Origin of the sequence: Paenibacillus sp. FSL P2-0322 (genome assembly GCF_037975315.1) — a bacterium.
GTDB classification, from domain to species: domain Bacteria; phylum Bacillota; class Bacilli; order Paenibacillales; family Paenibacillaceae; genus Paenibacillus; species Paenibacillus polymyxa_B.
Window position 1 is genome coordinate 5,442,672 of the sequence record NZ_CP150243.1, and the last position, 115,343, is coordinate 5,558,014.

The 115,343-nt window shown below is 45.4% G+C and carries 83 protein-coding genes (2 of these 83 cut by a window edge); 7 read left to right on the plus strand and 76 right to left on the minus strand.

Features of this window, described 5'->3' with window-relative positions; genetic code table 11:
- From MKY24_RS24125 to ftsE, 5 genes are all read right to left on the minus strand, one after another.
- On the minus strand, nucleotides 1-1,277 hold the 5' portion of the coding sequence (locus MKY24_RS24125) for a PDZ domain-containing protein (RefSeq protein WP_023990617.1). It extends 40 nt beyond the left edge of the window; only the first 1,277 of its 1,317 coding nucleotides appear in the window; the start codon lies at nucleotides 1,275-1,277; the stop codon falls past the left edge of the window.
- Nucleotides 1,278-1,441: 164 nt separating this feature from the next.
- Nucleotides 1,442-2,908, minus strand: a complete 1,467-nt coding sequence (locus MKY24_RS24130) for a S41 family peptidase (RefSeq protein ID WP_023990618.1) — start codon at nucleotides 2,906-2,908, stop codon at nucleotides 1,442-1,444.
- 206 nt (nucleotides 2,909-3,114) lie between these two features.
- Entirely contained in the window at nucleotides 3,115-4,398 is a 1,284-nt protein-coding gene (locus MKY24_RS24135; RefSeq protein WP_023990619.1) for a M23 family metallopeptidase, read from the minus strand.
- Between the two features lie 86 nt (nucleotides 4,399-4,484).
- Nucleotides 4,485-5,402 carry a permease-like cell division protein FtsX gene (gene ftsX / locus MKY24_RS24140; RefSeq protein ID WP_339201018.1) on the minus strand — a complete coding sequence of 306 codons (918 nt, stop codon included), beginning with the start codon at nucleotides 5,400-5,402 and terminating at the stop codon, nucleotides 4,485-4,487.
- A complete protein-coding gene (ftsE, locus tag MKY24_RS24145) occupies nucleotides 5,392-6,078 on the minus strand; it encodes a cell division ATP-binding protein FtsE (RefSeq protein WP_023990620.1) in 687 nt (228 codons plus the stop codon). Before ftsE ends, ftsX begins: the two co-directional genes overlap by 11 nt.
- A gap of 224 nt (nucleotides 6,079-6,302) precedes the next feature.
- On the opposite strand from ftsE, the gene MKY24_RS24150 reads away from it, so the two are divergent.
- Nucleotides 6,303-7,721, plus strand: coding sequence for a VanW family protein (locus tag MKY24_RS24150; RefSeq protein ID WP_069080800.1), 1,419 nt, complete (start codon nucleotides 6,303-6,305; stop codon nucleotides 7,719-7,721).
- Nucleotides 7,722-7,792: 71 nt separating this feature from the next.
- Here the strand turns inward: MKY24_RS24150 and MKY24_RS24155 are convergent, their stop codons facing one another.
- A complete protein-coding gene (locus MKY24_RS24155) occupies nucleotides 7,793-8,956 on the minus strand; it encodes an S-layer homology domain-containing protein (RefSeq protein ID WP_028542121.1) in 1,164 nt (387 codons plus the stop codon).
- A gap of 266 nt (nucleotides 8,957-9,222) precedes the next feature.
- Between MKY24_RS24155 and MKY24_RS24160 the strand changes: the two genes are divergently transcribed.
- A complete protein-coding gene (locus tag MKY24_RS24160; protein ID WP_069080799.1) occupies nucleotides 9,223-10,011 on the plus strand; it encodes an alpha/beta hydrolase family protein in 789 nt (262 codons plus the stop codon).
- A gap of 75 nt (nucleotides 10,012-10,086) precedes the next feature.
- Here MKY24_RS24160 and MKY24_RS24165 read toward each other — a convergent pair whose 3' ends face one another.
- The 13 genes from MKY24_RS24165 to argC all read right to left on the minus strand — a co-directional run bounded on the left by MKY24_RS24165 (nucleotide 10,087) and on the right by argC (nucleotide 26,508).
- Nucleotides 10,087-11,721 (minus strand): glycosyltransferase family 39 protein, encoded by a 1,635-nt coding sequence (locus tag MKY24_RS24165; RefSeq protein WP_069080798.1) that lies wholly within the window; start codon nucleotides 11,719-11,721, stop codon nucleotides 10,087-10,089.
- A gap of 103 nt (nucleotides 11,722-11,824) precedes the next feature.
- Nucleotides 11,825-13,426, minus strand: coding sequence for a glycosyltransferase family 39 protein (locus tag MKY24_RS24170; RefSeq protein WP_339201019.1), 1,602 nt, complete (start codon nucleotides 13,424-13,426; stop codon nucleotides 11,825-11,827).
- Nucleotides 13,423-13,842, minus strand: coding sequence for a GtrA family protein (locus tag MKY24_RS24175; RefSeq protein ID WP_023990626.1), 420 nt, complete (start codon nucleotides 13,840-13,842; stop codon nucleotides 13,423-13,425). The genes MKY24_RS24170 and MKY24_RS24175 overlap by 4 nt, the downstream gene beginning before the upstream one ends.
- Complete coding sequence (locus MKY24_RS24180; RefSeq protein ID WP_023990627.1) at nucleotides 13,805-14,812, minus strand: glycosyltransferase family 2 protein; 1,008 nt, start codon at nucleotides 14,810-14,812, stop codon at nucleotides 13,805-13,807. The genes MKY24_RS24175 and MKY24_RS24180 overlap by 38 nt, the downstream gene beginning before the upstream one ends.
- Before the next feature lie 23 nt (nucleotides 14,813-14,835).
- The gene (locus MKY24_RS24185) at nucleotides 14,836-17,295 is read right to left on the minus strand and encodes a glycosyltransferase family 2 protein (protein ID WP_279835377.1); all 2,460 of its coding nucleotides are present in this window, start codon (nucleotides 17,293-17,295) and stop codon (nucleotides 14,836-14,838) included.
- The gene (locus MKY24_RS24190; RefSeq protein ID WP_028542126.1) at nucleotides 17,288-17,539 is read right to left on the minus strand and encodes a hypothetical protein; all 252 of its coding nucleotides are present in this window, start codon (nucleotides 17,537-17,539) and stop codon (nucleotides 17,288-17,290) included. The genes MKY24_RS24185 and MKY24_RS24190 overlap by 8 nt, the downstream gene beginning before the upstream one ends.
- Nucleotides 17,540-18,054: 515 nt before the next feature.
- Nucleotides 18,055-19,467, minus strand: coding sequence for an argininosuccinate lyase (argH, locus tag MKY24_RS24195; protein ID WP_028542127.1), 1,413 nt, complete (start codon nucleotides 19,465-19,467; stop codon nucleotides 18,055-18,057).
- A gap of 86 nt (nucleotides 19,468-19,553) precedes the next feature.
- The gene (locus tag MKY24_RS24200; protein WP_279835380.1) at nucleotides 19,554-20,789 is read right to left on the minus strand and encodes an argininosuccinate synthase; all 1,236 of its coding nucleotides are present in this window, start codon (nucleotides 20,787-20,789) and stop codon (nucleotides 19,554-19,556) included.
- 60 nt (nucleotides 20,790-20,849) lie between these two features.
- Nucleotides 20,850-21,806, minus strand: a complete 957-nt coding sequence (gene argF / locus MKY24_RS24205) for an ornithine carbamoyltransferase (protein WP_071558148.1) — start codon at nucleotides 21,804-21,806, stop codon at nucleotides 20,850-20,852.
- Nucleotides 21,807-21,854: 48 nt separating this feature from the next.
- Entirely contained in the window at nucleotides 21,855-23,117 is a 1,263-nt protein-coding gene (locus tag MKY24_RS24210; RefSeq protein ID WP_023990633.1) for an acetylornithine transaminase, read from the minus strand.
- Between the two features lie 53 nt (nucleotides 23,118-23,170).
- Nucleotides 23,171-24,010: an acetylglutamate kinase gene (gene argB / locus MKY24_RS24215; RefSeq protein ID WP_025723996.1), complete on the minus strand. Its 840-nt coding sequence runs from the start codon at nucleotides 24,008-24,010 to the stop codon at nucleotides 23,171-23,173.
- Between the two features lie 118 nt (nucleotides 24,011-24,128).
- Nucleotides 24,129-25,355 carry a bifunctional glutamate N-acetyltransferase/amino-acid acetyltransferase ArgJ gene (gene argJ, locus MKY24_RS24220; RefSeq protein ID WP_279835383.1) on the minus strand — a complete coding sequence of 409 codons (1,227 nt, stop codon included), beginning with the start codon at nucleotides 25,353-25,355 and terminating at the stop codon, nucleotides 24,129-24,131.
- Between the two features lie 103 nt (nucleotides 25,356-25,458).
- On the minus strand, nucleotides 25,459-26,508 hold the full coding sequence (gene argC / locus MKY24_RS24225; RefSeq protein ID WP_071643273.1) for an N-acetyl-gamma-glutamyl-phosphate reductase: 1,050 nt from the start codon (nucleotides 26,506-26,508) through the stop codon (nucleotides 25,459-25,461).
- Nucleotides 26,509-26,898: 390 nt separating this feature from the next.
- On the opposite strand from argC, the gene MKY24_RS24230 reads away from it, so the two are divergent.
- Nucleotides 26,899-27,819 (plus strand): SMP-30/gluconolactonase/LRE family protein, encoded by a 921-nt coding sequence (locus tag MKY24_RS24230; RefSeq protein ID WP_339201025.1) that lies wholly within the window; start codon nucleotides 26,899-26,901, stop codon nucleotides 27,817-27,819.
- A gap of 98 nt (nucleotides 27,820-27,917) precedes the next feature.
- Here MKY24_RS24230 and MKY24_RS24235 read toward each other — a convergent pair whose 3' ends face one another.
- The 4 genes from MKY24_RS24235 to raiA all read right to left on the minus strand — a co-directional run bounded on the left by MKY24_RS24235 (nucleotide 27,918) and on the right by raiA (nucleotide 33,897).
- Nucleotides 27,918-28,817, minus strand: a complete 900-nt coding sequence (locus MKY24_RS24235) for a YitT family protein (RefSeq protein ID WP_023990638.1) — start codon at nucleotides 28,815-28,817, stop codon at nucleotides 27,918-27,920.
- Between the two features lie 96 nt (nucleotides 28,818-28,913).
- Nucleotides 28,914-30,027 (minus strand): peptide chain release factor 2 gene (gene prfB / locus MKY24_RS24240; RefSeq protein ID WP_103744773.1). Its coding sequence is split into 2 segments (ribosomal slippage): nucleotides 28,914-29,954 and nucleotides 29,956-30,027, totalling 1,113 coding nucleotides; the frame shifts between segments, so codons are not numbered across the junction.
- A 445-nt stretch (nucleotides 30,028-30,472) separates the two neighbouring features.
- Complete coding sequence (secA, locus tag MKY24_RS24245; protein ID WP_023990640.1) at nucleotides 30,473-32,923, minus strand: preprotein translocase subunit SecA; 2,451 nt, start codon at nucleotides 32,921-32,923, stop codon at nucleotides 30,473-30,475.
- A gap of 413 nt (nucleotides 32,924-33,336) precedes the next feature.
- Nucleotides 33,337-33,897: a ribosome-associated translation inhibitor RaiA gene (raiA, locus tag MKY24_RS24250; protein WP_023990642.1), complete on the minus strand. Its 561-nt coding sequence runs from the start codon at nucleotides 33,895-33,897 to the stop codon at nucleotides 33,337-33,339.
- A 434-nt stretch (nucleotides 33,898-34,331) separates the two neighbouring features.
- Here raiA and MKY24_RS24255 point away from each other — a divergent pair, with 434 nt between their 5' ends.
- Nucleotides 34,332-45,407: an isopeptide-forming domain-containing fimbrial protein gene (locus MKY24_RS24255; protein ID WP_339201027.1), complete on the plus strand. Its 11,076-nt coding sequence runs from the start codon at nucleotides 34,332-34,334 to the stop codon at nucleotides 45,405-45,407.
- 159 nt (nucleotides 45,408-45,566) lie between these two features.
- Here MKY24_RS24255 and MKY24_RS24260 read toward each other — a convergent pair whose 3' ends face one another.
- The 29 genes from MKY24_RS24260 to MKY24_RS24400 form a co-directional block, all read right to left on the minus strand.
- Nucleotides 45,567-45,764, minus strand: coding sequence for a cold shock domain-containing protein (locus MKY24_RS24260; protein ID WP_013312263.1), 198 nt, complete (start codon nucleotides 45,762-45,764; stop codon nucleotides 45,567-45,569).
- Between the two features lie 260 nt (nucleotides 45,765-46,024).
- Complete coding sequence (locus MKY24_RS24265; protein ID WP_339201028.1) at nucleotides 46,025-47,113, minus strand: hypothetical protein; 1,089 nt, start codon at nucleotides 47,111-47,113, stop codon at nucleotides 46,025-46,027.
- A gap of 318 nt (nucleotides 47,114-47,431) precedes the next feature.
- Nucleotides 47,432-49,414, minus strand: a complete 1,983-nt coding sequence (locus tag MKY24_RS24270) for a methyltransferase domain-containing protein (protein WP_339201030.1) — start codon at nucleotides 49,412-49,414, stop codon at nucleotides 47,432-47,434.
- A gap of 52 nt (nucleotides 49,415-49,466) precedes the next feature.
- On the minus strand, nucleotides 49,467-50,621 hold the full coding sequence (locus tag MKY24_RS24275) for an aminotransferase class I/II-fold pyridoxal phosphate-dependent enzyme (protein ID WP_339201031.1): 1,155 nt from the start codon (nucleotides 50,619-50,621) through the stop codon (nucleotides 49,467-49,469).
- 19 nt (nucleotides 50,622-50,640) lie between these two features.
- Nucleotides 50,641-51,267: an acetyltransferase gene (locus MKY24_RS24280; protein ID WP_053326234.1), complete on the minus strand. Its 627-nt coding sequence runs from the start codon at nucleotides 51,265-51,267 to the stop codon at nucleotides 50,641-50,643.
- Nucleotides 51,268-51,279: 12 nt separating this feature from the next.
- Nucleotides 51,280-52,419, minus strand: a complete 1,140-nt coding sequence (gene neuC, locus MKY24_RS24285) for a UDP-N-acetylglucosamine 2-epimerase (RefSeq protein WP_053326235.1) — start codon at nucleotides 52,417-52,419, stop codon at nucleotides 51,280-51,282.
- Nucleotides 52,416-53,444, minus strand: a complete 1,029-nt coding sequence (gene neuB, locus MKY24_RS24290) for an N-acetylneuraminate synthase (protein WP_339201033.1) — start codon at nucleotides 53,442-53,444, stop codon at nucleotides 52,416-52,418. Before neuB ends, neuC begins: the two co-directional genes overlap by 4 nt.
- A 16-nt stretch (nucleotides 53,445-53,460) precedes the next feature.
- Complete coding sequence (locus MKY24_RS24295; RefSeq protein WP_339201035.1) at nucleotides 53,461-54,180, minus strand: acylneuraminate cytidylyltransferase family protein; 720 nt, start codon at nucleotides 54,178-54,180, stop codon at nucleotides 53,461-53,463.
- Nucleotides 54,177-55,196, minus strand: a complete 1,020-nt coding sequence (locus MKY24_RS24300) for a UDP-N-acetylglucosamine 4,6-dehydratase family protein (protein ID WP_339201036.1) — start codon at nucleotides 55,194-55,196, stop codon at nucleotides 54,177-54,179. Before MKY24_RS24300 ends, MKY24_RS24295 begins: the two co-directional genes overlap by 4 nt.
- 29 nt (nucleotides 55,197-55,225) lie before the next feature.
- On the minus strand, nucleotides 55,226-56,962 hold the full coding sequence (locus MKY24_RS24305; protein ID WP_339201038.1) for a 6-hydroxymethylpterin diphosphokinase MptE-like protein: 1,737 nt from the start codon (nucleotides 56,960-56,962) through the stop codon (nucleotides 55,226-55,228).
- 200 nt (nucleotides 56,963-57,162) lie between these two features.
- Nucleotides 57,163-57,507 carry a hypothetical protein gene (locus MKY24_RS24310; RefSeq protein WP_339201039.1) on the minus strand — a complete coding sequence of 115 codons (345 nt, stop codon included), beginning with the start codon at nucleotides 57,505-57,507 and terminating at the stop codon, nucleotides 57,163-57,165.
- Nucleotides 57,507-57,890, minus strand: a complete 384-nt coding sequence (fliS, locus tag MKY24_RS24315; RefSeq protein WP_339201040.1) for a flagellar export chaperone FliS — start codon at nucleotides 57,888-57,890, stop codon at nucleotides 57,507-57,509. Before fliS ends, MKY24_RS24310 begins: the two co-directional genes overlap by 1 nt.
- A gap of 14 nt (nucleotides 57,891-57,904) precedes the next feature.
- Complete coding sequence (gene fliD, locus MKY24_RS24320) at nucleotides 57,905-59,377, minus strand: flagellar filament capping protein FliD (RefSeq protein WP_339201041.1); 1,473 nt, start codon at nucleotides 59,375-59,377, stop codon at nucleotides 57,905-57,907.
- Between the two features lie 14 nt (nucleotides 59,378-59,391).
- A complete protein-coding gene (locus MKY24_RS24325) occupies nucleotides 59,392-59,775 on the minus strand; it encodes a flagellar protein FlaG (RefSeq protein WP_339201042.1) in 384 nt (127 codons plus the stop codon).
- A gap of 170 nt (nucleotides 59,776-59,945) precedes the next feature.
- On the minus strand, nucleotides 59,946-60,719 hold the full coding sequence (locus MKY24_RS24330; protein ID WP_322158809.1) for a flagellin: 774 nt from the start codon (nucleotides 60,717-60,719) through the stop codon (nucleotides 59,946-59,948).
- A 420-nt stretch (nucleotides 60,720-61,139) separates the two neighbouring features.
- Nucleotides 61,140-61,373, minus strand: a complete 234-nt coding sequence (gene csrA / locus MKY24_RS24335) for a carbon storage regulator CsrA (RefSeq protein WP_209940550.1) — start codon at nucleotides 61,371-61,373, stop codon at nucleotides 61,140-61,142.
- Nucleotides 61,373-61,819: a flagellar assembly protein FliW gene (locus MKY24_RS24340; protein WP_339201047.1), complete on the minus strand. Its 447-nt coding sequence runs from the start codon at nucleotides 61,817-61,819 to the stop codon at nucleotides 61,373-61,375. The genes csrA and MKY24_RS24340 overlap by 1 nt, the downstream gene beginning before the upstream one ends.
- Before the next feature lie 84 nt (nucleotides 61,820-61,903).
- On the minus strand, nucleotides 61,904-62,812 hold the full coding sequence (gene flgL / locus MKY24_RS24345; protein ID WP_075154850.1) for a flagellar hook-associated protein FlgL: 909 nt from the start codon (nucleotides 62,810-62,812) through the stop codon (nucleotides 61,904-61,906).
- A 24-nt stretch (nucleotides 62,813-62,836) separates the two neighbouring features.
- Nucleotides 62,837-64,417: a flagellar hook-associated protein FlgK gene (gene flgK / locus MKY24_RS24350; RefSeq protein ID WP_071558139.1), complete on the minus strand. Its 1,581-nt coding sequence runs from the start codon at nucleotides 64,415-64,417 to the stop codon at nucleotides 62,837-62,839.
- 15 nt (nucleotides 64,418-64,432) lie between these two features.
- Nucleotides 64,433-64,933, minus strand: a complete 501-nt coding sequence (locus tag MKY24_RS24355) for a flagellar protein FlgN (protein WP_068938901.1) — start codon at nucleotides 64,931-64,933, stop codon at nucleotides 64,433-64,435.
- Between the two features lie 10 nt (nucleotides 64,934-64,943).
- Nucleotides 64,944-65,219: a flagellar biosynthesis anti-sigma factor FlgM gene (flgM, locus tag MKY24_RS24360; RefSeq protein WP_013312286.1), complete on the minus strand. Its 276-nt coding sequence runs from the start codon at nucleotides 65,217-65,219 to the stop codon at nucleotides 64,944-64,946.
- A 196-nt stretch (nucleotides 65,220-65,415) separates the two neighbouring features.
- A complete protein-coding gene (locus tag MKY24_RS24365) occupies nucleotides 65,416-65,826 on the minus strand; it encodes a TIGR03826 family flagellar region protein (RefSeq protein ID WP_023990675.1) in 411 nt (136 codons plus the stop codon).
- Between the two features lie 745 nt (nucleotides 65,827-66,571).
- On the minus strand, nucleotides 66,572-67,039 hold the full coding sequence (locus tag MKY24_RS24370; RefSeq protein ID WP_339201048.1) for a LysM domain-containing protein: 468 nt from the start codon (nucleotides 67,037-67,039) through the stop codon (nucleotides 66,572-66,574).
- Nucleotides 67,040-67,421: 382 nt separating this feature from the next.
- Nucleotides 67,422-67,766, minus strand: a complete 345-nt coding sequence (locus tag MKY24_RS24375) for a phosphoribosyltransferase family protein (RefSeq protein ID WP_256703596.1) — start codon at nucleotides 67,764-67,766, stop codon at nucleotides 67,422-67,424.
- A gap of 570 nt (nucleotides 67,767-68,336) precedes the next feature.
- Entirely contained in the window at nucleotides 68,337-70,451 is a 2,115-nt protein-coding gene (locus MKY24_RS24380; RefSeq protein WP_339201050.1) for a helicase-related protein, read from the minus strand.
- Nucleotides 70,452-70,651: 200 nt separating this feature from the next.
- Nucleotides 70,652-71,092 carry a hypothetical protein gene (locus tag MKY24_RS24385; protein ID WP_053326252.1) on the minus strand — a complete coding sequence of 147 codons (441 nt, stop codon included), beginning with the start codon at nucleotides 71,090-71,092 and terminating at the stop codon, nucleotides 70,652-70,654.
- A gap of 169 nt (nucleotides 71,093-71,261) precedes the next feature.
- The gene (locus tag MKY24_RS24390; RefSeq protein ID WP_007432713.1) at nucleotides 71,262-71,984 is read right to left on the minus strand and encodes a response regulator transcription factor; all 723 of its coding nucleotides are present in this window, start codon (nucleotides 71,982-71,984) and stop codon (nucleotides 71,262-71,264) included.
- A gap of 4 nt (nucleotides 71,985-71,988) precedes the next feature.
- A complete protein-coding gene (locus tag MKY24_RS24395) occupies nucleotides 71,989-73,149 on the minus strand; it encodes a sensor histidine kinase (protein ID WP_013312293.1) in 1,161 nt (386 codons plus the stop codon).
- Nucleotides 73,150-73,196: 47 nt separating this feature from the next.
- Nucleotides 73,197-75,914 (minus strand): stalk domain-containing protein, encoded by a 2,718-nt coding sequence (locus MKY24_RS24400; protein WP_339201051.1) that lies wholly within the window; start codon nucleotides 75,912-75,914, stop codon nucleotides 73,197-73,199.
- A 266-nt stretch (nucleotides 75,915-76,180) separates the two neighbouring features.
- On the opposite strand from MKY24_RS24400, the gene MKY24_RS24405 reads away from it, so the two are divergent.
- From MKY24_RS24405 to MKY24_RS24415, 3 genes are read left to right on the plus strand one after another with little or no spacing between them, the layout of a single operon-like run.
- Nucleotides 76,181-77,590, plus strand: coding sequence for an efflux RND transporter periplasmic adaptor subunit (locus MKY24_RS24405; RefSeq protein WP_076156410.1), 1,410 nt, complete (start codon nucleotides 76,181-76,183; stop codon nucleotides 77,588-77,590).
- On the plus strand, nucleotides 77,587-80,703 hold the full coding sequence (locus MKY24_RS24410; protein WP_339201052.1) for an efflux RND transporter permease subunit: 3,117 nt from the start codon (nucleotides 77,587-77,589) through the stop codon (nucleotides 80,701-80,703). Before MKY24_RS24405 ends, MKY24_RS24410 begins: the two co-directional genes overlap by 4 nt.
- Nucleotides 80,704-80,759: 56 nt before the next feature.
- Nucleotides 80,760-81,662 (plus strand): TetR/AcrR family transcriptional regulator, encoded by a 903-nt coding sequence (locus MKY24_RS24415; protein WP_028542162.1) that lies wholly within the window; start codon nucleotides 80,760-80,762, stop codon nucleotides 81,660-81,662.
- Nucleotides 81,663-81,791: 129 nt separating this feature from the next.
- Here MKY24_RS24415 and metK read toward each other — a convergent pair whose 3' ends face one another.
- The 24 genes from metK to MKY24_RS24535 all read right to left on the minus strand — a co-directional run.
- Nucleotides 81,792-82,994, minus strand: a complete 1,203-nt coding sequence (metK, locus tag MKY24_RS24420) for a methionine adenosyltransferase (protein ID WP_013312298.1) — start codon at nucleotides 82,992-82,994, stop codon at nucleotides 81,792-81,794.
- Nucleotides 82,995-83,327: 333 nt separating this feature from the next.
- Nucleotides 83,328-83,618, minus strand: coding sequence for an alpha/beta-type small acid-soluble spore protein (locus MKY24_RS24425; RefSeq protein WP_023990686.1), 291 nt, complete (start codon nucleotides 83,616-83,618; stop codon nucleotides 83,328-83,330).
- A 141-nt stretch (nucleotides 83,619-83,759) separates the two neighbouring features.
- A complete protein-coding gene (locus tag MKY24_RS24430; RefSeq protein ID WP_279835459.1) occupies nucleotides 83,760-84,338 on the minus strand; it encodes a hypothetical protein in 579 nt (192 codons plus the stop codon).
- A gap of 46 nt (nucleotides 84,339-84,384) precedes the next feature.
- Entirely contained in the window at nucleotides 84,385-85,920 is a 1,536-nt protein-coding gene (locus tag MKY24_RS24435) for a stalk domain-containing protein (protein ID WP_279835461.1), read from the minus strand.
- Nucleotides 85,921-86,019: 99 nt separating this feature from the next.
- The gene (locus MKY24_RS24440; RefSeq protein WP_279835463.1) at nucleotides 86,020-88,392 is read right to left on the minus strand and encodes a copper amine oxidase N-terminal domain-containing protein; all 2,373 of its coding nucleotides are present in this window, start codon (nucleotides 88,390-88,392) and stop codon (nucleotides 86,020-86,022) included.
- Between the two features lie 544 nt (nucleotides 88,393-88,936).
- Nucleotides 88,937-90,283, minus strand: a complete 1,347-nt coding sequence (locus tag MKY24_RS24445; RefSeq protein ID WP_339201053.1) for an efflux RND transporter periplasmic adaptor subunit — start codon at nucleotides 90,281-90,283, stop codon at nucleotides 88,937-88,939.
- A 19-nt stretch (nucleotides 90,284-90,302) separates the two neighbouring features.
- A complete protein-coding gene (locus MKY24_RS24450; protein ID WP_023990691.1) occupies nucleotides 90,303-93,440 on the minus strand; it encodes an efflux RND transporter permease subunit in 3,138 nt (1,045 codons plus the stop codon).
- A gap of 352 nt (nucleotides 93,441-93,792) precedes the next feature.
- The gene (locus MKY24_RS24455; protein ID WP_071558134.1) at nucleotides 93,793-97,812 is read right to left on the minus strand and encodes an S-layer homology domain-containing protein; all 4,020 of its coding nucleotides are present in this window, start codon (nucleotides 97,810-97,812) and stop codon (nucleotides 93,793-93,795) included.
- 190 nt (nucleotides 97,813-98,002) lie between these two features.
- A complete protein-coding gene (locus tag MKY24_RS24460) occupies nucleotides 98,003-99,133 on the minus strand; it encodes an MraY family glycosyltransferase (protein ID WP_028542169.1) in 1,131 nt (376 codons plus the stop codon).
- A gap of 137 nt (nucleotides 99,134-99,270) precedes the next feature.
- A complete protein-coding gene (locus MKY24_RS24465; RefSeq protein ID WP_081047531.1) occupies nucleotides 99,271-100,032 on the minus strand; it encodes a WecB/TagA/CpsF family glycosyltransferase in 762 nt (253 codons plus the stop codon).
- A gap of 8 nt (nucleotides 100,033-100,040) precedes the next feature.
- Nucleotides 100,041-101,177 (minus strand): polysaccharide pyruvyl transferase CsaB, encoded by a 1,137-nt coding sequence (gene csaB / locus MKY24_RS24470; RefSeq protein ID WP_209940558.1) that lies wholly within the window; start codon nucleotides 101,175-101,177, stop codon nucleotides 100,041-100,043.
- Entirely contained in the window at nucleotides 101,153-103,168 is a 2,016-nt protein-coding gene (locus tag MKY24_RS24475; RefSeq protein WP_339201055.1) for a DUF5693 family protein, read from the minus strand. The genes csaB and MKY24_RS24475 overlap by 25 nt, the downstream gene beginning before the upstream one ends.
- A 259-nt stretch (nucleotides 103,169-103,427) precedes the next feature.
- On the minus strand, nucleotides 103,428-105,146 hold the full coding sequence (locus MKY24_RS24480) for a phospho-sugar mutase (protein WP_339201056.1): 1,719 nt from the start codon (nucleotides 105,144-105,146) through the stop codon (nucleotides 103,428-103,430).
- 98 nt (nucleotides 105,147-105,244) lie between these two features.
- Nucleotides 105,245-105,691 (minus strand): 3-hydroxyacyl-ACP dehydratase FabZ, encoded by a 447-nt coding sequence (gene fabZ, locus MKY24_RS24485; RefSeq protein ID WP_013312312.1) that lies wholly within the window; start codon nucleotides 105,689-105,691, stop codon nucleotides 105,245-105,247.
- A 904-nt stretch (nucleotides 105,692-106,595) separates the two neighbouring features.
- The gene (locus tag MKY24_RS24490; protein WP_028542171.1) at nucleotides 106,596-106,808 is read right to left on the minus strand and encodes a DNA-directed RNA polymerase subunit beta; all 213 of its coding nucleotides are present in this window, start codon (nucleotides 106,806-106,808) and stop codon (nucleotides 106,596-106,598) included.
- Nucleotides 106,809-106,818: 10 nt separating this feature from the next.
- Complete coding sequence (locus MKY24_RS24495; protein WP_023990701.1) at nucleotides 106,819-107,646, minus strand: flagellar hook-basal body protein; 828 nt, start codon at nucleotides 107,644-107,646, stop codon at nucleotides 106,819-106,821.
- A 13-nt stretch (nucleotides 107,647-107,659) separates the two neighbouring features.
- Complete coding sequence (locus MKY24_RS24500; protein WP_023990702.1) at nucleotides 107,660-108,544, minus strand: flagellar hook-basal body protein; 885 nt, start codon at nucleotides 108,542-108,544, stop codon at nucleotides 107,660-107,662.
- Between the two features lie 121 nt (nucleotides 108,545-108,665).
- Complete coding sequence (locus MKY24_RS24505) at nucleotides 108,666-109,664, minus strand: rod shape-determining protein (protein WP_013312317.1); 999 nt, start codon at nucleotides 109,662-109,664, stop codon at nucleotides 108,666-108,668.
- 171 nt (nucleotides 109,665-109,835) lie between these two features.
- Nucleotides 109,836-110,123 carry a sporulation transcriptional regulator SpoIIID gene (spoIIID, locus tag MKY24_RS24510; RefSeq protein WP_007432737.1) on the minus strand — a complete coding sequence of 96 codons (288 nt, stop codon included), beginning with the start codon at nucleotides 110,121-110,123 and terminating at the stop codon, nucleotides 109,836-109,838.
- Between the two features lie 201 nt (nucleotides 110,124-110,324).
- On the minus strand, nucleotides 110,325-111,065 hold the full coding sequence (locus MKY24_RS24515; RefSeq protein WP_013312318.1) for a M23 family metallopeptidase: 741 nt from the start codon (nucleotides 111,063-111,065) through the stop codon (nucleotides 110,325-110,327).
- Between the two features lie 70 nt (nucleotides 111,066-111,135).
- On the minus strand, nucleotides 111,136-112,575 hold the full coding sequence (gene spoIID / locus MKY24_RS24520; protein ID WP_076295815.1) for a stage II sporulation protein D: 1,440 nt from the start codon (nucleotides 112,573-112,575) through the stop codon (nucleotides 111,136-111,138).
- Between the two features lie 226 nt (nucleotides 112,576-112,801).
- A complete protein-coding gene (murA, locus tag MKY24_RS24525; RefSeq protein WP_028542175.1) occupies nucleotides 112,802-114,157 on the minus strand; it encodes a UDP-N-acetylglucosamine 1-carboxyvinyltransferase in 1,356 nt (451 codons plus the stop codon).
- A 323-nt stretch (nucleotides 114,158-114,480) separates the two neighbouring features.
- The gene (locus MKY24_RS24530; RefSeq protein ID WP_013312321.1) at nucleotides 114,481-114,732 is read right to left on the minus strand and encodes a DUF1146 family protein; all 252 of its coding nucleotides are present in this window, start codon (nucleotides 114,730-114,732) and stop codon (nucleotides 114,481-114,483) included.
- 346 nt (nucleotides 114,733-115,078) lie between these two features.
- Nucleotides 115,079-115,343, minus strand: partial view of a F0F1 ATP synthase subunit epsilon gene (locus tag MKY24_RS24535; protein ID WP_013312322.1) — the 3' portion only. It continues 149 nt past the right edge of the window; 265 of the gene's 414 nt are visible here — the last part of the coding sequence; the start codon falls outside the window, past its right edge; it ends in the stop codon at nucleotides 115,079-115,081.

Below are 115,343 nucleotides of genomic sequence, written 5' to 3' on the forward strand. Positions count from 1 at the left end.
GATGCCTGTCCAGCTTTACGTCGTCGTGCGCCTATGTGCATGGCAACAATCCGATAGATGGAGGCTGGCTGTATGGATACGGCCCAGCTCGCGTCTGCATCCGGTGCAAGCACGACCCCTAGCTGGTGATGATCGCCATCGTACATGCCTCGCTGCACAAACTTGCTCTCGCCTCGCAGATTGCGTACCTCCAGCTTACAAAAAGCAGAGTTGATTCGCAAGGCCTGGTGTAACTCGGCACGGGTATTCACAACAACCCCATTCACGCGGTAAATGGCCTCGCCCGGCAGTATACCCATGGCTGTCGCTGGACTGTCTGGCAGCACAGCGAGAACACGCATCCCTTGCTCCGGATGGACAAACATCGGGCTAAGACGACTTTCCTCTATATTACCATACCAGATCAGCGCCTCATGAGCCAGAAAGGAGAATAATGCTGCGAGCAATATCAGCGGACTCCACCATGCAGCCAGCAAGCTCAGCAGAAGTAAAGCCACACTATACAGGAGCAAACGGTTCGAAGTAAGTACCGCCTTCTGTCGTGGTAGCTGGCCTAGCGTCACGCTGCTGAAGCCCATCAGGACTGGCAAGGCTGCCAGCATATACCCGGTTCCGGCATCGCCGCCGAACAAAGGTGTCCAGGGAAGCGTGAATCCTCCCTGAGTCGGTACCAACAACAACAACGGAATGGGCCAGAGGTCTTCCATACGATAACCGCCAACCAATCTTCCCCGTTTGCCCTCGACAAACAGCGGAGTGGCCGCCTTCCCCCCTTGCCAGCGAACCAACAGCGCCTCAGCCACATGCAGCACGGCGACCAACACCAACAGTGCTGGAATATCCAATCCGCGGATGGCTGCGACTGATGTTCCAAGCGCTCCTCCAGGTTGCCAGCCACTGGCCACGTTTAAGAAAAACTGAACCACACCTAGCAGACCTACCGAATAAGCGAGACACAGGTAACGGACGCGTACCAGCATGAGCAGTAATGTCGCTACCCACAGGCACACGATGGAAGCCGAGTTCAGATGCACACTGACGAACATTCCCAGAGCAGATAGCGCCATTCCAGCAAGCAAACCACTCCATACGACACGCCAGGTCTCTGCAGTCCAGCTATGCATTTTGGTATGAAATAGCTTGCGCTCCAGCAGCATTTGCCGACGATAACCAAGTGCTACAATGAGTATTGAGATATAATAAAACGGCTGCAAAAGCAGGTACAAGCAAGCATTCAAGACGCTCCATCCCCATTGTAATGCCCATTCCAAGTCCATTCACACTCCTTATGCCCCTGGCCCGCTGTATAGCGGATCACGTACATTTCATATCCATTTATTCTATATGAAATTGCCAACGTAGGGAAGACAAACCGACAGACTGCAAATAAATCCCAATATAAAAGGAGGCTGTTTCCAGCCCCCTTGTTGTAGCCTCACTATTATTTCGCTGCGCTTGTCTTCATTTCCTTCCGAATCTCTTCAATCCCTTGCTTGAGTTGATTATCATTTTTCGGATCACGAATTTTCTCAATCAGCTTGGCTTCCATCGCTGCTGCTGTCTTCGCATCAATGATGCCGCTAGCCGTCAGCTTCGCTTGTTTTTGGAAAGCAATAACAGAGCTTTCCGTTACTTTGTCAAAATAGCCATCCTCGCGACCTGGTTTGTAACCCAAGCCTTGCAGAATGATTTGTGCATTTTTCACATCACTGCTATTCATATTGTATTTCAAGGACTTTTCCTTGTTCAACGGTGCTGCTGTGAAGTATTCAGGCTGTTCCACCGCAATATTCGGCTTAATCCCTTTTTTATGAATCCACGTTCCATTTGGCGTTAACCATTTGGCAATCGTGATTTTGAGCAGGCTACCGTCACCCATTTGCTTGTCATAGCTGGTTTGTACAGTACCTTTACCAAAGGAATTTTCCCCGATCAACACAGCACCTGCTGATTGCTGGAGAGCACCTGCCAGAATTTCGGACGCACTTGCGCTGCCTTTATTCATTAGCAAAGTCACTGGATAGTTCTTACGTGATCCTTTGGATTTCTCTTCTTCACGCTTCTGATTCTTGTCTTCCACTTGTACAATCGTTTTGCCAGAAGGTACAAATTGCTGTGCAATATCAATGACCACGGAAAGCACGCCGCCCGGGTTATTACGCACGTCAATGACGAGCCCTTTAAGCCCTTGTTTTTCGAGCTTCGCTAACTCTTCCTTGAAACGTTCTGCTGTATTCAAGGAGAACTGGGTGATCGTGATGACGCCTACACCGTCGCTTTCCATATGAGCCGTTACAGTTTCCATATCAATGTTGTCACGGGTAATCGTGTATTCGAGCGGATCAGGAGAGCCACTGCGCTGAATTTTGACTTTTGCCTGACTGCCTTTAGGTCCACGGATTTTGGAAACGGCCTTGTTTAGATCCAATCCGTCCAGTGTTTCACCATTAACAGACAAAATAATATCCTTAGAGCGTAATCCTGCCTTTTCAGCCGGGGAGCCTTTAATTGGCGTGACTACAACTACTTTCCCGTTTTCGGCAGCTACTTCGGCTCCGATCCCAGTAAAAGAACCTTCAATGGATTGCTCGAATTGTTGGGCAGTTTCTTTACCCATATAAGAGGAATACGGGTCGCCGAGCGACTCCATCATACCATTGATGGCGCCATCCACCAGCTTGGTACGATCCACATCCTGATAATATTGTCCCTGAATCAGGTCCATCGCCGTCTCAATTTTGCGGATATCACTTCTGGAGGTAGAACTGCTACCTGTCACACTCGCCAGCAGTCCTTCGCCCAGAGCGCTGTTCCCTACTGTAGTCGTTCCAGTATAGGCAAAAGTGAGCAGACTGCCGCCAAGCAGCCCGATCACCATCAAGAGTATCGCTGTACTTTTTTTCAACATCTAATCGTCCACCGCCTTCTCATTATCTTGTATCCTATTGCCTTACAACGCATATCCATCCACGAAGTATACGTCTAGCTTGTACGGAATATGTTAATTGTATCCTACTCCGTGTCTCAATGCACATGTTCTTCATCGGATATTAACCATTACAGCAAAGCCCTATCTACAACCGTAATGGCTATAAATAGGGCTTACCTTATCTACTATAAATAGTTCATCGGATTTACAGGTTTGTTATTTTCGCGCACCTCAAAATGACAGTGAGGTCCTGTGGAATTGCCCGTCGAACCAACTTCTGCAATTTTTTGACCACGTTTCACAGTCTGCCCGGTATGAACCACCGTACCGCCATTGCGAATGTGTCCGTATAGGGTCCATAGCCCGTCTCCATGGTCAATCACAACCGTATTTCCATAGCCACTCCACCATTCGGCAACAATGACAACACCATCTTCGGCTGCATGAATATCGGTTCCCTGAGGAGCCGCCATATCAACACCTGTGTGGCCTTTAAGCTTGCCGGTAATCGGATGTACCCGCATGCCAAAAGTAGATGAAAGTCGGTAATGGGATACAGGCGAAGCCAATGTGCCCGTTCCGCCTGTATACGTACTGGCTGCCGCATGGCTGGAATTCGAGGCGGCACCTGAGGATGAAGATGCATATCGTTTGGCTTCAGCCGCACGTGCAGCCGCTCTAGCGCGTGCTGCTTTGGCAGCCTGCTCCGCTCTAAGCTTGTTCTTCTCCTGCACCAGACCCACACGTTTGTTAGCGAGTGCTACCAGCATGTCATTTTGCTCTTCGCTGATTTCATCTGACTCAGCAATATCATGATCGTAATTGGAAATCAGTCTTTGTTTCTCTTTTTCCTTCGAATTCAGTTCTGCTTTGGCGTCCTGCTTGAGCGCATAGAGCTTCTTGGCATTTTTATATTCCGTGTCCAGCTGTTTCTTCTTGCTTACGACCAATGCCTTGTCCTTTTTATGCTCGTCCAACAGGATTTGATCCTGCTCCACGATCGTTTTCAAGGAATCTACCCGGCTGAGAAAGTCACTAAAACTGGACGAAGACATAAGCACGTCCATATATGAGACGGTTCCATCCGTATACATCAAACGCACACGAGTTTCCAGCATTTTTTCCCGTGACTGGATACGATCAATGGCCTCAGCTAAATCTTTTTTAGTCGCACGTAGATTATCTTCCGTTTGATCAATCTGAACCGCAACACGAGTCAGCTGATCACTGACGCTGTTAATCTGAGCAAGCACAATTTTCAGGTTTTGCACGGTTTTATTTTTGTAATGTTGAGCATACTGTTTATCTTGAGCAGCCTTTTCCTGTTGTTGCTTGGCAGATTGGGCCTGCTTTTCCAATTGGTTCAGCTGCGAATTGATTTCACTCATGCTTTTGGCATATCCGTCAGAAGGCTGGATTAGCAATGCGGCTACCAAGGTAGCGGCCAACACAGATCCTGTTTTTTTCAACTTGCACTCCCCATCCTTTATCGCAAAATAACACCGGGCTTCCCCGTTCTAATTGATACCGACCACGACGTCCAGCCAACGCTTCTTTATACTTTTAAGAACTTGCGCATGGACAGGGTACTGCCAACAATTCCGACCAGCATACCCAAAATAATCAGCAATGCACTCAACTGAATCCAAATGCCTTCAAGTGGCATAAGCTTCAACATATTCAGAGCTATATCGCCCTGAACGGCGGTCAGCAAACGCTGATAGCCAGTAAATAAAATACCTACAGTAATAAGGGAACCAATAAGACCAATAAGCGCGCCTTCGATAAAAAACGGCCAGCGTATAAAAAAGTTGGTCGCACCGACCAGCTTCATAATGCCAATCTCTCTGCGTCGTGCCAATATGGTCACGCGAATCGTATTCGAGATAAGGAACATGGACATGAGCGCCAGTCCGGCGACGAATATAAAGCCTACATTACGTATGAGCTTCGTAATCGTAAAGAGCGTCTCTACGGTGCCTTTTCCATAACGAACCTTTAAAATCGGTTTCTCTGGATGCAACGTATTCAGCTTCTCAATCTTTTCAGCCACAAATGGAACCGTTGTTGGTTCAATAACCTCTACCACAATTTTGTCCGGGAGTGGATTGCTGTCCTTGTCAAAACCCTCCAGCAGCTCCTTGCCGCTGTCTCCCAAATCTTTGCGCAGCTCCTCCAAACCCTGAGCTTTAGTCACAAAGGTCGTTTTACTGATTTCCGGCATCGCTGCGATTTCCTTTTGCAGTGTTTCGCGCATGTTCTGCTCTACATTTAGCTCCAGAAATACGTTAACCTCTACCTGACTATCTGCCTGATCAGCCAGGGAATTGACGTTGAGCACCAGCATGATAAATACGCCCAATATAAGTAATGACACAATAATCGAAGTGACGGATGCCACGGACATCCAGCCATTGCGGAATATGTTTTTGAAACCTTCCCGCAGATGACGTAAGAAGGTATTAAAAGTCATATCCGTACTCCCCTCTTACCTGATCCCTTACGATGTTGCCATTCTCAATAGCAATTACGCGTTTACGCATGGAATTCACGATGTCCTTATTGTGGGTCGCCATCACAATGGTCGTACCCCTAAAATTAATTTCGTCCAGCAACTGCATGATCTCCCACGATGTCTCGGGGTCCAGATTTCCCGTAGGTTCATCGGCAATGATCACGGAAGGATTGTTTACGATGGCCCGTGCAATCGCTACACGCTGTTGCTCCCCACCGGAAAGCTGGGCAGGCTCACGATTCATTTTTGTTTTCAAGCCAACCAGTTCAAGCACTTCTGGTACCCGTTTGCGAATCAGCTTCTTGGGAGCTTCAATAACTTCCATAGCAAAAGCCACATTCTCATAAGCCGTCAAACGCGGCAAAAGGCGGAAATCCTGAAAAATGACTCCGATGTTACGACGAACGTAGGGAATTTTACGCTGCTTGAGCTTCCCGATATTAAAACCATTGACTGAAATTTGCCCCTTGGTAGGTACTTCTTCTCTATAAATAAGCTTCATAAAAGTCGATTTCCCCGCTCCAGACGGGCCGACTACGTATACAAATTCATTACGGTCAATTCTGACCGATACTCCTTGAAGTGCGTGGGTTCCGTTAGTATAGGTCTTCCACACATCCTGCATTTCAATCACTCGATCACTTCCCGCTGCTTAATCATATTACGCATAACCTAATATCCATTCGACATATTCCATGCATTTCCTTTAAAAACTTCTCTATTTCATCATACCGTTTATCATTGTAACAAATTTGTTACCTAAATAGTACCGAAAGTTTTCTGCTTTTGGCACATATATATGAATAATATGGCACACGAGTACGCTATCAAGCTTATCAGACAGGAGACATCTGCATTATGAAAAAAATTCATTTATCTGTCATTTGGATATGGGCTGGTGTTCTGGCGCTGGCCATGTTGTGGGGGGGACTTCATCTGTACGCCGACAGACAAACGCTGCCGGAGGGAGTGAGGGTCGGAGGAGTCAACGTAGGAAGCATGGATTACACAGCCGCTCTCCGGCTGGTGGATAAAAAGCTGGATGCATTAAAGCAACGCTCACTGCTTCTGACGGACAGTGACAGCAGTGCACAGGATATAAAACTTACACTCGGGGAAGCAGGAATTCATTATAAAGCGGAGGCATTTCGGAATGCCGTGAAGGCGCTCAGCTCGGAGCATCTATGGACTCGTGTGCAGACACGTTTTAGCTTCGAAAAGGAATGGTCTATCGCATCTTTCCGACAGAAGGAGATATTGAAAGCCCAATTCGGAGCCGATTGGGAGGAGCAACGATATGGCATGCCTATCAATGCTGTGCGTCAGATTGACGGGAATGATCAGGTTCGTTATATTCCTGGGCGCTCTGCGCGACGTCTGGATTGGCCTAAACTGGACGCCGCACTGGATAAGGCCCTGCCCAAGGATTTTACCGCTTCGGAGGAGCCGATACGAGTGGAATTACCGTTCCTTCAGCTGGAGCCGAAAATTTCGGTGGACAGCCTGCGTAATGAAGGGATTGAGCGCAAAATCGTCCAGTTCTCCACCAGTCTCGGCAGCAGCTCGGAAGGACGCGTGTATAACGTCAATTCAGCGGCAAGCACCGTTGATGGTTTAATTCTCAAGCCAGGTGACATATTCGACTACGGTCAATTGATTGCCAAGGCTGAGCGCACTCATGGCTTTCGTGAAGCTCCAGTGATCGTGAACGGTCAGTTGGAGTCCGGCATAGGTGGCGGGATTTGTCAGGTATCCAGCACGGTGTATAATGCAGCACTGCGAGTCGGTTTGGACATTGTTGAGCGCCGCAACCATTCCTTGCCGGTCAGCTACCTGCCCAAAGGTCAGGATGCGACTTTTGCTACAGGGTCCATTAATTTTCGTTTTAGAAACAATACAGGCAAGCATTTAATACTTCGTGCGGCTGTCCAAAACCGAACGCTTACTGTTAAATTTTTTGGTACATTTCCGTCCAATGTTTCGTATGAACTGGAATCCCATACGGTTCGCATACTTCCCATACCGGAGAAGAGACTCCGTAATGACTCCCTTTCCCCCGGCTTCTATCAAGTACTTCGGCAGGGCAAAGAAGGGTATGTGGTAGAAACATTCCGGGTAAAAAAGGTGGACGGAAAAACCGTAGATCGCACCCGAATCAGCCGCGATACGTATCGAGCGCAGCAACGCATTATAGCTAGTTATGGCGGTGGCACATCGTCTGAGCCACAAACACGTGAACCCGAGAAGTCTATTGTCGAGGACGGTATAAGCGAATAAACGAAAAATCCCCCTTCCACTGTCGACTGGACTTGTTCCAGACAGAGTGAAAGGGGGATTTTAGCTATAAATTACTCGCTGCGTTTACCCAAAACAGAAATTTCTACAGGCTCACTTTCGTTACCGTCTGCATCTTCAGCTTTGATTACCAGCCTAACCGTTGCTTTTTGAGCAAGCACACTGATACTAAATGTGCCATCATCTTTGGCTACTGCACTACCGATAGGCAGTTCATTGGAATAGGCGGTTACTGTGGAACCTGCTTTAGCTGTCCCCGTAATTGTACCTTCTCCGTCATACACATCGTTGACTTTCAGTGCTTTCGTAGTTGCAACCGCGTCAGCAGCTGTGTCTGTAGTGCTATCTGTAGTCGTATCCGTAGTTGTGTCAGTATCTGTGTTGGTATCTATGGTTGTAGAGTTGTCCGTAGTCGTGCTATCTGTGCTGGTACTTGTGCTGCTATCTTCTGTTTCACTGCCAGAAGTAGTCGACGTGTTACCATAAGTGGAATCTGTCACATTGCCGTATGTGGAATCCGTCACCGTTCCACCAGGAGTCGTCGTCAGATTATCAACAGGGCTCAGGTTGTAACCGGAAGCAGCGTCCAGAATAGCAATCGCCTCTGCACGAGTCAGCGACTTCAGTGGCTGGAATTTACCATCCGGATAACCGTTGATGATTTTTTGCTCCGCAGCTGCCGCTACACTTTTCTTCGCCCAAGCTCCAATTTTATCGGAGTCAATGAATTTAGTAACATCTGCTGCGTTACCGGCAGTGAGTCCAATAGCTTTGCCTACGATAGCCGCAGCCTCTTGACGTGTTACCTTACCATTTGGTTTGAGCTTGTTATCTGCATAGCCGCTTATGTAACCTGCATTCACGGCACTTGTAAGCTCGTTGTATGCCCAGTGAGAGGCTGGTACATCTGTGAACGTTCTGCTTCCATTACCGTTTACTTTTACACTGTCCGCATACGTTACGTCAGTCACTGCTGGAGTATCCTGCGTGAACGTACCCAAGCTGCGATTCAGAAGAACAATAAATTCTGCACGTGTGATTGCCGCATCTGGTTTCACCGCGCCGTCCAATTGTCCTGTGGCTGACCAGCGTTGCACCTGATCTCCTGCCCAATGTCCACTTGTAGTTTGAGGAGCAGCTGCCGCTGCGCTGAATGCGCTAAGAATAAGACCTGTACTCAATACACCTGTAACTGTGTTTCTTAACTTTTTTCCCATGCTATAAATTCCTCCTCTGATTGGATTCATCATTCTTTTTTAAACACTTTACCAGAAATCAAACCCAAATAACCCCCAAATTAAAAAAATCGTCCCATATAACCATACCCCCTCCTTATGTAGGATAAATAAGAAACGGGACTTAATGCCTAGTTATTCACTTGGATATGTATATTTAGACAGGCTAAGGTATACTGAATGAATATTCGGTCATATGCTGGAACACTGCAATGAGGTCACAAAACCCTAAGAAAAGAGGTCTTCTTATGGCTCTTATTCAATGTCAGTTTTATTCTGAAGTTCTTGGTCTGAGCACATCCATGAATGTTATTCTTCCTCAGGCAACCCGTTCGCAAATTGGACTGGAAGGCAAGCAAGGAACCGGGTCACATCCGACGCTGTATTTGCTGCATGGCCTATCGGACGATGATTCAACCTGGTTACGCCGAACCTCCATTGAACGCTATGTCGCCTCATTGGGCCTAGCTGTCGTCATGCCCCAGGTACATCGGAGTTTCTATACGAATATGGAGCAAGGCGCGGCTTATTGGACCTTTATCAGTGAAGAATTGCCGGCTTTGGCACGTTCATTCTTTCCTCTGTCCGACAAGCGTGAAGATAATTTTGTAGCCGGACTTTCTATGGGTGGATATGGTGCTTTCAAACTGGCACTCCAGCATCCAGAGCGTTTTGCAGCCGCTGCCAGCCTTTCGGGAGTCATGGATTTACACGCATCACGCACCGATCCTATGCAAAATGCGATGAGTCCAGCGGAATGGCTTAACATTTTTGGTCCAGATGAAATACGTGGAACGGATCACGATTTGCTGGAACTGTTACAACGTCATGCTGCTTTGGGGACCTCACTTCCCCGGCTCTACCAATGCTGCGGCACGGAGGATTTCCTATATAAGGGAAATCAGGCTTTTCGTGAAACATGTAATACTATCGGAGTTCCGCTGACCTACGAAGAAGGTCCTGGAGCTCATGAATGGGGATACTGGGACGCGAAAATTCAGGATGTACTGGCGTGGCTACCGCTCAAAGAGCACTAAACAGGTTAAAAAAATCCCCGCAGCTCCCCTCATCGCACCATGGCGAAGGGATAGGCTCGGGGATTTTTATGCACATTAGGGATTTGTTGTGGTCTCCGTCGATGGAGATCCTTTAGTTAGTGACTTGGGTAGCACCTTGTACAAGCGCCACTCACCGTTAAACTCACGTTCAAGCTGGACCCAAGGAGCGCCTTTTTCATATAAATTCGGATATACCATATTGATTTTACTCAGTGGCATGCCTGACATGATCTTAGGTACAAGGATATAATCCACATGGCTATCCTGCGGATAACTTAATGCCTTATTGAACAAATAATCACTGGTAATCAGGAAGCGTTTTGGATATTGGCTGTAGACAATCATGGTGTAGGCTGAAGCCGAATCGGTCATAATGGTAGACTTCGGCAGATGCTTATCCAACCAGACGGCAATCTTACGATCTGACTCCTGTCTCACATAGTTCACATTCCCCGTTCGTGTGAGAAAGCTGTTCTCATCCGGTGCAATATCCGGGCGAGTCAATGCATAGGAAAGTAATCCAGCGGTAAGCAGCAGACTGACGGACACCAGGCCAAAGGCTGCCCTCCGCCATCGTCCCTGAAGCTGGCTCAGCTCATAGGGCAACCAGGCTACGGTAATTGGGAACACGTACATAAAATAACGAAACCATCCGTACGAAGATTGCTTCATCATGAGTAAAAATTGCAACCCTGGCACTGACAGGAACAGCAGCAAAATAATCAATGTTCCCCATCGGAACAAGCGTCCACTCAACAGACGAATGAACAGAATAGCAAACAACGGTACCGAATACCAGAGTGTTTTGGAAGCAATAAATTTCAAGGCCACCAGCGGATTGGAGAAAATCTCTACAAACTTATCATCATTCAGCAGCTCTGCCGATTGGGCCGTGTTCGAATACTCCGAATTCAGGAAATAAAAAGCATTCCCCATAATGAGATAGTTAAAGAAAATCCACAACAGCCCGGAAAAGACCACGGGGAGCAGAAGCAGTAACCAAGTTGCCTCTACCTTGTGCAGTTTTTCTCGCAAGGCCAGTTCACGTCTGCCCATGTTTCGATGTAGAAACATGATCGCCAATACCACTCCACCCGCCATTGCCACGCCCAGAGGAACCGCTTCATAGCGAGTCCAGAACGCCATGGCAAGCGCTAATCCAGAAACAATCAGACTTGCCGTCATGCGATCCTTTAGCCACAATGCAAACTCAATCACCGTCATCATAATGAAGTATATGTATAGCGAATCGCTCAGCCCATTGGCACCAAACAGTAAAATAAACGGATTCAGTGCATACAACAGTGCCAGCATGATGCTCATCCCTGAGCTAAGCCCTGTTCTGACCCCCGCCCGATACAGCAACATAGCGGTCAAAGCGGCAAAGGTAGCACTAAGAATGACAGCAGCCAATCCATAGGTGGCTAATGCCGGAAAGATTGGATACAGCAGTAGAATCACCATTTCCAGAAGACTGGGTAGTGGATTCCAGATAAATCCGATTGCGCCCAGATGCGGGTCACGGCTGTACAGCACATAAAATGCATTAGCTACGCGACTGAGCGCGTCTGTGTGCATATATCCCAGAACATAGCTGAAATAGATGCCCGCAGACAGTTCCAATGCAAGTATAAATACAAACAGACCTATAGCCATCCATCTGCTTGCAGACCATTTGCGAAAGGACATTCCTCTCGTTCCCCCTCAAACTTCTTGCGGTGATACAGTTGTAGCCTAATCACACCCTACAGCTGTATGCTTCCCTCCGCTACGATGCACTAAAATATAATAATTATTTCGATTCTTCATGCTCTATTTTGTACAGTCGCCACTGACCGTCAAAGTCATGTACCAACGAGGCCCACGGCGCTCCCTTTTCGAACAAATCAGGATAGTTCCGGTTCACCTGATCCAGCGGTACCCCATCCACCAAGCGCGTGACCAAGACATAATCCACCTTGGAAGCAGGCAGATCCATTAAAGATTCCCCAAAGTCAAAATCACTCGTAATCATAAATTTCTTTGGAATTTTACTACTCAAAATAATCGGATAGGCCGCATAGGAATCTGTCAAAATGAGGGATGAACCATAATGCTCATCCAGCCACGGCGCTATTTTCCGCTCAATAATTTGACGTTCGTAGCTTTCATTACCACTATGCGTTAAATAGCTGTGTTCATCTGCTGCAATCGCGGGGTTCGTCAGTGCGTAGGATAACAAGCCTGCTGTTACCAACATTCCTGCTGTTACCAGTGAGATTCCGATCCCCCTCATTTTCCCCTTCAATAAACTTAGCTCATACGGCAACCAGGCAACTGTAATCGGGAATACATACATAAAATATCGGAACCATCCAAAAGAAGACTGCTTGAGCATCAGCAAAAGCTGAAGTCCTGGCACCGATAAAAAAATGGCCAGTAGCGTTAACGTGCTCCAACTCAACAGACGTTTGTCCAATAGTCGTATGAGCAAAATCGCAATCAACGGAGCAGCATACCATAAGGTTCGTTGCCCGATAAACTTTAGCATCAGCACAGGGTGGGCAAACATGGCCACAAAGCGTTGATCTTCCAACAAAACCGCTGATTGTGTGGAATTGGAATATTGCGAGCGTAAGAAGTAAAGCGGATCGCTCATGATAATCCAGTTAAAAAAGAGCCACAGCAGACCGGAAAAGACAAGTGGCAACAATAATAGAAGCCATGTCGCCTCCACCTTGTACAGGCGCTCTTTTAAAGACAATTCCGTTCTAACCCTCTCTCTGTTTGTACGCCACCGGTGCAGAAAAAAGATCGTCAGCAATACACCCAAAGCCATCGCAATACCCAGCGGAACTGCTTCATAGCGAACCCAAAATGCCAGTGCAAGCGCAAAACCGGATACGATCAAATTCGCCGCCTTGCGATCCTTCAACCACATACAAAATCGACTCACTGTCAACAGGATGAAAAAGATATATGGCGAGTCACTCAAGCCGTTGAAGCCAAACAGAAACATAAATGGATTCAGTGAAAATAATAGCGCAATCAGCAAACTGGTTGCACCGTGAAGCCCCAACTGTTTGCCCGTCGCATACAATAATGCCGCGCTCGCCCCTGCAAATAGGCTACTCACAATCACTGCCGCCAGCCCGTGGGAAGCGAGTACTGGAAATAAAGGATAAAACAACAGCACAATCAGTTCCATCAAACTGGGCAGCGGATTCCATACAAACCCGATAGCACCCAAGTGTGGGTCACGACTGTATAGCACATAAAATGCGTTAGCCACTCGACTGAGCGCATCGGTATGCATATAACCAAGATACCATGCAAAATACACACCCACGGCCAGTTCAAGAGCAGTAATACAAGCAAACAATGATAGCAATTTTCCGTGTTTTCTTAAAATCATGAAACCTCTTTCTGACGCTGTTGCGGAACGGAGAAGATCCAGTAACGGTTCCAGATATAATTATGAACAGGCACGATGATGGTAGTTAGTACTTCACCGATCAGATACGACCAACCGATCCAGTGAATGGTCACGTACATCAGAGCGGCATTTAAGAGCAAGCCACAGGTACAGACCAATAAATATTTAAGAAACTGGGTGCGGCTTCCCTCGCCGGTAGGCTCGAACGTCCAGTTTCGGTTCAGCACATACGAAACGAGCAATGTAACCACGAATCCGATTGTAGTAGCCGTTACTGCTGGTACCGTAAACAACTCCACCAGCAACACAAGCACACCAACATGGATACCTGTACCCAGCAGCCCCACAATACCGTATTTAATGATTGGATACTTTAGATATGAACGTCTGATCATGTTGATTAAACTCCCTGTCCACCCACAATCGGTCAGCATTCGCCCGTTTATCTGCTATCAGATAGCGAGGCCTAGCTTTGACTTCGTGATATATGGCGGCAATATATTCTCCTACCACACCAATTGACAGCATGAGTACACTGCCAATAATCAAGAGCAGCAAAATGACAGTGGTAAAACCGGTCACAGCATCACCCGTTAATTTGCGCATTAAGGTCTGAATCCCCAATACGACTGAAATCAGCATAAAAATGAGGCCCATCAGACTTACTACCCGCAACGGTACTGTCGAAAACGAAACGATCGCTTCTGCTGCCAGTCGAGTCAGCCCTAACGGACTCCAGCGGCTTGGCCCCTCTTCGCGTGGAGCCACCCGGAATGAAATCTGGGTTTTGCGGAAACCTAGCCAGGCCGTCATCCCACGGAAAAACGGCATCCGTTCTGGCATCGCCATCCAGGCATCCACCACTCGTCGATCCAGTAGCTTATAATCGGAGGCATCCTTGAGATTAAAGCCCGTCAAGCGGTTCAAGGTCGCGTAGAACAAAGAAGCTCCGAGCTTTTTGCCCACCGACTCTTCTCCCCGAAATTCTTTCACACATTCGACCAAATCATAACCTTCATTTTGCCATAAACGTACCATTTCACCAATCATTTCAGGAGGATGCTGCAAATCACCGTCCATGACAATGATTGCATCGCCAGAGGCATTTTCCAAACCTGCACACAACGCCAGTTCCTTACCGAAGTTCCGACTCAGTCGGAGCGCGAGCAAAGAGGGCATACGACGGGACAATTCGGACAGCTTGAGCCACGTATCGTCTTTGGAACCATCATCTACTATGATGAGCTCATAGCGTGAGGTGACAACAGACAATACCCCATCAATTACCTTAAGTGAACGCTCGAGATGCGAGCTTTCATTATACATGGGAATGACGACGGATAAAAAAGGTGTTTTTGTCTCCATTCTTGCTCCTTCTTTCTTCATATTCAGGAGGACTGTGCCGGGGTATCATCCAAGTCGTGCATATCGGTCAGACCATGTGTCGTCTTCTCCCAATAGAACGGCTTGGTAATGAGCTGCCAAGCGGCTTTCACCGCAGCTATACTCATAAGTACCCAATATAACGGCGAGAGTAGCCCATATTTGACCATCGCGTATGAAAATGTTCGTTCACCGCGCTCTTCCAGTTCCCCGATGACCCAATACATTCCGGCCACGTTACTGAATACGAACAGAAAGTTACCGATATAAAATTCCGCGCTGGCCAGGTAATACACATACCCCGGGAACAGCTTGGGAATAAAGGATAATTCCCAGCCAAACCATAAAATAAGCAAGCCCCAAAAAATCGGATTCAGCAACGGCAACATCGGAGTTGCCAAAATCATCACCTGAAAGCCGAAAAAGCCCTTCCAGCCCACTTCGCGCACCAGCTTAACCGGATTGCGCATATGAACCAGCCATGTCTGCATATACCCCTTGATCCAGCGTGACCGCTGACGAATCCAGTTGCCCACGCGGCTGTTAGCTTCCTCCCATGTGCGGGAATCGACAATAGCAGTTTTGTAGCCGCCTTTATACAGACGTATGCCCAGATCGGCATCCTCGGTTACATTGTAGGGGTCCCACGCATTAATATCTTTCAATACAGATACCCGAAAATGATTGGATGTGCCGCCTAAAGGAATTGGGGTATCTAACTGCATAATACCCGGTAGCAGTAACTCGAACCACATACTGTATTCTTGAGTGAACCAGCGGGTCAGCAAATTTTGTGTACTATTAAAGTAGTTGAGCTTCGCTTGAATACATGCATAATGCTCAGGGAGTGAATCGAACGCTGCAATGACCTTTTTAAGCTGATCAGCGTCGGGACGATCCTCAGCATCGTAAATCACGACAAACTCGCCACGTGCCCGAATAAGTCCATAATTACATGCCTTCGGCTTGGTTTTCGGCAAACCGTCTGGAACGACCAGTGTCGTGTAATAGGCCGGCAGCTTCATTTCACGAAGTAGCTCGATCGTCTCAATGTCATCCTCTTCAATCAGCAGCCGCACATCCAGCTTGGACTTTGGATAATCCAGCTGCTCCAAATTCCGCAACAACATCGGAAGCACGCCCGCCTCCTTATACATAGGTACAAGAATGGTATAGATCGGCAGTTTCTTTTCATCCATGGCGTCAACCTCTTCCTTCGTAAAACGAAGCTGCGCCCCACGCCGGGAACCGAGATAAATAATGCCAAATTTAAATAGCGTCATCGCAAAATAAAACAGCTGAATCATCATATTGATGATCAACACCGTTTTCCAACTGTTCCACAAGAGACCGAGCAGTGTAATCATACCCATAGCTGCGAACACCCAAAGTTGTCCCTTTGTAAAAGTCGTCCGCGCCGAATTGTGCGGTTCTTTTTCCAATAGCCCAGTCGTGCTCTCCTGCATCATTTCTTCACCGTAGATTTTACCCCAGAGCTGCTCCATCTCTTCCTTCGTAGCAAGCACCTGCTCTACCGGCATACCCAGGATTTCCTCCAGCTTCAAGCGTCGCTCTTCTGGCAACGGATCGCTAACCGCCACAATATATCGGTTCATATACTGATGGATGACGACCACGCCATAAGCCATTGCCACTTGCTCGGGTAGTTTGTACGCCGCATCCAGCGCCAGCTCCTCACCAATGCGCCCGATTCGGTTCTGTGTAGCAATCGCGCGGTACAAATCCGCAGGTTCCAGCATTTGCAATGACAGCAAGATGTCGCCGAGCAGCCCGCCGCTCTTCGCCTGGAACTCCAGTGCGCGCTCCAGTTGTTCCGGTAATATATAGCCGGAACGAACCAGCATATCGCCTAGACGCTCCTTGGACTCGTCGCCGTCAACCTGCTCTTGGAGCTGCTCGGCTGTAATGAAGCCCATCTCTACAAGAATATCGCCCAACCTGCCACCGTAACGCTTCTGGTTACGGATGGCATCTGTCAGCTGATCGCGGGTGATCATCCCGTTCTCCACCAGTTGATCCCCCAGACGGGCCTTGCCGTTTCGTCCGCTCTGCGTTCCTGTTGCGGCCTCTTCGCCTTCCGTACCAGGGATACTGGAAGCAGCGCCCATAGCAGCTCCTGCTGCTGTCTGTTCCTGCCCAGAGGCATATTGGACTTGAGCCTCCTGCACCTGTCCATCCTGTATCCCTTCATCCAGCAATTGTTCCACAGCTGCTGCTGTATCATTGGCGTTCTGTATCGCCTGGATACGAAGTTCTGTATCCTGAAGTCGCCGTTCCAACTCTTCAATATGAAAATCAAGCTTGTACAGCACCGGGGCCTGCTCTAACCGCTGAGCCTCTAGCTGTTGTTGCAGTTGTTCGATTCGCTGACGCTCTTCTTTTATTCTTCTCTTGGTTTGGCGAATTGAAACTCCTCCAACCTGCCACCTAAGCTTGTCACCCATGAATTCCCGCCCTTTCAATCCAGCGCCGCTCTTCCGCAAGCGCATCCGCAAGCAGCTGCTTTAACTCCGCATCCCGCTGCTTTTTCCGTTCCAGCGCCGCATGGAAAAGTTCCCGCTCCTCACGCAGTAACTCCTCCGCTTGCATCCGTTCCTCATGCAATGAAGATATCAGTTGATCGGCTTCAGAAGCGCGATAACCGAACCAAGCGCTCTTTAACTGACGCGCCGTCCTTTTAGTTCTCATAATACCTCCCTAGATCATCCCGACTCTGCCTTCAGCTACATCGCTACTTTAGAGCTTTTACTTGCCGTTCTCCCGAAACCAGGACATACCTATGTTCTCATTCAAGCCCTTCATTTACACATTTATGAAATTGGCCTAATCAAAAGTGCCTCTAGTAACTTGACATTTATTTATTGAATATAGTTCTTGTCCTATCGAATTGGTAATTCAATGAAAAACTTAGTGCTATTCTACCATAATCATCGTAGGCGTAGTATACAAAAATGTAAATTCTAGAAACTTTCACACTAGCGTATTAGTAGGTATTTAGAACTATAAATTAAATGCTATGAAAAATACCTTCCAGGAAATCTATGCATTTCATGATCATTGGGATCATGAATAAAACAAATACCTCAAAAAGCACAAAAGACACCGCGAACGGTGCCTTTGAAACCTAGATTGCTAATTCCTTAAAATCTGATTTTACACAGCATCCCGCTACTGTGCAAGACAATAATATCTTTCTTTACTGATTAATTTTTCGGCTTGTGCCCTTCAAACCATGTTGATGTATTCGCCAGGAGCTGTTCACTGCGCCCAATGGCTGCCTGTACCTGCCCAGTAGCGGTTCCGCCATATACATTCCGTGCATTAACTACCGCTTCTGGTTGAAGCACCTCATAAATACGATCGTCGAACAGATCCGAAAACTGCTGAAATTCGTCCAGTGTCAGATCAAGCAAATATTTTCCATGCTGGATGCAATACAGCACGGTTTTGCCAATGACCTCATGCGCCTGACGGAACGGAAGCCCTTTGCCGACCAAAAAGTCCGCAATATCAGTTGCATTGGAGAAATCCTGGTTGACCGCTTGACGCATGCGATCCTTGTTCACCTTCATCGTGGCGATCATCGGTGCGAACAGTTGCAAGGCTCCTTCCAGCGTGGCAACGGTATCGAACATCCCTTCCTTGTCCTCCTGCATGTCCTTGTTGTATGCCAACGGCAAGGATTTCAGTACAGTCAACAAGCCCATGAGGTTTCCATAGACACGTCCGGTTTTACCACGTACCAGCTCGGGCACGTCCGGGTTTTTTTTCTGCGGCATAATGCTGCTGCCTGTGCAAAAAGCATCATCCAGCTCGATAAAACCAAACTCCGTGCTGCTCCATAGCACCAATTCTTCGCTCAGACGAGACAAATGCGTCATAATCAGCGAGGCGCCAGCCAGGAACTCTACGATAAAATCCCGGTCGCTGACGGCATCGAGGCTATTTTCATATACGCCATCAAATCCCAGTTGCTCGGCTACAAAATGACGGTCGATCGGAAAAGTGGTCCCGGCCAAAGCGCCAGCACCGAGCGGCAACACGTTAATCCGCTTGTAGCTGTCTTTGAGTCGGTCAATATCACGCTCCAGCATAGACACATACGCCAGCAGATGATGTGCAAATAAAATAGGCTGCGCACGCTGCAAGTGTGTGTATCCAGGTACAATCGTGTCCAGATTATCCTTTGCCTGCCCGATTAATGCAGCTTGTACATCATGCAGCATACCCACCAGCGATACCACACGTCCGCGCAAATACAAGTGCATATCCGTTGCTACCTGATCGTTACGACTACGCCCAGTGTGCAGCTTACCCCCGACCGGACCAATGGCCTCGATTAGATTTTTTTCGATATTCATGTGAATATCCTCATCCGAAACAGAAAATTCAATTTCCCCACGGCGGATACGCTCTAGGACCGTGTGCAGTCCTTCCTTGATCGTGTCTGCATCCTCCTGCGGAATAATTCCACATTTCCCCAGCATGGCCACATGAGCCAAACTGCCTTGAATATCTTCTTCCGCCAACGCCTGATCAAACCCGATAGAAGCCGTATATTCCTCTACCAGCTTGTTCGTTTGCTTCGTAAACCGTCCGCCCCATAGCTTACTCATTGCATGATCCCCTCTCTGCAATACAAGCCGCCCTCGTCGTTTGGACAAGAACGGCCCGCATCCCGTACATTTTTTAGGTTACATCATTATTTATGATTTTGTGTTACGCCCGCGTTGACCTTCAAACGCAGAGCATTCAAGCGGATAAAGCCTGTTGCATCGCCTTGATCGTAGGCTTGTGTCGGATCGGCTTCCATGGTCGCAATGTCCGGGTTGTACAAGCTAACCGGACTTTTAACGCCTGCACCGATAACGTTGCCTTTGTACAGCTTCACCCGCACGGTACCACTGACATTTTTCTGACTCTCATGAACCAGAGCCTGCAAAGCGACACGTTCCGGTGCGAACCAGAAACCGTTGTAAACCAAGGTAGCATAACGGGTAATCAGACTATCACGCAGATTCATAACCTCGCGATCCATCGTGATAGATTCCATTTTACGGTGAGCTGTGAACAGGATCGTACCGCCCGGCGTCTCATAGACTCCCCGACTCTTCATACCAACAAAACGGTTCTCCACCATATCCACACGTCCGATACCATGTTTGCCGCCCAGTTCATTCAGTTTTTCCATCACTTGCAGTGGATTTAGCTGTTCTCCGTTCAAAGCGACGCAGTTACCTGCTTCAAATTCCAACTCCAAATATTCTGCTTCATCAGGAGCGTCCTCAGGCGCGTTGCTGAGCAAGAACATTTCTTTATTTTCAGGAGCACTTGGATCAAACCAAGGGTTCTCCAGCACGCCGCTTTCATAGCTGATATGCAGAAGATTACGGTCCATGGAGTATGGCTTGGCTGCAGAAGCAGTTACCGGAATGTCGTGTTTTTCCGCATAGGCAATCATTTCTGCACGGCCCGGGAACTGATTGCGGAACTCTTCCAGCCGCCAAGGTGCGATCACCTTGATATCCGGCGTCAACGCCGCCGCGTTCAGCTCGAAGCGCACCTGATCGTTACCTTTGCCTGTTGCCCCGTGAGCAATGGCTGTTGCTCCCTCGGCAATCGCAATATCGACCATCCGCTTAGCGATCAATGGACGTGCAATACTCGTTCCGAGCAAATATTGTCCTTCATATAAAGCACCCGCCTGGAACATCGGATAGATAAAATCCTTGGCGAATTCATCACGCAGATCATCAATGTATACTTTGGAAGCCCCCGTAGCGAGTGCTTTTTCCTCCAAACCGTCCAGTTCTTCCTTTTGACCGATATCTGCGGTGAATGCGATGATTTCAGCATCATAAGTTTCTTTGAGCCATTTCAGAATGACCGACGTATCCAGACCGCCGGAATATGCGAGTACGATTTTTTCTTTTGCCATTGTTGAAGTCCTCCCCGATTGCTTACCTTTATCTTCTTTACCTATCAATACCTATCAATCTTATGCCATTAAAGCAACTAACAGTGCTTTTTGCGCATGCAGACGATTCTCCGCTTCATCAAAAATGACCGAATTCGGACCATCGATTACGCCTGCGCTCACTTCTTCCCCACGATGCGCAGGGAGACAGTGCAGGAATAAATAATCCGGCTTCGCCAGCTTGACCAGCTCCTCATTCACCTGGAAGTCGGCAAAAGCAAGCTCCCGCTCCTTCTGCTCTTCCTCAAAGCCCATGCTCGCCCACACATCTGTGTAGATCGCATCCGCATTTTGTACTGCTTCCTGCGGACTTTGGGTTATAACGATCTCACTACCTGTCTGTTTGGCAATTTCACGGGAAGCTGCGACCACACTCGGGTCAGGCTCGTATCCAGCTGGACTTGCGATGGACACATGCACTCCAAGCTTCGCTCCCCCAATCAAGAGGGAATGAGCCATATTGTTACCGTCTCCGATGTAAGCCAATTTGAGCCCTTTTAGCTTACCCTTTTGCTCATACAAGGTTTGATAATCAGCTAGCACTTGGCACGGATGAGCTAAATCACTCAATCCATTGATCACAGGAACGGACGCATAACGTGCCAACTCTACAACATTATCGTGCCCAAAGGTACGAATCATAATGCCATCTAGATAACGTGACATGACTTGAGCCATGTCGCTAATCGGTTCGCCGCGTCCCAGTTGAATGTCATTTTTGCTGAGGAAAAGAGCATGCCCACCCAATTGATACATACCGACTTCGAAAGATACCCGTGTACGTGTAGAGGATTTTTCGAAAATCAGTCCGAGCGTTTTCCCTTTTAGCGGCTGATAGGTTTCTCCGTTTTTGTGCTTACGCTTAATTTCAATGGCGAGATCAATTAAATACTGGATTTCCTCTGGAGAGTAATCGTCCAGTTCCAGGAAGTCCCGCCCCTTCAAATTCATCTGCTGCAGTGCGCCGCCCTGGCTCATGCTATCGTCTCCTTTTGTACTCTAGTCTAGGATGATTTGGCCTTTACACTAAGCCACATGCTCCCGAATCAATTCAGCAATCAATGTTACAGCCTGATCTATTTCGTCTTTCGTTACATACAAGTTAGGCAACAGACGAATCACGTTCGGTCCTGCTGTAATGAACAGAATCCCCTTCTTCTGTCCTGCCAAAACAAGCTCCGCTACCGGTTCTGCACACTCAATACCGACCATCAGACCTTTTCCACGGATATCCTTTACAAAAGGACTATCTCCAAGCTGCTTTTGCAGACTATGGAAAAGGTAATCTCCCATCTCAGCTGCACGTTCTGGTAGCTTGTCATCAATAATCGTTTCAATAGTAGCTTGAACCGCTGCCATAGCAAGTGGCGTACCTCCAAAGGTAGAACCATGACTGCCAGCTGTGAACGCTTCACGCAAATATCCTTTGCCTAGCATCGCACCCACAGAGAAACCACTGCCCAGTCCTTTCGCCAATGTAAAGATATCCGGCTCTATACCATAATGCTCAAAGGAAAACAGTTTGCCCGTCCGTCCCATACCTGTTTGTACCTCGTCAATGATCAGCAGCAAACCATGCTCGCGGCACAGCTTTGTGATCACATCTACGAAAGCAGGGTCTACCGGATACATGCCACCTTCGGCCTGCACCATTTCCAGCATAATTGCCGCCGTATGCTCACTGATGGCTGCTTCAAGCGCCGTCTGATCATGAAGCGGAACACTTTTGAACCCAGCAGGAAGCGGTAAAAAACCCTCTTTAACTTTGTCCTGACCCGTAGCAGTCAAGGTTGCCAGCGTCCGTCCGTGAAAGGATTGCGTGAACGTAATGATTTCGTAGCGACCAGTCTGCTTTACCTTCTGGTGGTAACGACGCGCCAGCTTAATTGCAGCTTCGTTCGCTTCGGCCCCGCTGTTGCAGAAAAACACAGCATCCGCGCTGCTATTTGCTGTCAGCAAGGCAGCGGCTCGTTCTTGCCCCGGAATATGAAACAGATTGGATACATGCCACAGTTCATCGATCTGTTTTTTCAATCGCTCAGCTACTGCTTGAGGCGCATGGCCGAGATTGGTAACGGCAATGCCTGACATGAAATCCAGATAACGCTTGCCCTGATCATCCCACAGCCAGCTTCCTTGTCCTTTTACCAGCGTAAGCGGGTATCTTGCATAGGTTGGAAAAAGAGAGCTTTCTGTCTGCGCTTTTGCCGACACCTTTTCCGTTTGCACTCCGCTTCCATCCGTACTTGGCATTTCCTCGCTCACCAGCGTATTCGGTTCCTTACTCATTATGTTCACGCTCCTTTATCGTTTGGTTATATAGGTCGAGCTATATATTGTAATTACTGCATACGCACGATGCGTGTTCCAATCGATTCTCCGCCCAGCACACGGCTTAGTACCTGCGGTTCGCTACCGTTCACAATGACGACTTCCTTCACTTTGCCGTGGATACAGGCAATAGCCGCTCTCACTTTCGGGATCATGCCACCGTATATTTCACCTGTGCTGATCATATCCTCAATCTCCTGTACAGTGATAGAGTCCAGCACTCTCTTTTCTCCGCCATACTTCTTCAATATGCCTGGTACATCTGTAACGACGATCATCCGACTGACCCCCAGATGAGAGGCTACCGCACCCGCCGCTGTATCCGCATTAATGTTGTAACGCTGACCCGATCGATCAATCCCGATGGGTGCAATAACAGGCATATAGTCCATATCCAGTACACCTGTAATAATCGAGGCTTGAACGGATGTTACCTCTCCGACCCAACCGACCTCAGCGGCATTCGACACAGGCTTGGCTTCGATTAAATAGCCATCACTGCCTGACAACCCCAACGCTCGGCCCCCATGCATCCCTATTCTACGTACAATTTGCTTGTTAATGCTGCCTGCCAGTACCATTTCCACGACATCCAACACAGGTTCGGTCGTTTTGCGTAATCCATGAATAAACTCCGTTTCGATCCCCAGCTTCGCCAAGTTGTCGGAAATCGCAGGGCCACCGCCATGTACAATGACAGGTTGAAGACCTTCCGACTGCAAACGCGCCAAATCTTCAAAAAAGGAATCAGGTAACGCAGCCAGCGTACTTCCTCCGCATTTCATCACAAAATTACGACGTGCCACTCCCGCATGATTCGCTTGATCCGCGTGTTCCACTGCCGATTGCATATCATCTCTCCTTTTCTTCTCTGCATATCCGTGCCATTTTCAAATGATGCTGGGCTTACATCCGCTCGTTGCTTCTAACAACTACTAACCTTATTCAATCCGTATTTTATTCTGGTACCTATGTCCGATAAGCAGCGTTAATCCGCACATAATCATAGGTTAGGTCACAGCCCCACGCTGTAGCGATTCCATTCCCGTGATGCAAATCAACAATAATCTGCACCGTATCTCCCCGCAAATAGGCTAGCGCCTCTTCTTCGTCAAAAGCGACCGGACTCGATTGGCTTAGCACAACAATATCACCCAAGCGAATATCTACCGTATCTGGATTAACAGGTTCTCCGGCACGCCCTACGGCCGCAATAATCCGTCCCCAATTCGCATCTGCTCCGAAAACGGCCGACTTGACCAGACTGGACCCAACCACTGTCTTGGCTATCGCTTGGGCGGACGCATCGCTTACCGCTCCGCTTACAGACACCTCTACCAGCTTCGTAGCACCCTCTCCATCGCGAGCAATTGCCTTCGCCAGCTCTCGGCAGATATAGGTGAACGCCTCGGCAAAAGCGTCCCAATCGGGATGCCCTACGTGCAGTTCACGGTTGCCAGCCAGTCCGCTCGCCATGGCGATTAGCATATCGTTCGTGCTCGTATCCCCATCCACCGTAATCATATTAAAGCTGGTATCCGTTGCCTGCTTTAATAGTTGATGAAGCGCCGTCTGTCCAATCACTGCATCACAGGTCATAAAAGCGAGCATCGTTGCCATATTCGGATGTATCATGCCCGATCCCTTGGCCGCCCCGGCGATGTGTACGGTCACACCGTCCACCTCAACCGCCACACACGCTTCCTTTTTAACCAAATCCGTTGTCAGAATGGCTTGGGTAAATTGCTCCGCTCCATCGTTTGCCCCGTTCATACGGTCAGGTAAGGAGGATATTCCGCCAAGCACACGATCCATTTTCAAATGCTCGCCGATCACGCCCGTCGAGGCGACGGCTACATTGCTCTCAGCAACACCCAGTTCACGAGCCGCAGCCGAACGCATAGCGTAGGCATCCTGCTCCCCTTGCTGTCCCGTGCAGGCATTGGCGTTCCCGCTGTTCACCACTACTGCCTGCAATCGACCATCTGCCAAGCTCTCGCGGGTCACCTTCAGCGGTGCAGCCTGAAACACATTGGTGGTGTACACCGCAGCAGCTGTCGCCTCTACCTCGCAACGAATCGCGCCCATATCGTTGCGGTTCGTATTTTTTAGTCCGCAGTGTAATCCCCCGGCTGTAAAGCCACGCGGAGTTACGATGTTCCCCCCGTTTACTACTGTAAACTCTACTTTGCCCATAATTATGTGCCCTCGTTCGCAACATATTCGATGAATGGCAGCTGCCTGTATTCGAAATTCCGCTCGCTGACGTTTCCTGCATCTTGTTGCGGTTACTTGCTACTTACGGATATACCGGTATGAAGCCCAGCCCGAGGTTCTCCTCCCATCCCATCATCAAATTTAAATTCTGAATCGCCTGTCCAGCTGCACCCTTCACAACATTATCAATGACAGAAATAATCGTAAGACGCCCGGTTCGGGCATCTGCTGCAAAACCGATGTCGCAGTAATTCGAACCCAATACTTCCTTCGTTGCTGGCCATATACCTTCGCCACGTACACGGACAAAAGGATGCCCTTTATAATAATCCCGGTATAACCCGATAAGATCCTGATCTGTATGGTCACCCTTCAGCGTGACATAAATTGTACTCATAATTCCTCGGGTCATGGGAACAAGTTGTGTCGTAAACGTAATCGTAACGTCCTCGCCCGCAATATCACCCAGTACCTGTTCGATCTCAGGGATGTGCTGGTGCTTATTCACCTTATAAGCCTTGAAATTCTCGTTCATTTCCGCATAATGCGAAACAAGACTTGTTCCCCTACCCGAGCCGGATACACCGGATTTGGCATCCACAATCAGCGACCGATGGTCAATCCAATCCGCTTTCAGCGCAGGAATAATCCCCAGCAATGTTGCGGTCGGATAACAGCCTGGATTTGAAATAAAAGAAACGCCCGCCAGCTTTTCTGCATACACCTCACTGAGTCCGTATACCGCTTGCTTGAGATACTCGGGTGAAGCCGCAGGCTTTTTATACCATGCTTCATACGTTTCCCCGCTTCGAAGCCTGAAGTCCCCGGAAAGGTCAATGACTTTCAGTCCTGCATCAAGAAGCTGCGGCACTAACTTGGTACTAACGCCCGATGGCGTAGCAGTGAAAACCAGATCGGCCTTGGCAGCAATTTCGTGGACTTCGACTCCGTCCAAATCCTGCACCACAATGTCCGTTAGATGTGGAAACCCGTCACTGATTGGGACACCCGCGCTGGACGAAGAAATAACAGATACAATATCTACTTGCGGATGATGAACCAAAAAACGAATCAGCTCCACCCCGCCATACCCGGTGGAACCGACAATTGCCACTTTTAACTTGCTGCTCACAGACCTTCCTCCATTCCGTTCCTATGAAATATGTATTATTATACGACTCTATTCATATAAATACAACACCTCATGTCATGTTATTCCTCCAAATTTAAAATATGCGCTCTTGTCTATTCTTTTGACGGACAAGCTGTACGAGCTATAATAAAGGAAATAAAAAATAGACAGAGAGTCTCTTGAATACAGTCTGCCGTTTTGCATAAAGAAAAGGGGGGGATATTCCCTTTAAATTATCTCATATATTGGTATTCATCTCGATTGGCCGTTTGCTGCACTTTATGAACTTGTTGAACATGAAGGGAGTCACATGGGCTGCATCTAGTGAATCTGCGCAGAGGAGCCGCTGAAGCGGATAATTGGGGTCGAAAATAAACTTAAACGTTAGGGGTGCTACACATCGAAACATATACAGCGAATATCGTTATAGATGCAAAGGCAAAGTTAGGCGAGGGTCCCAGCTGGGATCAGCGGTTTCAGCGTTTATTTTGGGTCGATATTGAAGGTTTTCAATTGCATATCTATGATCCTTCTACGTGCACAGATCGTACAATAGAGGTTGGTGAACATATTGGTGCAGTTGTACCTTATCTCAAAAATAAAGTGATCGTAGCGCTGATTAGCGGTCTATATTGTTTGGATATTGAGACAGGGGCCAAAGTATTGATCCATGATCCTGAGGAAGGTAAACTAGGTAATCGTTTTAATGATGGAAAATGCGATCCTACAGGACGTTTTTTAGCAGGAACAATGAGCCTAAATGGCGAACACGCGCAAGGAGCATTGTATAGTCTGAGCACAAAAGGCAATGTCTCCTTACTGGTTGATAAAGCTTCCATATCTAATGGATTAGCCTGGAGCGCAGATCATCGTACAATGTATTACATTGATACTCCAACATTGGAGGTCGTCTCCTTCGATTACGATGTGGCACAAGGCACGATTAGGAATAAGCAACTGGTGGCTAGATTGGATGAAAGTGAAGGGTATCCAGATGGCATGACAATCGATGCTGAGGGCATGTTGTGGGTCGCGCGATGGGGTGGTAAACGTGTCTCCCGTATCCATCCTGCTCATGGAGAAGTGATTGCTGAGGCGTCACTCCCCGTCAATTGTGTGACTTCGTGTGCTTTTGGCGGTGAACATCTGGATGAGTTATATATTACGACTGCTCAAGATAATGATAGTGCCAATCAACCATTAGCAGGCGGTCTATTTATGGTTAAAACAGGGGTAAGAGGAACGCTAACCTCGTATTTCAATCAAGGACAAACGGCAAATTGGCTTGAACGATTAGTAAAAGGAATCTAGGAAAGCCATTCTGAAGAGAGAGGAGCCTAATTAGTAGGCTCTCCTGCTCTCCTACATTAATTCAGTTAAGAGCATACCTCCAGACAGGCCCCTTTGTTTTAGCTTTCCTTCTTAAACCCTTCACCCAATACCTCACGAGTATTACTAATAATCACAAAAGCTTCCGGGTCTACCAAGCGGACGAGCGTCTTGAGGCGAGTTACCTCGTTTTGTCCGACTACAACCATAAGAACAGGACGTTCTTCGTTCGTGTAACCGCCCCGCCCTGCCAGCTCTGTCAATCCTCGGTCCAAATCCTGCAAAATAGCCTGCGTGATCGTTTCTTTCTGATTGGATATGATGTAAGCTACTTTGGAGTAGCTCAGTCCCATTTCCACAGCATCAATGACCTTACCAGTTACAAACAAGCCAATCAACGCATACAGCGCACGTTCCGGCGAGAGGGCGAAACCAGCCAGTGTAATCACCGTGCCATCCATCAACATGACACAGAGAGAAAGACTAAAGCCCGTATACTTTTGAATAATCTGCGCCAAAATAGCCAGTCCACCCGTCGAGCCCCTGCCCCGAAATACAGTCCCCAAACCCAACCCTACTCCGATTCCACCATATAGCGAAGCCAGCAACGGATTTGTTGTCGGAACTGCCCAGTCCTTCGTGACATAAACGAATAGCGGCAGCATAATACTTCCCAGTAAAGAACGCAAACCGTATTTTTTCCCTAACAGCAGGACCCCTGCTATAAATAACGGAATATTCATTCCCCACTGCGTATAGGCTGGTTCCAGGCCAAACAGGTCCTCACCCAAGATAGACAAGCCCGATACACCCCCGGATGCAATCCGGTTTGGAAGCAAGAACATGTTAAAGGTCAGCGCTGTAATGAAAGAGCCGAGTATAATCAGCAAAATGTCGGTCACGTTGCGTGCGGGTCCGCTGGCGGCAATCAGAGGCTTACGGCGTCTTCGGCGGGCAGCGGGGGGATTCAATTGAGACATCATTCGTGTTCTCCTTTAGTTAAAAATACCGTTACACAAAAATTCCTACAGTCCGCAGGCACATGGTCTGCAGACTGTAGGAAAACGTACAGGCTATTATTCTGCGTCCAGCTTAATTTGGCTGCGCAGGTAACCATCGATGAACGGATCGAGATCGCCATCCATGACAGCTCCTACGTTGCCAGTTTCCACGCTAGTACGATGATCCTTAACCATGCTGTATGGATGGAACACGTAGGAGCGAATTTGACTGCCCCATGCAATATCGGACTGTTCTCCGCGGATTTCGTCCAATTGCTGACGCTGCTCTTCGATCTTACGCTCGTAGAGCTTGGAACGGAGCATCGTCATTGCCTGCTCACGGTTCTTGATCTGGGAGCGCTCATTTTGACAAGTTACCACAATGCCGGAAGGAAGATGCGTAATTCGAACGGCTGAGTCGGTCGTATTAATATGCTGACCACCTGCACCGCTGGCCCGGTACGTATCAATTTTAAGATCCTCTGTCCGGATCTCAACGTCCACATCATCCGCAATTTCCGGTACGACATCGCAGGATACGAACGACGTATGCCGACGACCCGAGGAATCAAATGGAGAAATGCGAACGAGACGATGCACGCCTTTTTCTGCTTTGAGGTAGCCATAAGCATTATAGCCCTTGATCAGCAGCGTTACACTTTTGATCCCTGCTTCATCACCCGCAAGGTAATCCAGCGTTTCTACCTTAAAACCGCGTTTTTCTGCCCAGCGTGTATACATCCGTAGCAGCATTTGACCCCAGTCCTGCGACTCGGTTCCACCCGCCCCCGGATGCAACTCCAAAATGGCATTAAGCTTGTCATATGGCTGATTCAAAAGCAATTGGAGTTCAAACTCTTGAAGCTTGCTCAGCAAAGATCTGATACTATTTTCAATTTCTCCAGCCAGTGTTTCGTCGCCTTCCTCATCAGCTAGCTCAGCCATCATCCCCGCATCCTCATATTCCTGACGGAGCTGTTCATAGCTGTCTACAGAAGACTTAACCGCGTTCATTTCCGCGATCACGGCTTGAGCTTTATCGTTATCATCCCAAAAATCAGGCGCAGCCATCTTTTCCTCAAAGTTTGAGATCATTTCCTGTTTGAGATCTAAGTCAAAGAGACCCCCTAAGGTTTGTTAGTTTCTTGCCTATTTCTCTTAAATCATGTTTTACATTTGGATCAATCATGATGACATTCTCCTTTTAATATAGGGTTAGGGGAGTAAAAGCGTTGTGAGTTACGGCTGGGTGAAGAGACGCTGCGCGAATGATTTGATCTTACGATCGCTGGCGCTTCTCCAGATTCAAATCCTCCGCTTCGCTGCCGACCGCCGTAGAGTCAAACGACTTTTAAATTATCGGCTCTGGTATGTGAGCCGAGTCAAGAACTGAATTAACTGACAAACAAGCAGAGACCAGCTTGCTTGTCATAATTGTTTAAAAAGAATTGAGATCAAGCTAGCCATTCATCAATGTTCAAACTGATCCTCCAACAGAGACCTATAAGTTGAAAACATCAGTCTCACCCCTGTATGGCACAAAATGGCCGACGGTCAGTGGTGAACTGCCGCCTGCCATTATATGCACTGCAGGGAATAGTGTATCTCAAGATCTCTCCCTTAATTTCAATCCGTTATTTTCTACGCGGACGCGAAGGAGCGGATTTCTTTTTAGGAGCTGCAGGTTCACCACTCGTCGAGATTTTGTCTTCGTCGATGACAGCCTGACGCTCTTGATTGGATTCAATTTGTGCTTTCATGATGTATGTCGCTACTTCCTCTTGGATGCTAGCAATCATAGCATGGAACATTTCGAAGCCTTCAAATTGATATTCGCGCAGCGGATCGGTACCGCCGTAAGCACGCAAGTGAATACCTTGACGCAATTGATCCATAGCATCAATATGGTCCATCCATTTGCTATCGACTGCACGCAATACGATAACCTTCTCGAACTCGCGTACCATATCTTCGCCAATCATTTCTTCACGGCTGTGGTATCTGTTGGTAACTTTCTCGAAGATCATATCCACGATCTCCTCTTTTTCCTTGCCCCACAGGTCATCACGCGTAAGTGTATTTTCCTCAAGCAGGTTGTTGTTCACATACTCTGCTACTTCTTCAAGCTCCCAGTTTTCAGGAATGTCATCGCCGCAATGAGCTTCCACTACGCGCTCAATGACAGGCTTGATCATGTCGAACACAATTTCCTTGATGTTCTCTGATTCCAGCACCTCACGGCGTTGCTTGTAAATAATAGCACGCTGCTGGTTCATTACATCATCATACTGGAGAACAACTTTACGCTGATCAAAGTTGTTGCCTTCGACACGTTTTTGAGCTGATTCGATAGCACGTGTAATCATACGGCTCTCGATAGGTTGGTCTTCCTCGAAGCCCAAACGCTCCATCATACTCAGCACGTTGTCCGCACCAAAACGCTTCATTAACTCATCGCCCAGCGATAAGTAAAACTGTGTGGAGCCCGGATCACCCTGACGTCCTGCACGTCCGCGAAGCTGATTATCAATACGACGGGATTCATGACGTTCTGTACCGATGATGTGCAAACCACCGAGTTCTGATACGCCTTCGCCCAGTACGATGTCAGTACCGCGTCCAGCCATGTTGGTAGCGATGGTAACTGCGCCAGCTTCACCTGCACGGGAAATAATCTCAGCTTCCTCAGCATGATACTTGGCGTTAAGCACTTTGTGACGAACGCCTTTGCGTTTCAGCATTTCAGAAAGAAGCTCCGAGTTTTCAATAGAAACCGTACCTACCAATATCGGTTGGTTCTTTTTGTTGCGCTCCAGGATTTCATCCACCACTGCATGGAATTTGCCTTTTACGCTCTTGTATACAACGTCAGGCATATCTACACGCTGGTTAGGCCGATTCGTTGGAATTTGGAGTACTTCCAGACCATATATTTTTTTGAATTCTTCTTCTTCTGTTTTCGCTGTACCCGTCATCCCCGCCAATTTGCGGTACATACGGAAATAGTTTTGGAATGTAATCGTCGCTAGCGTCATGCTTTCATTTTGTACAATGATGTTTTCCTTCGCTTCAATGGCTTGATGCAGACCATCACTGTAACGGCGTCCAGCCATCAGACGACCTGTAAACTCATCGACAATCAGGACCTCACCGTCAGCTACGACATAGTCCACATCCAAACGCATAATGGCATTAGCCTTCAATGCCTGTACAATGTGGTGATTGATTGTAACACTTTCCTGATCGTACAAGTTTTCAAGACCAAAGAAATTCTCGGCCTTGGATACGCCGTTTTCGGTCAAAGCAACCGACTTCACCTTAATATCCAGAGTGTAATCTTCTTCAACACTCAGGCTCTTCACAAAACGGTCAGCCGCGAAATACAGCTCTGTCGATTTCTGGGCTTGTCCTGAAATAATCAATGGCGTACGGGCTTCATCGACGAGAATAGAATCGACTTCATCAATGATACAGAAGTACAACGGACGTTGTACCATCTGCTCTTTGTAAAGCACCATATTATCACGCAGATAATCGAACCCGAACTCGTTGTTTGTACCGTACGTGATGTCACAAGCATAGGCTGCCTGCTTGGCGGCATGATCCATATTGGCCAAATTCAGCCCTACGGACATTCCCAGGAAGTTATATATCTGTCCCATTTCTCCGCTGTCACGTTGCGCCAAATAGTCATTGACCGTAACCACGTGCACGCCTTTGCCCAACAGAGCATTCAAATAAACCGGCAGTGTTCCTACCAGTGTTTTACCTTCACCGGTTTTCATCTCGGCAATTTTACCTTCATGCAGCGCAATACCACCGAGCATCTGTACGTCATAATGACGTTTACCCAGCACCCGCTTGGACGCTTCGCGAACCGTTGCAAAAGCTTCCGGCAAAATTTCTTCAGCCGTAGTCCCTTGTTCGACCCGAGCTTTAAATTCTGCCGTTTTCGCTTGCAACTCCTCATCCGAGAGCTTTTCGAAATCCGGCTCTATCTTATTGATCAGTTCAACCGTCTTCATTAAACGCTTGACGTCACGTTCATTGGTATCTCCGAAGATTTTCTTAACAATTCCTAGCATGGTTTACCCCTTTCGCGCAAAACAATTAATAGAATCAATTTCACAATAAGAAAGGGTCCATGATGAAATTGATTCCCGATATGTTTGACAGGCCCGGCTGTACCAGCCCATCGTGCGATGTTCTTTGCATAAATTGTAACAGTTTGTAGGACATGCCGCAACACAAGCAGCCTCCAGATTTGCATCCGGTTAAAGATACCAAAACAATTGACGCACGAAATACACAACTTCGTTACGCTTATCCAAGTTAAAATTTCCTTACATTTACAAAAAAAACATATAAAAGAGCCCTATCCCGCCAGGTTCGCAAGGATAAGGCTCGTGTTGTTTTCATTTTCCTAATATCCATGAAGCATGCTTCAATCGAAATCGTTCTATTCATTTTAAAATGTGAAAAGTTCCTACTTCACAGGCTATTCTCGTTCGATCAGACCGTATTTACCATCATTGCGCTTGTAAACTACGTTAACTTCTTCGTTGTCAATATTGGAAAACACAAAGAAATTATGTCCAACCATGTTCATTTGAAGAATAGCTTCTTCCACATCCATAGGTTTCAATAAGAAACGCTTGGTGCGGACGACTTCCAGCTCATCCAGTTCTACATCCTCATCTTCAGCAACAGCCACGCCACCTGCCGGATCTTCCACAAAAAGGGTTTTCAAACTGCCTTCCTGACGGAATTTACGGTTTAGCTTGGTTTTGTGCTTGCGAATTTGCCGTTCAAGCTTGTCTACCACGGCATCAATGGATGAATACATGTCATCGCTCTCGTCTTCGGCACGGAGTACAAGCCCCGGCAAAGGAATGGTTACTTCTACAGTGTGCAAATCTCTGGTTGTGCTTAACGTTACACTTCCATCAGACGTCGGGGGTGCATCGAAATACTTTTCAAGTCTGCTGAATTTCTTATCAACGTAGTCCTTCAAAGCGTCGGTAACCTCGATCTGTTGACCTCGTACTGTTAAGTTCATAGGGCACGCCTCCTTTGCTCCTTCAGTATAGCACATATGTTAACGCCAAGTAAAAAAAGAGACCAACATTTCGAAGCTATTTTACAAAATTCTTCTTTTTTCGCTAAAACGCTTCCGATAACGTCATTCTTTGAAAACAGGTATGTTTAAAATTGACTTGCATACATATGTGAATAATGAGTGCATATATAAATATTGCCCCGCTGACGTCATGACAAACAACTATTTCGGGCTTCATGCTAAGCTATTTTATCGAAAAAGGGGGTGGCCTTTTCCCGCTGGATTAGGTACATGGGCGTGTGCGATATGCAAGGCCTGGTTATAACGCAGGCAATTTATACGAAAGGATTATTACACCCAGCCTAGCTGGCTCTTCCTATACGAAAATCCTAAGATAACGGATTTGGAAGAGATGGAAAGTAGGAAGCTAATCCATGGCTTTTATTCAGCGTTACGTAACGAACCAGACGGGGGCTGTCACCTTTATAGGGAATACACTTGGGCTGGCACGCTCTAATTCGGTAGGAGTGCCGGGAACAGCGACCAGCATTGGCGCGTTCATCACAACTAATACAGCCTCTCGCTTCGGTACGTATCCATTTGGCACGACTTCTACCTTTACCAGTAACTCATCGACAGCATTCCTTGTGCTCCCTGCGGGCAGTACGGTGCTGTATGCTGAGCTTATTTGGGGAGGAAGTTATGCCAACGGCAGTACCAATGTATTGTCCAGCACCAGCAACCCTGTCACATTTCAGACACCTGCTTTATCTACTACGGTCAGTCCTGAATCTGCAACATCGGTCAACGTCACTAGTCTCAGTACCTATGTGAGAACAGCGAATGTCACAAATCTGGTCATTCAAGGTGGCGCTGGTGCTTATACGGTCGGAAATGTGACGGGCACCATCACGGTTCCCGATTCCACCAACACCAACCATGCCGGCTGGACGCTGGCTGTGGTGTACAATAACCCGTCTCTGCCCTTCCGCAACCTGTCGCTACGTGTTGGTGGTGAAGGGGTCAGTACCGCTACAGGCTCGGTCAATGTGGTGGTGAGCGGCTTTGCCACACCCGTACAGGGGACTTTGCGTGGTAGGGCGCTGATTAGCGCCCAAGAGGGTGACGTGGACATTACGGGTGACCGTGCGTTGTTTGGACCTACCACATCGAGTTTGACTGCGCTGTCTGGGCCTAATAATTTTTCGACTAATTTTTTCGCTTCCCAAATTAACGGAGACGACGGTACATTGGTCACGACGGGGACCTTCGGTACAACTAATGCCGTGAATGGAGCACCTGGAACGCAGGTCACGGGTGGACGGCAAGGTTGGGACATTACCAATGTCGATATTTCCTCCACGCTGCTCAATAGCCAAACCACAGGTGTCCTCCAGCTGACAACAAATGGTGACATTTACACTGTAAATGCCAATGCCATTCAAATTGATATCAATGCTCCACTGGTGACCCTAACCAAAACTGCCAGCTCTACAGGCTTGGTTATTGGCGATACTGTGACCTATACGGTTAACATTTCGAATACGGGGCTCGTCAGTGCTTCCAACACAGTACTTACCGATACCATACCAGCTGGGGCTACCTTCGTACCCGGCAGTGTTGTTGTCGCGGGCACAGCCCAGCCAACAGCCAATCCCGCTACAGGTATCACAGTGGGCAGTGTAGCTCCTGCTTCCACGGTGACCATTACATTCCGTGCAATCGTCACTTCATTGCCAGCAAACACCCAGCTGGGCAATCAAGCATCGGCATCCTTTTCCTTCCAAACCGTGCCTGGAGGACCTGTCATTTCTGGCAACGTTCCGTCCAACACTGCCAGTACACCAATCTACCAACCTGTTATTGGAATTGTTAAAAGTGCCAATACAACGGCTGCTACAGTTGGAGATACGATTACGTACACGTTTCAGATATCCAACACGGGCAGCATTGCTGCAAATCTCAGCTTTTCGGAGAGCATTCCCGCCGGATCATCCTTCATACCGGGCAGTGTGACCATTGGTGGTTCTTCCGTGCCTGCTGCCAATCCCGCTACTGGTTTTTCAGTAGGAACGATTAATACAGGTGCTACTGTACCCGTGACCTTCCAGGCCCTCGTCAACGCGGTTCCCGCCTCTGGTAATTTGACCGATCAGGCGGCTTACACGTATACCTTCACACCGCCTGACGGACGTATATTGAACGGAAGCGGGACGTCCAACACGCTCACCATTCCCGTATCCTCACCAAATGTGACCGTGACAAAAGCCTCTTCCCTGGCGGCAGCCGCAGTCGGAGAGACTGTTCAATTTACCATAACCGCCACAAACAACGGAATCGCCAATGTGACCAATGTAGTCGTTACCGATCCGCTGCCAAGCGGAGTTGCCTTTGTACCTGGTAGCGTCACCGTGAACGGAACTGCTTCTGCGACTGCTACACCTGTGAACGGTATTCCGATCGGCACTTTAGCTCCAGGCGCATCGGTTACGGTTGTATTTCGGGCAGCCATTAATTCTCTACCTTCTCCTGCACAAATCAACAATCGTGCAACTGTCAGCTTCACTTCCGGGGCCTTTACCGGATCATCTTTGTCCAATCTTGTAACCATACCTGTCGTTATTGCAGCGCCGACGATTACCAAAAGCGCCAGCTCCAACCGTGCCAGCGTTGGCGGGACGATTACTTATTCATTTCTCATCGCTAATACCGGAACAGCCGTATTAAACACGACCTTGACGGAAACTGTACCGACAGGCTCCACCTTTATTCCCGGAAGCGTCATTGTTGGCGGGTCCTCAGTGCCAGGCGCCAATCCTAATACGGGAATTTCAGTAGGCACCGTAAACCCTGGTGCACAAATTACAGTCTCATTCCGGACGACAGTGGATTCGCTACCACCCGGGGGTGGATTAAACGATCAGGGCCTGCTCCAATATTCATATCAGTTGCAAGACGGAAGAACCCTGTCGGGCTCGCTTCTCTCCAATATTGTTTCCGTATCGATTTCTCTTCCCAACGTAGCAGTAACCAAGTCTGCGGGATTCACATCCGTTAGTGTTGGCGAAACGCTGACCTACAGCGTGAACGCCGTTAATAACGGAATTGACCCCATCACAAACACCGTAATTACCGATCCACTCCCCGGCAGCGTGTCATTTGTACCCGGAAGCGTAACCGTCGGTGGTTCACCTGTGAGCACAGCCGACCCAAGAAGTGGCATTCCAGTCGGCACCATTGGCGCAGGCGCATCCGTGCAGGTGTCCTATGCCGTGCTAGTCAATGCCGTTCCATCCGTGCAGCCGCTGCAAAACACAGCCAGTGTCAGCTTCACCAGTGGTGCTTTTACCGGAACATCCCAGACAAATACCGTCTCTGTGCCGGTTTATCAGCCTCGTATCAGTGTGGTCAAATCTGCAAATACAACAGCAGCTACGATAGGCGACACGATTCTGTACACATTGTTAGTCACGAACAGCGGCAACTATAATGCTTCTGTAACGCTGACAGATGCTATTCCTGCCGGGTCCACATTTATGGAGAACAGCGTGGTAATCAATGGCGTTAGTCAGCCCGGAGCCAGTCCAGCAGCAGGTATTTTCATCGGAACCGTGTCGCCGCAAAGCCCTATCACACTGACATTCCAAACTGTAGTGGCTACCCTTCCAACACCATCCCAACTGACAGACCAGGCCACCGCCGCCATTTCCTTTACCTTGCCCGATGGGCGAGTGCGAACAGATAGCACATCGTCCAACGTGTTATCCATTCCCGTGTCTGCGCCGAATGTGTCCATTTTGAAGACTGCAGACCGTTTCACCGCCATTCCGGGTGATTCGGTGTTATACACCCTGACCGTACTCAACAACGGAATCCAGACCGTGGGCAATGTGGTCGTTTCCGATCCTATCCCGGCCGGCTCTCAATTCACTGCCGGTAGCGTAACGCTGAATGGCTCCACAATAGCCAGTGGAGATCCGTCTTTAGGTATCGTAATTGGGAGCATTGCCGCTGGAGGGGGAGCTACAATCACTTTCAGGGTAACGGTATCCTCTCCATTACCAAGTCCGCCGCAGCTCACCAATCAATCGCGTGCCAGCTACACCAGCGGTGCTTTTTCAGGCGTATCAGTATCTAACCCAGTGACAGTGGCTTTGAACGCTCCGGTATTAAGCGTAAGCAAAACCGCAGAACCTATATCAGCCACAGTCGGGAACATCGTAACGTACTCTGTGGCAGTAACCAACAGCGGTAATATTGCAGCTGCTGCCACATTGACAGACAATATCCCCGCAGGCTCAGCACTGGTACCGAACAGTGTGGTCGTCAACGGTGTTCCTGTTCCCGGTGCCAGTCCCGAAGCAGGTCTGTCTATTGGCTCCATTGCACCTGGAGCCGTGACTCAAACAACTTTTCAGGTGGTGATTACTTCCGTGCCTTTACCTCCCCAACTCACCGACCAGGCGAATATCAGCTTTTCCTTTCAACCGCCGGATGGCCGGATTGTTAACGGCAATGTTTCGTCCAATATTGTCACAATTCCTGTATCGTCACCCAATGTACAGGTAAGCAAAAGCGCCTCGGTAGCTGATGCCGTTCCTGGGGATACGATAACCTATACCATTACAGCTACCAATAGCGGAGTCCAAACCGTGACGGATGTTCGGGTAAACGATACGATCCCGTCGGGCTCCACTTTTATTCCTGGCTCGGTTATTGTAAATGGAACGACATTGCCGTCAGCCAGCCCCTTAACGGGGATTCCAATCGGTTCCATCGCTGCTGGTGCGTCAACAACCGTCACCTTTTCCGTATCTGTCAACAGCCTGCCTGACCCACCTCAGCTGAGTGATCAGGCTACAGTTTCTTTTACCAGCGGTACACTGAATTTCACATCACTCTCCAACACTGTTGTCATCCCTGTTTACCAGCCTATTGTCAGTCTTGTTAAAACTGCAAATACGAGTCAAGCAACGGTAGGCGACACCGTAGTCTATACACTCACTGCTCAAAATACAGGTAATCTAGCAGCGACCGCCACATTCACCGATGCTATTCCATCTGGTTCCTCCTTTATACCGAATAGCGTCACCGTGAACGGTCTGCCTGTTGCTGGAGCCAATCCCCAATCAGGGGTATTGGTCGGAAACATTGCAGCGGGGGCTTCTGTCGCCCTTACCTTTCAAGTGGTCATTAACGCTGTCCCTGCTGGCCTGGGTCTGTTAAATCAAGGTTCGGCCACATTCACCTTCCAGCCACCTGACGGTCGCACATTAAATGGAAGCGCACAATCGAATCCGGTGTTCATTCCCGTATCCAATCCGAATGTCACCGTGACCAAAACGGTCAATCAGACCTCTGTAGCCTTCGGCGATACCATTACGTATACCATTAACGCAGTAAATAGCGGTATTACACCCGTAACGGGAACTGTCTTTATCGACCCGATTGCTGATGGCACTACTTTTATACCTAACTCCGTACAAGTCAATGGTGTCACTATACCGGGAGCCAACATCGCCACAGGCGTATCCGTAGGCACTATCCCTACTGCCAGCTCAGTAACGGTCACCTTCCAGGCAACGGTAACATCCTTGCCAGCGTCAGGTTTGTCAACGGATCAGGCAACGGTCTCCTTTAATTCCGGGGCTTTCGCAGGTCAATCCGCCTCGAATCAGGTCAGCCTGCCTGTATTTCAGCCAATCTTGAATGTGACCAATACCCTCAGTGCAGATCGTGCAACCGTAGGGAATACACTTGGCTTTTTCATCACTGTAACCAATACCGGCAACGCGCCCGCAGAAACGGTCGTGCTTGATCTGTTGTCCAGCTCGCTTAGTCTGAATCAAAATAGCGTACTGGTCAACGGTTCGCCCATTCCCGGAGCAGACCCGATTACAGGCATTAATATCGGTTCGGTCGCCCCAGGTGCGACGGTAACCGTCTCGTTTAGCGCCGTGGTCATATCAGTACCACCTGGCTCCATACTAACCAACCAGGCCACTGTGAGCTACACGTTCCAATTGCCCGATGGACGAACGCTGAGCGGAAGCGGAGCGGCCCTGCCTGTATCCATTCCGATCTCGTCACCGAATGTAACAGTCACGAAGGCAGCTGATGTGGCTGTCGCTGTCGTGGGTGATTCTGTCCCCTATGTCATAACTGCGTTCAATAACGGACTCGATCCTGTTACTAGCGTAATCGTCACGGATACCATTCCTTTTGGAACCGCCTTTGTCCCGGGCAGCGTTACAATTAATGGTACGCCTGTTGTTACAGCCAACCCACAAAACGGTATTCCTGTCGGAACGCTTGGAGCTGGTGGCGGAGCTACCATTCGCTTTTTGCTTAACGTACAATCTCTGCCGTCGCCAGCGTCCATTACCAATGAGGCGACCGTAAGCTTTACTTCAGGTGCATTTAATGGATTTTCGGTATCCAATCCCGTTACCATCCCTGTGTATCAACCGATCGTCACTGTAACTAAAAGCGCGGGAACGGGAAGAGCTACGGTTGGAGATACGGTAACCTATACATTCTCCGTTACAAACTCTGGAAACATCGGTGCAGATACCGTCCTTAGTGATCCCATCCCGGCAGGGGCTGCCTTTATCCCTAATAGTGTAGTGATCAATGGCACCGCCGCACCTGGCTCAGATCCAAGTGTTGGGATTCCATTAGGTATCATAGGTGCAGCTACGACTGTCACTCTGACCTTTCAGGCAGTCATTACCTCACTGCCCGCATCAGGTACATTGGTCAATCAGGCGACCGCAGCTTACAGCTATCAACCTCCAGATGGTCGTGTCCTGACTGGAAGTGCAGTATCTCCGTCCGTGACCGTCTCGGTCTCTTCGCCAGATGTGGACGTTATCAAAACAGCATCCGCTACAGATGCCGTAGTCGGAGATACCATTACGTATACTGTGATTGCTACGAATAACGGAATCAGTCAAGTCGTCAATGCCGTTGTATCTGATCAGCTGCCGCCCGGCACCAGCTTTGTTCCGGGTAGCGTAACCGTAAATGGAACTTCTGTACCTGCTGCGTCACCAAGCTCCGGTATCCCTGTAGGCACCATTGCAGTAGGTGGTTCGGCAGCAGTTACATTCCAGGTCTCCGTCGTTAGTCTGCCGCAGCCGCCGCAAATAACCAATCAAGCGACCGTTAGCTTTACTTCAGGCGCGTTGACCACGTCTTCGCAATCCGATCCGGTTACCTTGCCTGTTTATCAGCCGATCATCGGCCTGACCAAAACCGTCAATACCGTCAACACACAGATCGGATCAACATTGGTCTATACCCTGACGCTAACTAATACCGGAAATATTGCCGTTATACCTGTGCTGTCAGATAACATCCCCGCAGGTTCTGAACTACTGCCTAACAGCGTAGTCGTTAACGGCATCCTTGTCCCGGGAGCTTCGCCAGTTACAGGCATAACGCTCGGATCACTGGCCCCTTCAGGCAGTATTACAGTGAGTTTCCAAACCATCGTCTCGTCTCTGCCAACTCCGCCTATATTGACCGACCAAGGGCAAGCGGACTTTACCTACTCACCACCTGACGGTAGAGTACTGAGCGGTTCTGTCACATCGAATACAGTCAACGTTGCTGTGTCTGCACCTAATATTCAGGTGACGAAAACATCCAGCCTGGCAGCCGCTGTAGTCGGAGATACGATCAGATATACACTGAGCATCACGAATAGTGGCGTGGATTCAGTCACAGATACTGTTGTAACCGATACAATTCCTGCAGGTACCTCCTTCGTTCCGGGCAGTGTCCTAATCGACGGAGTAGCCTTCCCTAATGCCTCTCCGGTTGCTGGAATTGCCATCGGAAACGTCGCACCTGGAAATACATTCGTTGTCAGTTTCCAGACAACTGTCCAGTCTTTGCCGCAGCCACCACTGCTCACAGATATTGCAGCCGTCACGTTTACTAGCGGAACGTTCACTGGGACTGCCTTTTCCGATCCACTCATCGTACCTGTGTTCCAACCGTTAATTGCAATTACTAAAGCATCCAGCACTCTTAACGCCTCCGTCGGCGATACACTGACCTACACGATTACAGCCGTGAATAGCGGCAATATTGCAACAGCGCTTACCATCAGCGATAACATCCCGACCGGATCGACTTTCCTTGCCAACAGTGTCAGCATAGCTGGCAGTCCGCAACCTGGATTATCCATCGAAACTGGCGTTCCAGTTGGATCCGTGTTGCCAGGCGGAACGGTATCCGTAACGTTCCAAACCATTATCAATACACTGCCTAATCCACAGGTACTGGTCGATCAGGCATCAGGCTCATTCACTTTCCAACCACCAGATGGCAGAACTGTATCCGGATCTGCGGTATCCAATTCAGTTAGTATCTCTGTATCCTCACCAGACGTTAGCATTGTCAAAGGAACGGCGGCTACCGACGCCATTATTGGCGATATCATCACCTACACACTGGCTGTCTCCAACAATGGGATCAGTACAGCCAATAATATAGTGGTTTCAGATATGATTGCGGCGGGAAGCTCCTTTGTAAATGGCAGTGTTACCATAAACGGAACTTCCTTCCCTGATGGAAATCCTGGATTTGGTATTGCCATCGGTACGCTCGCTCCAGGAGCTGTTACTACTGTTACGTTCCAGGTTCGAGTCGATTTCTTGCCCACACCGGCACAATTAAACAATCAGGCATCCGTTAGCTTTACCAGCGGGGCATTTACTGGTAGCTCAACATCTAATGTAATAACCATTCCGGTCTTCCAGCCGATCCTGACAGCAGTCAAAACAAGCAATACCAATAATGCCACAGTCGGAGACATCATCACTTACACGATTGTCGTATCCAACACGGGTAACATTGCAGCCTCAACTACTGTAAGTGACAATATTCCGGACGGCTCTGTATTCCTTCCGAACACAGTCTCGATTAACGGCATTGCAGCTCCCGGTGCAAGTCCGGTTTCCGGCATCCCGACTCCAGCCATACCACCAGGACAATCGGCAACCGTCACTTTCCAAGTGCTGGTATCTTCCATCCCTGCAACCGTATTACTGGTCGATCAGGCTGAGGTAGACTATCGCTTTAATGCACCAGATGGGCGAGAGGCAGGCGGTTTCCATTTATCCAACATTGTTGAGGTTGCCGTGTCACCGCTAGACATCACATTAAGTAAAAGCGTAAGCTCACCTTTCGCCACTACTGGCGATACCTTGACGTATGAACTCGTGATCCTCAACGAGGATACGAATACCGTGCAAGATGCCCGTTTGCTGGATACTTTGCCAGAGGACATCGAGTTTATTACAGGTTCAGTTCAGATTAATGGATCTACGGTGGCAGAAAGCGATCCCGGCACCGGCATACCTTTGCCACCGTTAGAAGCGAATACCAAGACTGTCATATCCTTTGATGTCCGTATCACAGCAACAGAACAGCCAGGACCGCGTACGAATCAGGCGCGCTTGTTACTCACGAATAGTGAAGAAGCGAGTGCCGTTTTGTCCAATGCTGTCACCATTGCCGTACTCCATCCTGTGGTGAAGCTGACGAAAATAGCCAGCACGGAGAGCGTGCAGCCAGGCCAAAGCATCACCTATTCCATCATTGCAGAAAATACTGGAAATATCGGTGCCTTTGGCTTGTTAACGGACTCATTGCCATCGGAGCTTTCTTTTGTTCCCGGCTCTGTTTCGGTTAATGGAATCCCTCAATATGGGGTCAGTCCAGGGCAAGGCATTGCCCTAGGTACCATCGCACCAGGAGAAAAAACGACTTCCGTCTTCTCCGCGCTTGTCGTTCGTGCCTCCGAGTCTGGCACACTGGTGAATCAAGCTTCACTGGCTTACTCCTACCAGCTGCCGGACGGACGAAGCACGAATCTGGTAACTGCTTCACCTTCTATCTCGGTTAAAGTAGCCCCTACTGCTAAAGGAGCCTTGTCAGCTGTGCTACGCACAACAGTATCTACTGTCGCATTAGGCGATGCTGTGCCTTATCAGCTGACTCTTGTTAATGATGCAGGCTCAGTCATTACCGATGTAGTGTTAGCCGATTACGTACCGAATGGAACCATCATAAACCCGGACAGCTTGAAAATTAACGGTTCTCCACCTGCTTCTAGCAAGCCAGGTGAACCATTATTTATCGGCAGCTTACAGGCGGGACAGACAATGGATGTATCCTACAGCGTGAACGTTCAGTCTCCGCCTCTCGGAGGACGTCTAAACAATAGCGTACGGCTCCATTATGCTGGCAATGAGGGTGCGAGCGAGGTTACCAGCAACACCGTGACTATAACTGTTTTTGATCCACAGCTTGCCGCAAGTATCTCTACGGAAAATACGGAGGCCATCGCAGGAGAAAGCCTTACTTATACGGTACTGCTCAACAACTTTGGCAACGTAACATCCGAAGTTACACTGCAAAATTTCATTCCTGCCGGGACTCTATTGATTCCTGACAGCATACAGTTGAACGGTCAATCACTGTTGGGAACCGATCCTGCTGTCGGTGTTAGTCTGGGGTCTGTGGAACCTGGACAGTCATTGACACTGACTTATCAAGTGACCGTATCGGAGACGCCTCCATCTGGCTACATCGTAAATCAAGCTGCCTTTGCCTACTCGTTTACGTTACCTGGAGGAAGAGTCGTATCAGGGACATTGACTACGAATACCGTTACCATCCCAGTTGTATTCCCACTGCTCGAATTAGTTAAAAAAGTGAATACCACGGATGCCTCTGTAGGAGACATACTCACCTTCACCATTCAGATTACAAACAAAGGAGGAATTCCAGCACAGTATCCGCTGTTCACAGACCCGTTGCCGCATGGACTCATTTATGTACCCAACAGCCTAACTATCCAAGAAAAAGCACAGCCAGGGGCTAATCCCGCTGCAGGTATCACGCTCCCGGATATTGCACCAGGGGAGACGCTCACCCTTACGCTCCAGGCACAAATCCGTGAAGCACCAACAGAGGGAACATTCAGCAACCAAGCCACCATCGAATATACCTCACGTCGTAGTGGAGGAGAGACCATCCAGGAAACAACCCAAACCAACACCGTCGGCGTGACCGTTATTGCAGCCATTCCTAAACTTACACTTAGCTCCAGCGCTTTGCGTGTCGGGCAAGAAGATACCCTGTCCTTCACCGTCCATGTGGAAAACATCGGCAATACTCCGCTGGAAGAGCTCTTGCTCACTGCACCATTCGCAGCCGAAGATTTCATTTTGCTACGAACTGTTACCGTGAATTCTGTGCCGCTTCCGCATCCTAATCTGCTCCAAGGTATTCCGTTAGGTCGGCTTGACCCAGACCACAAAGCCGTCATCGTCTTTTCTTTCGACATCGAATCTGCGCTCCGCGCGTATCTGATCGCACAGGTCATCCTGCGCTATCAATTCCGCTATCCAAACGGAAGCATAGAGAATCAATCTGCCTCCTCCAATACCATTTTTGTGGAGATGGCTGACTTTGATGGTTCTCTAGAGTAAATGTTCTATTGTGTCGAGCTCCTTACCACTGGGTAAGGGGCTTTTTTATGTAATTAGAAAACATAAAAAAGCCCTGGAATATTTTCCAGGGCAGTTGCTAGCGCGTTATCCATTGCTAACCATCTTACCAATTATGTAGGTCGGCTATGCCGGGGATGATTATAATTTGGTTACGTTAGCGGCTTGTGGTCCACGTGCGCCTTCGACAATGTCGAACTCCACGTCTTGTCCTTCTTCAAGTGTTTTGAAGCCTTCTGTTTGAATTGCGGAAAAATGTACAAATACGTCGCCGCCGTCAGACGTTTCAATGAAACCATAACCTTTTTCTGCGTTAAACCATTTTACTTTACCTTGCATGCACTAACATTCCCTTCGTCATCAAATGAAGTGAAGCTCTCGCCCACATTTCCGACTATACCACCCAAAGTTATCCATTGTCAATTGGAATTGATAATGTTTTCATTCATAGTTATTCCAATTTTACAAAGCAATCTATTTCTATAGATTGAAATGGTATATTAAGCAAAGAGTTTACTATACAAGTATAGTAAACTCTTTGTGAATGTTTGAAACTCCTAGGGAAAAAACATTGAAAATTTTTGTTATTTCTTTTTTACTTAATTATAGTAAACTACCGTTGGCTGGGGCTCAATTCCTTTTGCATAGTAGTAATTCAAGTTACTTACAAAATCAATTACTTTCTTTGTATCCAGATCATACACAAGAATGTCTGGATCTCCAGCCATATCAATAAAATCCAGGCGTCTCGGCGTAGTTCTGCCACTGGTGTCAACAAAAGAGGAACTGTGATACAGTGGATTGCCAGAACTATATGCAGATTCAAAATAGGTAAAAAGCGTATCTGCATTTAGAACAATCAAAACAGCATTATCAGAGCTTGCATAATTTGAGGTATACTTCATAGGCGTAGTGATACTTTTAACCCGAACATCTGATACATTATGACTCCTTGAAGAATAACTGCCACCACTGGAAAAGTTGAATTCTCTTGACCATTCCAAATTCGGGTTTGTCACCGTTGTATTGGCAATTTGGGTCCCATTCACCTTAATATCTCCGTTTGGATACTCAATGACCGTATATAACAAATTGTTAGAGTAGGATGTTAGCTTGGCCGCCTTACCATTAATCGGTGTATCCGCTGGCGAGGCCGCATTCATGTGGATACTATAGCTTTCACCTACCGTTCCTGTGGAGGTAACACGAAGTCCCCAGTCCCCTGCTTTTAAGTCTGTAGCAAACTTCAATTCAGAGGCCTTTCCTCCAAAACCCGTCAAACTTGCTGTCCCCGTGCTCCAATCAATCGAGTACAAGTCAAATCTATAATTGGGATTACTGGATTTGATCTGAGCCAGAATGCTTCTATCCGTAGGTACGTTAAAGAACCAAAAATCTGTTGGATCAGCTGTCGTTAAAGAATCAGTGAAACTCATGAGGTCACCGTTCACATTGAAATTAGACATTAATGTAACCCGATGATTGTTCACTTTAAGAGTCTCGCCATATACAGCCTCAGTCGTGCTAGTAGGTTCCAGCGCTTGAGTCGTATTAAGCGAAAGTGACGTATCAGTATCCTTCGCCGTTGAACTTGATGAGCTGGCCTCAACTGAGGCTGGAGCTATTGACATACTGCTTAAAACTAAAATGGCTAATAAAATTCCAGAAAGGTATTTTCCCCACTTCATAAACATCATCCCTTCTCAGAATATTTAAAATTATTAATAGATTGAAAATAATTCCTATGGATGATGTACTAATTCTATAACATACTTAATTATCCTTTAAACAAACAAAAAATAGACGCACCAAAAAAACATATAGAAAAATATATTTAAACCGTTTGTAAAGACTCTCTGCGAACCAAATTACTAACAGAAAAGACGACCCCTTATTCTATTTAGGGGTCGTCTTTTTATACTTATTTTTACTTTCTCTCACAAAAGTTAATTTCAAGGAGATTCTTTAGTAAGTCGATGCCTAGACGAGCTGAAAGTAGATAAGATTTAATCTTCTTTCATAGCAACGATCTGCATTTGACCTAAATATTCCGATCCTCCAGAAATTTTTAGAATTTTAAATTTATGCATTCTCATAAGTATTCTTAAGGAGATATGATCATATAAAATAACATGTAATGGCGGATCCAGATGTCGCCAGTTGCTTCCAGAATGATAGCTCGCTGTCGAACTAACATTAGGTGTATTGGCAATAAATAGTCCTCCCGTTTTTAGTATACGATTTATATTCTCCATAAAATGATGCGGATTAGGGATATGTTCCAATACATCAAAAGCTGTTACAACATCGAACGACTCATTATCAAATAAATGCTCGTCCAATGAACCCGTTATAACGTTCAATCCATGCTTTTGTCTCCCTATTTGGGCTGCTTTTTCTGATATCTCCACTCCTTTTACATCCCAATAACGAAGTTGAGCCTCTAATACAAAATTACCTGTTGAACACCCCAAATCAAGTAGCTTACCTCTAGGATACTTAGTCTGATCTACATATGTCTCAACCAAATCCATTCTAGCTTCTAATACCGCTAATAGGCCTGGAGTAATTTGTTCCAAATCTGTAGACCAACCCATTTTAGTTCGATGCTCGTTAGAATAGTAGACATTGTTATAAAACCAGTCTAAATAGCCCTCTGTCGGTTGAGGATTCATAAACACTGTGCAGCATTCAGCACAGCGGTGCAGATTTGTCTCAAACCCATCATGACCTTGAATAGAATATAACTGAGAGAAATTAGATCCACTACAAACAGGACATTGTTTCATTAATTCCTTACTTTTATCTGCTTTGTAGGAATTGAGTTCTTTTTCTCTCGCATAATTTAGTTTTGAAGCAGTTACGATCTCGATTACTTCCATAGCTCTTTCCTTATAGGTATGTTTTGTAATAACATGCTCATAAAGTTCTTCCACAAGCTCTATCCTTTCCTTGGGATGGGTTAAGAAGTAATCACCTTTAATAACAAGCTCTTCAAGACTACCAAACGAGATTTCGCTCCATACATTAGGAAATATGAGTTTCATATCATCTTTATAGTCACTTAGAACAAAGGATTTAGAAGCAAAAACATCAAAAATTCTGTTATTAACTGAAGTCTCTAGCTGTATAGAAGAGATATTAAGATTTACCGCATAACTTTGATATAAGGAACTAAGCTCACTATAAGGTACTGACGGATGAAGAATAAGATGGTCACTTGCTATTTCCTTAGAACCATACACATGAATGTCAATTCCACTAATACTATTCAAAACATGCTGACGCAAAACAGCACTTCCACGGGCATGAATCGGCATATAAATATTTCTCCAAAATGCATATGGATGTTTTTCAGATAGATATCGAATCGTTTCAAATTCTTTTAATAAAAAGGCTTCCCTGCATAGATCATAAGTAGGGATATTTATATGTTTTACTTTTTCATTAATAATAAAATTAACGAATCTTTGTTCCAGATTTTCTTCTAAAATCTTATGGTCAACTTTGGCTATATTACCAACGAACGCGATTTCACCTTCTTTAGCCTTAATTTGAGGATTAGGATAAAACTTTAGCGGGTTAGTAGCAAGCATTATTGGATGTACATTCTTAATATTTCGTTCAATGAGCAACTGCAAGCAATATTTATCCCATACAAAATGGTAATAATACGAAGTATGCTCTTGAAATTCTGCTTCTAACCCTTCATCTATTGAAAAAAAAGGATTATCATAATGCAAAGAAACAAGGGGAATACCCATTTGGCGCAAAAGAAATTGTTTTCCATCTTGAAAGATCCCAACACTTCCATATGCAACAGCTATATCAGGCTTAAAATCCTTTATATTTTGAATTTCTGAAAGCCCGAATCCCTCTTCTAATCTAACATACAGTATTTCATGCCCCAATTGTTCAAATGCAACAGCATAATCGTCGGTGACATGAGGAGCAATAACACCGTTTCTCCTGAAAAGTACAATTTTCATGCCTTCTATCTCCCATCTGTATCAACTGGATAATATTATCCAATAAGTATCTTTAAGCTCTGCTACTGATTATTTTTAGTATCTGTTCAATGACAAACTTTTGATCTTCGACAGTCATATTCGTATCCGACGGTAAACAAATTCCATTCAAAAACAATTCTTTACTCACGTCTTTTTCTACATGATGTTTAAAGTAATTTGCCTCTGTAAACAAAGGCTGTATATGCAGTGGTTTCCAAACCGGACGCGATTCAATGTTGAACTTTTCCAGTTCATCAATAATCTCAGTAATGGTTGTCTTAATTTTTTTTGAATCGATCAACATTGTAGTTAACCATCGAGTTGATTCTCCAAATGTTGCTTCTGGCATAAACTCTATACCATCCACAACAGATAAAGCATCATAGTAGTTTTTAAATATTTCTCTCTTTTGAGAAATCCTTTTATCCAAAACCTGTAGTTGCCCACGCCCAATTCCTGCTAAGACGTTACTCAAACGATAGTTATATCCGATCTGACTATGCTGATAATGCTTGGCACGGTCTCTGGCTTGTGTGGCATAAAACCTTGCTTTCTCTAACAGAATTAAATCATCTGAAACCAGCATACCTCCGCCAGAAGTAGTAATAATTTTATTTCCGTTAAATGAAAGAATGCCGAATTTCCCAAGCGTTCCACTCATTTGCTTGCCGTAAGTTGCTCCGAGTGATTCCGCAGCATCTTCTACAATTGGCACCTCGTAATAATCACATATTTTTTTCAACCGATCGTAGTCTGCACTCTGCCCATACAAATTGACTATAACTACAGCTTTAGGTTTCTTTCCCTTATCTGCATAAGTCTTGAATGCTCGCTCTAGTGCCTCAGGGGACATATTCCAGCTGTCTGGTTCCGAATCGATAAAGACAGGAATTGCACCTTGATATAAGATCGGATTAGCACTGGCAACAAAGGTAAGAGAAGAACAAAAAACAATATCATCCTTCTCCACACCAAGCAATATCAAAGACAAGTGAATTGCTGCTGTTCCAGAACTTAGGGCAACTGCGCCTCCACATCCTAAGTAATTTGCCACCTCTGATTCAAAAGCGTCTACATTTTTACCTAGTGGAGCAATCCAATTCGTTTCAAAGGCCTCTGCGATATATTGCTGTTCAAGCCCGCCCATATGCGGTGAAGATAAATAAATTCTATCTCGATTGGACATTTTGTTTCATCCCTTATCCTTATAGGTTTTTTATTACTTTGGCCGGACAACCCACAGCTATAACGTTTTCTGGCAAATCGCGGATGACACAAGAAGCAGCACCAACGATGGTATCGCACCCTACACGAACACCAGGTATAAGACTTGCACCTATTCCGATATGAGCACAGTATCCGATCTGAACTCCACCTGCCATATGTACACCTGGGGAAATATGCACGAAGTCTTCTATTCGGCAATCATGATCTATAGTAGCCGCCGTATTAACAATGACATGCTCTCCAACATACGCATCAGCGTTAATTACAGCATTAGGCATGACAACCGTCCCCTCCCCAATGAATGCGCTGGGTGCGACTACAGCGCTTGGATGAACAGCAGTACCAAATTGGACTGAAGCAACTTTTAATTGACTTACAATCTTCCTTCTGGTTGTATTATCTCCGATTGCCACAACGAACAGCGCCTCTGGATACAGAGATAATAGTTGAGCAATCTGATTACGGCCCCCCAAGATCGGCAATCCGTTCCATGCTTCTTCTTTACAATGGTCATCCAGAATTCCTATGACTTCTTCACCACAGGACCGTAAAATATCCACGATAACCTTGGCATGCCCTCCTGCTCCAAAAACAATATAGCTCAAGGCCGATCCTCCTTAATAGGTAATTGTCTTTTGAATAAGCTGCTCTGACTTGGATGTTCGGTTCAATATATCTACGATGCGAGAGCTGGTGTTATCTCTACTGTAAATATTGTCGGCTGCTTTAACAATTTGTTGGAAAGGCTCAGACATTGCGTACTCTATTGCAGAAGTCAATTCGAGCTCGTCAGCTGAAATATCTATTGTGTTCACAGAACGCTCTCTGCCTGTCTGGCGAGTTCCGATATTAATGACTGGAACATGAAAGGAGGCAGCCTCAATAATCCCCGATGAAGAATTTCCAATTAATATTTTTGCATTTTTCAACATCGTCAGATAATCAAGTTGCTCAAAACTGGTTACAAGGTGCATCCCTTTTCTTGCAGCAAAACGATTATATACATCAACAATCGCATCAGCTCCAGCATCCGAATTAGGCATCACACAAATTACCTCATTCTCCCCAGCCAAGAGAACTTCCATCATCTTACCAAGGATGTGCATATCCGCTTCTTCCGTGGTGACAGGATGATAAGCAAACAGCACATAATCGTTATCTATATTCAGATCGTATTTACGTTTCGTCATCTCTAGCTCAGGCAGGGAAGTGTTCATCATCGTTTCAATTCTCGGAGCTCCGACTACATGAATTCTCCAAGGTTCCTCGCCAAGCCTGATTAGGCGCTCTCTGCTTCCATTTGTAGCCACAAAGTGAATGTGGGCCAACTTGCTAATCGCATGCCGAACAGACTCATCAATCGTGCCGGATACTTCTCCACCATGCAAATGAACAAGCGGAATGTTCATGTGAGAGGATACAATCGCAGCTGCAAGCATTTCTCCCCGATCTCCTAATACAACAACGAAATCTGGTTCCAAAGCTTCTACGGCTTGTGTCATGCCCATGATTGCTATTCCAATAGAGCGAGACATATTAGCATGGGTAGATCCCTGCAGCAGACAGTCTACCTTAGCAGATACACGAAATCCGTCCTTTTGGATAGCGTCCAATGTATACCCATGCTGTGGAGACAAATGCATGCCTGTAACCAACAGGTGGAGCTCCAGAGCATGTTCTTCCTCAAGAGCCCGCAAAACCGGGTAATATATCCCATAATCAGCTCGTGTTCCGGTAATCACCAATACTTTTTTCATTGCACATCATCCCATGATAACAAATAGTCTTCATGTACATCCTTTAAAAGCTGCTTACCAACCAAGTCATCAAAATATTTAGGCTCTATTCCAGTGCCCGGACGCTTGATAACTAGATCTTTTCGAGTTAATTGCTGGCCTGTTTTTTTAGGTGTTGCCATCACAATACTTTTTCTTGCAACGGCTCTGGTGCTTTCCTCGGAAGGCATACATCTTTTAACACCATCCCCTAAAGCCTGCTCCACATTTCGAATCGCAAGAACCATCTTTGAAAAGTCAGCAGGCTCCAGTGAAGCCTTATGGTCAGGACCTGGAAGATTTCGATCCAATGTAAAATGCTTTTCAATAATTCTCGCTCCCAGTGCTGAAGCTGCTACAGCGATCTCAATTCCAGCCGTATGATCTGAGTAACCTGTGACCTTATTAAAAGCTGTAGATATTGTCTTCATGGCCAGCAGATTTACATCTTCCAAAGGTGCCGGATAGTCGGAAGTACAGTGTAGCAATAGTACTTCACTTTTTTTAAATGCTTGTAACGATTCTCCAATTTCATCTAAATTAGCCATCCCGGTCGATAGAATAATCGGACGCCCATAGCTATCAAGCTTCTGAAGAAAGGGGATATTGTTCATATCTCCTGATCCAACCTTGAATGCGTCAATATGAATTGAATTCAGAAACTCAGCACTTTCTTCATCAAAGGGCGTGGAAAGGAAATCTATCCCTTTATCTTCACAGTACCTTTTCAATAGAACAAAATCCTCAAAGCTCAATTCCAGCTGTTTTAGCATATCTAGTTGGCTTTCAGCTGAATTGGTATTTTCCGTCTGGTAATTAGCCTTCTGGGCATATTTGGTTACCAGCTTTTCGCTTTTAAAGGTTTGGAATTTCACCGCATCGGCACCGCATAAAATCGCTTGATCAATACATTCGAATGCAAGCTCCAATGATCCGTTATGGTTAACTCCTACCTCTGCGATAATATAGATAGGGTGGTTTTCATTATTTGATAAGAGGTTTTTCATGTTATATTCCTCACTCCTACTGCAAGGATTCCTTGTGATTGGATTCTCTCCAAAAAAACTCTGCCATTTTTAAATCAAGCTCGTCATCTATATCAATAGATCGTTCTTTAGGCATAATGTAGCCACAATTATTAGGACCAACCAGAGTGTCACTATTCATTAACAGATCTCTTTTTACGATATAGATGGCTCCGTTTAAAGCATGCAGTTCTTTCAGATCTTGTCTCCTCAAATGCTCCCGTTCACCTTTCAGGTAGGGCGTAAGCCGTCCGTTATCCATTTCCCTTAGTAGATAGGGTTGCACTCCAGACAAAGTGACACTTTGAAGTGAATCAGCCTGATGGTCTAAAAATATTTTATATGCTTCTTTAATGTCCATAGCATTTCGCAGTGGAGATGTGGGCTGCAGCAGCATAATAACATCAAAAAATTGATTTTGCGTCTGCTCATAAAATTCAACTGCATGCTTCAATACATCAATGCTTTTGGCCTTATCGGTAGCCAGTTCATCGGGCCTTATAAACGGAACAGCTGCTCCGGCTTGGCCTGATACACGAGCAATCTCTTTACAATCCGTTGAAACTATAACTTCGTCCACACAACCACTATTTAGTGCAGCTTCAATGCTATATTGAATGAGCGGTTTATCATGTAACAATCTTATGTTTTTACCGGGTAAACCTTTTGATCCACCCCGTGCAGGAATAATCGCCAAACATTTGTGATTGCTCATCATACAATACCTTTTGTGAAGCCCAATCCGTTCTGTTCAATAAGCTCCCGAATGGCTTTCGGGAAAATCTGTGGTGCAGTCATCGAAGAATATTCTTGACGAATAGCCTTTTTAAAACCTTCATAATCCTGCTCTGCGGTATGAAATAACGAAGGAATGATATACATCTGTCCATTCTCCAATGCTCTTTCCGATTCCTCAAGCGTCATGAGTTCCTCATATAGCTTCTCACCCGGCCGGATTCCGGTCTCAATGATTTCTCCACGATAGGGTTTACCGACTGCCTCTTCATACGAATCAACCAAGCATTGGGCCAAATCCGTAATTTTGAGAATCGGCATTTTTAGTACAAATACTTCTCCGCCTTGCGAATAGTGCGCCGCATCTATGACCAATTGAGCGGCTTGAGGAATAGACATCATAAACCGAGTCATCTCTGCATGTGTGACCGTCACCGGTACCCCTTTAGCAATCTGGTCACGGAATAAAGGAATAACAGAGCCCCTGGATCCCATAACATTTCCAAAGCGGACACAAGAAAAGATGGTACGTTTGCTCCCTTTATACAAGTTGGCGGCAGAAATTAAACGTTCTGATAGCAGCTTCGTAGCTCCCATCGTATTCGTTGGATTTACCACTTTATCTGTGCTGATGGCTACTACTTTTTCTACATTATGCTCAATAGCCGTCTCAATTAAATTCTGTACACCAATAACATTCGTTTTCACTGCTTCCATAGGGTTATACTCGCATGCAGGCACATGTTTGAGAGCAGCAGCATGAAAAATATAATCCACATCCTCCATAGCATAACTCAGTCTTTGCTTGTCCCTGATATCACCGATCAGATAACGGATATTCGTATATTCTTTTAATTCCTGCTGCAGATCAAACTGCTTGCTCTCATCCCTGCTAAAAATCCGTAAGGCTTTAGGGTTATACGATAAAATATTACGTACAATTTCGCTTCCAATCGAACCTGTGCCGCCCGTAACCAGTACAATCTTGTTGGTAAACATAATGACCTCCGGAGTGTAAAACGATTAATTTATATATCTTTATGGACCACTGCATCGCTATCTGTTTTTTTATCTAAACGGCGAATCGATTCCGAAAACATTTCTTCAAGTATTGGGATTTGTGCTGTGATATCCTGTAGCAGCTTACCCAGATGCTCATAGATTAGATCAGACTTACGAGTCAACTGATGTTCTGTAACAATCACAGGGAGCACCTGATCAAAACGCGCAATTTCGATAGGCATAATGGACTCAAATATAGGTGAGAACCAGTCCCTGTTGGCAATCACCCCCCACATCTGCTCTATGGATTCCACCATACTTTGAGCCTTTGCTGGTTTAGTGCGGCTAAATTCGCGTATTTTTTTCATCAGCTTATGAATTGCTGCAATCTCAGAACGTACATTGGAAAGATCTCCGAGTGTCGCTATCAGCTTATCTCTGACATCCAGCACCTTATTCATATCAACAGCAATATTTATTTTGTTTATCAAATCGGCAATTGCATCATGATCAACAGATTCTGGTGCTAACAATTTATACATCTCTTCCATGGGCTTGAAAGGAGCCCCCTCAATCACTGCACCATTGCGGCTTGAATTGACGAATTCGATTCTTGGAAGTGCCATAATGAGATTTTCGAGTCCATTCTTCATCAAAGAGAAACTCTCGTCTGTAGTGTTGTATGTTCCCTTTACATTCAGTACTTTCTTAGGCGCTTCTTGCACTGTCTTATCAGTAGCTTCGGCTGCAAAATGTTCAATTCCATCTGCGTAAAATTTGTTATCAGGGAACGACAAATCCTGACCTGCAAGTATGATCCGTTTAGCCCCTAAACATGCTGCTGCTTGAATAGCCGTTCCTGCAACCGTTTCTGTGGGGGATATAAATAGTTCCTCTTTACTGAGCCCAAAGAAATACTGAGATACAGCATCACTTTTCATAATACTATGAATTTTCTCTGCGCAGTTCTGATCAGAGATTTCATAATAAGATGAGGAGGTAAACAATAAAGGCTGCTCCCTTGTTACAGAAGAAGCGAAGATTTTCTTATTGACAGGATGCCCATCCATAATGACAGCAAGGTGAGGCTGTATTCCATGCTTTACTAAAGCCTGAATGCTGGAGCCTGCTGAAATAATCAGTACATGAGGACGTAATTTTTTCAGCCATTCGATATCTTCTTGTAAAGATGGACCTGATGATACAACAACTACTGTTGCACCCTCAAAAGCATAAAAAAGTCGCTCAATGGAAGGAGTGTATAACACATCAGAAAGGTGATATAGATAATTCCGAGTCCATTCTTCTCGAAAACGATTCTCTGTATGTTTATCTACCAGGAAGCTCTGACGATATTCCTGAAATTGTTCCTTTACTTCACGCAATAAATTCATATCATCTGATAGATACTTGCGCAGTGCGATAAACCCCAAATCTTCCAGCATATAACTACTTAACATGTGAAACATCATATTGAGCTGAGACTCACCAACAGATAGCCAGTACAAATTAGGATGCCCCAGTAAAAGCCTAAGGTCATAGTCCGTTACTGCCTTCCGAAAGAGCTGCTCATCCGGCTCGTATACAAACAACCAGTGATTTGGGTACAATTCGAGGAGATCAACAATGCTAAGACCTCTTTCAAAACCATATACAAAAATAACTTTCCCGTTTCCAATAGCCCCTTCAACAGCATTTAGCCAAGCGATATCCCTTTCAAAGGACTCAGTAAACAAAGGTATAGATAAGTCATCATTCGGCAAGCTATTGATTTTGGTTGCAACATGAGGAAACCTCTGCTTTAGAATTGTATGGTTTATTTGTAGTTGAGACAAGGTAATACCACCGTTTCGCATTAATATTTGTTAATTAGTATATCGGATTTACTCTTAATGGAATGAACCTTTTCACAAAAATCCCCCCATTCTAAATCGAATAGGGGGTACGCTCCATAAAGCATTTTTTATTTGCGATGATCAATAAACAAACTGTCTACAGAATAAGCTTGCTGGTATGCATGCTGCTGCATACGAATGGCTCCGCGTTTCTCCATCCAGTGACCAGCCTCATCCTTTAGTACATGCATACGCTGCAAAATTACAGAATCGTTACTTAGTATGTCACGAATTTTCTGCTTATCATGTTCCGTTAACGATAATTGATAGGACTGCATCTGTTCTACAATGCGCTGCCTTTGATCTGCAAAGTGTTCAAACTCTTCCTCACTTATATTCAGAAGGTTAGATAACACTGCTTCTGTCCTATGTTGCAGCTCTTCAAGGAGTACTTGCATATTAGGATCTTCCATCACACACTACCAACTACACCAGGCATTTTCGCGGCTTCCAACCAAGCTTCCCGTAGGTCAGTCAAATGTTCCAGCACCTCTTGTGCCGGAGCGGCTATTTTGTGAACATTCGCCTCAATCAGCTCATGCAGCATATATTCATACAATCGCAATAAATCATGGGATATTGGATACTCAAAATTCAACGCAGATATCAACTCGTGTACAATCGCTTGCGCTTTACACAAATTATTATTTGCCTTCTCATTATCCTTATTCTCTATCCCCTCAATTCCCGCACGAAGGAAACGAATAGCCCCATCGTACAACATAATTAGCAGTTTAGGCTTGGAAGCAGTTTGCGCTTGAGTCTGCCGGTATTTCTGATAGGGTGTATTGATCAATTGTAAAACCTCCTTTATGACGACATGCCTGTAAGACTCGAAGATGTACTATTATACTTGCTGATTGCCGTCTCCATCGCAGTGAATTTTTTGTAATAGTTAGTTTCAATCATCGTTAGTCGACTAGTCATGTCACTAATTCGACGGTCCAGGCTCGACAATTGCTCTCCCATTGTGCTCGTAGTAATAAATGAAGCTGTTAGATCCTTACTCACTTTTGAAGTACCAGCTGTATCGGCCATTCTTTGAAGTGAGGTATTCGAAATCTTTTTAAGTTTAGCAAGAATACCGTCTTGCTGTGTATATTTATTAGTTAGCGCCGTGCTTGGATCCTGTTTCCCAAAAAAATTCGAGATAACATCTGGATCTTTTTCTACCGCTGCGCGCAATTTGTCTGCATCTAGAATAAGCTTACCTTTCGTATCATAAGTGCCTGTAGTAATTCCAAGTTCAGACATCATTAAGGGCATATTCTTACCATTTGCATCAACTCTGCCGATGTCTACACCTTGAATCATAGCACTACGCATTTCAGATAATGTATCCTGCAGGATAGGATCGTTTCTAAGCATGCCACTCTTGGCCTTGGTTGTCCAGAGCTTGGCTTCATCATCACTCATAGCGGCTCTTTGTTCCGTCGTAAGCGGGGCGTATTTTTTATATCTCTCCTCACCAACCTTGCCATTGAGTGTAGCGAGAACATCATTATATGCATCGACAAAGCTTTGAATATTTTCGACAATCTTATCGGTATCTTTGGTAGCTTCGATTCTTGTCGCAGCACCACCGGCTGTCTTCAGTGTAATATCAATGCCATTAATGGTAAAATTATTTGATGACTTTTTGACTTCAAGTCCATTTACCTTTAGCACAGCATCCGTTCCGTTTGTTGAAGACAATTTAAATTCACTACTAATTTGAGAATCAATATTGAATGTTTGCGACCCCGTAGTCTTACTAGTTAATGACAAACCAGATTTGGGATCGTACAGGGCAGTTACTCCTGTCTTACTGTTATCATTAATTTTTTTAACAAACGATTCAATGGTTTCGTTTGCATCCACATCAATGGTGTCCCCACCAACCTGAACCGTACGAGCTGCCCCATCGGCAAAGGCAAGCTCTGTGCTTGCCTTTTCAGACCATGAGCTGTCTGAAACAGATCTTGCGGCAGTAGCGAGATTGGTTACCGAGATATCCAATACTCCACTGGCAGACGATGAAGCCGATGCAGTCAACGCGTCACTATTTCCCGATACTGTTACTTTCTGCGGATTCATTGAAGCAGTACGGCTTAATGTCGTCAGTTTATCTTGTAGAAATGAAACAATTTTAGTACTGGACTCACGATAGTTTTCTCGTTTCCATTCCATTAGCTGCTTTTGTTGAGTCAGCTTATCGAGCGGTACACGCTCAGCAGTCATCAGCTTTTTTACTACTGCATCAATATCCATGCCAGAGGCAAGACCGCTTATTCTAGTTACCATAATTGTATATCCCCCTATACTTTTTTATCGATAATGATTCCTGCAATCTCCATCATTCTAGCCGCTATATCCAAAATTTTTTCTGGAGGTACTTCACGAATCAAATCACCCGTTTCCTTGTTCATCACTTTTATCATGATTGCATGCGTCTTCTCATGCACAGATATTTCAAACGTCTTCTGTGGACCTTGTATAGCATCAATTACTTTCTGTAGCTCCAAAACTGCTTCCTCATGTGTCGGTTGCTTCTGACCGGTATCACCTCTATTGGTTGTTCGGACAGCATCTTGTGTAGCAACATAATTTGTTTCGGCATCTGAAAAGGCTTCACGTTTTATTCCTGTTGATGGCTGAACCGGCAACAGATTCCCAGTGCTAGGGGGGATCATCGAATCCATAGAATAACCTCCATTCATAGTTTTAGACACAATAAAACCGTTCTATATTTGAAAAGCTAATACATTATATATCGGTAAATGAGTGCAATTATTTACGAAAAAACTAAAATAAAACAAAAAAAGATCCTGCAAGAAGCAGGATCTTTTTTTGTAACGGCTGTCGTTTAAAATTAACGAAGCAACGACAATACGCCTTGTGGCGCAGAGTTTGCTTGTGACAGCATGGATTGGGAAGCTTGCAGCAAGATGTTGTTTTTGGACAGAGCAACCATTTCTTTTGCCATGTCAGTGTCACGAATACGGGATTCGGAAGCTGTCAGGTTTTCTACAGTTGTGCCCAAGTTGTTGGAAGTATATTCCAGACGGTTTTGCATAGCACCCAAGTTAGCACGTTGCTTAGCAACTTTTTCAATTGCATTTGTTGTTTGAGACAAACTTACACCAGAAGTAAGACCACGGAATCCAGTGGAATCGATACCTTTGATAGTAATTACGAACTTGTCGTCATCAGCTTGGATTTTAACACCTGTTCCGCCGGAAATTGCAATACCGTTGAATTTAGTGTTGGACAGGATTGCGTCAATTTGACCACCCAATTGACCAAGCTCTGCTTTGATGTTGGATTTATCGCCAGCACTGTAAGTATCATTGGATTGTTGAACGCTCAGTTCTTTCATACGAGTCAGCATGGAGGATACTTCGTTCATTGCACCTTCAGCTGTTTGTGCGAAAGAGATACCGTCTTGAACGTTACGTTGTGCTTGTTCCAGACCACGGATTTGACCGCGCATTTTTTCGGAAATAGAGAGACCAGCAGCATCGTCAGCTGCACGGTTGATACGCAGACCTGAAGACAATTTCTCCATATTTTTGCTTGCTGCCGTGTTGTTCAATTGCATGTTACGGTGTGTATTTACTGCAGGTAAGTTGTGATTGATAATCATTTTAAATTTCCTCCCTGAAATGGTTTGATTCCCACGTCCTTGTGGTATAAGCGTCTTCACAGGTCGGCCGCCCTGAAGAATTACCGCTCTAAACTATATATCGACCCTTAAGCTAGAATTGTTTATAGCATTCAAGCTTTTTTTTGAAATATTTTCTTAGAAGTTTACGACTCGGTTATTTCGATTTAAAATCACCATTTTATATAGTGATGACCTTGCCCAAATCCAACCTGTCCTACCTAACTTAAGCCATCAAACAATAACCAGATGGAGATTTTCGGTATTACCGATAAACGCGGTAATACATGATTATATCAATTACTGTTCCAGATAAATAAGCATAAAATCTAGCCAAACAAAGGCCGACACTTTACTCGTGTCGGCCTTTCTCAATGAATGTGCACTACTATCATTGGTGGATCAGGACTTTCTCTTCTCCATCTCCAACATAGCACTTTGAATGGCATTGGAATCCATAACTGCAAATTGATTATTTTGCTGAATAGCCTCAAAGACTTCCTTTCGATAGATATCAATATCCTTAGGAGCAGAAATGCCAATTTTCACAGTATCGCCATCGACGGAAAGAACCGTGACGACAATATCATTCTGAATTACAATGGATTCACCCTTTTTACGTGTTAATACCAGCATTAGGACTCACCGCCTTTGCTGAACTCTATTTCATTCCATAAGGGATGCTTGATAGTATATTTCGTATTCTGCAAAACAATTTGCTTTCCCGTCTGCTGTTCAATGTTAAAAATTAAAGGAGCAAGCAAATTAACTGTTGTTTTGGATTGATCGCTGTTCCATGTGCAGATACATCGTACTGCTATCTGTTCTTGACTGGTAATTCCAATATCCTCTAGGGCATCATCAGATAGTTCAAATTCATAATCTTTAAAGAAATCAAATGGATTTACAGTAATAAAAATGGTAGCAGGCTGCTCTACTGCACTGAAAAGACTAAATAATTCATTATGCTCCTGTAGTTGAAATTCCCGAAGTTGTTCAAATCCTGGTATTCCTTTCGGAAACACATAAAGACTAGTATTTTTATCTTGGTTCTCTTCATCTAATTTCTGTTTTGGGGTCATAAGTAACTCCTCCTATATATAGTAACAAAAAAGCTACGGACCACTCGTCCATAGCTTCAAAATTATAAATGTCAAAGATAAAAATCAGCTCATAAAGTCCATCAGGGATGGCTGCATGATTTTAGCTGATGATTTCAGGGCGGCTTCGTAAATGGTTTGGGCAGATGTAGCTTGAATCATCAGACTAGCAACATCCGCATCTTCCGTTTTAGCTTGAAGTGTCGTCAAATTCAAATTTCGCTCTTCCAAACGGGATTGTATCAGTTCAACCCGATTCGTACGTGCGCCCACTTCAGACAAACTGGTCTGCATTTTAGTAAAGCGGGATTCAATACTTGAAAGTTGGCTCGATATTGCCGTACTATTTCCGCTGCTTAGTGCAGAAGATATAGCATCCATAACCTTAAAAACATTATCAGCATCTGTCGATTTCCCAAAAAAATCGCTACCGGACGTATTTACCCGAAATGCATCTTGGTCTCCAACTGCATAGCTGACCGCGGCTTGATCCGGATTAATCTGATCATAACTTGTTACCGTAGCAGATAGCTGATACGGCATCTGATCATAATTTTGTCCATTAAAAACATACTTCCCACGAAGCTGGCTGTTACCAATATTCATCATTTGTTCTTTTAGCTGATCAACTTCCAGTTTAATCGAATCCAAGCCGGATTGAGGTAGTGTTTCACTTGAAGCCTGTACTGTCAGCTCTTTAAGACGCTTCATTACATCACTGGCTTGTTGCATGGTTGTATCAGTGAAATCTAACCAGCTAACAGCCGCATCTGAGTTTGTCTTGTATTGTTCATTAGAAGCTAACTCAGCTCTGTAACGTAGCGCATAGGTTACCCCTACTGGATCATCTGAAGGCTTATTCAACTTACGACCAGTCGAAATCTGATTCTCCATTTTACCCATATTATTATTATTTCGATTCAGGTTACTGAGCAGTTGCATACTGGTCATCCCTGAAGTCACTCGAATTGGCATGGCTTACTCCACCTTCTCATTATACTAGAGACCTACGCGGCCTGTACCATTAATCAGTTTGTCTAACAGTTGATCAAAAGTTGTCATGAACCGGGAAGCTGCACTGTAAGCATGTTGAAACTTGATCATGTTCGACATTTCTTCATCCAGTGACACCCCGCTGACGGATTGGCGGTTCAAGTCCACTTGCTCAGTCAACAGCTGTGCATTCTGCGATTGTCGCTCTGCTTCCTGAGTTTGGACGCCTAATTGCCCAACAATTGCACTGAAGAAGTCATCTACAGTGGTAGTTTGCGCTTGAGTTGTATTAAAACCAAACTTCACATTTTTTAGGCTCGCCATAGACAATGCCAAAGCATTGTTACCTACAGTTACCTTTTCATTAGCTGTTCCCGTTCCATCTACACGCAAAGAGCTGGCAATTTTATTGGGATCATCTTGAATATCCTTATTCAGCGTAATGTTACCTGCTGTAATAGCAGCTCCATCTTTGGAGGTAAAGAACGCTCCGCCCTTTTGTGGTGTCGTACCACTAAGGGTGTATCCCAACTGATGGAGTCCATTAATCCCTTGTACAGTTACTTTCAAATCCGCGGTCAAGGTTCTGTTGTTATTCGCATTCGAGTAAGTCACTGCTGCATTGTTGACACCTGAATTTAGTACCGTTCCCTCAGGCAGAACTGTACCTGCAGGTAAAGTAATTTCAATGTTACCATTCGCCAGCGTATTAGCTAGCTGATCCATCTGAGTTTTGTAATCTGCTACATATTTATCTCTGGATAAAACCATACCGTACACTTCGCCACCAGTTAACGTTCCACCTTGATATGCAGCCTCAAGGCCAGCCGCCGTAATAGCAGTTACCTCTGTACCCGCTACAGCTATCTGTCCTGCCACCGTTACCTGATAACCGTTATCCAGCTGAGTTACCTGCACATTTGCAAGCTTGGACAACTTATCAACTGCATAATCCCGCTGATCACGCAAGTCATTTGGATTATCCCCAAGTTGTTCCAACTTGTAAATATTACCATTCAGGTCCGCTATAGACTGCAATAACGAATTCATCTCAGATGTTTTTAATGTAACGTTATTAGTCAAATCAGAACTGAGTGCATCCAGTTGCTTGCTAGCCTGGTTCATCGCATCTGTCAGAGCAAGCGTAGTCTCTTTTACAATTTTACGATTCGTGACATCCTGAGGATCTTGGCTCAGATCGGACCATGCATCCCAGAAATTATCCATGACCTTACGTATACCTGTATCCGAAGGCTCATTCATAATGGTCTCAAGCTTGTTCAGTGTGTCATAGCGAATGTCCCATCCACCTTGAGAAGAACTTTCATTACGATACTGATCGTCCAAAAACGTCTGACGGACGCGCTCAATAGCAGTGAATTCAACCCCTGTACCCATTTGACCTCGTACAACGGAACGATTCAAACCGTAGGCTTCCATAGAGTCCGAGGCCTTCATACTAACCACTTGTCTGGAGTAACCCGCTGTGTTGGCATTTGAGATATTGTGTCCGGTTGTATTAAGTGCTGCCGTTTGTGTGTTTAAGCTTCTTTTCGCTGTTTCTATACCATGAAATGTTGAGACCATATTTTCCTCCTTCAATTAGGCGCGTGTATCAAATAGTCCCGCTCGTACAGTAGAGGTACTTTTGTCAGCTGGACGCTGATAAACCGCTTCAGATTCCGCATAATATGACATACTCTCAATAGAAAAATCAATATAGGAAAGCGCCTGTTGTATAAGCTGTTGATTCAACTCATTTAATTTTTTCAATTCTACAAGCGTATCCGCTAGATTTTTTTGAATGTGAAGGAGGCGCTGCTTGTCTTCTACATCAAACACAAGACGAGACAACTCCGTAATATTAAGATTCAACTTGGACTTAATACCACGTTCCTGCAAAAATTCATATGCTGCCTGCAGGCGTCGCTCATCCAGCTGTTCAATGTGTCTGGACATCTTCGATTCCTGGTTCATGACTAGAATGAGCTGATCTACCTTATTTGATATCAGTGCTTCTTTTTTTTGATTTCCTAATGCAATCAACTGCTCGTGAGCCTCTCTAAGCTGCTCCAGCACATCAATCAATCGATCTAAAGGCATATTCCTTCACCTAGCTTTCAGAAGACTGCTTGAAGTAAGGTAACAGCTTCTCTGCAATTTTATCGGCATCCACACGATAAGTACCAGAAGCTACTTGCTGCTTAAGCTCCTGAATTTTCTTAACACGGTCTGCATCACTGCTGCGGTTCAGCATTTCCATTGCTTCCGGAGAAATGGAAACCTCGTCCTTGCGGCGGGATTTCTTTTGTTCCTCTTGACGTCCTGTTTCAATATTGCGCTGATATGGATTAATAGCTCCGATGCGGTTGGTCTCGTTAATTTTCATAACTTCCACCTTCCTTAGTTATTTGATATGGTCAGAATGTATCAGACGACATAGCGTCGAACATGGTTCGTATTATGCCTCACTTCTTTATTTTGTGCATGGTTGCTAAAAATAAAAAAACCGATAAGCTCTATAAAGATTATCGGCGGTATTTGAAACTTTTTGAATAGCTGAATGCGTTTTTAATTCCCCTGTACTACTTTCCACGAAGTTTATCAATCGCGCTGTAGGTACCTGAGCCCATATTATTACTTTGATCCTGATTACTACTTTCGCGTACAGCCTGATGCAGGTCTTTAGTCAGACGTGTTCGACAAGAATCGCACATATGCCCTTCACGAATCGGTATCCCGCATACCTCGCAAGGATACGTCATATTGGGCGCATTAGCAATGGAAATACGTCCCTCACGTATAAATGTCGTGATTTGTTTTACGGATACCTCAGTAGCCTCTGAAAGCTCATGCATATGAATGCCCTTATTTTCACGTATATGTTTGACACAGCGTTCGTATTCAAATTCAATTTCTTTAATACAGTTCTGACAGATTCCCCTGACGTTCTTAATAAACAGCTTTCCACAGCGAGGACAGTTATCCAAATTCATCCTCTGTAGCGCCCCTTTCCAATTTCCGATCTTTAATTACTTTTATCCTTACATTAACTTATAATGAAGAGCCTCGTCTAGCAAATATTTCAAAAAAGATTTTCAGATTTTACACAATTGCACATCTTATAAGCTATCATATAAAAAGTATAAGAGAGAATGATCCATCAGTAAAAGTTTGTCTACATCTATATGCATCAATATGCAATGACATAAAATAAAGAAAGCTCATGGAAGCTAATAGTTCAGCCTATTGCATGTGTTTATTTATCGTCAAACATTGCTCCATACTTTAGATAGAAATAAAATAAGCGCCATTCCAGTTATTTTCGGGAATAGCGCTTCATTATACAATTAAAATAGCTATATATGAATATGAGTAAATGTAGAAATTAAATATCAAGATGAGGGAAAAACCGGGCGAAACAATCCTCAGAAGAATTCATGTTCACCTGTGCCCCGAATGACATCAAGAAAGCCCTGTAAATCCGGGGGAACGGCGCCCATACGAATGCTCCGCACATGGAGTGTGGGTATTCATAAATCTCATGGACCTAACATCATCTCAACTAATAACTCATCTGAAATCAAGCTAGATGCACCAGTGGAAATTTGCAGCCCAAAAAAACAAGCTATTTCACAAATAATTATTCAAAAAAGCATTGTTTTAATAGAGGCCTTCCCGTATACTATAGTCAAACGCTTGGTTTAAAAAACACATTTTATTATACATTTATAATGATAATTATTTATTTGTGTTTGTTTGCGGTACTTGCAGTTCTTGGCCTGCTTTAACCAGGTTGTTGATTTTAACCAGTTCTTCAACGGTTACACCGTATTTTTCAGCAATAGAAGCCAATGTGTCGCCCTCTTGAACATTTACAGTGATTGTATTTACAGTTGCTGGTGTTTCAGTTGTAGTGGTCGCTGGTTTTGTGGTTGTTGCTTGATTGTTGCTCTCAGTAGCTGGTTGAGCTGGTGTTGTAGTTGCTGCATTTTCAGTAGTTTCAGTTCCAAAAAGTTTTGCTTCAAATGCTTTTTGAGCTTCTTCTTGTTGTTTGATGATCAGTTGTTCTTCAGCTTGATCCTTAATTTGGTCAGAGTTCGATTTTGCCATTACTTGACCTGTTGCAAGTGGACTCAACAAAGATACTGCACCTAAACTAACTGCCAACATGCTAGATACTGCTACTTTTTTCATTACGTTTTTCATGATTTTTTCTCTCCTCTTTTTAGCTTTAAATTTTAATTAACTGCTTTACTACTGAGCGAGACACTCCCAATGTCCGCTCTTTAGTCATTAGCTAATCACTTATTACCAATCATGTTAGCTATCAACAGATAGAAATTGTACTCCTCTTTTCCAAAAAAATCAACCTCTAAATTGAAATATTCTGTTTTCATCCCTCACTTCCTTACTTTTTGTTTGTCTCTATATTTTTATTATATACCTCTCTCTAGCTCGTTGTCAAATCCTGCTGATTGTATGGTTTAAATGGCTTCTGCTCTATCATCTAATTCTTCCATTAAGGGAATTATACCCTTTTTTCATAGTTTCAAGCAAAATAATCATGAGAAATACTGGAGATTTGGACTTATGATCTGGCTAAAGTCAGGCAAAAAATAGTCAAATGTATTCCTTGCTCTAATGCCTTTTCTCTCAATACACGTGCACACGCCTGCAATGTGCTCCCCGTTGTATAAATATCATCTACAAGCAAAACGGTAACGGAAAGCTTATCCTTCGTAACACATTGAGATTCAGCTTTTAAAATAAAAGACTTCAGCAAATTTGTCATATTGGGGTGGACAGAAAACGCATTATTCATTGTGTTCATGCGTTCCTTTTTTGATTTAAAGCTTTGTTTGCCTGTATCTTGTGGACGAGCAAGTAATGATAGGAAGGGGAGATTATTCCGCCTAGCGATCTCTTCTGCCAAGATCCGAGCCTGATTGAAGCCTCGCTCTGTCAGCCTCTTCTTACTTACCGGGACACAGGTCACTATATCCACACTCCACAAAGAACGCTTGAAACGAGAATGTTTAAGACTTGCAAACTCATACCTCATCGCCTGATAGGCTCGATTCATGATCTCACCCAGCAGGGAACCATACTTTTCATTCCCGCGATATTTGAACTGTCCAATCCATTCTCTCATCATCGGCGTATAGCTGGTTGCACTCCGATTGCATACAAAGTAACGTACTAATCGGTCAAATTTTACGCAATCCGGGCAAAACGTCGGACGTCCGCAATGAACACAACGAATGTTGTAAACCCAAGGAATTTGAAGCGAACAAGAAGTACATATCCCAGAGAATTCAGAAAAACGTCCTGTGAAAGTGCCGCAAGCGATACATGTTTGGGACTGACGTTGGAATAACCAATTCAAAAATAGACGGGTTCTTGGAATCATCCCCATACCAGAATGCACCTTTCTTGGTAGTTTACGTACTGACATTGTTTCAGGTTTCACATTTCCAAAAAAACTTTTTTTTATTTAATACATTTAGTGCTTCACCTCCTTCAGGTACCCTTTTTTCCGAGCCAGTGCATTCATTCGTTTAATTTGTCTAATCGCTCTCTTTTGGCCTCGAGTCCATTGGGGCGATGTAAAAATAACACCTCCGCATGGATCATCCTTGGACCTTCCCGCGCGACCAGCCATTTGGACAAGAGAGGCTTCATCAAAAAGACTGCTGTCTGCGTCTAACACATACACATCACTCCGTGGAACAGTCACCCCTCGCTCCAAAATAGTCGTTGTGACCAGAACTCGTATTTCAGTAGCTCGAAATAAGCGCACTTTAGCGGTTCTTTCTTCATCCTGTGAGGAGGTTCCAGCAATAGGTACATCAGGCAATTGTTTAATCAGCAGCTCCACAAGTCCCTGAATATGTGAGATTCGTGTCACAAACAGGAAAACCTGTGCTCCACGTTGTATGGATACGCGTAGGCGTTGAATAAAGGATGCGGGAAGCCGACCTTTTTGCAGCCAATGTTGCACTGAAGCAGTCCCCAGGCGAAATGGGACAGGTAGGGGATGACGATGAAAACGAACGGGAACCTTGGCGTGTGGCAGTAGACCGCGTGCAGCCTCTTTCTGCAAAGCATGCGGTGGTGTAGCAGACAAATAGATAAACTTCCCCTTCGGCTTACATACTGCTCGTGCAGCAAAGGCAAGCATAGGATCATTGTGATAAGGGAACGCGTCAATCTCGTCAATCACAACCAGATCAAAGGCTTGACGATAACGCAATAGCTGATGTGTCGTTGCCAATGTCAGCTGTCCCCTTTGCCAACGTTCTGCGCTCCCCCCATAGAGCGTCACCATGCTCACATCGGGAAAAGCAATGGCCAAACGAGGGGCTAACTCGAGTACCACATCGCGGCGTGGTGTTGCCACAAGTGCCGTTCCTCCGTGGTCCAGCACATATTGCAAGAGCGGAAACATCATTTCCGTCTTGCCTGCGCCCGTTACGGCCCAGAGCAGAAAACGTTCTACCGTGGTACTGGGCACCTGCCGATCAGCGCTATATCTTACACCTTCGCCAGTTTTTGGCGAAGAATGCCTGCTACGGGCAAGGTTGCTGCCCTGCGAAGAGGCAGCATCTGATCCCTGGCACGCAACCATGACGCGCCGGAACAACGCCCGGAGCCCACGGCCTTCCGGGTGGAAACGTCCCCGCACTTCGCCGTGCGGTGCGGCCAAAAAGCGCAGCGCCGCTTCGGCCGCGGCACGCTGTGCAGGGCTCAGCCCCCAGCGGTCGAGTTCCGTCACCGGGGCTGTGCCTGCTGTGTGCGGCAGGGCGGGTTTCGCTGCACCGCGCAGCAGCAGCGAGCATTCACGGCTGCGCCCCAGCGCGAGACATGTCTCGCAGTAAGCGCACGCCTTACGTCCGCACGACGCACAGCTCGTGCGGTGCACTAGCCCGCTGCCACAACGGTTGCAGCGGAGTTCATGCGTACGCGCGGCAGACCAGCGCGTACGTGGTGCTGGAGCGAGGCCAGCAGCAAAGCTGAGTCGGCCCTGCAGATATGCAAGCTGTGCAGCGGATCGCCAAGTACGCTCCAAACCTGGCGCTGCCTCTGCCAGTAGCGCTTCGGCTTCCAGAACGAGTAACTGGCGTCCTGACAACAAATTAACCAGCTCATTCGCTTGTCGTGTTAAACACTCCCTATCCAATCCATCAATTCCTGTGACGAGGCTCCTTTTTTGAATAGAACGTAAACCTCCGTTTGTTTCTCGTCCCTCATTCCTACTTTCTGTGCGAGAAGTCCGCCCTTGTCCACCATCCCAAATGCATATATTTTCTACTCCTCCAGATAAAATCCGTTCTCCGTCAAAAGGCTCAGGAGCCAGTTCACTTTTTAGCTGTGCGAGAATATAAGCCCACCACTGCCGTTTTCCCCATCGCTCCATATCTGCTAATTCCTTAAATGTTTCGCACAGCTTTGTCCCCCAGGACAAGGGAAGCTCATCTCCTAATAACACCCATCTTTCGACAACATTCTCTTGTCCCTCATCTTGATTCATCCACCATGTCATATCTACTCGAATATCCACAGATAATCGGAGAGTCCAATTCCCTTTATACTTCACTGCATATACTGCAATTTTCACCTTCCCCTTCTCCTCCCATTCATGATTTTTGCGGTTCTTGTCACCCCAGAGAACAGCAAAAAAGCACACTCCTATGGCTAATAGCCTGAAGTGTGCTTCACATCAAGTAGATCTCAATGAGATCCCTGTCGTCTTGCCTATGCAACTGTTTATAAACATTTATATCCGATTTTGACCACGATGTCCACAATCCCCTGTCGCTAAGGAACAAGTGGGGCGTCCGCCAACGACTTGACCGTTCTAAGATCAATAACAACCTGCTTTTCACCGCCTGACTTCGGTAAGACCGGGTTCCCCGGTGAAAAACGACTTGAAATGACTGAAACATCTATATGACTATAGCGCACTAACCGTGTCAGAATCGGTAGCGTATCGTCCATAGATTCATCATCCAGTACTGTCACATGTAGCGGCCTCCGGTGTAGCCAGGCAAGTATGTTCAGCGAACGCATCACCCATTCCACACGATCTCCGTCATTGGACGTAATCACAATATAGCGAGTCGCACGATGACCCGGAGATATTGCGCGTGAATCTTCACCATTGTGATAAGCCTGAACCGCCTGTCGTATATACATAAGATGAACGACTGCGGCTCCCACACCGTATATAAGCAATATCCAAACCAAGTGAGCCGTCACGAGGGTTCCACCTCCTCCTATAGCGACAATATATGCCGTATAACAGGAAGAGGTGTCACGGTTATGTACTGGGTTTCCGTATGAGCGGACATATCGCTCCAAAAGAAAGGCGGTACAGCATTCATATCTATTAGCAGCTACATCGTCTAATGCATGGAAAAACTACACTTTACAGCGTAACCCATCCATATTTGATTGAGTTAATAACTGCTTGTGTACGGTCATCAACCTCCATTTTTTGCAGAATGCTGCTGACATGGTTTTTGACCGTTTTCTCACTAATGAATAAATATTCACCGATCATCTTGTTGCTCTTACCTTCAGCCATCAGACGCAGCACTTCAGCTTCACGACGGGTCAATGGATTATTTTCACCTGCGACAAACTTCACGCCGGCTTCCTTGGTATGACCTTCAGCCATAGCCCCTGTTTCGTTCAAGTAGGTCATCCGGCGAAGCTGCTGAATGAGTTTACCCGTTACCTTCGGATGGATAAACGCATATCCTTCATGAACCGAACGAATTGCATTAATGAGGGACTCGGCCTCCATATCTTTTAACAAATAACCATTGGCTCCCTTGCGCAACGTCTCGAATACATAGCTTTCATCATCATGAATGGATAAAATGATAACTTTGACATCCGGGAACATCTCACGCAGTTTTTCGGTTGCCTCTACACCATTTTCAATTGGCATATTAATGTCCATAAGAACAATATCCGGTTTCTCTACGTTACAGAATTCCAACACTTGAATACCGTCGCCACATTCTCCGATGACCTCAATGTCGTCCTCCATATTCAAAATACGTTTAAGTCCTTCACGGAACAACTGATGATCGTCCGCTAAGAGAACTTTAATGGGTGCATTGCTAATTTCCTGATTTTCCATGTTGTTACTCCTTTCCCTTTTCCACGTTGGTTGGGATATGAATCACTATCTTGGTGCCTTGATTCTCAGCTGATTCGATCTCCATTCTCCCCTCGAGCAGTTCAACCCTTTCCCGCATACCAATCAGACCAAAATGCCCATGATCTTTGCTTTTTTGCTGAAAAAGCTCTGGCTTGAAGCCCAAACCATTATCCTGCACCACGATTTTTACAAGCTGCGCCTGATAGGTAATCTCAACAAGCACATAGGTAGGATAAGCATGCTTGGCAGCGTTGGTCAAAGCTTCCTGGATCAGACGGTAAATGGCTGCTTCCATCGCGGAAGAGAGACGGTGTTCCTTGCCCCTTGTTTCAAAAAGCGATCTAATCTTCGTTTTTTCTTCAAAATCCTGCACATATTTCCGGAGCGTCGGAATAAGTCCCAGGTCATCCAGGGCCATAGGACGCAAATTGAAAATGACCTTTCGCATTTCCTCAAGACTGGAGCGAACCTGTTTCTTCAAGTCTACTATTTCGTCCTGAACCATCTTAAATTCCTGCTTGGCGATCATTCTTTCCACAATTTCCGTCCTAAGCACTAGATGCGCAAGGAGCTGCGCAGGTCCATCGTGAATTTCACGGGATATGCGTTTGCGCTCCTCTTCCTGAGCTAAAATAATTTTCAGACCAATAAACTGCCGGTTTTTGGCCGATTCGATGATCCGCGTCACTTGTCCCAATTCGCCCGACAAATATTCCAGCACGACCCCCATCTGCGAACCGATGGTTTCGGCACGCTCGACAGAAGCCTCGACACTTTTGGCTCGCTTTTGAAGATCATCTCTTCTGGCTTTGAGATACATTTCCTTCTCACGGAAAATCATCACATCGAGTTGAAGCTGTGTTGCCTTCTCATAAGCCTGCTTGATATCCTCTTCCGAATAGCGAACGAAGTCACGGCTGACCTCAGTCAACCGAATGCGGGACCGCCGATAGTTCATTTCCAGCTGGTCCACCTTTTCGATCGTTTCTGCCGTTTCCTTCAAGACGCTCTGGAGCTCCTGATTTAACGTGACCAGCTCGGTCCGGGCCGTGTCCAATATTTCGAACATCTGATATTTGCTGTTCTCCATCACCTGGATGGCATTTTTAATGACTCGGTCTATGATATCGGCTTGAAAGTCCACAAATGTTCTACTCCAATCCTAGCATTTCAAGTATATATCATACCATATCATGACTGAAGGGTGATGGTCTTCGTTTCTTGTTCCCATTTTACAGTCATTCCTAACTGCTCAGACACGAGTCTTAACGGGACTAAAGTCCTGCCTCCTAGCACAACGGGTGCAACATCAGTGCTTTGACGCTTCCCGTTCAGAACAACTTCTTTTTTCCCTACGGTCAAATCCATCAGTACACCGCCGCGCATAATGGTGATCCGCTGATCGCCCGCATTCCATTTGGCTTGTCCGCCAAATGCGTCCAGTACATACTTGATCGGAACATACGTTGAACCATCGCGAGTCATCGGAGCGGCATCAATCGTGGTCGGCGTTCCGTTCACCGTCATTGATTTTTGCCCGATCGTCATTTGAGCTGTTCCTTTTTTGAGTCCTTCTGTACCGACCGTTCCCGGTGTATTAAAAGAAATATTATCAAAAGCAACATTGCCTGTTTTAGCGCGCTCGTCCTGACCCTCTGCCACATTGACCACATAAAGACGCTTCAGCTTCGCCGGATACGAAATATTCAAACCGCTCATATCTGCGTTAATGGTTTTCCAGCCGTTCCAGTCGATCACTTTAGCGAGATCAATATATGCTGTTTTGCCTTGAGCATCCTCTAGCTCTGCGCGCAGCCAGTTCAGACTCTTATCCCCTCTGACATCAATCGAGATGGAAGTAGCCGCCTGTTCAAGCGTTTTACCGGATGTGCCGTTCAATTGAGCGTAAGCATACATTTTACCACTGCCGTTCGTCATATCGTAGTTCAGCTCTAGCACTTTGGAATTGGCATGGTCGCCATCTCCTTGTACAACAGCCGCTGTGCCAGTAACACCTTCCACATTCGAAGTAAAATCAACCGAATACGAAACATTTTCGAAGTTCTCCCAGTTGTTTGTACTTGCTCCGCCAGCAGACAAGAAGACGACAGCGCTGAAACCATCATAGCGACCGATGGCATAGCCCGTTTTTACGCCTGCATCCACCGTATTTACCGTAAGCTGATTGTCCTTGACACTTCCCTTAAAGCCGATGAACTCCCATTTGAGCGCATCTGACGTAATGCTGACACTCTGTCCATCTTTTGTCTTTGCCGTTACCGGTACAGCGATTTTAGCTCCAGCGGTAAGCGAGCCAGTTCCAGTGCCTGCGGTAAGTGATGAAATTTCATCTGCTCCAAGCACCGTGACCTTGGTTGTAGCGCTGGCTGAGCCACTGGATGCCGTTAAAGTAGCCGTTCCTGGTTTGGCTCCCTTTACAACGCCGCCGCTCACTGATACAACAGCCGGATTGCTGGATTTCCACGTCACTTGTACTTTCGAGGTATCAAATGGATTGTAGTAGTTGTCATACCCTTTGAAGGAATAGCTTCCGGTCTGTCCAATCAGCAGCGTTTTATTGCCCTTGATGGTGAAGCCTTTGAGCGTTCCTTTAGGAGCATTGGTATATACCCCTACTCCATTTACAATACTACGTTGCTCTGTGCCATATTCTGTATTGAACGTAAGCCCCGCTGTCGTATCTCCCAAATCACGAGTCACCATGGTGGTAGAGCCGCCCCCGTCAAGGTTCATACCCTTCCAGACGCCAATATCTTTCATCAGCGTTTGCAGCTCGCTCAGGGATACACCAACGCTATTCCCATTCTTCTCAACAGCAATGACATAAGCGTAACGCTTGTCACGAGAATATCCCAGAGCTGTACGCGCACGCGTCCCGCCTATGCTTGTTGTGCTCCGGGAAAAAGAGGTTTTCTGGCCGTCATTTACTAATATGGTATGTCCACCAATCATCATTTGAAGGTTAGAAGGATCTACTTCACTCCCTGTCGATTTAACACGAAGATGATAACTCGTTTCTACCGTCTGTCCCACGGTCAGATGCGCTTTGGCATAATCAGCGGCTTTACCATGAGTACGTAAAATATAGCCATCCTGCGGAACGGTCATATTCAACGTAGCATTGTCGGAGACTTGTGTAACTACACCATTTTGTACCAATATCTCGGTGGGCGTTGTCGAACTGTTTTTGGGGCGCTCAATTGCTTTCCAAGCAGATGTATAAATATACATAGCATTAGAGTGACTATAGTTGCCCCCACTCGTCTCAGGGGAATACGAAGCCTTGTTCATCCCCGCCAAAGAGAAGGACGACCCATCTCCAGCTTTCACTGTACCTTCAAAAGTAAACTGCTCCACCATCGGAGAACCATCCTTGGTTACAGCAAAGGCATACATACCCGTTAAATCAGACGGAGTAGACATCAACACACCCTTGGATACTTGTCCACCGATCGGCGCTCCCTCGCTGGAAGTATTAAAATAATCCCCGTTTACACCAGCAACCGCCCCGGTCTCTTTTGCCATGCCACCTGTGCTCTGACGGGTCGTAAACTGTCCATTCTTCCCCGTCATGACATCCAGCTTAACGTACGGATTTTGCAAGTCCACTCGAATGATATCAGCCAGCGCTGTTCCTTTGGAACCTTTAAAACGATATTTCAATAATGTTGCACCCGAAGTAATGATCTCTTCGCCCAATTTTACAGTTGAACCAGAGGCTGCACTTGCGATTGGAGCAGATATCCAACCATTCAAGGGGATTAGAGCCCCAGTTCCAGCAACCGGACCGATCCATAATACCCCTGCCAGTGTTAACACGGCCCATCTTTTAGCGATTCCTCTGCCATTAACTTTCACTTCACTCTGTTTCTTATTACTTAAAAACATTTGGATAATAGCTCCCATCTTCAATGTATTCAAACGGTTTTGTTCCGCGCGTGTACTCTATCAATAAACAAAAAAATCCTCTTATGTTAATAGACTTATTATATAGGCAAAAGTTACGAAAATCCCGTCAACTAATTCATAAAATCTAAAACGATGAATTGACGAATGCAATATCGGCGCACTATAATACATTTGAACTTATTAGTTCAAATAATACTGGTTAGTTCACAACTCCAATTATGACCCTATCGGAAGGATTGATAATCATGAATAAACAACGGGCCATCATCATATTCACTTTATCCCTGAGCATCGCAATGACCGGATGTTCTACAGAAAAAAAAGATGCCGCTCTAGGTTCATCTGCACAGCCAACCGTTGTGCGCACCGCAATCGTCAAATCCACGCCACTTCATACGGCCTATAACTTGTCAGGCACTCTTCAGGCTTATGAGGAGAACACACTGGCTTTCCAAAATGGAGGCACTGTAGCCAGTGCATATCTCACTGTCGGTACTGCTGTACAGAAGGGCGCCGTTATTGCTAGTCTGGATGACGCTGACTACAAGCTTCAGGTGGCACAGGCGACAGCCTCCATCTTGGAGGCACAGGCTGGTATTGATAACGCACAGGCTAATTTACAGGCTGCTACCTCCGCGATTCAATCCGCCGATGCCGGCATTACAGGAGCTCGCGCGAATGTTAACAAGGTCAATAAAGGCGCACGTGCTCAAGAGAAACAACAAGCGCAAGCTACTGTAGATAAGGCACAAAGCGCTTATAACAAGGCCAAGACGGATAGCGAGCGTACACAGAAGCTGTTTGAGGCAGGCGCTGCTACCGCATCAGATAATGAAAATGCTCGCCTGAATGCTACCGCAGCCCTGAAAGACCTGGAACAAGCCAAGGAATCCCTGTCCCTTTTGCTGGAAGGAGCCACAGCCGAAGATCATCAATCCGCCCAAGCTTCCTTTCAAGATGCGCTTGCAGGTAAAAGCAAAGCCCTTGCGGCCAGTGAACAGGCTGCAGCTTCCCAAAAACAAGCCCATGCCAACTACGAAAAAGCCCTTGTTGCCAAGGGGCAGGCAGAACTGGCACTTTCACGCACACGTCTAATCTCTCCTGTGAACGGTGTAATCTTAGACAAAATCGTGAATACAGGTGATTTGGTCGCGTCAGGGCAAGCCGTCTATCGCATAGGCTCCATCGACCGCCTCAAAGTAATGCTTCCTGTACCAGACAGTGAAATTAAGGATTGGAAAAAGGGTCAACAAGTAGAATTGGCGCTCTATGAAGAGACTCGTCAAGGTACGGTGTCTAACGTCTATCCTTCAACCAGCACCGACACGGGAAGGGTTAACGTAGAGATTGTTATAAACAATCCACAGCGAGACTGGTTACCCGGTCAGGTCATTAAAGCTGCTCAACAGGTGACCGACAAGAATGGGATTCTCGTTCCTGCCGAAGCAGTCATTAACACGGGAAGCAAGCCTTTTATTTTCAAAGACATTCAAGGAAAAGCTGTTAAAACCCCTGTGGAGCTTGGTAATCAGGTTGTAGATAATCAGTTGCAAATCGTATCGGGACTTCGTGAAGGCGAACGTATTATCGTTAAAGGGGCAGAAAACCTATTTGATGGAAATGCGATTCAGTCGGAAGAAGGCGGACGCCCATGATTGAGTACATCGTAAAAAAACGCAAAATTACATTGCTGTTTTTTGTCATGCTGATTTTGGTCGGAATCTTCGGCTTTTTCCAGTTACCACAGCAGGAAATGCCGGATGTCACCATACAGAATGCTATGGTAACAACAGTCTACCCTGGTGCTTCACCACAAAAAGTAGAACAAACCGTAACTAAAGAGCTGGAGAAACGCATTAAGGAAGTTGAAGGTGTTAAAACGATTAGTTCGACTTCTGGTAACGGATTCTCCTCAATTTTAATCGAATCCAAAAACGGAGTTGATCCTCAAACGGTTTGGGATGATATGCGTAAAAAAGTGCAAGATGCACAAGCTGATCTTCCTCAAGGCGCTGAAGTGCCTGTTGTAAATGACAAACTAACCAGCTCTTTTATTGGCTCCTATGCCCTAACAGCTGACTCTTCCGCACCACTGTATAAACTAAATGATTTAACAACAACTTGGAAAGACCAGCTTAATACCATTTCTGGCGTATCTAGCGTCAAATTCAATGGTCTCCCTGATCAAGAAGTACGTGTCCATATTGACAATCAGAAGCTTCAGCAATATCAGCTGTCATGGGGACAAGTAGCTCAAGCGATCCAGTCTCAAATTGATCGGGTTCCTACCGGTAATATTGAATACAACGGACGTACCTATCAACTTATTGTTCGCGAGTCCGAAAAAGCTGATGAATTGAATCAGGTCCTTTTGACACGCACCAAAGAAGGTAATCCTGTATATTTGAGAGATGTCGGCACAACGGAGCTAGCACATCCTAATACAGAATACTTTGCCTATGTAGAGGGTAAACCGGCCATTACGCTAAGTATTGGAGCAGAAACAGGCACAGACATCCCTTCTATGAGTGAAAAGGTCAATACCAAGCTCAAAGAGCTGGAGAAAACACTCCCCGCAGGTGTCCACTTTCAAACTCTTTTTGCACAAAAGGATCAGGTAAGCCATATCTTTGACGACTTAAAGCGTGAAACGATTCTTGCGATTGCAGCCGTTATTCTCGTTTGTATGTTGGGGCTGAATTTGCTCACCTCTGCATTTGTTGCACTGGCCATTCCTATTTCGGTTTCGATTGCCATTATCTTTTTGCCTATGTTCGGCATCACTCTAAATCAGATTTCCGTTGTCGGTCTGATCATCGTACTCGGCATACTCGTGGATGATGCCGTAGTTGTAAATGATAATATTGAGCGTAGACTTACGGAATTAGGAGAATCACCCTCAGTCGCAGCTGTAAAAGGTACCAAAGAGGTCATGCTTTCTATTTTGGTTGCAACTCTGGCCACCATCTCAGCTTTCGCGCCATTGTTGTTTCTTCCTGGAAATGTAGGTGCCTTTATTAAACCCATTCCTGCTATTGTCTCCCTGACCATGCTTGCCTCTATGATTATGTCGCTCACCATCATCCCTATTTTTCGAGAATGGTATGAGAAGCGCAGACAGGCTCGTCACCCTCAGGGTAAGTCTAAACCAGCAGGCTTGCTCGGCCAGCAGATTCATTCTTTAAACAAGCTCTATTCACAAAAACTGATGCCTAAGGTCATTCAGCGTCCCTTGTTGACAGCCATGGTCGGACTCATGCTTGGAACAGCCGCCTATGGATTAGTCCCCTTTACCTCAGTTGAACTTTTTCCTGAGTCGGAAGATCCTCATGTTGCACTAAATGTAAAAATGCCTGTAGGCACTTCAATTGCGGAAACCGACCAGGTCGTTAAAGACCTTGCAGGCTGGGTGAAAAAGCAACCTGAAACTTCCAAGGTCGTCTACAGCGCTGGAGGGACTGCCCCACAACTGTTTAGTGACATTAATAGTATGGGTGGAGATATTAGTTATAACGAAACGGTGGGGCAGATTGCTGTCGTCGGCAAAGAAAACGTATTCGATCTCAATACGACAGTGGATGCTTGGGAACAACATGTTAAGAAATCCTACCCTGGAGTTACAGTGACGATGTATGTTCCTCGTCTCGGGATTCCAGTGGGTAAGCCCGTTTCTATTCGTATCTCAGGTCAGGATCTGAATGAACTGCAAACCCTTGCCCAAAAAGCAAAGGAGCAGATCGCGACAGTAGAGGGCACAACAGGCATCGTGGATGATATAGGAATTGAACGATATGCACTGGAGCTTGAGGTCAACAAGCAAGCAATGGATCAGTACCTGGTAAGCTACACAGATTTGACTCGTACCCTGCTTCTATTAAAAGAAGGAGCTCAAGTCAGCCAATTTGATACTGGAAACAGTCTGGTAGACATTAAAATGTATTTGAATCACAGTGACGAGGAGCCAAGTAAGCTTTTCCAACAATTAAGTGTAGTTAATGCAGCTGGTAAGCAAATTCCATTAAACCAGCTCGTCCAGATTAAGCCGTCATTTGCTATTCAGCAAATCAAGCATTACAATATGGAGCGGACGATTACGGTGGAAGCCGATTTGAACGGACGAACTGCAAGCGAAGCGATGGTTGATGTTGAAAGTAAGCTGGCGCAAATGAAGTTCCCAGAAGGCTACAAATGGGAGGTTGGTGGGGAAACCTCTGACCAATCGACCATATTCAAGGACTTAGGACAGCTGGCGATCGTTGTAGTCTTGCTCATTTTACTCTTGATTACTATGCAATTTTATTCTCTCTCCATTCCTATTATTATTATGACGACCGTGTACCTGGCAGCAGCCGGCGGGATTATTGGTATTTTCTTGACCGGTATGCCTATCGGTTTTATGAGCATCATGGGAATTATTGCACTCGCGGGCATTGTTGTGCGGAATGGGATTGTGTTAATTGAATTTATCGAGGATGCACGCCATGAAGGAATGGAATTAAAGGAAGCCGTAATACAGGCGGCCGCTGCTCGCTTCAGACCGATTTTATTGACATCTTTGGCAGCTATTGTAGGTATGATTCCATTAGCACTATTGGGAAGCCTGCTCTTTAAGCCACTGGCGTTTACCGTCATTTTCGGTTTGTTATTCTCAACCTTGTTAACCTTGTTTGTCGTGCCGTCCTTGTATATGATCATGGCCAAGTACAAGATGCGCCGTCAACTCAAAAAACAGCAGCACACAGTTATCACAAGTGACCAACCTTTGTGAGGTATGAAGTGAATTCGCATGCTGTCGAGTTGGTCGGTCCCTAGGGGGAAGTATGTATGGAAAGTAAAAAAAATGATATTTTACAGGCGGCCATTCGGCTGTTCTCCAGAAAAGGCTATTATTCAACATCTGTTGAAGAAATCGCCAAAGAAAGTGGGATGGCGAAGGCATCCTTCTATAAATATTTTCAAGGAAAAGAAGAACTCCCTCTAGAAATGTGTATCATTCTGGAAAATAACATTGAACAAGACATCCGGGCTCTCTACAGTAAACCTGATCTTTCTAAGCACGATAAACTACATGGTTTTATTGTACTTTACTTGAAAAATCTCGTTGAAAACAAAGTGTATCTCATGATGGATCTTCCTGAGCCTTCCATGCTTATTTTTCAGAATGAACATCTCAATTACGCGTTCGAGAATCATGAATACAAATTGTACAAATGGGTTCGCGACTGCCTGATTGATATTTTTGGACCGAGCATTGAAGATCATGCATGGGATATGACCTTTGTACTTAAAAGCATTGTGTTTGAATATATTCGCTTCTTTGCCGATCGGATGAATGATGAAACGATTGAACATCTAACGCAGTTTATCATCTTCTTATCCAGTTCCTTGGCAACCAGCCTGAACAATGCTGATTCAGCTCCACATTTGTTCTGGAGCAAGCAAGGCTGGTTGCCTGAAAGTGCTCTAAGTAATCCCTTTGACCAAGGCCGTCAAATTAACAGCCTTCTCCACTCCTTGGAAGACAGTATACTGCTGTCTTCGTGGAGTTCAGAGGAGAAACAGGAGTGTCAGCAAATCTACGCTCATTTAAAGGAAGAGGCTCTGAAATCGAACCCTCAGAAAGGCCTCCTGAAAGCCCTTTTTGCGTATTTGGAGCAGTACAAGGAACTGCAAAAGGTTTGTCGTTTACTTAAAAATTTATTGGACCATGCACCGATATCCGAGTAGTCACTCAGCATTCGGTACATCCGAGCAAATTCATACTTAACAGTGAAACACATCAAAAAAAGACTGTTCATGCAAAGCATGAAACAGTCTTTTTGGGTTATTACTTTTATTTTGATAACATACGAGGAGTTACAGCCCCGCTTGTTCTTTTAGAATTTCAGCTTTATCTACGCTCTCCCATGGTACATCCAAATCTGTACGGCCAAAGTGACCGTAGGCAGCAGTTTGCTTATAAATTGGACGACGCAGATCCAACATGCGAATAATGCCTGTTGGGCGCAGATCAAAGTTATTTCGGATCAATTCAACCAGCTTCTCATCACTCACTTTACCCGTACCGTATGTATCGACGTTAATCGAAACAGGCGTAGCTACACCGATGGCATAAGCAAGCTGAATTTCCACTTTGTCTGCCAATCCTGCTGCTACGAGGTTTTTCGCTACATAACGAGCAGCGTAAGCAGCGGAACGGTCCACTTTGGTCGGATCTTTACCGGAGAATGCTCCCCCGCCATGACGTGCATAACCACCATACGTATCCACAATAATTTTACGGCCTGTCAGACCTGCATCTCCTTGAGGGCCACCGATAACAAAGCGTCCTGTCGGATTAATGTAATACTTGGTTTGCTCATCCAATAATTCGGCAGGGACAACTGGCAAAATAACCTTTTCTTTGATGTCTGCTTGAATTTGCTCCAAAGTAGTATCCTCAGCATGCTGCGTAGAAACCACAATAGCATCAATACGAACAGGTTTACCATTTTCATACTCTACCGTTACTTGGGTTTTACCGTCTGGACGAAGGTAATTCAGTGTTCCATCCTTACGTACTTCAGACAAGCGTCGTGCAATACGGTGAGACATAGCGATAGGCAAAGGCATCAACTCAGGTGTCTCGTTCGTAGCAAAACCAAACATCAAGCCTTGATCCCCAGCCCCAATGTTTTCCGTTTCTTTATCTACTTCAGCAGGATCACGGCTTTCCAAGGCAGCATTAACCCCTTGAGCAATGTCCGGCGACTGTTCATTCAAAGAAGTCAATACAGCGCAAGTATTATAGTCGAAACCGTATTTCGCACGTGTATAGCCAATTTCCTTAATCGTATTACGTACAATGGATGGAATATCCACGTATTCCGATTTGGAGCTGATTTCACCAATGACAAGAACGAGACCAGTAGCTACCGATACTTCACATGCTACCCGTGCATTAGGGTCATTAGCCAGAAAGGCGTCCAATACAGCATCGGATATCTGATCACAGATTTTATCCGGATGGCCTTCTGTTACAGACTCGGACGTGAACAAATGACGGCCTTTTACAGACATGAATTTCAACCTCCCACAATTAAAATACATGAGGATTTATAAAAAAATCCTGACATGGCAATGGTATTATTCAGATACCTTCAAGCCAACAAATGGCGGGAGATATCTTGTTACACCTGATTAATAAAAAATGAACCTTTTCCGGTAGGAAAAGGTTGCGTACAAGCCTCAAATGCCATGATATCCTATTTAAAACAAGGTGTCAATTCATACAGCCCAATTACAACTTTCGAAATTGAGGTAAGTTTACATGCAAACCATTTTCGATTCACATGTAAATAACCCCAGTTTATACGCTACTATATAATCAAAAACTGTAAAAATTATTGCAATTTACAATGTACCATATTCAGATAAGCTACGTTCAGCAGATTGTATCAATCGCTTAGTAATTTCACCACCAACTGAACCGTTCTGTCTTGAAGTTAAATCACGCCATGCTACATTTTCGCTCCCCGCAAACTCCCCCAATTCTGCAGCAAATTCACTGTCAGCCTTAGGTTGTATATGTGCATATTGGGGATTATAAACAGGCAGCCCAAATTCAGCAGCGATCTCATACTTCAAATCATCTAACCTGGCACGGCTTTCAGGAATTAATCGTCTTTGACCTCTTGATGCCATCGTATACACCCTCCACTAAACGTATTGTCTTTCATGGGGGTAGTGTGCAGCGATTAGGTTCAACTTAGCCAAGAACAATTTGCTATCCCAAGCAGTATTTAAGAAAAAGAGCCACCGAAAGCAACTTATATACAAAACAGTTTACTGAATAGTATAACTGCCTCGTACCATAACGACCAGACCAAACTTCTGACCTTCTTTTACTTGAATACCTCTTCCTTCTCTAGGAAACGATAATAAATGATTTTTCTGGACAGCCTGATTATGAACAATTTCCGTTCCAGAAGTAATATCAATAGCACCACTGGCATCCATACTATACACAACGGCATAACCATTACGTAAAATAAATTCCGAGCCTGCTTTGGCAATCAGTTTTTGACCAGGCTTTACATCAACAACCTTTAAAGCCTCTGTCTGCTCTGGTGTGGAAGCTTTTCCTGCACTAGAAGTTCCTGACGCCGTTGTGTTAGAAGTAGTATTTGTTGCTGGAGCATTCGAACTAGTCGTTTTACTACTCGTGTTACTTGCTGGTACTCCACCTTTAATTGCCTGAGCAATTTTTTGGTCGACATAGCTTTTGGTTACGACTGGATCATCAGCTGTACCAGGTTGTCCAGAACTGGAGGCACCATTAACTGAATTGTTCATTAAGGAGCCAGCAACAATTCCTCCTCCAAGTAAAACAGCAGCCAACGATACTTTATAGCGTGATTTCATGAAGTCCTCCTACAGCAGGTTATAGCAAGTATAGGTTAAGCTTTAATTATTGTGCGCTAGCTCCAGAAGAACCCTGCATAGCCCAAGGCTTATCAAAAGCCAACTTCAAAGTATCAATATTTGTAACTATATCTTCAGCCTGTTGCTCAGCAGTAGTCACTTTCAAATTAGCTTCATAAACCTGAAGCTCTGTAGCCAACCCAACATCAAACTGCTTCTTAGCCATATCAGCTGCACTTCTTGCACTCACCAAACCAGCTTGAATCTGTGAGTACTGGCTTTCTAATGCTTTGATGTTGTTATAGATTGTTCTTACTGCTTCTTCGAGTTGTCTCTTTGTGCCTTCTGTTGCATACTGAGCTTTTTCAACATTAAGTTGCTCAGCTTCGTAAGGTGTGTTTCCTGGCGTACTAAAATTGTAGAGCTTCAGGCTCAATTCAGCTAAATCCACTTTTTGCTCGCTCAGCCAAATGGCCGTGCTGCTAGTAAGTACTTGGCTTACTTTTGTCTCTACATTATCTTTAAATTCAGAATAGACAGGCTTATCCTTCAATTCATAACGTTGCTCCGGTTTGTAGCCAATCACTTGGTTCAACGACACATAAGCACTATCCAGATCTTTTTTTGCTTTTTCTAAAGCAGCTTGATTTTGAGTCAACTGATTGGTTGCTTGTGTAACCTCATAATCACTCGACATTTGATTATCTCTTTTAATTTGTGCGACTTTTAGCTTGCGCTCCGCATCTTCGATATTCAATGCAGCTAGCTTGACGGCATTCTGCTTTTGAAGGAGCTTGTTATAAAGATCCTTTACGTTATATTCAATACCTTCTTTGGTCATATCCAAGTTCTTTTTAGCAGCCTCGTAGTTAAGGTTCGTTTGAGCATAACCTTTGAAAGCTTTATCAGAAGCCTCATCACCTGCTTCTGCTGGAACAAAGTTAATATCCTTGCCTGCTTCTTTCATGATTTTTCCAGCCTGATCGATATTCGTTGCTGCTGTTTTAACTGAAGTACTATCAGCTACGGCCAGTTTAACTGCATCCTTATAGGTCAAAGAATCATTATAGTAGGTATCATAAGTAACTTGAGTCACAGGAGCTGTGAGAGGCTTACTGGACAAGCTATTGGCTTCACCAGTTGTACTTCCATCTGCTTGGTTTGAAATAGTAATTGTACGTGTACTTTGATCCCAATTTACTTTGGCGCCTAATGATTGGCTCACAAAACGTAAAGGAACAAGTACTTGACCCTTTTGAATTTGAGTTGCCGCATCGAGTTGTACAGGAGCACTATTCTTATAAGCAAGCTTGGAACCAACATTCAAAGCCAATGTATCTTCATTTTTAGAAGCAGTTACTTTTTTAGCTTTGCTGTCCCAATCGACTTTCGCACCCAAGCTTTCAAAAACACCACGTAGAGGCACCAAGGTTGTATTTTGGCTAACAACTGGGGACTGGGTATATTGCTGAGTTACACCGTTAATAATAACCTTTATATCACCTGCTTGAGCTCCTGCAAAATTGGCAAATGCAGAAGAAAGAACTAATGTAGAAAGTGCTGCCACTCCAAAACGTTTCATAATTTCTCTCCTTTGTCAATATGACTAATAAAAGAAAAGGGCTCCAAAAGGAACCCTCTTCTCATCTAATTCAGTTAACTCAAAAGAGTTGCTCTTAAATTAGTTGTTGTTTTCAACAGTTACTGTTTTAGCAGTTGCATCGTAGTTGATGGATGCATCCAACGCTCTGCTCACCCAGAAGATAGGCAGTACAGTACGGTTTTTGTTAGTTACAGCTTTAACGTCCATACGAATCACAGAACCGTTAACAGTCAACAGGTTAGTGTTCAGTTTGATTTGAGCAACGCGGTCACCTTTAATCAGGGTAACTGTGGAAGTTGCTTTGTCAAACAGGATGTTTTGTGGGGATACACCCAAAGCTTCAGCTGCATAACGTACTGGCAAGTAAGTGCGTCCGTTTTCAGCATAAGCAGCTACATCAGAAGTTTTACTTTCGCCGTTCACAGTGTAGGAAGTGCTTCCCAGTGTGAAGACAGCTTTAGTTTTAGTAGCACCTGGAGCTGGAGTTCCAACAGTTGCGATTGCTACTTCAGCAGCTGCAGTGTTGTTGTCTTTCCAGTTTTGAGTGTTGTCAGTTGCGCCTTTGTAAGCAGTGTAAGAAACTGCGCTACCTTTCAGCTTAGCAACGATGTCGCCTTGAGCTACAGTACGGTCAACAGTCAGCTTAGGAGCCGAGATTGTGATTGTACTTGGAGTAGCACTTTCGCTATCGATGTAGAAGCTCAGACGGCCTTTGTTGCTTTCGCCGTAAGTATCAGTAGATACGCTCTTCACTTTAACGTCACCAGCTGTAACTTTTACTTCTGGAGTAGAAGCAAAACGTACGCCTGTTGGCAATTCCAAGATTACTTCACGGCTACCGTCTTTCTTAACGAAAGCTTCTTTAGCAGCTTCAGTGATTGTGATATCGCCAACTTGTTGGTCGCCCAGACCGATTGTCAGGGTTGGTTTGGAAGCAGCAGCCAGAGTAACTGCTTGTTTCACAGTTGCAACCTTAACAGTACCGCTCAGACCTTGGCTACCAGCAACATCAACGTTCAGATCGCCAGAGAAACCTGGTTGCGTAGCAACTTCAACGTTTTTCAATTTCAGACTACCAGCATCAGTTGTGCTGTTAGCGTTGTTGAAAGTCAATTTCAAAGTACGTTTGTCAGAGTCAGTATAGGAAACCTCTGCTCCACCCAAACCGTTAGTGTTCTCCATAGAACCGGAGAAGTTGCTTCCTGGGTTATTGCTTTCAAAAGTTGACTGCCAACGAGCACCTTCAGGCAGACGCAAAGTTACAGTACGTCCTTTTACGAAAGAACCAGCAACAGTTTCTTTAATTGTAACATCACCAATTTTTTGCTCATCATGACCAGCAAGAATTGTTGATGGAGTAGCAACGGAAACGCCACCACCGATTTGACCATAGCTACCAACTACGAGGGAGCTAACATCAGTTGTTGCATTACCAGAGATACTAACTGTAACGTCGCCTTCTTTTGCACTGTTTTCATCATCAACATAGAATCCTACAGGCAATTGGAAAGATGTTTGGTCGTCACTTACTTTTTTCAAAGACAAAGTAAGCGTATCGCCATCAGTAGAGTAGTTCACATCTGATGGTTGAATTGCTTTGTCTGTCTTAGAAGTAAACAAAATAGTGGCTGGGCTTTTAGGAGCGGAATCCCATTTGAAACCACTAGGCAATTTCAACTTAATGTTGCTATTACCCAAAGAACCAGCTGTTTCTTCTTTAACTTTCAAAGTTGCAGTAAAGTTTTCTTCACTGGATACTGTATCAGCAGCAGACAAAGATACTTGACCAGAAGAAACTACGTTTGCAATTGTTGCTTCACCGCTAGTGAAACCACTTGCAGAAGCTGCATCAAAAGTAGCTTTTACAGGTCCATTGCTAGGTCCGTTAACATTAATTTTACCAAAGTTCAGGTAAAGATCAACGCTATCTTTAGAGTTAGTAAAGTTGAAAGTCACTCTTGCAGAGTTATTAGTGAGCTTCTCTACAGTCAAACCTTCACCCGGAACGTATCCAGTTTCTGCACGAGCTGCAGCATCATCATTGTTATCGCCTGGATCAATGTAAACACCCAAACCATAAGTAGAATCAATAGCAGTAGGGACAACACCAGGAGCAGTAGCGAATTCAAAACCTTTAGGCAATGTAACTGTGAAAGATTCATTTTTGCCAACAGAAGCTTGGCTTACGTTAACTTTCACTCTACCCAGAGTAGTGTTAGTAGTTTGGCTCGAACCAATACTAGGAGTATTAACAGCAGAATAGCTAGAAGCTGCATGGATTGCAGTTGGTGCAGTCAATGCTGCGATTGGAGCTGCAACACCAGCAACCAATGTTGCTGTTGCCAGCACGTTGATCATTTTTTTGTTAAACTTTGTCATAACCTTTTTTTCTCCTCCTTGAATATAACCAGAAATATTATTTTTGTCTTTTTGTCGGATCTTGTCACTCATCAGTCGTTACACCTCCTTTCCGAGCTTTATGAGAACCCTTATAAAATGATATCTGTGACAATATCACAGAAGCTTGGAATCTAGTTGAAAGAAAGCGTCCATTTATGACGTACTCCAGTATTATACAATGTGATAACAATGCAGTAAAGATTTTTTTTAGCGAATTTTGTCTTTACGCTTTTGTACCCCTTTGTTTCATACTCACCCAATTAGACGTAGCATGGGTTCAAAAAGTTGCGTCTGTTTCAAAAAAAATTTTTTTATTTTTTTTGATTATGTATTCCGCTTCCCACAGTAATAATTATACTATTGAACCTGTTCCTCCGTCATCCTACAACTTTTACCTTATCAACCTTAAATGTACAAGGATTATTTTCGTACATTTAAGTCGGTCTTTAATGGAGTATATTCGCTAAGAATTATCCATAGAATATATAAAGCACATAAAGTCTATAGATTCCCTTGAAATCTAATACTCTAATACACTTTAAGTAGTAGGAATGACGGAGTAACAGTGATTTACGGTAAATATAACCGAGACAAATTACTTCACTACATTAATCTTCGCGCCATCCGTAAGCAGACTAACGCCCTTAACGACAACATTTTGTCCTTCAGCAAGCCCCTTGGTTACCTCAATCTGTTTGGCACTTTCCTGGCCTGTCTGCACCTCTACCCGCTTAGCCACTGTTCCTTCCACTACATAAGCATACTTTTTTCCTGCCTGCTCCGTAATGGCATCCTGCGATACCAAAATGTTTTTAGGAGCTTCTGATTTCATGTATACAGTTACAACCATCCCTGATTTTAATTCACCTGAACCATTAGGAACCGAAATCTCGACAGGATATGCCTTGAGATCATTATCCATTACCGGATTGACGGCCGATACTCTGGCCTCAATTCGCTTATCTAAGGAGTCCACACCTACAGTCACAGATGAACCCACCTGCAACTTAAGAAGCTCAGATTCAGAAACGTTAACTTTAGCAATAATAGGATTGGTATTCGCTATTGTAGCAACCGCGGATTGTGCACTAACCATTTGCCCCTGGGTTCCTGTTACTACCGATATCGTGCCGGAAATCGGAGCTTTGACTACAGCATCCACCAGTTGACTACGTGCTGTGTCTAAACTGGACTTAGCTTGATTGACAGAAGCACGAGCTACGTCAATGCCGGTTTTCTGTTGTGCAAGACGTAATGATTTTTGAGCATTGCTATATGTTGTTTGTGCACTTTCCTTGGACGTTTGCGCATTGTGAAGTGTGATCTGTGCATTCTCCACCGCAGTCAAAGCTCTTCTATGCGCTATTTGAGACTGCTCTAACTCGGATTGAGATAGAGCGCCCGCACTAAACAACTGTTGGTTGCGATTGAGCGTATTTTGAGCATCACGCACGGAACTCTGAGCATCGACCAGACTGGTCTGAGCTTGGGTGATAGTGTTGTCTTGCTGTACAAGCGCACTTTTCGCTTGATCCACGCTGGACTCTGCCTGTTGCACCGATTGCGCTGCGCCTGACTCAGCCTGCTTTAAATTGGCCAGGGCAACCTGGTACGATTCCTGGGATTGCTTAATCGAGTCCCGCAAGTCCTTTTGGTCTATAGTAAACAATGTGTCGCCCTTATTTACTTTTTGCCCCACTGTAAGGTTAATGCTTTGAATTTTGCCACTAATTTTCGGAGACACCTGAGCCGTCTCTTTAGGAGCAAAGCTTCCAATAATACCTGTTGAATCGTTAATACTACCTTTGGTCACTTTTGCCACTTGGACCGGAGTGGCTTGCTGCGCCGTAGTCGGTGCGGCAGGGGCCTCCCCCCCACCGCAACCCGCTAATGCAACTGATAAAAGCAAAGTTGTAGCAATCAGAGCACTTTTTTTATTCATTATGTTTCTCCACCTCACCTTATATATGAACACTTTTTTGTAGTTTCGCTTCTTTTTTTAATTCTCTCTTCGCTTGTCTTTTTAATTTCCGATTCTTACGTTTTTCTATCATATTATCCATGATGACGTAGACTACCGGAATAAGAATCAATGTTATAACAGCTGCGAAGGATAACCCGAACACAACAACAACTGCCATCGGTGCTTGTGTCTCGTTACCACTGCCTGTAGCAAATGCCATTGGGAGCAAAGCTAGTACAGTAGCCAGCGTGGTCATCAAAATCGGACGCAACCGCTCAGACGCTCCATGAATAATAGCTTCATCCCGATCTTGGCCGTCTTTTCGGAGCTGAATTATAAAGTCAATCATAACAATGGCATTGTTGACGACCAAACCGACGAGCATGATGTAACCTGTCAAAGCTGAAACGCTGAGACTCGCCCCGGTTACAGCTAAACCGATAAGCACACCAATTACCGTAGGTGGAACGGAAAACATAATAACAAACGGTGTGAGCAACGATTCGAACTGTCCTGCCATAACCATATAAATGAGCACGACAGATAGCAAAATAGCTATCGCTAAGTTCATGAAAGACTCCATCATTTGTTCATTTTGGCCGCCACCCGTATCTGCACTGTAGCCCTCTGGGAAGTGAGTAGTCTTCAATAGAGCATCTATTTTTTGATTAATAGTAAGAATATCCCCTGTTCCATCAATATCAGCTGTAATCTGCACTTGACGCGTTTGGTCTTCACGAGTAACAGTATCGGGTACAGTCCGTTTATCAATACTTACTACGGAAGACAAAGGTACATCAATACCTTGCGAAGTGGTGATCCGTAAGGCTTTTAGATTTGACAAATCATGGCGGTTTTTCTCTGGCAACGATATCTTCACATCAATCTGATCTTCACCTGTACGATAGCTTGTGGCGACTGATCCATTAAAAGAAGTATTCACTGCAGATAAGATTTGGGTCGCTGATAAGCCATATCGACTTGCAAGTTCACGATTAACGGTAATCTCATATTCTTCGCGAACAGCACTCAAGGTACTTTTCACATTGACCGTACCCGGTATGTTTTTTACGTCCGCAACGAGATTGTCCGAGAGTTCTCTCAGGACGTCAATATCGTCACCTTTTAAGTTAATATTAACAGCCGCTCCGCTTGAAAGGCCTGTTGTAGACGCCATTGTAATCTCTGCATCTGGAATGCTATCAAATTTTTTACGAAGGCCATCAACTATAACATCTGTTGCCTGATGTCCATCCTTCAGTGTTACACTTAGATCTGCTGAGTTGGTTGGAGCTGCCCCTGAATAACCAGAATTGCCACCAGAACCAACAGTCACTGTCATTTTATCTAGATCCGGAACTTTCAAAATTTCTTTTTCTATATCTTGAACAACCTTTTCCGTTTCTTCCAAGACCGTTCCATTAGGAAGTTTCACATTAATTGTGAATTCCCCAGTATCGGATGCTGGGATAAATTCAGCCTTAACGAAAGGAACTAGAGCCCCAGCTGCCACAAACATTAATAAAGTAATAATTAACACAGATTTTCTATGGTTAATTCCCCACTTCAGTATACGGCGATACCCACTCTTAAATTTCTCGAAACCAATATTAAACCACACAATAGGGTTAACACCCTTATAAGTACCTGAAGAATAAATGGATTCATCTGGCACGGTAGGTAGCCAACGTGATCCCAGCATCGGCACAATCATAAGGGATACAAGCAAGGCTGCAATGTGAGAGAAAATAACTGTTAACGCCAACGGTTTAAATAGAACTCCCGCAATTCCGTCAACAAAAACAACTGGTAAAAATACTACGATCTGCGCAAGTGCAGATGCCATAACGGCATTACCCACCTGCTTGGAGCCATCAATAGCCCCTTGTAGCATGCTTTTCCCTTCATGTCGCTGTCTAAAAATATTCTCAATAATAACAACCGCAAAATCGACAAAGGATCCTAACCCCAGAAGCAAACCGCTCAGTGAAATAATATTAATGGTTTGTCCGGTGAAATACATCATCATAAACGTAGCTACGAAGGAAATTGGAATAACGATAGTAGCAATAATGGTAGAACGTATACTATTCAAAAATAACAGCAACACAATAGCTGCGATAATAAGTCCCAATATAGCATGCTCTACTAGTGAGTGTACGGAGTCGCTAATCGGTTTGGATGCATCTGTTACCATCTCCAATTGAGTTCCCGGAGGCAATTCCTTCCGTATCGAATCTAAACTATCCTTTACAGAATCGGCGATTGAAAGGGTATTCCCCCCTGTGGCTTTAGTAACAGAAATATTGATACTTGGCTTTCCGTTATAGGTAGAAATGGTTGTAACATCATCCAAGGAATCTTCAACTGTCGCGATGTCCTTTAGCTTAATGCTTCCCTTCCCTACTGGAATTGGCGTTTCACCCATTTCTGAAACAGCTTTGTATTCACCTTGAACCCGAAGTTGGATTTCTGTATTACCTCGGTACACCGAACCAGCAGAACCCGCTACGTTATTAGACGATAGCGCTTGGCTGATTTGATCTAGCGTAATGCCATAGCTTTGAAGTTTGGCTTGGTCTACAGTAATCTTCACAAGCCGAGCTTGCCCACCTGACATGTTGGCTGCAGCTACTCCCGCAATTCTTTCAAGCCGCGGCTCAATAATATCTTCAGCAATAGGCTTCAACTTGTTAATATCCTGGTCTCCTGTAAGAGAGAGCGTAATAACCGGCGTTGCGTTGAGATCCACCTTAAGGACACGCGGCGAATTAGCCGCCTTGGGAAGAGACCCTTTAACCCCATCAACTTTATCTCGCATGTCGAGGGTTGCTTGATTGATATCTACTCCCCAGTTAAATTGAATCATGACCATAGATGTTCCTTCTGAAGACTCGGACATGATTGTGTCCACGTTCTCAATAGAAGCCAGACTTTTCTCAATAGGTTTAGTAACCAATTCCTCAACTTCTGTAGGCGTTGCATTTGGAATACTAGTCACCACTGCAGCGAATGGCAGCTTCATATCCGGCATTTGCTCTACAGGAAGTCTTAACGCAAAAATACCGCCCCCGATTAACAAAGCAATAATTAACATAAATACTGTTACAGGACGGCGTATTGAAAACTGAGACATCTCATCACTCCCCACTCACTTCTCTATGTAATATTAAAACACACACATCCTCTACTACGATGAAATAGGCGTAAAGTTTCAGATAAATGTGCAAAAAAAACATATAGAAAAATAATAAACACATTTTGAGATAAATACTTAAAAAAAAGCAATTAATTACAGACGTTTAAGCCAAATCCAAAACCAAAAACATTGTAAGGCTAATCCACAATTTTTACCTCATTGATATTATGGCATAGGCCCTTAATCCCAGTCAAATAGCTGATTTATAAAAAACATCCCTCTCATGTATATGAAAGGGAATTACCATTTCGCATGGAGGGATGTTTAATAATTTCAGGTGTTTTGTTGATTAGATTTTAGGAAGCAGCTTTTTATCAGCCATAACTTTAGCTACAATAATCGCTGCATCTCCGCGCAAGGTCAAGGAAGTAGGATTAAACATATATCCCTTTTTCAGATCGCTTGCATCCACAGGTGACCCTGTGATAAAGCCTTTTTTGGCAATAGCCAATATAGATGCTTGCGCATAGTAATCAATCTTGTCCGCATCTTTAAAGGTCTTAGACAGGTTCTTCATGATCTTGTCATGATCTGTTTCCAGCTTCAAATTCAATGCCTTGGCAATAATGACTGCTGCATCTTGGCGTGTGATTACATCTTCCGGCATAAAGATTCTTGGTTGCGAACCTTTGACAATACCGGCGCGTGCAGCTGTTTCAATATAACGATAATCATAGAGCGCATCTGCTGATATCGTATTTGGAATAGACACGTCGTCGAAATGCTTCGCTCCGCTGAAATTAAGCGGAATTTGCAGACCTTTGACGATCATAGACGTAAATTCGCCTCTTTTAATGTAGCTGTCTGGTCCAAAGCTATTAATCGGATCCATTGGGTTCATAACACCTTTAGCCAAGATGGCTTCGATGTAATCTCTGGCGTATTTATGCTTAATGACATCACTATACGTTTCTCCAACTTTAGCAACTACATAGTAACCGAAACGATCAAACGGTACCTTAATGGTATGTTTTTTCGGATCCACCACACCACCAATGTTCTGCCAATCTTTAAGATCAGAATCAAAATAGAACACCGTCATTTGTTTCCCTGCATCCTGAGCGATACTGTTATCATACGTCAAAGTTAATGTTGCACGCTTGGATGGTACTAATTCATTAGAAGGATCACGCCAGTAGAAGTTTTTAATCTTGCTACTGTCATTTTGCGACTTGTTAGCCAATTGATAAGGATCGGCACCATAAGTTACCGGATCGTAATCATCTGTTTTAATGTCATCTGCTGTACCTGGGTCAATCCAGAATACTGGACTTGACTTGGTAAAACGATTTGGGAATTCTCTGTTAAAGTATCTACTTCCATCTGCAATCAAGCTCTGCATATCCGACAATGCTTTTTCGGTTTCAAATTCATGACGATCGACCACACCATCTTCGCTATTTGCTATTGCAAAGTACAAAGTGTGACCAGAGAAAACCTGGTTTTTGAACTGTTGCGGTTGATCGTAATCCCGACGAATCAGACTCGTTCCCTTTGCAAAAGCAAGTGTAAGATTGCCATCGAACACTTTGTGCGATGTTTTCATCGCTTCCATGTACTGCTCACCAGGAATATTAGTAGGCACATATTTAACAGTAATGGTCTGTTTCAATTTTTCTTTGCCTACAGTAACCACTACGTCAATTTTATTATCTTTGTTGGCTTTTAGACCTGTAACGATGGCTTTGTAAGTAGATGGATAATCAATGGTACCATCATAATCAGAGTCGAATCCCTCTTGAACTGCTGTTTCTTTACCTACCGTAACACTATCTGCATTACCTGCGTTTACAACAACTTGCACAAAGTTTTGATTCACGATTCTCTTTTCAGGGAGCGGACGCAAAATATCAAAAGATGTGGATTGACCGGATACTTGCAGTCGGAAAGTAGCAAATGGTCCGCTCTTGCCGCTATTGTACAAGGTAATGTTATAAGCTACTGGTGTTCCATCTTGCGAAATAGTTTGGTTTTTCAACACAAAGCTGAAATACTTTTTGTCCGGATGGTAGTACACAAGCAGGTCTTTTAAATCTTTATTTGTAAATTTATCTGTAGTAGAACCGGAATTGTATGTTGTCTTAGCATCTTCTGCTGAGAAAAACTCGTTACTCAGCGTCCAGTTGACTTCACTGTCATCCGATCCCTTAATCTCCAAAATATATTGATCTTTATTAGCAATATCACTTAACGAACCATTTACCTGATCTGCTTTACCCAAATCAGCAATACTGAAAGTACCAAATACATTGATATTTTTCAGGGATGTATTGTAGTTGGTGTCATCCACTTTGGTGAAATTAGCATCTTTTGATTTCGGAGCAATTTCGCTATATTTCGGCGTATTGCTCAAGCCGCTAACTGGCGTAAAAGGGATGATTCCTTGTGTGTTTGGAACAGGAATTACTGGAATATTCGTCTGTGTAAAGTTTACTTTTACCGTATTGCTATACTCAATACCTGGCTTGTATACAAACTTGATTTCATTATTCCCGTTCGCCAAGGCATTGGCTGCGGCTGTCTCTGAGGAAGCAGCAAGCTTGAAGTCCGCTCCTGAACCATCCAAATCAACCAATACATTATTAACATACAGGAATACATTTCGGTTACTTCCAGTGTAATGAATATCTGCTGCGTTACTCACATCAAGTAATTTACCTTTAAAGTTGCCCAGCTGAGTCAATTTATAGGTATTCAAGTTTGAGCTGGATGTATTCAACGGAATTTGTTGCCCATCATAAATCGTATCGTATTTCATGAACGGACCCTGCAACAGATTCACTGTTGCTTTAATTAACTTAGTCGAGTCACCATTCAGATAAAAATTCAGTACATTTTGTCCTTCTTTAGGCAAAGTGTCTACATAAGCAACAATTTTCTTCACTTGCGTTGACTTACCATTAATTGTACGAATTACATCTTGAGGCTGCCCTACAGTATGAACCGCTACTCCGGAAAGCTCACTAATTGAAGAAGGTGCACCATTAACAACGATAAACTCCATACCTACAGGTACAGATGCAGCATCTGTAGTCTTGTTCTTCATAGAGCTACCTGTTAATTTCATAGCTTCATCTAGAGCAGCTGCCTGATCAGACCCGCTTCCATTAATTCTGTTCAACAATTGAGTATTAAAATCAGGAAGATAGTTAACATCATCAATATACGGCTGAGTGCTACTGCGCAATGTAAATTGGACAGCCGATGGAGCTGGAGGTGTACTGCTATCCGTATAAGTTATGCCCAGGGATGCCCTGGTCAAATGATCAAGTACAGCTTCCGAAGGTACAGTCACCTGAAATGGATATACTTTATAGCCATTTGATGTAACTATATTTGCAGTATCAATTGTAGCATCAACCCCAGTCGCACTACCCACAGCACTACCATTGTTACTCACATCGGTAAAACGTGCATTGATTGTGGCCACTCCTGGATCGGTCGCACCAGCTGGTACCAAAACGTTACCTTTTAAAACCACACCACTTGTAGACGATACAGTAAAGTCAGGCGAAGTGGTCAGATCGGCAGAAACATTCCCATCCTTGTTCAAGGTCAAATCAGAGAATTCCGGTTTACCCGTATAAATCGTAATTTCACGTGTAACTGTGAGGGCCTGAGTCCCGTTGCCCACTTTAATAGTCACTATATTTTTACCTGGACTGAGTACCACACTACCTGTTAATTTATATGCGGTATAAGAGTTAACTGTATACGTATTACTGCTTTTTGCAGACGTGAGCGTTACACTGTCAGCATTAGGAGCCGTACCTTGAATGACTACTTTTACATCATCCGTACCGCTATTGCGTGCGTCTGTCAGCACTGCTGTCTGATTCTCTAGCAACTGCTCGGTTGCACCATTCAGCGTAGCAGATAGATCATAAAGCTTAGGCCCATCTTGATACTCAATGTAAATGGAGTCCTTCATATCAGCCGAATTTTGGCTGCTTTGAAATGTAATCCGGTTCAAACCAGGAAACAGTTTAATGTCTGTAACTTTAAGCGTAGAGCCACTGACCGTAATTCCGCCTTTTTGACTCTCGTTCTTATTAACCACGTTAAGGTTTGTTCCATTTTTAGAGAGTTGGAATACACTATAAGATATAGTACTTCCGTTCACTCCGTTAATCGTACCGTTAACTGTAACTCGGTCAGTGTTTACCATTCTAGCCGAATCCACATCATATTTTTCACTTGGAAAAATAAAATAAGTTCCCGTCGCAGCATGAGCCGTACCTACCAGGGCCGCCGGCACCAAGCCAATGATGAGACCAACCGTCAGCAACATGGATAGCAATCGTTTCAAATCATTGTCCTCCTTTGATTCTGTCGCACCTTGGGGTACGTAATCATTCAATACTTTTTTTATCGGTAGTAAACATACAAAAAATTAGTAAATTCTCAAAAAAGGAGGGAGTTTTTTTACAGCAAACATCAAAAAAGCCTTCAAACCCGCGGTATACCGCCAAGCTTGAAGGCTTACTTTTAAATTAAAATTATAATTTCGAACGTGTTTGGGAATCTGGCTTAGCCAGCAACCGAATCAGTGTATTAATAACTGGGCGTTTGGTTTTGCCAACAAGACCAATAACCTCTGCACCGATCTGTAGGAAGAACATCATAATACAAATCACGACAAAGGTGACCCAGTTCGCTTCATTAAGCGCAGCAGACGATTGAATCACCGCCAATACACCGAAAAATGCAGCAATACCGTAGATAATCAACACCGTCTGTCTGTGACTGAAACCTAGTTCGCGTAAGCAGTGATGCAAATGACCTTTATCCGGAGAGAAAATCGGTTTTTTCTGCAACTTGCGACGAATGATAGCAAAGAATGTATCTGACAAAGGTACACCGATAATAATCAATGGCGTAATAAAAGATACGATAGCAATTTGCTTGAAACCAAGCATGGATAGCATGGCCAGAGAGAAACCTAAAAATAATGACCCTGTATCACCCATGAATATCTTCGCAGGATGAAAGTTAAAAAATAAGAATCCGATAATACTGCCCAGCAGCACAAGACAAAGCATAGCTACCATGTAATTGCCCATCAGTACCGACATCACAAAGATAGTTCCAATCGCAATTCCTGAGACACCTGCAGCCAGTCCATCCAGACCGTCAATCAAATTGATGGCATTCGTTACACCTACGATCCAAAAAATCGTAAGCGGAATGGAAATCCAGCTTTCCAAAGATGAGTATGCATCCTGAAAAGGTACATTTACAAAATCTACACGAATATCAAAAGCAAACACGACCATACACGCAACGGCAATTTGAGCCAAAAATTTCAATTTTGCATTGAGATCAAAACGATCATCGAGAGCACCAATCAGTGTAATCAGCGTACCACCAATCAGAAAGGCTGCGATAAAGTTAATATCCCGAGAGGACAGCATTCCGTCAGGCACAAAAGGTAACACCGCCAATAAGGACAACAGAAATGCCAAGAAAATCCCCAGTCCGCCAAGACGCGGCATAATTCGGGTATGTACTTTTCGGGCATTCGGTACATCGACGGCTCCAACCTTCACAGCGAATTTCTTGACGAGCGGTGTCAGTAACAGCGCAAGTCCCAGTGCCATGATGAACCCAATAATATAGATCAATAACATTTGATCATTCGACCCCCAATTTTAAAGCAATCCCTTTTCAGATGTAACCGCATTGAATTATACTCTGATCAAAAATAAATACCAAGCTTCATATTCTGGCAAATTAGCGGGTTTTGTAGGCAGATTCAAGCTATTTATCACACTTTTGTGACGTTTTCTTTTTCGCGCATCACTTTCGCGGCGAATTTCGGCAGCGCAAGCATTCTTTTGTAACGGCTTGGCTCTTTAAGGAGTCTATATAACCATTCAGCCCGTAGCTTTTGAAACAATTTAGGTGCGCGTTTGGTTCTGCCTGATATAACATCGAAGCTACCGCCAACCCCCATCATCACCGGTACACCCAGCTGTTCCTTATATTTACCAATCCAGGGTTCCTGCGTGTCCGCTCCACGTGCTACAAACAACAAATCAGGATTTGCTTCACGAATGGCTGCAATCACGGCTTCATCCTCTTTAGGTCCAAAAAAACCATCACGCTTGCCACAAACCGTAATTGCGGGATAAAGCTCATGTACCCGCTTTGCGGTCGCTTGAATCACCTCAGATGTTGATCCCAGTAAATAAACCTTCCAATGATAGTTTTCTCCAGCTGCAAGTAATTCATGTAACAAGTCAAAGCCCGCTACCCGCTCAGGTACAGGATGTCCTACATAGTTTGCAGCCCAGACCACGCCAGTCCCATCCGGAACAATCAACTCTGCCTGTTTCATCACGTTCATGTATACTGGATCTTCCAATGCAGCCATTACCATAATCGGATTGGCAGTGATCACTTGATGGGGCTGGCGAGACTCCACTGCTTGAATTAATACATTTAATGTATCTTTCATATTAAGCCTTGATACCGGAACACCGAATATCGGGACGGTAGGCACATTCGTAACCTTATCAACTGTCACTGTATCCATCATCCTTTGCGACACAAGTAATTAACGATATGTTGTGCCGGTAAGCGAGCCTCACTTTTTAACAAAGCAATGGCCGCTTCCTGGCTCTCGATCCATTGACTTCGCTGATCTAGCAACCGCATAGACTTATTAGCCAGTTTTTGTCCATCCAGTGCCTCTGTAGTGCCTACAGGCTGGCTACCGACACGGCTGAGGAAATGGTCAATTTTAGGATCGTAGGATATCCCCAACGGAGGCACCTGGTGGGATGCTGCATAGATCAAGCTGTGTAATCGCATCCCGATCATCAAACTGCAACGGCTGACTTCCAAAAGCATCTGTTGAGGATCAGTGACTTGATCACACATGCTGACAAGGCTCCCCGTCCCCCTAATATCCCCCAACAAATCCATTACCATCCTTGAAGCCTGCTCGTCATCAGGCAGATGGAAAGGTAAAAAGCGTAAGTGTACACGGCGCTCAGCAGCTAATCTTTTTAAGCCGTCCGCAATAGCCGTTAAATCGCGACGTTCCTTATCCCAATAACGTACAGATACGCCAACGATCGGAAGTTTATCCATAGCAGTCTCAAATGCTGCTTTATGCAGCTCGGAACCCGGGGGCAATGGAAGCCCCATTACCGGATCAGGAACAACTTCGACAACCGGGCGCTTCAGTTTCATAGTACCCAGCAGTGCGGCAGACTGCTCATCTCTTACAGAAACATATTCACAGCGCTGAAACACAGAACGGATCATAGGATAAAATATCTTCCGTTGTACCGGACCAATGCCCTGAGCATATACAAACGTCGGCTTTCCAGCCCATTGGGCCAGTTTCAGAATTGCCAGATAATACGGAATGCTTTTAGGGCTTGTTGCATCCTGGAGCAAACTCCCGCCGCCACTTATAAGCCCATCGCTGTTTTTAATCGCTCTACGAACTTCCCCCAGACTCATCCGCGCTACAGCTTCTACTCCGTACATTTTCTGTGTCCAAGCGGGGTCAGAAGACAGAACAACAGGCTTGATTGTAATCCCCGCCTGACGACTCTCCTCCTCTAAAGCTGTCAAAATCGACTTAAGCACGGCCTCATCTCCACTATTGCGAAAGCCGTAATAACCCGAGATGATTATCGTTTGAGCTGTGGTGACCATTTCTTCCAACACCCTTCCAGCACTTGCCACACGACAATTGCGATGATTCCCAGCACCAGACCGAAGCCCAATCCTAACAGCCCGCGACTAAGCGACAGTGCCGCTGGAGAGTGAATGTGAGCAAAGGTATCCACCATAGAGGCTTGACCAATAGCAGCTATAATCAGTAAATAGATTGCTTTGCGATATTTCAAAGCCAGGAACGCCCCTGCAATAAACAGTGGGTGAGCCATCAAAAATTCCTTATTGCGCGGACGTACACCAAACGCATTTTCAAGGAAGTTCCGGAAAACCAGCTCCGTGTTCGACACCGTACCCGCATTTCCGGTACGAGTCAAATAGTAATAGCCTGCGGCTGCGATAACAGCCAGTGCGATCACCCACAATACAGTAATCGGCGTACGTAGCAGCTTGGAAATTTCCTCCCGTACAGAAACACCTCGATAAAAGAAAATATATATCGCTGCTAAGAAGATCGGCAGAATGTGAAGCAAGCTTACACCTCTAAATTGGTTCAGCACAAGGCTGTAAGCAATACTATTCAACAGAGCAATAACAAAAGGCACTGCAGCCAGCGACAAAATCGCTGTCTGTACGTACAGTATAAGCGTTTGAATCAAACGCTGACCTACAGAAAGTTCGGACCCCTGTTCACGTTTAATTCTAATCGTACGCACGGCGATAATCATTGCAACCGTAGGTCCGCTAATCGCCGCGAGTAGGGCTAGACCTTGCTCCATCAAGCTGGAGTTCAAAACATAAAGTCCTGCTGAACCTACCAAACCGAGTGAAAATGCCAGCAAAGTCAATGCCGGGACGAAATAGGACACCATAATGGAGAAGAATGCCAGTGCACCCAGTACGACAATCATTTTCAGATAGCGCTGAATGGACGAATCGACGACTTGGAACGGTTCAGCCTGTCCAAGTTCAAACCCCTTTTTCTCCATCCGTTGTACAGCGTTACCCGGCTTGTCCAAGCTGTGGATTAGGTTATCTACCGAATCCTTCACCTTGGCTTCAGCAATACTACGGCTAGGCGCGGTATTCAGATACAACATGCGAATATTACGATCCTTGGTAGCCAATGCAAAACGATCGGCCAACGTTTCCACATCGAGCGTTGAATCTTTATCGCTCAATGAGTATAAACGCACAACGTTATAATGGATATCGTAAGCGAGCTTATTGAAGCCTGCTTGCGGTTTTTTTAAGTTTTCGATAGCAGCTAGGCCAATATCGTATTTGTTCAGCAATTTAGCAAATGCCGCCAAGCTATGCTCTTTCTCGTTATCAGTGAAGCCTTTGACTGAATCACCTTCAAACAAAATGCGTTTTACACCATTCTGCTGAAAGGAAGCAAGCATCTCTTCCGTCAACTCCTGGTTGTAAGGAAGACTGTCGCTCATCCGTGGAACAATAAAAAATCCTTTGCTCCGAAGCTGCTTCATCGCAATCGGGTCAGGCTGCATGGGCTTGAGATACGCATCCTCTGGAGATGTTTCCACAACTAACCCTTCCTGTCCCTGATAAGTCCAAGGTTTTACATTGATGTCCAGGCTTGTAAACGTACGTAAAATTAACGGCTTTAATGCCTCGGCATTTTCTTTATCAGCGAAAACAATATACGTAAAATTCTCATTTGCAGGTGAAAGCCGTTTTTCCATATCGGCAACGTTCTGAGTCGTATAGGTTACGACGCGACCCGCTTTACGGAAATCATCCAACGTACTTTCATACATAGCCATGCTGTTCACACCCGCTTGCTGTAAGCGGTCAAGTTGCTCATTCAGATAGTCCTGCGGGTGAGCCTGATACGAGGCTGCCTCCGTCAAATCCCGATAATCGAATACAATCTCTACTTTTTTACTCGAGGATTCTGTCTTCACACGATCGGCGATGACCGGAATGGAAGCCAGCAAGCCGACAGCCACCAAAATCCATAACCATTTTCGAGAAGCCGTATTCCAATACTGCCATTTCTGATACACCAAAGAACCTCCTTAATATTCGGGATTTTGCAAAATTCAATGCTGCCCGCCTTGCCGTACTCAGCCTTTTGGTAGGTCACTCATTGAATTTTGCAAAATCCTCCGTTGCCGGAATAAGGCTATTTTCCCAAAGCCTCTTCCAGGTTATTCTGCAATACAGAAATGACCTCCACGGCGTACTGCCCTTTGCCGTGAGAGGTCACCGATTACTATATCTTATCCAATTACCTTAACCTATTCTATTATAAAGGGATTTTTCTCAAGCGTCTACGCGAGCCATAACAGCATCGACCAGGTGGCTGATTCTTTGCTCCGCGTCTGACAGCGATGAACCGCGTACCGCGAAGTATACTTTGATTTTTGGCTCCGTTCCCGAAGGGCGCAGGCAAAACCACGAACCGTCCTCCAGTAAAAATTTGAGTACATTTTCCTGTGGAAGTCCGTCCAGACCTTGTGAGTAGTCCAGTACCTTGTCTACCTTCACGCCTGCAATCTCTTGAGGCGCGTTGCTACGCCAATCGGTCATTTTGCCCTGAATTTGTGCCACTCCATCCTTACCCTTAAGGGTACGAGACTCCAGCTTCTCAAGGAAGTAGCCAAACTGCTCATACAGCTCTTGTAAAACATCATAGAGCGTCTTACCTTGTGTGCTGTAATAAGCAGCAGCTTCAGCGATCAGCATAGCCGCCAAGACAGCATCCTTATCGCGAGCATAATTCCCTGCCAAATAACCATAGCTCTCTTCATAGCCAAACAGGTAGGTGTACTCGCCAGTTTCGTCAAACTGGTTCATTTTCTCGCCAATATACTTGAAGCCAGTTAGCGTGTTAAACACAGTTGCTCCAAAATGTTCGGCAATGACTGCGCCCATTTCGCTGGTTACGATGGTTTTGATAACCGCCCCATTATTCGGAAGCTTGCCTGTTTCTTTTAGCTGATTCAATAAGTAGTAAACCATGATCGCGCCAGATTGATTGCCGGACAATACCACATATTCGCCATCACGGTTTTTCACAACTGCACCCATGCGGTCAGCATCAGGGTCTGTTCCGATCAACAGATCTGCACCAATTTTCTCACCCAGCGCAATTGCCAGCTTAAACGCATCACGTTCTTCCGGGTTTGGCGACTTGACAGTCGAAAATTCAGCATCTGGGAGCTCTTGCTCAGGCACTATATGCACCTGTTCAAAACCGATCTTCTCCAGCACACGACGAACCGGTTCATTTCCAGTACCATGGAGAGGTGTAAACACAACTTTGAAGTTTTTGCCTGGTCCGGCTGCAATCAGCTCACGGTTCACACTCACACTGGCTACCGTATCTACAAACGCTTCATCTTCCTCTTCTCCAAGCCAAACCAACAATCCCTGTGCCTCTGCTTCCTCACGTGTCAAACTGCGAATGTCGGCAAAAGAAGGAACCTCACGGATATAACTAATTACCTGTTCAGCCTGATCTGGAACAAGCTGACCCCCTTCATCGTTGTATACCTTGTATCCATTATACTCAGGAGGATTGTGACTCGCTGTCACAACGATCCCTCCACTGGCTCCCAAATGACGTACACTAAACGAAAGCTGTGGCGTTGGACGCAAGGAAGGGAACAACTTAGCCACGATACCATTGCCTGCCAGCACCAAAGCTGCATCCAGAGCAAATTCTGGTGAAAAATGACGCGAATCATGTGCAATGACAACCGAAGGTTTGCCTTCTTTACCAGCATGCTGTTCTAAAATATAGCGAGCCAGCCCTTGAGTCGCACGTCCAATGACGTAACGGTTCATCCGGTTACTTCCTGCCCCGATCACTCCACGCAGACCGCCTGTACCAAATTCCAGCTCTTTGTAAAAGCGATCCTCCAGTTCCTGCTCGTTGCCTTCCAATGCGCGCAACTCCTGTTTAGTCTCTTCATCAATATAAGGGTCTTGCAGCCAGCTCTCAATGCCTTCTAATGCTTTTTTACTCAACTGCGTCATACGGAATTTCCCCTCTCCATTTTTGGGTTGTCAAAACAGGATTTCTATGTACACATGCACTCAGTTCAGACGTCGTACTTATGTCGGCAGAGCTTTATTTATTGGGGAGGGTCAGATAAAGCAAACATAATTTCGCCCTCAGCTACTACCGTATCGCCTACTTTAGCCGTAGCTTTCCCTTTGCCAAATGCGCCTTTGGAACGAGTGATTTCCACTTCAAGCGTAAGCGTATCCCCAGGAACCACCTGTCCACGGAAACGGAAACCATCCAACCCTGCCAAGAACCCGATTTTGCCACGATTGCTCTCTAGATGCAGTAATGCGACAGCCCCAACTTGAGCCAGTGCTTCGGTGATCAACACACCAGGCATAACGGGATACCCCGGAAAATGTCCAATGAAATGAGGCTCATTCATCGTTACATTTTTAATGCCCACTGCTCTTTTCCCTTCCTCCAGCTCAATAATACGATCTACCAATAAAAATGGCGCTCGATGTGGGATAATCTCCTGAATTTGATTAACATCCAATTGCAATTTGTCCATTTACCTTAATAACTCCTCCCGCTTGCAGGTTTGACTCTGTATCAGTCATGAGTTACTGCAAGCATAATATTACCCCGCCTGCGCTGCATAAAAACAGCTCTTGGCGGCAACAATGTTAGATATCCTTCACCTACTGCAGAAGTGGAGGTTGAGATAAGGGGCTTTTTCCGCCGGTTATGCAACCCGAGGCGCGAAGAAGCCCTTTTGCCCGTGCTTGGTTTTACCCCGCAGTGTTATAAACTTCCCCATCATTATACAGTTATCAGATACAAAAAGAAAATTACGCGGAAGTACCATATTGGGTGCTCCTATTATGGGGGTGAAGCGAAGTTTCATTTGAGCCAAGGGGGGGGAAGGGCTACGTGATTTATTTGATCTTCCGATCGCTGTTGCCCCTAAATTTTTTCATTTTATAATACCTGCAAGGTTAAAATTTAGGGGCAAAGGCGAACGCTATCGCTTCTCCAGATTCAAATAAACCCCTCCGCCGAGTTACTTTTGGCTCAAAAGGAAAGCCTCGCTTCAATAATACTCGCTTGCCGTGAAGGGCAGTGAAACAACCGAAGGCCTCTGCGATTGTGTCCAATGGCTGCAAGCTGCCCGTCACTGCATTTGAAGGCTCCTGCCTGAAGGCATAACAAAACCCTGCGCCACTGGCACAGGGTTTTGTTATTCTATACTCCCCACACAAATTGCGGGGGGGTTATTTTAATAAAAGTGGCCCTGATGGCGGGTAGCAGCGGAGCGAAGGATTTGAATCTGGAGAAGCGCGAGCGTTCGCCTTTGCAAAGGGATTTTTACATCTGAATAATTTATCAAATAAGAAAATCCCGCTGCAACAGCGATCGTATGATCAAATCATTCGCGGAGCGACCTTTTCCCGCCCCCACTCATTTAAAGTAAACTAAGGCGCAAATATAAGATCAATCACATGCTGCCAGGTTTTCCATTCGAATACACCTGACAACCCTTGCTTACCTACAATTACATATCCTGCAATTAAGCCGCCTAACAGCGAGAACAGGAGCAGCAACGGAACTACGAAATAACGAGCAGTACGCCAGCGGGACTTCGTCTTTTCAGGCACCGGACGGGAATCAGATTGTTCTTCTTTCATCACCAAATCCTTAAGCCCTCAGATTGTTGGCCAGGTTCATCATCGTATCACTAGAAGTTAATGCCCGTGCCGCCATTTGATACATCCGCTGAACTTGCATCATATCCGTCATTTCGCCCGCTAAATCCACATTAGATTCCTCAAGATAACCGGAACGCACAGATACGTCCGCTGGAACAGCACCTGCCACACCTGCAGCTCCGAATACATTTGCCTCTGTTATACCATTCAACAACACGAACAGGTTATCATCCCGCTGTTCCAGTCCTTCTGGACGCTGTACATCCATTAGCTTGATTCTCTGACCAACTGTCGGAGCCCCAGTTCCATTAGCACGAATCAGCAATTCGCCATCCGAGTTAATAGCCACCTTGGAACCCGCTGGAGCAGTCACAGGAACATCATTGTTATCCAGCACGGAATAACCTTCAGCAGTGGTCAACATCATCGTCGCACTATCATTCGGATCAGGAACAAAATGAAAGCTACCGTCACGGGTCCAAGCTTTTTGCCCATTTCCCTGAACTTCAAACATGGCATTACCTTGAATCGCCAGATCGGTAGGAAGTCCCGTCTCCTTGAGCGGACCTTGCTCCATATTTTTCATGATTGCGGCCGTTTTAACTCCGTAGCCCAAATTATAGCCGAGCGGCATGGCCCGTCCATTTTGGAGATACGTTGAAGGCTGTTGCTGCACATTGGCCAATACATCTTCAAAGGAACCCTGTTTACTCTTATAACCCACTGTATTGATATTAGCAATATTATCGGCAATTAAATCCAAACGCTGCTGCACACTGGCCATAGATACCATTGCGCCAATCATGGAGTTGTTCATCACTTACCCCCTGTTATACACGGCCTACTTCATTAACGGCCTTGTCCAAGCTTTTATCATAAAATTGAATTACCTTCTGATTCGCCTCATACGCTCTTAACGCAGCCATCATATCCACCATGGACTGTGAAGCATCTACATTAGATACCTCCAGATAACCTTGACGAACGGATACAGCATCGTTAGCAGTCATCATTCTAGCTGTAGCACCGTCAGTATCATTCAGGCGAAAATTCCCATTGCCCTCACGAACGAGCTGGTACGGACGATCAATGACACTAATACCGAGCGTCGTCCCCAATGTCTGGTTGGACTGGCTATCTACCAATTCGCCCCGCTCATTTACTTTAAGCTCTGAGACAGCCCCCGTCAATTGAATCGGGTTTCCATTCGTATCCAGCACCGCTGAGCCAGTCGATGAAAGCAATGCTCCCGCTCCATTTACTTGAAAATGTCCATCACGTGTATAACGAACGTTACCATTACTGTCCCGCACCGTAAAAAACGCTTCTGGACGGTAGGTGACTTCACCGTTAGCATTGATGAATTTCCCTGCCTGATCAAAAGCCATAGGTTGACCAGTAGCTGGGTCGTTCACATTAATATTGGACTGTATCGCAAAATCCGTCGCTTGTCCACTGTCCTTTAATGCTCCCTGAATGTAAGGGGAGAGGCTTTCCTCAGCAAAAACGCCAGTATTGAGCTTGCCGACCGTACGGTCCGGGTTATCAGGGTTACCACCCGTCATGGAAATAAGCATTTCGGGGAAAGAACGCTGAACACTGTTCTCCTGTTTGTATCCCGTCGTATTCATATTAGCAATATTTTGCGTCACGGTGTCATGGCGTCGTTGTTGTGTCATCAATCCGGCGGCCGCAGTATATAAACCTCTCAACATGTATCGTGCACCCCAATCCTATACTCTGCTAAAATCATATGCTCGCGCGGAGGCACGAAAGCCAAAATGCTAGGCAACCTGTCTGACCGCACACGAGTCTCTTATAGTCACTATCGGCAGATTAGAACTTTTTCTTAACCACATGATCCAAATTATCCAGCATAATTCCTGTACCTTTAACAACACAATGCATCGGATCTTCGGCAACCAGTACTGGAACACGCAGTTCTTCAGCAAGCAGCTCGTCCAATCCGCTAAGCAAGGCACCGCCACCAGTCAAAATAACACCGCGGTCAATAATATCAGCTGACAGTTCCGGTGGGGTCTGCTCCAATACAAACTTGGCCGCAGCAACAATCGCCGATACAGGATCTCTAAGCGCATCCTGCACTTCATCCGCAGAAATACTTAACGTTTTGGGCAATCCGGATACCATATCCCGTCCACGGATGTCCATCTCTGCACGACGTCCGCTCGGATGCACGGTTCCGATAGCAATCTTGATATCCTCAGCCGTACGTTCCCCGATCAGAAGCTTGTACTTCGTTTTTACATATTTCATGATGGCTGTATCAAATTTGTCCCCTGCCATTTTAATGGAAGAAGCTGTTACGACATCCCCCATAGAGAGGACTGCAACGTCAGTCGTTCCGCCACCAATATCCACTACCATGTTGCCGCTAGGCTCAAAAATATCCATTCCTGCTCCGATGGCAGCCGCTTTTGGCTCTTCCTCCAAAAATACTTCCTTGGCCCCGCTACGCTCCGCCGCTTCACGAATCGCTTTTTGCTCCACTGAGGTAATGTTCGTCGGCGCACAAATTAGAATACGAGGGTGGCTGTACCAGCTTTTTCCCCCTACCCGATTGATAAAATATTTTAACATCGCTTCTGTTACTTCAAAATCGGCGATGACACCATCACGTAATGGACGGATGGCTATGATATTACCAGGAGTACGTCCCACCATACGGCGCGCTTCCTCTCCGACAGCCAGAACTCTTTTTGAATCGCTTTCTATCGCGACAACGGAAGGTTCGTCAAGAACAACCCCCTTCCCTTTGACGTGGATAAGCACGTTGGCCGTACCGAGGTCGATACCGATATCATTACTGAACATATTAAAAAGGCCCCCAAAGTGATATTTTAAAAAGCTAAGATTCGACAAGAAGCGGCAAATATATGTATAAACCTACGGTTACATGTCATTTTTCGTCTTGTACCATCTTTTAACATATCATACTTCAGGGGGTTGATTCAATGGCTTTGCCAGCCAATTCACTATATATTTTTAGGACTTGCCAGAAACGAGAATCTCCCTTCGTTTGCCACTCGTTTTTTTGTACTTAATTTTCGTCGCTTCTCCTCCCCGCAGATGGCGGATGGATTTATGGTATTCGAGAATGTGCTTCACCTGATCGGCAAGATCCGGGTTGATTTCAGGCAGCCGTTCGGTCAGATCTTTATGCACCGTGCTCTTGGAGACACCAAATTCCTTGGCAATCGTACGGACCGTATTCCTTGTTTCCACGATACAGCGACCGATTTTGATGGTCCGTTCCTTGATGTAATCGTGCACGCTCCCGCCTCCCTACTGTGGATAGTTTGGTACATTATATGAGGAGCGTGCCTATATATTCGCGGTTTGGCGGGAAGACATGCTTCCGAAGGCCTATTTATTTGGCAAAAGCAGCTTATGTTTACCTTATGCACAAAAACTACACAAGAAAAAAGCAGGGAATGTGGATTCCCCGCTTTGCATGCAAAGCCATGACCAAATTTATTTTTTAGGAAGCAGACCTGCTGGATTCACCGGCTTGTCATCCTGATACACTTCAAAATGCAGATGTGTTTTCAAATCCTTTTCAAGCTCGTTACGACCCGCTGAAGCAATCACATCGTTTTGTTTCACTTGATCGCCTTCTTTTACTTTCAGATCACTCAAGCTTTGATACACCGTTTTGAGATTATTATCATGCGTGATTTCTACGACACTACCTACCAGCGGATGTTGTTCCACACGAGATACTTTGCCACTCAGGGCGGCTCTCACTTCAAACGCCTGATCGTCGGCCCGGGAAAGATCAATCCCAGTGTTAGCGGTAAATGTTTTATCGTACTCTACCATAGCTGCCGCCTGCTCATCAGCGGTCGCGTTCTCATCAAAGAACGGCTTTACGACCTGTACTGCGCCAGCATCTGCTACTGGCCATGCGATATTTTCCGACTGGGCAACTACTTCCACGCTTTCTGGCTGTTGTCCGTTAACATCGGTGTTCACTGCACTTGTGCTTTGTACCGATGGACTAGCTGGGTCAGGTTTGAAAGACTTCTGGCTGGCATCCTGATAGACCCACACTAAGGTTAGTATAATGGCTGCTGCGGCAATGTAGGCTGCCGGGTATGCCCACCTTTTGGACAACAGCTTTTTCCACGAAGACGGCCGTGAAGCTCTTCCACCCTGAAAGGTTTTGGGTGTTTCTTCATGGTTTTGGTTCTGGTTTTTATTTTGTTCATTCATTTGCTCATCACCTCAGTAACCAGTGTTACCGGGTGCAACTCTTTTATACTTCAAAGTTTCGAAATATTTACTAACTTAGAATACGAGAGGCTTGCGCAAAAGAAATGCCAGTATAATAGTGAAGGAGAATTTGAGTGGCAGTATGACCTTCCTTGGCCATTCCATTGGCTCCCCACTGACTCATACCAACACCATGACCATAACCATAGGTTGTTATAGCAATCCGGTCCCCTTCAGCCTTCCACGTAAACTCAGCCGAACGCAGCCCCAGTTTGTTACGGATTTCCGGCCCTGTAAAGATTGAACCACCAACCTCAATCTTCTTGATGCGATGTCCTTCTGTCTTAGAGAGTATACGAATCTCTGGCATTCTCCCTCCTCCAGTAGAAGCAGCTATCGCAGTACGACTCAACCCCAATCTATCGAACACACTCTGACGACTCAGTGTGACGGTTTCTGTATAACGCGGGGCCAACTGCTTGTCCCATGGACTTGACACACTTCGTAAATAGGGCACTGCCTTCGCCCATACATCCTCTGAATTTTCGGTGTAGCCATTGCTAGTAGAAAAAAAAGAGGCCGTAATGGGCTTGCCTTCATATACCATGATCGTATCCTTGGTGTCTCGTACGGCCTGCTGAATTTTAGCCAGCTCTGCGGATTTACCAGAGTGCCCCCATTCTCTAGTAAGTTTAGCTTTAGAGATATAAGCCTGATGTTTAACAGTATCCGTCACATCTGCTCCCGCCGGGGCACCGCTGGTGTCATCAGCCAGCAAACGCCGGGCAATGAAGGTACGCGCGGCAATGGCCTGCGCTTTCAGTGCCTCGCCCTCGAAGCTGGGCGGCATTTCGGCGGCTACTACGCCGACAATGTATTGCTCCAGCGGTAACGTCTCCGTGCGACCGGTAGACGTGACGTACACACGCACGTCCGGCTCTGCCACCACCGGCACGCTGCGCGTTGGAGCAGCGGGCACCGCCGGTATCGGCGGGACACCCGGCAGGCGCGTGACGGGCGTCTCGCCCTTTGCCGTTACGCTAGGTGCAGCCGGTGCTGCCGTGCGACTGCTCGGCGGCACCGGCTGCGCCGTCTGGCGAGGCCACGCCATTAGCGCGGGCACAGCCATGGCAAGCACCAGCACCCCTGCCATGGCGGCGAATGGCAGCCATGGGCGGCGGCTGCCCCAGCGCGGGGCACGCCCGGCGGAAGGACGCAGGTGCGGTAGCGGCACCCGCAGCGGGCTTGCAGCGCGTGTGTCATGGACCGCTGCTCCAGCAATAGGCAAAGCCGTATCAACGGAGTTCACAGCGGAATGCACGGCTGTTATACGCCGATTGGGCTTGACGCCACCCGACAATGTACCTCTTGTGTCTGGTTGCTGTTGCATAAGCTTAATCTTCTGTAACGAAGTAGCTATAGAGCCAGAGCCTTCCTCCGCAAGTGAAGCCTGGCGATGTTCCTTAGGATGATGAATGGGTATACGGATGCGAACCTGTGAATCTTTCATAGGCTGAAACCTCCATCAAAGGGCTAAGTGTCCGGCTGGAGTACAGATATACTCCAGCAGATATTTTCAATCATATGAAGTCGTCCACTTTGATAGAACCGTTTTAAGAGAACTGAAAGAATGAAAAAGACTGACTGCAAACAACAAAAAAACCAAGCCCTTTCGGACTTGGTTCCTTATTGTTCAAGAATATACTTATGCAACATGAAGCGACATACGTTAAAGCTTAGGCGAGGGAAGGCTGGATCTTCTTAAACAGATTTCCCGACGTCTCTTCTGGCATTACGCGCTCTGTACTGGGCGAATGATTCAGTTTGGACTCTTCCACGGTCACTCTGTAAATGTCCGCTCCCAATCCAGTCAGCTTCTCAGCCAAATGAACGTAACCGCGATCGATGTGATGTACGCCGGATACCTCCGTTGTACCTTCCGCAATGAGTCCGGTCAGAATTAACGCAGCACCTGCACGCAAATCTGTAGAGGTTACTTTCGCACCTGTCAGCTTAGCATTACCAGTTACAATGGCCGAACGACCTTCAACCTTAATTTCCGCATTCATGAGATGAAATTCATCCACATGCATGAAACGATTTTCAAACACGGTTTCCGTAATAATGCTCGTTCCTTCAGCGGCAAGTTGAAGTGCCATCATCTGAGACTGCATATCGGTAGGAAAACCAGGATAAGGCAAAGTTTTAACATCAACGGCCTTTAACGGCTTATCTGCAATGACACGAATTCCGTTCTCATCAGGTTGAATGGTTACACCCATTTCTTCCATCTTGGAAATAACCGGTCCTAAATGATCGGATATTGCGCCTTCTACATATACGTTCCCGCCTGTGATCGCAGCAGCAACCATATAAGTACCTGCTTCTACCCGGTCGGGAATGACCGTATGTTTTACACCATGTAGCTTCTCAACGCCTTCAATACGAATAACGCCCGTGCCCGCACCGCGTACTTTGGCACCCATTCCATTCAGGAAATTTGCGAGATCAACAATCTCAGGTTCCTTAGCAGCATTCTCGATGGTAGTTACGCCCTCAGCAAGAGTAGCGGCCATCATAATATTCTCGGTTGCTCCTACGCTGGCTACATCCAAATAAACTTTAGCTCCACGCAGACGCCCGTTACTTTTAGCTTCAATAAAACCTTGGCCCAGGCTAATCTCCGCGCCCAATGCCTCAAAACCCTTCAAATGCTGATCAATTGGTCGCGTTCCGATTGCGCATCCGCCTGGAAGCGAGATCCTTGTACGTCCCAAACGTGTAAGCAGCGGCCCCATAACCAAGAATGATGCGCGCATTTTCCTAACCCACTCGTAAGGGGCTTCACAGGAAATTATCTTCCGCGCGTCAACACGAATGACCTCATCTTGGTATGTAACGCCTGCTCCTAAGGACTCCAGCACTTTGTTAATGGTCATCACATCGTCTAGAGGAGGTGCATCAATAATAACACTTTCTCCTTCTTCTCCTAGCAGAGAAGCGGCGATGATCGGCAGAACTGAGTTTTTGGCTCCGCTGACTTTGACACTCCCGGTCAATCTGTTGCCACCGCGGACGATAAATTTGCTCATCTATGGTTCCCTCCGCGCGTCATTTCCCTTTTCCATTCTGGAAAAAAAGAACATATTCCGCTATTTTCATGCCTTGCTTTTTCATTACATAAAAAAACAAGATTTTACTAATACCCTAACTGCCATCATACCACTGATTAAAACAAGTATACAAGCGTTTTTTGTACTTGACGACCATTGTACTCTAACTGATTCAGCCAGCTATACATGTATGGTTCTTTTGTTTACCATTGTTAACAATATGACGCGATGTTATTCGACAATTCCCGCAGAGACACAGTCATAAGGTCATATAACCCGCCCACTTCATGTTAAAACAAATTCTAGAGCATCTGACTCCAAGAAATGTAGCTCAACAGGAACCCAGAAACCAACTGTCCCAAAATTATAGCAAGAAACAAGTGTAGCAATCTGCCTTGCGGTCCTTTGGGTTGCCGGATTAACAAATCCAGCTTAAAACTCTGTAAAGCCCACCAAGCTAACGCTATACAGATGAGCGACACGATCATGGAGATCAGCGCGGTCATACTCGCCGATTGACTTAGCTGTTCAGCCAATTGCTGTTTCCCGTTCAACCATAATTCCTCCCATCTGCGTCACAGACTTCTTTATAATACTCGGCGAACGCCTAATATGCCAGTGCTATTTCTGTTTTCAGGACATTTATTTCGACAAAATGTGATTAATCACTTCTGTTTCGTGAATTTAAAAGGTACTAAATACCTAGCAGCCGGGCAAGAAATAGGACTGTACATTTGGTAATTACAGCTAAAAAAGGGCCCGATCACAGTGATCGAAGGAAGCAAGGTTCTCCCTCACCTTCTACCGGACATTCTTTGGCAGAAATTATGAAGTGGTCTCCTTGTCGTTCCATCCGTATACTATGCCGAACCCTTTTAAAATTCCACTTAAAATCCAATATTAATTCTTATTGGTTCTGATGCTTGTAGCATTTAAACGGTTAAGCGCCCGTTGCAGAGCTACTTCCGCCCGATGATGATCTATCTGTTCCTGCTTGCTCTGGAGCCGCAGTTCTGCCCGCTCCCTTGCCGCACGGGCACGCTCCACATCAATTTCTTCGGAACGTTCCGCACTCTCAGCCAAAATGACCACTTTATCCTTGCGGACTTCAAGAAAGCCCCCATTGACCGCGATCACTTCGGTTTGACCACCGATTTTAATGCGT

Bases quoted from the DNA above. Each gene is read 5' to 3' on its own strand.
- MKY24_RS24180 (WP_023990627.1), bottom strand. From the start codon at position 14,812: ATGGAGACAAAAACACCTTTTTTATCCGTCGTCATTCCCATGTATAAT.
- MKY24_RS24390 (WP_007432713.1), bottom strand. From the start codon at position 71,984: ATGGAAAATCAGGAAATTAGCAATGCACCCATTAAAGTTCTCTTAGCG.
- secA (WP_023990640.1), bottom strand. From the start codon at position 32,923: ATGCTAGGAATTGTTAAGAAAATCTTCGGAGATACCAATGAACGTGAC.
- MKY24_RS24170 (WP_339201019.1), bottom strand. From the start codon at position 13,426: ATGATTTTAAGAAAACACGGAAAATTGCTATCATTGTTTGCTTGTATT.
- spoIID (WP_076295815.1), bottom strand. From the start codon at position 112,575: ATGAAAGATTCACAGGTTCGCATCCGTATACCCATTCATCATCCTAAG.
- csaB (WP_209940558.1), bottom strand. From the start codon at position 101,177: ATGGTCACCACAGCTCAAACGATAATCATCTCGGGTTATTACGGCTTT.
- MKY24_RS24130 (WP_023990618.1), bottom strand. From the start codon at position 2,908: ATGTTGAAAAAAAGTACAGCGATACTCTTGATGGTGATCGGGCTGCTT.
- MKY24_RS24200 (WP_279835380.1), bottom strand. From the start codon at position 20,789: ATGGCAAAAGAAAAAATCGTACTCGCATATTCCGGCGGTCTGGATACG.
- flgL (WP_075154850.1), bottom strand. From the start codon at position 62,812: ATGCCAATTCGAGTGACTTCAGGGATGACCAGTATGCAACTGCTCAGT.
- MKY24_RS24175 (WP_023990626.1), bottom strand. From the start codon at position 13,842: ATGATCAGACGTTCATATCTAAAGTATCCAATCATTAAATACGGTATT.
- MKY24_RS24430 (WP_279835459.1), bottom strand. From the start codon at position 84,338: ATGAAATCACGCTATAAAGTATCGTTGGCTGCTGTTTTACTTGGAGGA.
- MKY24_RS24270 (WP_339201030.1), bottom strand. From the start codon at position 49,414: ATGAAAATTGTACTTTTCAGGAGAAACGGTGTTATTGCTCCTCATGTC.
- flgM (WP_013312286.1), bottom strand. From the start codon at position 65,219: ATGAAAATTAACGAGACCAACCGCATCGGAGCTATTAATCCATATCAG.
- MKY24_RS24445 (WP_339201053.1), bottom strand. From the start codon at position 90,283: ATGAATAAAAAAAGTGCTCTGATTGCTACAACTTTGCTTTTATCAGTT.
- MKY24_RS24480 (WP_339201056.1), bottom strand. From the start codon at position 105,146: ATGACGCAGTTGAGTAAAAAAGCATTAGAAGGCATTGAGAGCTGGCTG.
- metK (WP_013312298.1), bottom strand. From the start codon at position 82,994: ATGTCTGTAAAAGGCCGTCATTTGTTCACGTCCGAGTCTGTAACAGAA.
- MKY24_RS24260 (WP_013312263.1), bottom strand. From the start codon at position 45,764: ATGCAAGGTAAAGTAAAATGGTTTAACGCAGAAAAAGGTTATGGTTTC.
- MKY24_RS24370 (WP_339201048.1), bottom strand. From the start codon at position 67,039: ATGAAAAACGTAATGAAAAAAGTAGCAGTATCTAGCATGTTGGCAGTT.
- MKY24_RS24355 (WP_068938901.1), bottom strand. From the start codon at position 64,933: ATGCCTTTAGATCGATTGATTGATGTGCTGGAGCAGCTTAGAGAGGCT.
- MKY24_RS24505 (WP_013312317.1), bottom strand. From the start codon at position 109,664: ATGTTCAGTAATGATATCGGTATCGACCTCGGTACGGCCAACGTGCTT.
- MKY24_RS24515 (WP_013312318.1), bottom strand. From the start codon at position 111,065: ATGAATGAACAAAATAAAAACCAGAACCAAAACCATGAAGAAACACCC.
- MKY24_RS24365 (WP_023990675.1), bottom strand. From the start codon at position 65,826: ATGAATTTGGATAACTGTCCTCGCTGTGGAAAGCTGTTTATTAAGAAC.
- MKY24_RS24400 (WP_339201051.1), bottom strand. From the start codon at position 75,914: ATGTTTTTAAGTAATAAGAAACAGAGTGAAGTGAAAGTTAATGGCAGA.
- MKY24_RS24165 (WP_069080798.1), bottom strand. From the start codon at position 11,721: ATGTCCTTTCGCAAATGGTCTGCAAGCAGATGGATGGCTATAGGTCTG.
- argJ (WP_279835383.1), bottom strand. From the start codon at position 25,355: ATGGGCAAAGTAGAGTTTACAGTAGTAAACGGGGGGAACATCGTAACT.
- MKY24_RS24265 (WP_339201028.1), bottom strand. From the start codon at position 47,113: ATGAAGTGGGGAAAATACCTTTCTGGAATTTTATTAGCCATTTTAGTT.
- MKY24_RS24450 (WP_023990691.1), bottom strand. From the start codon at position 93,440: ATGTCTCAGTTTTCAATACGCCGTCCTGTAACAGTATTTATGTTAATT.
- murA (WP_028542175.1), bottom strand. From the start codon at position 114,157: ATGAGCAAATTTATCGTCCGCGGTGGCAACAGATTGACCGGGAGTGTC.
- flgK (WP_071558139.1), bottom strand. From the start codon at position 64,417: ATGGTCTCAACATTTCATGGTATAGAAACAGCGAAAAGAAGCTTAAAC.
- MKY24_RS24275 (WP_339201031.1), bottom strand. From the start codon at position 50,621: ATGTCCAATCGAGATAGAATTTATTTATCTTCACCGCATATGGGCGGG.
- MKY24_RS24415 (WP_028542162.1), top strand. From the start codon at position 80,760: ATGGAAAGTAAAAAAAATGATATTTTACAGGCGGCCATTCGGCTGTTC.
- MKY24_RS24460 (WP_028542169.1), bottom strand. From the start codon at position 99,133: ATGTTATTGATCTATATTATTGGGTTCATCATGGCACTGGGACTTGCG.
- MKY24_RS24210 (WP_023990633.1), bottom strand. From the start codon at position 23,117: ATGAGTAAGGAACCGAATACGCTGGTGAGCGAGGAAATGCCAAGTACG.
- MKY24_RS24330 (WP_322158809.1), bottom strand. From the start codon at position 60,719: ATGATTATCAATCACAACTTACCTGCAGTAAATACACACCGTAACATG.
- MKY24_RS24155 (WP_028542121.1), bottom strand. From the start codon at position 8,956: ATGGGAAAAAAGTTAAGAAACACAGTTACAGGTGTATTGAGTACAGGT.
- raiA (WP_023990642.1), bottom strand. From the start codon at position 33,897: ATGAACTTAACAGTACGAGGTCAACAGATCGAGGTTACCGACGCTTTG.
- MKY24_RS24325 (WP_339201042.1), bottom strand. From the start codon at position 59,775: ATGGATTCGATGATCCCCCCTAGCACTGGGAATCTGTTGCCGGTTCAG.
- MKY24_RS24340 (WP_339201047.1), bottom strand. From the start codon at position 61,819: ATGACCCCAAAACAGAAATTAGATGAAGAGAACCAAGATAAAAATACT.
- MKY24_RS24300 (WP_339201036.1), bottom strand. From the start codon at position 55,196: ATGTTTACCAACAAGATTGTACTGGTTACGGGCGGCACAGGTTCGATT.
- MKY24_RS24410 (WP_339201052.1), top strand. From the start codon at position 77,587: ATGATTGAGTACATCGTAAAAAAACGCAAAATTACATTGCTGTTTTTT.
- fabZ (WP_013312312.1), bottom strand. From the start codon at position 105,691: ATGGACAAATTGCAATTGGATGTTAATCAAATTCAGGAGATTATCCCA.
- MKY24_RS24235 (WP_023990638.1), bottom strand. From the start codon at position 28,817: ATGTCTCAATTGAATCCCCCCGCTGCCCGCCGAAGACGCCGTAAGCCT.
- MKY24_RS24490 (WP_028542171.1), bottom strand. From the start codon at position 106,808: ATGAAAGAAGAACAATCTGATTCCCGTCCGGTGCCTGAAAAGACGAAG.
- MKY24_RS24190 (WP_028542126.1), bottom strand. From the start codon at position 17,539: ATGAGAACTAAAAGGACGGCGCGTCAGTTAAAGAGCGCTTGGTTCGGT.
- MKY24_RS24310 (WP_339201039.1), bottom strand. From the start codon at position 57,507: ATGGAAGATCCTAATATGCAAGTACTCCTTGAAGAGCTGCAACATAGG.
- MKY24_RS24500 (WP_023990702.1), bottom strand. From the start codon at position 108,544: ATGTTGAGAGGTTTATATACTGCGGCCGCCGGATTGATGACACAACAA.
- MKY24_RS24160 (WP_069080799.1), top strand. From the start codon at position 9,223: ATGGCTCTTATTCAATGTCAGTTTTATTCTGAAGTTCTTGGTCTGAGC.
- MKY24_RS24405 (WP_076156410.1), top strand. From the start codon at position 76,181: ATGAATAAACAACGGGCCATCATCATATTCACTTTATCCCTGAGCATC.
- MKY24_RS24295 (WP_339201035.1), bottom strand. From the start codon at position 54,180: ATGATGAGCAATCACAAATGTTTGGCGATTATTCCTGCACGGGGTGGA.
- csrA (WP_209940550.1), bottom strand. From the start codon at position 61,373: ATGCTGGTATTAACACGTAAAAAGGGTGAATCCATTGTAATTCAGAAT.
- argF (WP_071558148.1), bottom strand. From the start codon at position 21,806: ATGAGCCAGGGCGGCGCACTGCAGCAGATGAATTTGAAGGGGCGGGAC.
- MKY24_RS24185 (WP_279835377.1), bottom strand. From the start codon at position 17,295: ATGGGTGACAAGCTTAGGTGGCAGGTTGGAGGAGTTTCAATTCGCCAA.
- ftsX (WP_339201018.1), bottom strand. From the start codon at position 5,402: ATGACTTTTAATACCTTCTTACGTCATCTGCGGGAAGGTTTCAAAAAC.
- MKY24_RS24425 (WP_023990686.1), bottom strand. From the start codon at position 83,618: ATGGCATCAAGAGGTCAAAGACGATTAATTCCTGAAAGCCGTGCCAGG.
- MKY24_RS24150 (WP_069080800.1), top strand. From the start codon at position 6,303: ATGAAAAAAATTCATTTATCTGTCATTTGGATATGGGCTGGTGTTCTG.
- neuC (WP_053326235.1), bottom strand. From the start codon at position 52,419: ATGAAAAAAGTATTGGTGATTACCGGAACACGAGCTGATTATGGGATA.
- MKY24_RS24440 (WP_279835463.1), bottom strand. From the start codon at position 88,392: ATGAGTGACAAGATCCGACAAAAAGACAAAAATAATATTTCTGGTTAT.
- MKY24_RS24495 (WP_023990701.1), bottom strand. From the start codon at position 107,646: ATGAACAACTCCATGATTGGCGCAATGGTATCTATGGCCAGTGTGCAG.
- neuB (WP_339201033.1), bottom strand. From the start codon at position 53,444: ATGAAAAACCTCTTATCAAATAATGAAAACCACCCTATCTATATTATC.
- MKY24_RS24255 (WP_339201027.1), top strand. From the start codon at position 34,332: ATGGCTTTTATTCAGCGTTACGTAACGAACCAGACGGGGGCTGTCACC.
- argB (WP_025723996.1), bottom strand. From the start codon at position 24,010: ATGCAATCGGCAGTGGAACACGCGGATCAAGCGAATCATGCGGGAGTG.
- argH (WP_028542127.1), bottom strand. From the start codon at position 19,467: ATGAGTAAGCTATGGGGCGGACGGTTTACGAAGCAAACGAACAAGCTG.
- MKY24_RS24435 (WP_279835461.1), bottom strand. From the start codon at position 85,920: ATGAAACGTTTTGGAGTGGCAGCACTTTCTACATTAGTTCTTTCTTCT.
- fliD (WP_339201041.1), bottom strand. From the start codon at position 59,377: ATGGTAACTAGAATAAGCGGTCTTGCCTCTGGCATGGATATTGATGCA.